The following is a 115,343-nucleotide window of genomic DNA, read 5'->3' on the forward strand; positions in this document are numbered from 1 at the left end:
TGATACAGTCAAATGCGTATCACATATGCCCCAGAGGTGTAAGGTAGTTGGAACGCAAGTTTCGACGAATTTATCGATGCTACGCTGACGAGAAAAACTTCTAAGCGTTTGATGATCAGGTATCCGTACCGTAAACCGACACAGGTAGGTGAGGCGAGAAGCCTAAGGTGCGCGAGAGAAACCACGTTAAGGAACTCGGCAAATTGACCCCGTAACTTCGGAATAAGGGGTGCCGTCATGGTGTAGGGACTTGCTCCCCAAGCCTGCGACGGTTGCAACAAAGAGGCTGGTGCGACTGTTTAACAAAAACACAGCTCTCTGCTAACTCGTAAGAGGATGTATAGGGAGTGACACGTGACCAATGCCAAAAGGTCAAGGGGAGAGGTTAGCGCAAGCGAAGCTTCAAACTGAAGCCCTGGTGAATGTCGGCCGTAACTATAACGGTCCTAAGGTAGCGAAATTCCTTGTCGGGTAAGTTCCGACCTGCACGAATCGTGTAACGATGCCAGCACTGTCTCAACGTGGATCTCGGCGAAGTTGTAATTCCGGTGAAAATGCCGGATACCTGCGGAAGGACGGAAAGACCCCATGAACCTTTACTGTAATCTGATATTGGTATTTGGTTATGATTGTGTAGCATAGGTGGGAGGCTGTGAAGCCGCTACGCCAGTACCGGTGGAGCCACAGGTGAAATACCACCCTGTTGTAATTGAATATCTAACCCCGAACCGTGAAGCCGGTCAGGGAACAGTGTCAGAGGGTCAGTTTGACTGGGGCGGTTTCCTCCTAAATCATAACGGAGGAGCCCGAAGGTACACTCAACACGGTTGGCAATCGTGTGCAGAGCGTAAGGGTAGAAGTGTGCTTTACTGTAAGACCGACAGGTCGAACAGTTGCGAAAGCAGGGCCTAGTGATCCAGCGATGGAATGTGGAATCGTCGTTGCTTAACGGATAAAAGGTACTCTGGGGATAACAGGCTGATAGCGGCCAAGCGTCCATAGCGACGCCGCTGTTTGGCACCTCGATGTCGACTCATCACATCCTGGGGCTGTAGAAGGTCCCAAGGGTTCGGCTGTTCGCCGATTAAAGTGGTACGCGAGTTGGGTTCAGAACGTCGTAAGACAGTTCGGTCCTTATCCTCCGCAGGCGCAGGATATTTGACGGGAGCATTCCTTAGTACGAGAGGACCGGGAATGACTAACCTCTGGTGTTCCGATTGTCGCGTCAGCGGCACTGTCGGGTAGCTATGTTGGGAACGGATAAGCGCTGAAAGCATCTAAGCGCCAAGCCCGCCCGAAGACAAGATATCCCTTCTTTTAGACTGAAGGCAGGTTGAAGACTACAACCTCGATAGGCTGCAGGTGTAAGCTCAGCAATGAGTTCAGCTTAGCAGTACTAATCAGCCGTGAGGCTTAACCACCTTTTTCTTCATCGTTTCCCTCTTCAAAAAAAGGGGAGCTATGCCGAAAAAGTTGCAAGACTCAGTTGTTTATATGAGTTGCTCGCTTCATTCAGACTCTTCTTAAATTGATTTTTTATTCCGGCGCCCATAGCGAAGTTGAAACACACGTTCCCTTCCCGAACACGGTAGTTAAGGGCTTCTGCGGCGATGGTACTGCACATACGAGTGTGGGAGAGTAGCACGACGCCGGATCTTTATCTTACCCCCTTTTACATTACGGTCGCACCCGGCATGCATAAGGGGGTCTTTTGGTTTCGACATTATGAATGACAACACGTAGAGGAGTTTTCGACCGATAAGCGGCCGACAGGGATTCGGTCATTCCCGCAGATTAGTCGGCGAATACCTCAAAATCCAGCGTCCCCCGCTCGGCGCCGTTCACAATAAGCGTAATCGAATGGAGGCCGGGGTAATGCTTTCTTGTACTTGCATCTGCAAAGGAATGGGTTTTGCTGTAGGACTTATTCCCATTTTTCTTTAGGGAAAGCTCGGATATTTGGAATATTTTTCGATTCCGCCTGCCGTTCGCCTTCACATAATCGATGCCGTATTCCAGCCGTGTCTTGGTTGCTTTTTCTGCCTCAACCTTAAAGGAAAAGGTCATATTCTCTCCAATCGAAACAGACGCGGCGCCCAGCGCGAAGCCGTCAACCTTCACCCAACCGGCATCGGCGAATCCAAAGATGTCCAGCACTTCCCTGTTGCCTTTTTTTAGAAGTGTCCTGCACCCGTGCCTTACAATCCAATCCGTATGCTTGTTTTTACCGTACCAGTTCCTGGCGATTTGGGCAACCAGACCAGGATGGTTTTTGGAAATATCGTTCAGGTTGTTGGCCACGCTTTTACGGACATACGGCGACGGGTCGGCTTTCAGTTGGTCTAAAATGTCAAGCACCGGCGACGGATCTTTTTTGAAGCCGGCCAATGCCTGTCCCCAAGGCAGCCGGGGCCGGCACCCTTCGCTGGCAAGCCGTCGGACATGTTCATTGTCGTGCCTGGCCCAGGCGGCCATCTGCGACATCATGCGTTCCTCATGGTTTATGATAAATGGCCTTACCGCAAACTCGGAAGATGAGGAGGAGGTGTACCTTTCTAACGCGGCGATTGACAAATCCCAATGGCGTTCATCCTGCCCATAAACTTCGACAAAATCCGGAAAGTACATCAACGCAAAGTCGTTAAACCCGGCAGGATAACCCGCTACGACCTTATCAAGGATGCCGAGCGCCTGTTCGTAATCGGCTGGCAAATGCCTTCCTAAATTTACGGTAATTTGCCGCATACGGGCCTTCAGCTCCAGCTCATCCCAGTTTTCGTCCATGATGTCGTTGACGAAATCACGGACCTGAAACGAATGATATACGGCTTTAATATTCGACGCCAGCTCGTGAAGAGACTCATAATGATATCTGTTTTTCAATAATTCCGGCATGTGCGTTCCCTTTTCAAATGGTGTCTTGTCGAAGCATCACCCGCGATGAATGGCAATTACTGTCCTTATAATCGGACCTATGGTTCACTTGAGCGCCAGGTTGCCCCGATGAAGACAGGAGGCTCCTGCTCAATTCATGGGCTTTTTCCGGCCGGGAGCAAGGCTGTTGGCGCCGCTGAACGTTTCTATTTTTTATCGCCGGGCTGGCTGCTGCCGAAAACCGGAGTCACCTGGCGGCCGCGGATGAATTGATTCGGGTCGTCCTCCAGTTGGTTCAGGAACTGCATCAGATCGCGCATGGCGTTATCGAACCGGGTCAGCGACAGCATCGCCCGGATTTTCAATTCGCCGATATCCTTGACCAGAACATCGCGCCCTTCGTTGGTCTGCTGCAGAAATTGGGTGGATTCCTGCATGAAATCGTTCAAATTGATCGCCAGGGCGTCGACGCGCTCCTTCGGAAACGCGTCGTGGAATTTGCCGAGGCTTTCTTCCAGGTAATTGATGGCGTTGATGATTTTCTGGACATTTTCCTCGGCGAAAGCCAGTTGCAGATTGCGGGCGCATTGTTCGACGTCCTGCGATACCCGGTTCAGCCGGATGATCATCTCTTTCAAATCTTTGTTGGCGAAGACCTCATTGGCATTGTCCAGGGTATTGTTCAGTTTGTCGGTCAATTTGACGACGTCGACTTTGGTCAATTCATCGAGCATGATGCTGATATTCTGAATGACGTTGGTCACATGCGAGGTGCGCGACGGAATATACAGTACACCGTTGGGTTCGGTAACCCTCAAGTTCGGCAATGCCAGTTGTTCCGAATCGTTCATCGTCAATTCCAAATGGGCGCTGCTCATGATGCCGGAAGCGTTGAGAAAGCAGGCCAGTTGTTTCCGGCGCATGACTTCGATCAGGTTGGCCGGCTGGGCGGAGGCCGGCTTGCCGTCGTTGATGATATCGATCGAGGACGCGAAAATATCGAAGTAAACATCAATGTAGCCGTCGACGTTGCGCATCGCGATCCGGGTGACCCGGCCGACCGGCACGCCCATGAATTTCACCGCCGAACCGACGGTCAGACCTTCGACCGAAGTATTCATCACCGTCATGGCCTGGTAGGTCGATTCGAACATTTTGCCGACTCCGACCGCCAGAAACGCACCGATGATCAGCGTGATGGAAACGATGACGAAAGCTCCGAGCGTTATTTTGTTTGCACTGTTCATAATTTGCAGTCCTCTGTCTGTTTTACATGCTGAATATCGCCGTGATGATCGCATCGACGACAATGATCAGAAAAATCGCCATGACGATCGCCGATGTGGCGGCCCGGCCGACGCCCTGGGCGTCCCGTGGCGCTTCCAGCCCTTTCATGCAGCCGACCGCCGCGACGATCAAACCGAAAATGACACTTTTCAACAACCCCTGCGCCAGGTCGGCGACCCGCACCACTTCGGTGACTTTATAGTAATATTCGATGGCTGAAATGTTCACTTGCGCGATGATGACCAGCATGCCGCCGAAAACGCCGCAGACGCAGGCCAGAATGTTCAGGCCCGGCAGGGCGACCAGCAGCGCCAGCACTTTCGGCACCAGCAGGAAACGGCCGGTCGGCAAACCCATCGTAGTCAGCGCATCGATCTCCTCGCGGACTTTCATCGAGCCGAGTTCGGCGGCGAACGCCGAACCGGAGCGTCCGGCCAATACCACCGCGGTCATCAGCGGACCCAGTTCGGTGATGATCACCGTGCCGACCAGGTTGGATACGTAGCCGGCCGCCCCGTAGCGGCTCAACTGCTCCAGCGCCTGAAAGGCCAGGATGACGCCGATCAAAGTGCCCAGCAGGGCGATGATCGGCATGGCACCGCTGCCGCAACTGTCCAGATAGAAGGCGAAGCTGCGCCATTTGATCCGGTGCGGGCGACGGACCGCGTCGCCCAGCGCCAGCGTCAGTTCGCCGACAAAGCCCAACAGCTTGATCAGTTCTCCGTACCAGTGTTCCACGGCGGCGCCGGTTTCCTTGCACCACTGCAGACAGGAACTAACGCGGAACAGCATCGGCGGGCTCCTGCCAGCGATTCTGGACGATATCTTCATTGACCTGCCGGGCCAGAGCGGCGGCACAGCGCGAAGCAGCGGCGGCAAAGGCGGCCGGAACGGCCTCCTCGTATTTTTCACTGATCATGAAAGAACGCAGGAAATGGCCGCCCGGTGAAGTGTTCCTGATGATCTGGTATTTGCCGCCGAGCACGAATTCCTGGCGGTCCAGATTGACCTCGAACACTTCGACGACGCCGGTTACCAGATAACCCGGTTGATCGCCGAAGGTATTGAACTGCCGGCCGAGATGGCGGGACAACAGTTCGCCCGGCGACTGTACCCATTTGTTGAAGGGATCTTCCAGAATGCGGTATTGATCCAGCCGCGCCAGCATTTTCTGGCTGCCGCCGGAATTGTTGTCGAATTCCAGCACGTTGATGCTCGGGGCATCGTTCAATTTTTCCGGCACTTCCGCCAAAGCCAGGTCATAGTACATCGTTTCCCGGTGGGGCGCAAACATACAACCGCCGCTCAGCAGCAGGAGTCCCAGACAAAAAAACACCTGTTTCATTTGTTACCTCAAGATACAACCATATCCAACGCTGTCCATACTATACAGTTCAAAATGCAAAAAACAGCCGTCCGGTCGGTTTTTTTCGATAAATCCACCCTCAAAGCGGTTGCGCCGGCAGGATTGGTCATTGAAAAATGGCGTAAAAACGCTATTTTATACCGTTTACGTTTTGATGGAAACAAGTTCAGGGGAATCTGGGAAATTTATGCCGGAATCGGATAGTTTGCTGAATCGGATCGATTCACCGGCCGATCTGCGCCGTCTCGCTCCGGCCGAATTGCCGCGCCTGGCGGCGGAAATCCGCCGGCTGCTTTTGGAGGTGATTTCCGCCAACGGCGGTCATCTCTCCTCCAACCTCGGCGTCGTCGAGCTGACCATTGCGCTTCATTATGTTTTCAATACGCCGGAAGATAAAATTCTCTGGGATGTCGGCCACCAGTCTTATGTGCACAAGATTCTGACCGGCCGCCGGGAGCAGTTCCGTTCCCTGCGTTGTTACGGCGGCTGCTGCGGGTTTCAGTCGCGCCGGGAATCGCCGTTCGATGATTTCGGTGCCGGCCATGCCGGGACGGCGATTTCCGCCGCACAGGGGATGGCGACGGCGCTCGACCGGCAGGGGGTGCCCGGCAAGGCGATCGCCGTGGTCGGCGACGGCGCTTTGAGTTGCGGCATCTCGATGGAAGCATTGAACAATGCGGCCAACGGTTCCGGCCGGTTGATCGTCATTTTGAATGACAACAAGATGTCGATTTCGGAAAACATCGGGTCGATGCGCAATTACCTGAACTGCCTGATCAGCGGGCGCGTTTATAACCGCCTGCGCACGGCGCTGCGGGATTTCCTGCATCGGGCGCTGCCCGGCCACAAGGCGTACCGGTGCATCCAGCGTTTCGAGGAGAAACTGAAGAGTCTCATCCTGCCGGGTGGTGTTTTCGACGGGTTGGGATTTCGCTACATCGGGCCGATCGACGGACATTCGCTGCCGCGGCTGCTGCATACGCTGCACGGAATCAAGGAGTACAATCAGCCGCTGCTGATTCATGTGATCACCCGCAAAGGGCACGGCTATATCCCGGCGGAACAGGCGCCGGACAAATTCCATGGCGTCGGTCCGTTCGATCTGGCGACCGGGCGGCTGCGGTCCAACGGCAAGCTGACTTTTTCCAAAGCGTTCGGCGCCGCTCTGGAAGCGCTGGCGGCGCGGCATGACGATGTCGTCGGCATTACCGCGGCGATGGCGGGCGGCACCGGGATGGGCGGCTTTGCCGAACGTTTCCCGAAACGCTTCTTCGACGTCGGCATCGCCGAAGAACATGCCGTGGTGTTTGCCGCCGGCCAGGCCTGCAGCGGCCTGCGGCCGGTGGTGGCGATTTATGCGACCTTCATGCAGCGGGCGCTGGATTGCGTTTACCATGACGTCTGTTTGCAGAATCTGCCGGTGATTTTCGCGTTGGACCGGGCCGGAATCGTCGAGGACGGGCCGACGCATCATGGGATTTACGACCTGTCCTTTTTCCGAACGCTGCCGAACTTGACCATTCTGGCGCCGCGGGATGAAAATGAGTTGTACGCGATGTTGTTCTGGGCGTATGACTGGAAGGCGCCGGTGTTGATCCGCTACCCGCGCGGCGGCAGCGGCCGGGATTTCCGGCCGTTGGAACCCTTGCCGACGCCGTTGGAGAACGGCCGGGCGGAAGTGGTGCGCGCCGGGGAAGACGGCGTCATCTGGGCGTTGGGCGCGGAAGTGGACCGGGCGCTGCGCTGCGCCGAAATTCTGGCGGAAAAGTATCAACTGGATTGCGGCGTGGTCAACGTCCGTTTCCTGCTGCCGTTCGATGCCGCGCGGTTGAAAGAGCAGGCGGCCCGGCAGGCGGTTTTCACGCTGGAAGATCATCGGCTGGTTGGCGGGCTGGCTTCGGCGGTGGCGGAGACGCTGTTGAACGAACCGCACGGCATGGTCGAACACTTCGGCTGGGCGGCACCAGCCGTCGGCTACGGCGCCGCTGCCGCCTTGCGCCGCGAGGCTGGCTTGATACCGGAGCAACTGGCGGAACGAATGGCGGCTTTGCTGCGGCAGAAGCGGTAAAGCCGCAGCGGCGGCCCGATTGTCCGGTTAAAACGAGACGTTGACGTCCCCGGAGATGCGGGTCGGCGGCGGCATCAGCACGATGCCCGTTTCGGTATTCCAATCGCGGTCCCAGCGGCGCAGCATCAACGGATCGCATTCTCCCCATTTATTGAGGTCGATGATCAGAATCTGGCCGTCCGAGGTGAAATAGATATCCATGACCAGCCGCCCCGGCGGCAGCAGCCAGGCGATTTTTTTGATGAATTTTTTGGCCGCCTTCCAGTACTGCTGCTTGACCCCTTCCAGCCGCTTGAAGTGCCGGATCAGATGGTACTGGCTCATCGAGTTGAGTTTGCCGTCGATGAGAAACAGCCGGAATTCACGCGGTTTGGACATGCGCCGGAACGGCCTGGCGAAAATATATTCCACCCTGCCCATTGCGGCGGCCAGTTGCACCTTGCGGCTGAGCGCCAGATATTTCCAGGCGCTCTCCGGGGAGAAAACCGCGCCGCGCTTGCCGTAGAAACGTTCGGTATCGGTCGGCGCGCAGACGTCGACGCCGACGAACGCATTGCCGGGGATGGCGGCCATCACCGGCCTGAGTTGTTCGATGACATCCTGCACCACCGGGCCCTTGAGCAGGCCCTTTTGCAGCGCCTGGATCGCTTCCGGCGACAATTTGACAAAGGAGGTCAGAAACGTATGGCTGGCCAGCGAGGGATACCAGACCGGTATCCGCAGGAAATCATCCGGATCGATTTTTGTTTTTTCCGTCATCGTCTTCCGCTTGTTTAAAAATCAAAGTCGTCATTGTGGTCCGGCAATTGCGGCTGGCGCGGCAACCGGGAACGTTCGATGCAGGTCATCGCAAACAACAGATAGATCGCCATTCCGAACATGTAGATGGTCGTATAGTCCAGCAGCCAGAGATCCAGCGCCAGGAAAACCGTCCCGACCAGAATGGCCGGGAAGCCGGCGTAAATACCGAGAATGATCAGTTCCTTGGTTTGAATGGAACGCGTCCGCCGGCCGCCGGTCAGGACAAAAACCAGCGCGAACAGCCCGATGGAGAGCAAGGCCAGCAGGACGATGCTGAGAAACTGGACGGCGAAATAGAGCAGCAGCAGCCCGGCTTTCAAACTGGCGGCCAATTCCGGCCAGGTACGCTGCAGGGGAGCGCCGGAACTTTGGAAATCGGCCTGCCGCACCATCGACTGCAACAGGTTCAACAGCTCCGCCGGAGTCAGCGAGACTGTCCAGAAATTATAGCTGTCGCTATCGGGCGGATGATGCCAGAACAGAATGAATTGCGGCAGCCAGAGGATGCCGTTGGCCAGGTTGTCCGGATTGAATTGCGGCATCTCTTTTAGCGTTTCGACATCCGGCAGGTAGTACACTGCCAGCGGCAGGGAGGTTGGCAGCGAGACGCCGCGCCCCTGGTCAGGGGCCAGCGTCGGCGTGAAATTGAACAGGCCGCGGCTCTGGACCGCGCCGAAAGTCTTTTCCAGGATCGGCGCGCTGACTGCCAGGTCGTCACTGATCGTCCGGTAGTGGCAGCCGACGATCACGATGGCGGCCAGAAAGGCCAGCAGCAGCAGATGCCCGAGGGCACGCCGCAACGGCCGCTGAATCAATTCCGGAAAGATGGCCGTCCCTTGACAGACTGCCAGAACCGTCGCAAAAAATCCCTTCATCGGTTATGCCCTGATTTTGCGGATAAAATCATGTTTTTGTCCGAATTTTTCCAACCGGGCCAGTGATTTTTCGATTTCGGCGCGGTCTGCCGGCTTCAAATGGTCGATGTAAAGAACGCCGTCCAGATGATCCAGTTCGTGCTGGATGCAGCGCGCCAGCATGCCGCCGCATTCGACGTCGATGGTGTCGCCGTCCAGCGTTTGTGCTTTGAACCGGCAATTCAGCGGCCGTTCCACCGGGGCGAAAATATCCGGAATCGACAGACAGCCTTCATCGCAGACGCCGGTCGCTTTGCCGCAGGAGACGATTTCCGGGTTGACGACCGCCAGCGGCATGCGCGGCAGCAGCAGCAGTTCCCCGGGCGATGGCGCTTCGTCCATCGATTCCATGCTCAGATGGAAAACGACCAGCCGCTTGTTGACGCCGATCTGCGGCGCCGCCAGGCCGATGCCTTCGAATTTATCCAATACTTCGATCATCCAGGCGGCCAGCGCGCGGATTTCGTCGTCGACTTTGGCGATCGGCTCCGATTTCCGGCGCAGCACTTCGGCGCCCAGCGTTTCCACGGTATAAACTTTTTTGGTTTTAAAAAACATGCCGTTCCTCTATTGTTCAGACCTGACTCCGGCCGGATTGTTCCGGAGAGCCGGAGTGTCGACCGTGCGCGTTTCAAAAGGTTCCTGCCGCGGGCCGACGGTCATTCTGTTCTTATCCTATATAGTAATACGGTACGGTTGAAATTGCAAATCAACCGTACCGTATTGAACTTGAAAAGCAAAAACCGGATATCGATTTATTTGGTCGCATCCGTTTTGCCCGGCGCCGCCGCCGGCTGAGAAACCGCGGTGTTCGGCGCCAGGATCTGCGATTCTCCGGCGTTGGCCTCTTCCTTGGCCGCCGCCAGCGTCATGAACTTGCTCTGGTCATCGACGCCGACGAAATTGGTGTTGGTAACAGAATCGAGGTTGGCTTGCGCTTTCAGCACATTGACCAGCGCGCTGACCAGCTGGGTTTCGGCTTCCACCAGATTGAGCTGGGCCTCATTCAGACGGGTCAGCTCGGTGTTGCCGGCCCGGTATTCCTCTTCGACCAGGTCCCGCTGCTTGACGACCAGCCCGAGGGTCATTTCATACAGTTTCGCCTGTTTGACGTTCTGGACATAGTTGGCATAGGCGCCGCGAACTTCATTGACGACGTTCAACCAGTTCTCGGTGACGGTGAATTCGGCCGCCGCCACCTGGGCCTGCGCTTCGCGCATCGTATTGTAGCGCTGCAGGCCGTTGAATACGGTCCATTCGACCGAACCGCCGTAATCGAACCTGCCGGTTTCCCCGTAGGTGTGGTTATAACTTTCCGAACTGAAGGTGCCGGCGCTCTGCGGGCCGGGGTATTTGGTCAGCGCGGTATCGTATCCGAAACTCGCATGGACCGAAGCGACCGGCGAGAACGAACTGTAGCTGCGGTACATATTGTACTTGGCGATTTCCAGCTGTTCCCGGTAGGCGGCCAGGTCCGGACGGTTGTGCAGCGCGGTGTCCAGGTATACTTCCACGCTGGTCAGCGTGTCCTGGATGGTCGTATCGATGGCCGGGAACTTGATGTTGGCCGGCAGCGTTCCTTCCGGATAGCCCATCAGGACGGCCAGCGCGTACAAGGCGATTTCATATTGGTAATCGGCGGAGATCTGATTGCTGGTCGCGTCGTTGACTTTGATCTGGAAGTTCAGCACATCGCTCAACGGCACGGCGCCGGCCTGGTACTTCAACTGGGTTTCCTTGAGGTTCTTCTGCTGGAATTCCATATCGGCGACGGCGATGCGTTTGTTTTCGACCGCCAGCAGGATTTCGTCGTAGGCGTAGGCGACCGCCAGGATCAATTTACGCCGGACGTCGTCGCGCAACTGGCTCTGGTAATCGAAGCTGTGTTCCGCCGCCAGGATTTCCATATCGCGGGCCAGACCGTCGAAAACCACCCAGCTGGCGGTGACGCCGGTGCTGGTGTTCGTCGTATTGGAGTTGGTGCCGTTGCTGTTGACCAGATTGTTGCGGTTGGTCTGGGTCTGGCCGATGCTGAACGACGAGGTGATCGTCGGCGAATAGGCGCCCCAGGCCTGATAGTAACGCATCCTGGCCGCGTTGACGGCGTGGTAGGCGGAAATATAACTCGGATTATTGATGACTGCAATTTTGATGGCGTCATCCAGCGTCAGGACATCGAGTTTCCGCAATGCTTCGTCACCTTCCTGGTTGACGCGCTTGGAAAAGGTCAGCCCTTCGGTGGCGGCCGGCGGCGGCTGGTAAGTGTAGCAACCGCTGAGAACCGTTCCCAGCGTCAAGGCTGAGGCGACTGGCAAAAAATTCAATCTCATGTTTGGCTCCGTACTGTTCAAACGAATCGAAAAAGTATTATTTATTAAAGTACTGGCCGAATCGAAAAATTCAATCGGCGCAACTCAAATAACGGGGGAAATATTTTATTTTTCCATAAAATTAGAATGTCCGAATTAAATGGCCGATCCGCCTTCTGACAAACAACAAACGTCAATGAATCGCAAAATATTGTTGCGGCCGGAGGTTTTTTGCTGTTCATCGGCGGAATCGCCTTGCTTTTGAGTTGAAATTGTGATATCCTTTGTTGTCAGAACGACGGATCAATGGTAAAACCCGGAGGTGAAAAATCATGATCAAGATTTTCGTACTGGATACCAATGTATTGTTGCACAGTGCCGGCAGCATTGAATCTTTTCAGGACAACGATGTGGTCATCCCGATGGCGGTGCTGGAGGAATTGGACAAATTCAAGAAGAGCCAGGATGAACTCGGCCGCAACGCCCGTCAGGTAATCCGGCGGCTCGACGCGCTGCGGGAGTTCGGCAGCCTGGCCGAAGGGGTGTCGCTGGCGAACCTTCATTCCCAGGCGACCGGCAAGCTTTCGATCGCGGCGGCCGGCGACGCGCTGCAGGACCCGCGGCTGATGCAGTTTTTTATCGGCGAAAACCGTTTTTCGCCGGATAACCGGATCCTGGCGGTGGCGCTGGACATGTCCCGCTCCGGCCGGGAAGTGATCTTCATCAGCAAGGACATCAATTTGCGCCTGAAAGCCGATGCGCTCGGTTTGAAGGTGATGGATTATGAGCGCGAGAAGGTGCGGTACGACGATTTGTACTGCGGGTTCAAGGAGTTCGACGTTTCGCCGATGCTGATCGAACAGTTGAATAAAAACAGCGATGTGCCCAGCGAAGAATTCAAATTGCTGCCGAACGAGTTTGCCGTCCTCAAACCGAACGACGGCAGCCAGCGCGGCATCGCTCTGGCGCGCAATACGGCCGCCGGCCGGCTGCAACTGGTGCCGGCCAAACCGGATTGGCGGGTCTGGAGCATCGGCGCGCGCAACAAGGAGCAGCGGATGGCCTTCGAGTTGCTGCTGGAGCCGGAGATCGTTCTGGTCTCGCTGGTCGGTACGGCCGGTACCGGCAAGACGCTGCTGGCGTTGGCGGCGGCGCTGGAAAGCACGCTGCATGAAAACCGCTATGAGAAAATTCTGGTTTCCCGGCCGATCATCCCGTTGGGCAACGACATCGGTTACCTGCCGGGCGACAAGGCGGAAAAATTGAACAACTGGATGCAGCCGATTTTCGACAATCTGGATCTGCTGATGTCCAGCGGTTCGCCGCGGCGCAATGCCCGCAGTGCTTCGAGCGGCGGGAGCCGGGTGGAAAATTTGTTGAACACCAATCGATTGGAATTGGAGGCGTTGACCTATATCCGCGGCCGGAGCATTCCGCGGCAGTTCGTCATCGTCGACGAAGCGCAGAACCTGACGCCGCATGAGGGCAAGACGATCATCAGCCGGGCCGGCGAAGGGACCAAAATCGTTCTGACCGGCGACCCCGAGCAGATCGACAACCCCTACCTGGACGCTTCCAGCAATGGATTGAGTTATCTGGTCGAACGATTCAAAGGCAATCCGCTCTACGGCCACGTCACGCTGAAGCGCAGCGAACGCAGTCCGCTGGCGGCGCTGGCGGCGAAATTGCTTTAACGCCGGCCGGTCCCGGCGGCGGCGCTCCGGTTTCGGACCGGAGTGCCGATTTTTTTCTGGCAGCGGTTTTGGAAACGCCGGCCTGGTCCGCCTGCCGGCGGCGGATTCTTCCCTCGGCTTCGGAACCGACTGAAAATACCCTCGCCGGCAATTTGCAAAACCGCCGCTCCGGCTGTATTTTATAGGGAGTGGGAGCGTTGGAAATCATTTCCGGCGGAACAGGTGTTGCAAGAGTGCGCCGGGCGCGTCAAATCTCAGAATGGGATCGGTTGGTTTTATGGATAAAAAAGAGGTCAGAGTTCTGGTCATCACCGGATTCGGTTTGAATTGTGAAAAAGAGACGGCGGCCGCTTTCGAGCATTGCGGCGCGACGGCGGAAAAAGTGCATTTGAACGACCTGATTTCCGGTCGGCGCCGTCTGGACGAATTCCAGATTCTGGCATTCATCGGCGGCTTCGCTTTCGGCGACCATCTGGGCGCCGGCACGGTGTTCGCCAACCGGGTGAAATTCAAACTGCGCGATCAGTTGGAGACGTTCGTCGCCGACCGAAAACTGATCATCGGTATTTGCAACGGGTTCCAGATGTTGTCCCGGCTGGGGGTGGTGCCGGCGCTACGCGGAGAGTATTTCGTCCAGCAGGCGGCGCTGGCGCACAACGACAGCGGCTTGTTCCGCGATGACTGGTGTTACTTGAAGGCCAACGCCAAATCGCCGTGTGTTTTCACCCGCAATATGGACCTGGTCCGGCTGCCGATACGGCACGGCGAGGGGAAATTCGTCGCCGAGGCGGCGACGCTGGAAGAGATCGAAGCGAAAAATCTGGTGGCGTTGCGCTACGCCAATTGCGACGGCAGCATCGCCGGGGAATTTCCGGCCAATCCGAACGGTTCGCTGAATGCGATCGCCGGCATCTGCGACGAGAGCGGCCGGATTTTCGGGCTGATGCCGCATCCGGAAGCGTTTTTGTCGCCTTACAATTCGCCGAGTTGGACGCGTGACAAGCTCTTCGGACGAATGCCGGCGGAAGGCGACGGAGTGGCGTTCTTCCGCAATGCGGTAGAATATATCGCGGAAAAATGTCCGGTGATAAAATAATGAATCTCTGACCGCCGCAAAAATGCGGCGGTTTTGCTTTCTGGAAATTTGGAGAGACGGCATGAACCTCAGACAGTACATTGCGGCGGAGCGCCGGGTATTTCATTGCGGCGACCTGTTGCGCATTGTTCTGGAGCTGGACGCTCCGCAGGCCGGCCGGGCTTTTCTTCGGACGACGCTCGGCATGGTCGACATCCGCTATCGGGAGCTGATCGATCAGGTCGAGCACGGCAAAGCGATCATCGGGCGGGACTGGCAGGATCTGCCGATGCGGCGCAGCGGCGAACGGAGTTTCGAATTGCTGGTGCCGCTGCTGGCGGTCGGCAGTTACGAGGGCAAAGCCTTTTTCCAGCCGGAAAATTCGGAGCGCATTTATTGGCCGGCCGGCGAGAACCTCCGTTTCAAGGTCGAACCGGAAGTGACGGTTTGCGCCAATACGCTGTATACCGCTTTCATCCGGCAATTCGGGCCGAATCTGGCCGACTGCCAGGTGACGGAAGAGGAAAAGCAGGCGATGGCGTTGCTGGACCGCCGGCAGTATACCGTCATTCCGGCGGCCGGCACTTTCCGCAACCTGATCGGCCGGCTGGACATGATTATCGGCGAACTCGGTTCGCGGATTGTGCAGTTGCTGCCGATCCATCCGGTGCCGACGACTTTTGCCCGGATGGGGCGTTTCGGCAGTCCGTTCGCCGCGCTGGATTATTTTTCGGTCAATCCGACCTTTGCCGATTTCGACCGCAAGCGGACGCCGATGGAACAGTTTGAAGAGCTGGTGGATGCGGTGCATCTGCGCGGCGGGCTGCTGTTTCTGGATATCCCGGTCAACCATACCGGCTGGGCGTCGCGGCTGCAGCTGGAACACCCGGACTGGTTCGTGCGGCGCGACGACGGAACGCTGGAGAGCCCGGGCGCCTGGGGCGTGGTCTGGGAGGATTTGTGTAAACTGGATTACCGCAGGCGCGAAGTCTGGCGATTCATGGCCGAAGTGTTTCTATTCTGGTGCCGCCGCGGCGTCAACGGCTTCCGCTGCGATGCCGGTTATATGCTGCCGGCCGAAAGCTGGGATTATATCGTCGCCAAAGTGCGCCGGGAATTTCCGGCGACGGTGTTCCTGCTCGAAGGGCTGGGCGGGCCGCGCGACAAACAGGAGCAACTGCTCGGCCGGAGCGATTTGAATTGGGCTTATTCGGAGTTGTTCCAGAATTATTCCCGGGAGCAGATCGAATATTATCAGCCCTATATCGCCCGCTGTTCCGCCGAATACGGCTTGCTGGTCAATTATGCCGAGACCCACGACAACAACCGGTTGGCCGTTTCCGGCCCGGTCTATGCGTCGATGCGCTGCGCGTTGTGCGCGCTGCTGTCGGAGGGGGGCGGTTTCGGCATTACCAATGGCGTCGAGTGGTTCGCCACCGAAAAGGTCGATGTGCACGGCGACGCGTCGCTGAATTGGGGGAATCCGGCTAATCAGGTCAAAGGCCTGCGCCGACTGCAGACGCTGCTGGCGGAGCACGCCGCTTTTGCCGCCGGCAATCCGGCTCGTTTGGTCACCCGGAGCCGAACGGCGGCGCTGGCGGCATTGCGCGGCGACGGCGATGATAAAGTGTTGATTTTAATCAATCTGGATTGTGAAAAGAGTACGCCGGTCGCCTGGCCGGTCCGGGAATTCGAAGCGCCGGAGGAAACGGCGCTCGATTTGCTGAGCGGCGGGCCGGTGCACTGGCAGCGCCGGCAGGAGGAGGCGGAATTGTCGCTGATGCCGGGACAGGCGCTTTGCCTGACCCGTTCGCCGGAACGGTTGCGCCGGCTGGAACTGGCGCTGACGCAGCGGCGCGGCGAGCCGGCGCGGGTGCGGCGCCAGCGTTTGAAGGCGGCGGCGCTGCGCCTGCACTGCCATTTTCATGGATATGACGATTTTACCGATCCGGCGCTGCCGGAGCAACTGGCGGAAGAGTTTTTCCGGGACCACCGGGCGCTGCTGCGCCGGTTGAGCGGCCTGGAGCTGCCGCCGGTGACCGAATACCGGGTGGGGCGCGATGAGAGACGCAATGTGATGGTGCCGCCCGGCGACCTGGTGAAATTCACGTCCGCCATTCCGTTCCAGGCGGAGATTTACCGGGGCGAGACGTTGTTGACCGGCGGCGCCTGCCTGCCGACGGCGTCCGGCGAACAGGTGCTCTATCTGGCTTTGCCGGAATTGCTTTCCGACGTTCCGGCCCAGTGCGAAGTCCGCTTGGCCACTTTCGTCAACAAAGGGGTCGAACATCATGCCGGGCCGTTGCTGCTGCTGCCGCCGCCGGAACGGGTCAGCATCCGGATGCGGTATACCGAACGGGAAATCGGCCGGGAACCTTTTTACGCGCTGGCTTCGAATCAGGTCGGCGGCATGAGCCAGGCGCCGGCCGAGTGGGGGGCGCTTTACAGCAAATATGACGCGTTGCTGGCCGGCAACTGCAACCCGGATTATCCGGCCGACCGGCATGTGATGTTCACCCGCTGCCGGGCCTGGCTGGTGCTGAACGATTACTCGCAGGAGCTGGACCGCAATTGCCTGAATAGTTTCACTGCCGGCAGCGACAACAAAGCTCGCTGGGATTTCAGCGTGCCGGTCGGGCAGGGGCAGACGGTCAGATTGCGCATTGTGCTGCAGATGGCGCTTGACGGCGACGCGATGGAATTGGCGTTTATCCGGCTGACCGGCGGCATGCCGGACGATGAACAACTGGCGGATGAAATTCCGGTGAAACTGATTTTACGGCCGCAGTTGGAGGACCGCATCAATCACCAGGTGACCAAGGCGTTTGCCGGGGCGGAGAGCCGTTATCCGGCTTCCGTGTCGGTGCGGCCGGATGGTTTCGAATTTTCACCGGACCCGGCGCGAAAACTGCGGTTGATTCTGACCGGCAACGGATCGTTCCGGCCGGAGGCGGAGTGGCAGTATATGGTCAACCTGCCGCTGGAGGAATATTACGGGCTGGAGCACCATACCGACTTGTTCAGCCCGGGCTATTTCTCCGTCAAGCTGTCCGGCGGCGAACCGTGCTCCCTGCGCGCCGAGATCGGCACGCAGGCCTTTCCGGCGGAATACCGCTGGCCGGAACACAAAATCCTGCCGAGTACCCTGTCGCCGGAGGCGACGGCGCAGCAGGCGTTGCGGCGTTTCGTCGTCAAACGCGATCAGTTTGCGACGGTGATCGCCGGTTATCCGTGGTTCCTGGACTGGGGCAGGGATACGCTGATCTGTCTGCGCGGTTTGATCGCTGCCGGATTTCAAAAGGAATCGGCGGCGATCATCAAGCAGTTCGCCAAATTCGAAAAAGGCGGCACCATCCCGAATATGATCCGGGGCAACGACGACTCCAACCGCAACACCAGCGACGCGCCGTTATGGCTTTTTACGGCCCTGGAGGATTATTTGAATGCCTGGGACCCGGACGGCGCCATCCTCGGAGAAGATTGCGGCGCCGGCCGGTCGTTGCTGGAAATTCTGGTGTCGATCGTCGATAATTATCGGCGCGGCACCGCCAACGGCATCAAAATGGACCCGGAGAGCGCCCTGATTTTCAGTCCGGCCCATTTTACCTGGATGGATACCAACCATCCGGCCGGTTCGCCGCGCCAGGGCTATCCGATCGAAATTCAGGCGCTGTGGCATGCCGCTCTGCGCTTGATCGGCCGCTACCGGCCGGAATACCGGCCGCTGATGGTTCAGGTGCGGGAGAATTTCCAGTCGCTGTTTTTCCGGGCGGATCTCGGCCGCTTTGCCGACTGCCGGCATGCCGACGCTTTTCTGCCGGCGGCGCACGCGGTGGCGGACGATGCGGTGCGTCCCAACCAGCTCTTCGCCTTGACGTTGGGCCTGGTGAAAGACCGTGACAGCCGGTTGGCGATTCTGCGCAGCGCCGAAGAGCTGCTGCTGCCGGGCGGCATCCGCAGCCTGTCCGACCGGCCGGTGAGTTATCCGCTGCCGGTTTACCGTTACGGCACGCTGCTCAATGACCCGGTGCATCCCTACTGCGGTTATTACCGCGGTTCGGAAGATACTTCGCGCAAGGTCGCCTACCACAACGGAACCGGCTGGACGTGGCCGTTCCCGTCATATGCCGAAGGGCTGCTGCTGGTCGGCGGGGAGCCGGTCCGGGAGCGGGCGCGGGCGCTGCTGCTTTCGAGCAAGCTGCTGTTCGAAAGCGGTACGCCGGGTCAGGTGCCGGAAGTGCTCGACGGCGATTGGCCGCACCGGCGGGGCGGTTGTACGGCGCAGGCCTGGGGGGTGACGGAATTTTTCCGGGTTTTGAAATTGCTCGACGGGGTTACGTTTTCGGCTGAAAAGGTGGCCGCCGCCGTGAAAAGCGACTGAAAAGTAATTAAAAAAACGGTATTTTAACAGAAACAGGAAATAATTTGCTGGATTTTCTTCCGTTTCCCTATACTGTATAATAAGAAGATGGTAATGGGAGAAAATTGTTGTTTTTTTAATGTTAACCCAAAAGTAACGAGGAGCGGTCAAATGGTTAAAATGACTAAGAAAAATACTTGTGCGGACGGGGCGGAGCCGAAAAAGCGTCGGGTGAATTTTGTCATCGATGCCGGCCCGGGAAAAGTGGTCAGTGTGGCCGGATCGTTCAATGACTGGGATCCGGAAGCGAAAATACTGGCGGACAGGAACAATGACGGCGTCTATCGCGGCGCCTTGATGTTGAAGCCGGGCCAGTATGAATACAAATTCGTCATTGACGGGGTCTGGTGCGTCGATGCCCAGAATCCGAATTTCTCGCCGAATGATCTGGGTACTTTGAACAGTCTCCTGATCGTCGAATAACAATGAAGGACGCCGCGGCACCAGTGCGGCGTTCTTTCTTCTCCGCCGGGGAATTTTTCTGCCGCGGCGGACAACTGGAATCAGTTTTGGAGGGTGGTATCGTAGATGAGTAATATTCAATTATTCAATGTTGCGCCGCGGATGCCGGATGAGTTGCGTTTTCTCGAAGAGTTGTCGTTCAATATGTGGTGGTGCTGGCATCCGTTGGCGATTGAGCTGTTCATCCGGATCAATCCGGCTTTGTGGGAAGCCGTCGGCGGCAATGCCCGGCAATTTCTGGGCGAAGTTCCGCAGAGCCGGCTGGACGAGCTGTGCAAAGATGAAAATTTCCTGCGGCAGCTCGGCATTGTCGAGGCGGAATTCAACCGTCAGTTGGCCGGCAGCCGGGAAATGACCGATCGGCGGATCGCTTATTTTTCGATGGAATTCGGCATTCATGAGAGTCTGCGGCTCTATTCCGGCGGACTCGGTATCCTGGCCGGCGACCATTTGAAGGCCGCCTCCGATCTGAACCTGCCGCTGATCGGCGTCGGGCTGTTGTACCGCCAGGGGTATTTCCGGCAGTATCTGGACCGCAACGGCTGGCAGATCGAGCGTTATCCGGAAAATGAATTGCACAATATGCCGATCACCCGCGCTCGCGACAAGGAGGGCAACGAGGTTGTCATCTCCGTCCGCCTGCTGGATCGCGATCTGTTTGCGGCGGTCTGGGTGTTGCAGGTCGGCAATGTGCCGCTGGTGCTGCTGGACGCCGAAATTCCGCAGAATCCGCCGGAATTCCGCGAATTGACCTGGCGGCTTTACGGCGGCGACAAACGGATGCGGCTGCAGCAGGAATTGCTGCTCGGCATCGGCGGGTTCAACGCGCTGGTGGCGATGGGATATGAGCCGGCGATCTGTCATATGAATGAAGGCCACGCCGCCTTTTTGTCGCTGGCCCGGATCAAACATATGGTCGAACATTACAATCTGGATCCGGATACGGCGCTGGAAGTGGTCTGGCGCTCCAATATCTTTACGACCCATACGCCGGTGCCGGCCGGCAATGAGGTGTTCGACCTCGGGCTGGCGCGGCCTTATCTGGAGCCGCTGTGCGGCGAGGCGCGCATCGATGTGCAGCGGATGATCAATTGGGGGATTCCGATCAACGACCGCAACCGCAGCAACGAGATGTCGATGACGGTGCTCGGCTTGCGGCTGGCCAATTACAGCAACGGCGTCAGCCGGCTGCACGGCGAGGTGGCGCGCAATATGTGGAAACATCTGTGGCCGGGCCGGGCGATCGACGAAATTCCGATCAAACACATCACCAACGGCGTTCACATCCAGTCGTGGGTGTCGCAGCGCAAATGGCTGCTTTACGACCGTTATCTGCGTCCGGATTGGCGTTCCAATGCCGACGAGAAGCAGATGAAGGAGGCCATTTATGCGATTCCGGACGAAGAACTCTGGATGGCGCACGAATTATGCCGCCAGTCGCTGATCCGCAAACTGCGCCATCTGCTGCAGAATTCATTGCGCTGCCTGCCGACGGCCGGCTGCCCGATGGTGCATGCCAAGAATGTGCTGGACCCGGATGTGCTGACGATCGGTTTCGCCCGGCGTTTTGCGACTTACAAGCGCGGCACCCTGCTGCTGCGCGATCCGGAGCGGCTGGTCGCGCTGCTGACCGACCAGAGCCGGCCGGTGCAGTTCATCTTTGCCGGCAAGGCGCATCCGGCCGACGAGGAAGGCAAGCGGCTGATCCAGCAGTTGATCCAGTTCGCCCGGCAGCACAACGTTTCCAACCGGCTGCTGTTCATCGAAGATTACGACATCGGCCTGGCGCGCCGGCTGGTGCAGGGCGTCGACGTCTGGCTGAATACGCCGCGCCGTCCGCAGGAGGCTAGCGGGACTTCCGGCATGAAGGCGGCGGTCAACGGCGTGATCAACTGCAGCATTCTCGACGGCTGGTGGGATGAAGCCTACCGGCCGGATTGCGGCTGGGCGATCGTCGGCAACGAGAATTACGAAGATCCGGAAGACACCGACAACTACGAATCGCAGGTGTTGTTCGACCTGCTGGAAAATGAGATCATTCCGTGCTTCTACGACCGGCCGCAGGGCGATTTGCCGATCCGCTGGCTGCGGCTGATGAAAGGATCGATCGCGATGGCGCTGGGCAAGTTCTCCAGCCGCCGGATGGTGACGCAGTACGACGAGATGTTCTACCGGCCGGCGATCGAGGCGTTCGATCATCTGATGGCGGACGATGCGCAGGAAGCGCACAAGCTGGTGGAGCAGAAGGCGCGTTTGATTGCCAACTTCGAGAAGCTGTGGGTGGCCGAACCGACGATTGTCCGCAGTCCCGGTATCGCTCACGTCGGCGATGTCTTCAAGATCTCCACCGAGGCGTATCTGGCCGAGATGAAGCCGGAAGAGCTGGCCGTGCAGGTTTATTACGGGCAGGTCAACGCGCACAACGAGATCATCAAGAGCGCCTGTGCGGCGATGAAACCGGCCGAAGATCTCGGCGAAGGCCGCTATCGTTACGAATACGAATTGCGTTGTCCGTCGTCGGGCCGTTTCGCAATGACGGCCAGAATTACGCCGGTCAGCAGTTATTGGGTCAACAGTGTGCCGGGATTTATGTGCTGGGCCAAGTGACGGTATGCCCGTTCGCCGCCGGGCGTCTGCCCGGCGGCGGAAGGCGGGGGCATGATGAGAATTTGAGAAGGTTTTGAGCGATGAAAGCAAAAAAGAAAAATCCGAGAATTTTGATCGTCACTCCGGAAATCACCTATTTGCCGGAGGGCATGGGCAATATGTCCAACAAGCTGCAGGCCAAGGCCGGCGGCCTGGCGGACGTGTCGGCGTCGCTGGTGTCGGCACTGTTCCGGCAGGGCGCCGACATTCATGTGGCGCTGCCGCATTACCGGCGGATGTTCCATGTCGATGTCGGGCGGCTGATCAGCAGCGAGTTGCGGGTTTACACCGGCAATTTGTCCAACAACCGGATTCATCTGGCAGAAGATCGGATTTTTTATTATCGCGATTCGGTCTACAGCAATTACGATACGGACAGCGTCCTGACGGCATTGGCTTTTGAGCGGGAGGTGATCAACAACATCATTCCGTTGGTGCAGCCCGATCTCATCCATTGCAACGATTGGATGACCGGACTGGTGCCGGCCTTCGCCCGCCGGCTGGGCATTCCCTGCCTCTTTACGGTGCACAACATCCATACGAAGCTGGTGTCGATGGCGGCGATTGAGGATCGCGGTATTGACGCGGCCGAATTCTGGAAGTATCTGTTTTTCGAGCGGCAGCCGTACAATTACGAGGAATCCCGTTCGAACAACCGGGTGGACCAGTTGGCCAGCGGTATTTTCGCGGCGCATTACATCAACACGGTCAGCCCGACCTTCCTGCAGGAAGTCGTCGACAACCGCCATTCGTTCATTCCGGCCGATATCCAGCGGGAGATCGCCAACAAAGCGGCGGCCGGCTGCGCCGTCGGCATTCTCAATGCGCCGGACGAGTCGTATCAGCCGGAGAGCGACGGCGATCTGGAGGTCAAGTACGGCCCGGCCGATCACTACGAAGCCAAGCGGAGCAACAAGACGGCGTTTCAGTTGAAGACCGGTTTGCGGGTCGATCCGGATGCTCCGTTGTTTTTCTGGCCGTCCCGGCTGGACCCGATTCAAAAAGGATGCCAGTTGTTGACCGATATCCTTTACAAATTGACGCATGATTTTCCGAACCTTCAGATCGCCATTGTCGCGAACGGCAGTTTCCAGAAATATTTCCGCCAGATCGTCGCGCTTCATTCGTTGTACGATCAGGTGTCGGTCTGTGACTTCGACGAGGGATTGTCGCACCTGGGATTCGCGGCGAGCGATTTCATGCTGATGCCGTCGCTGTTTGAGCCGTGCGGTTTGCCGCAGATGGCCAGCCAGTTGTACGGTTCCCTGCCGGTGGTCCACGATACCGGCGGGCTGCACGATACGGTGGAGATGATCGATGTGGCGGCGAATCGCGGCAACGGATTCGTGTTCAAGGACTACGATGCCCCGGCGCTTTACTGGGCGGTCGGCGAGGCGATGAAATTCGCCGCGCTGCCGAAGGCGGTGAAAGAGCCGCAGATCGCCCGGGTGATGGAAGAGGCCAAAGGGCGCTTCAATCACGATGTGACGGCCAGCAAATATATTGAAATTTACGAGAAGATGCTGCAGCGGCCGCTGGTCGGCTGAACGTCGGCGGCGGCCGGGAGGGGAGGAGAATATGGAAGCAAGGAGCAATCGTCCGGCGCCGCTGGCGTGCGACCCGTGGCTGGAGCCGTACCGGGAAGCGATCGCCAGGCGGCGGCAGCGCCGCCAAGCCCGGCTGCTGCAATTGACCGGCGGCCGGCAGTCGCTGGCCGATTTCGCCGCCGGGCACACTTTTTTCGGTCTGCACCGGACGGCGGATGGCTGGGTGATGCGCGAATGGGCGCCGAATGCCGAACGCATCGTCTTGCTGTCCGACGGCAACGGCTGGCGGGAATGCCGGGAATATCATTTCAAGCGGCTGGCGGCGCCCGGCCAGTGGGAGTTGCGGCTGCCGGCGGCGGCATTGCGGCACGGCATGAATTATCTGCTGCGGGTCTATTGGCCCGGCGGTCACGGTGACCGGATTCCGGCTTACGCCAGATATGTCGTCCAGGATGAAACGACGAAACTCTTTTGCGCTCAAGTCTGGGCGCCGGAAAAAAACTATCAATTCCGGCATCCGGCGCCGGAGCTGGATGGGCCGCTGTTGATTTATGAAGCCCATGTCGGCATGGCGCAGGAGGAATCGAAGGTCGGTTCATTCGCCGAATTCCGGGAGAAGATTCTGCCGCGCATCGCCGCTTCCGGTTACAACACAATTCAGTTGATGGCGATTTTGAGCCATCCGTATTACGGGTCGTTCGGTTACCATGTCGCCAACTTCTTTTCGATCGCTTCGCGGTTCGGCACGCCGGACGAATTCAAGGGACTGGTCGATGCGGCCCATGCGCTGAAGCTGCGGGTGATCATCGATCTGGTCCATTCGCACGCGGTGAAGAATGAGATCGAAGGGCTGGGGCGCTTTGACGGCACCCGCTGCCAGTATTTCCACGCCGGCGACCGCGGGGAACATTTCGCCTGGGATTCGCTTTGTTTCGATTACGGCAAGCCGGAGGTGTTGCATTTCCTGCTGTCGAACTGTCGTTTCTGGCTCGATGAGTACCAGTTGGACGGCTTCCGGTTCGACGGGGTTACCAGTATGTTGTATCTGCATCACGGCCTCGGGCATGCTTTCACCGGCTATGCGGATTATTTCGGCGATCAGGTGGATGAGGATGCTTATGCTTACCTGGCGCTGGCCAACCAGGTGATTCACGAAGTGCGGCCGGCGGCGACGACGGTGGCGGAGGACGTCAGCGGCATGCCGGGCCTGGGCGCCGGAGTGGAGGAGGGCGGCTGCGGTTTCGATTACCGGATGGCGATGGGCGTGACCGACTATTGGTTCAGGCTGTTCGATGTGCCGGACGAAAGTTGGGACATGTTCGGCCTGTACCATGAATTGACCAACCGCCGGCCGGATGAACGGACCGTCAGTTATGTCGAATGCCACGATCAGGCGATCGTCGGCGGCCAGACGGCGATCTTCCGGTTGATCGGCGCGGAGATGTACCGGGCGATGGCGCTGGATACGCCGAGCTTGATCGTCGACCGCGGCGTGGCGCTGCACAAATTGGCGCGGCTGGCGACGCTGGCGACGGCCGGCGACGGCTACCTGAATTTCATGGGCAATGAATTCGGCCACCCGGAATGGGTGGATTTTCCGCGCGAAGGCAATCAATGGTCGAATCATTATGCGCGGCGCCAGTGGTCGTTGGCCGATGCCGATTACCTGCGTTACGGGAAACTGCAGAATTTCGACCGGGCAATGCTGGCGTTGTTGAAGGCCGAACGGGTATTCGATACGGTGCCGCAGTGCGTCCGGATCGATCAACAGGGTAAGGTGTTGGCGTTCAACCGCGGCACGCTGTGGTTTTTCTTCAATTTCCATCCGGCGGATTCCTACGACGGTTACCGGCTGGAGGTGCTGCCGGGCGAGTACCGCCTGGTATTGGACTCCGACGCGCCGCAGTTCAACGGATTCGGCCGGGTGGTGCCGGAGCAGCGTTATTTCACGCAAGCCGAGTTGTCCGGCGGTGATTTGCGGTATCTGCTGCAGTTGTATCTGCCGTGCCGGACGGCATTGGTATTGAAGCGCCTCAACTAAATTCCGGTTCGTGCGTCATATTTGAAAATGAAAAAAGCAGCCGCTCCGGGGGGCACCCGGACGCGGTCAACGGGAAAAGCCTGATTGATAGAGCCGCCCGTAGTTTTCTTTCATCCTTCCGCCGGCGCCGGTCGCTGTGTCGTTTTTTTTTCGCTATTTTTTCCGAAAACGCAGTACGCTGCCGGAATTCCCCGGTATCGTCCAGCGCTCATTTTCCGGCGGCGCGCCGTACGCCATCGAATCGAAATGCCAGCCGGCCGCCGCCGTCAGCCGGTCGGTTAACGGTTCCGGCGTATTGTTGACCGCCACGACCAGCAGTTCATCCGGAGCGGCGGAGTGTTCCGTCAAGGTCAGTGACCGGTTCGTTCGGGTGACGAGCCGGACGACGCCCGCCAGTTCGGCCGCCAGTTGATAGAGCCGGTAACAGGGCGGCGCTTCCGGCAGGAACATCCGGGGCGTCGTCGCGGCGGCCAATTCGAGCGGCACGGCGAGAAACAGCAGCTTGCCGTTGCCGTGGCGGTGGCAGGTGAAAACCGGGTCGCCGTCGCCGTCGCCGGCCAGCGTTTGAGCCCCGCGGCAGGACAGTTTCACCAGCGTGCGGGCCGGACAGTCGAATTGGAAGGCTTCGGAACGAACGGTCACCGGCGCGGTTGCCGCGGCGGTGTATTCGATGTCGATGCCGAACGCTTCATTGCAGGGCTGCAGGATGCCGGCATCCGAGCTGACCAGCAAAGTGGCGCCTTGCCGCACCTTTTCGAGCAGGGCCAGATAGCGGTGCCGCGGCATGCCGGCCGGACCGGCGATCGACGGCATCAGATAAAAGGCCGACGGCTTCAACGGCTGTTCCGCCGTTTGGAATTCGACATCGAAACCGGCCTGTTTGGCCAGCAGGAAGCAGGCGTAAGCCGCGAGCCAGTTGTCCTGGCCCGGCGTCAGGATGACCACTGCGTCGCGGCGGAACGGCGGCAGTTGACGTAAATTGGCGCGATCCAGCAGTTCGGCGAATTGCTTCAACTCCAGCAGGGCCGGTTTGCCGCCGCCGTCGCGGCGGATCAGGCCGAGTTCGCGTTCGATCGCCATCCAGTCGTAGGGGGTCTGCGCCAGGTCGCCCTGGTCGAAGGCGCACCACCAGAGCATGCCCCGGCAATCGTGCGCCCAGGCGTTCCACAGCAGGTTGCGCATATATCGGCCGGCGACCCGGTCGCTCGATACGCCCGGTCCGAGCGTTCCGGCCTCTTCGATGAAGGCCGGTACGCCGCCGACGTCGCCGTAGAGCCGGGTTTCCGCCGTCGCGTGAAAGACGTTCCGCATCGTATGGATGGGATCGAGGGCGCAGCCGGGGGTGAACAGCGGATAGGGGTGCGTGGTCAGTACGTCGGTGGTTTCCGCCTGTCCGGCAATCGTCCAGGAGTTGCCGTCGGCGTAACAGACGAGGCTGTGCATGCCGGAGACGACCGGCCGGCCGGCGTCCTCCCGTTTGACGGCCGCGGTGATCGTATCGCTCCACAGCCAGGCGGCATCCGGCGCGTGTTCCAGCAGCGCCATGCAGTTGCATTCGTTGCCGAGATCCCAGGCGACGATCGCCGGACAGTCGCGCAGCGAGCGGACCAGGAAACGGACCAGTTTCACCTCCCAGCGGACCGCCTCCGGATCGGTCAGGACATTGACGCCTTCAAAGGCCGGCGGCACGTGCATCCGGCCGCTCATCCAGCCGGTGACGAGTCCGACGATCAATTTCAAATCGTACCGGTTGGCCAGTTCCGCCAGGCGGCGGAAGCGTGCCACCATCGTTTCGTCGACCCCGGCCCGGCCGGCGGCCGTATCCGGCAGCGGAAGGCCGCCGGCCAGCCGCAATTCGCCGCCGGTCTGGCACCAGCGGGTTTCCCGCACCAGCGGCTGGAAATCCGGCCAGAGCGGAAACACCCGCAGCGTTTCAATGCGGTTCTTTTGCAGCAGTGCCAGGTCGGCTTCCACCGTTTCCGGCTGCCACTGCCGCCACATCGCGGTACCCGCGTGGCTGGCCCAGTAATTGCAGCCGACGAAAAAACGGCGGCCGGACGCGAAAATCCCGGTTGGCTTCTCCATGATATCGCCTTTCGATTGTTGGCTGAAATGTCTCTGCGCTTTTTGCCCTCTCCGGCTGTGACCGCCGGAAATCATGCTTCCGGAGCGTCGGCCGCGGCGGCAGATTCTTCCGACACGGGCGGCTTTACCGTCATCAGCACTTTGTCGGCCCGGCGTTCCACCACCGACTCCACCACCAGTTCGACCCGTTGCGCCGGCAGCGTGACCTTCGCTCCGGTTGTCGGCACCGCGTTGAGCTGGCCGAAAATCAAACCGCCCAGCGTGTCGTAATCCTCCTCCGGCAACGGAATACCGGTCGCCTGGGTCACTTCATCAAGCCGCATCGAGCCGTTGAGCCGCCAGCGGCCGTCGCCGAGCACTTGCACTTCGTCCGACGTGTCGTCGTATTCGTCATACAGACTGCCGACGATCTCTTCGAGCAGGTCCTCCAGCGTGACGATGCCGGCGGTGCCGCCGAATTCATCCAGCACCACCGATAAATTGAGCTGGCGGTTCCGCATGTTTTGAAACAGGACATTGGCGCGCATGGTTGCCGGCGCGAAATAGGCCGGCGTGATCAACTGCCGCAGATCGGGCGGCCGGTCGGAACTGAGTTTGGCGGCGAAATAGGCGCGAAAATGCAGGATGCCGACGATTTCATCGATATCCTCGTGATAGACCGGCACCCGGGAGAAGCCGCATTCCAGCAGCACTTTCTCAATTTCTTCCGGCGGGGTATCCAGGTTCAGCGCGACGACCTCGGTACGGTGGGTCATGACGTCGCCGGCGGTTTTGTTGTTGAATTCGAAGACATTTTCGATCATCTGCTTTTCATCGCTGGCGATGACGCCGTTTTCCTCGCCGATATCCACCAGCAGGCGGATCTCCTCCTCGGTGACCTCCTGCTTGACCGCCTTGCCGCCGCCGAACAGCTTCAGGAAGAAGTTGACCGAGGCATTGAGCAGCCAGACGAACGGCGCGGTGAGTTTGGCGATCCAGTCGATCGGCCCGGCGACATAAAGTGCGAAGGTTTCGGCATAACGCAGGCCGAGTTGTTTCGGAATCAGTTCGCCGAAGACCAGCGACAGGTAGGAGAGCACCAGCGTGATCAGCAGGACGATGACGGCGTCCAGCGTCGTCCGGCTGAGGAACGTCACGCCGTGCGCCAGCAGCCAGTCGGTCAGCGGATCGGAAAAGGAATCCGCCGCGAAAGCGCTGGCCATGAAACCGGCGAAGGTGACGCCGACCTGGACGGTGGCCAGAAAACGGCCGGAATCGGCAAGCAGTGCCGCCAGCCGTTTGCCGCGCCGGCCGCCCTGTTCGGTCAGGCGGCGGACGGCCGCCTGTTTCAGCGAAATGAGCGCCACTTCCGAAGCGGCGAAGAATGCGTTCAGCAGAATCAAAAAGAACAGTACCAGCAACTGAAACCCGAGAATTCCGTCGTCTTCCAAAATCAGTCCCCATCTTTGCGTTGATATCGGTGATTGTTCAAAAAATAATGGTGAATCGCCGGTTTTACAACTCGAAAACCCGGATTTGTGGCCGGGATGTCGGGAGATGAAAATTTCAGGCGGCAAAAACGGCGCAACGGCCGGGCGGCATTGACATTCGCGCTGTAAAGTGGTATATTAAGCAGTTGGCCGCTTCGTGACGGAAGAGGGGGAGAAACAAGGCTGGGTGGCGGAAATGATTGCGGGAAAATGAAAAAATTTTTATGGCGGTTCCACCGGCAGGTCATTTTGCGGACAGTCAATTTCTGGTATTCCCGCTGGGGGGAAAAGAGTTTTCTGATTGTGCTGTCCCTCGCCATCGGCGCGCTTGCCGCAGTGGCGGCGGCGGCGCTGCATGCCCTGGTCGTCCAGTTGGAGTTGCTCGGCATTCAGTTGCGGGATTTCTCGAACCGGCTGCATGAATATGCCTGGCTGCTGGTGGTGTTCTGTTTGCCGATGTTCGGCCTGCTGCTCTCCTTCCTGGTCCAGCGATGGTTCGGCGGCCAGCGTTATGCCAAGAGCCTGAGCCCGCTGATTCTGGCGCTGAACCGGCGCCGCACCAATATTCCGCTCAGCGAGACGGTTACCCATCTGATTTCCAGCGCGTTTTCGGTCGGCTTCGGCGGCTCGGCCGGTCTGGAGGCGCCGAGCGTGTTGACCGGCGCGGCGATCGGCGCCAATGCCGGGTCCTTTTTCCACATTCACCGCCGTTTGCGCAGCCTGTTGCTCGGCTGCGGTTCGGCTGCGGCGATTTCGGCGATTTTCGGCAGTCCGATCGCCGGAGTGCTGTTCGCGGCCGAAGTGCTGCTGCCGGAGTTCAGCGTCTCGGCGCTGGTGCCGATGATGATGTCTTCGGCAGTGGCCGCCGTGGTCTCCCACCTGATCATTGCCGACAATCAATTTATCCTGGCCATCAATGCGCCGTGGCGGACCGATGCGATTCCCTGCTATTTTCTGTGCGGCATCGTCTGCGCGCTGGTCGGCGTTTACGTGATCAGGGCGGCCTACTGGACCGCCGGACTGTTGAAGAACAAATTGCGCAATCCCTGGCAGCGGCTGTGGGTCGGCGGCAGCATCCTCTGCATCATTCTGCTGTTGTTCCCGGTCTTGAGCGGCCAGGGTTACCTGTTCATCGAAAAACTTTTTGCCGGTGATGGCGACGGATTGGTGGCCGCCTCGACGCTGCTTTCCTGGCTGCCGTCCAATACGCTGACTCTGCTGTTGCTGCTGGGGGTCGTCATCCTGCTCAAAGTGGTCGCTTCGGTGCTGACCGTCGACGCCGGCGGCGACGGCGGAATTTTCGCGCCGTCGATGTTCATCGGCGCTTTTACCGGTTTTGCGTTCGCCCGCCTGGTCAATCTGACCGGCCTGATTCAATTGCAGGAGTACAATTTCGTCGCGGTCGGCATGTGCGGCGTGTTCACTGCGGTGCTGCGGGCGCCACTGACCGGAATTTTCCTGATCGCCGAGGTGACCGGCGGCTACATTCTGTTCGTGCCGCTGATGATCGTTTCTTCGGTGGCCTTTCTGGTGGCGCGTTTCTTCGAACCGCATTCGATTTACCGGAAGGCGTTGGTGGAAAATAATTTGCTGGACGACGACCGTGATCAGTTGCTGCTGCGCCGTCTGCCGGTGCGTCCCAGCATCAACCGGCAGTATCACGCGCTGCGCCAGAACGACCAGCTCCACAAAGTGATCTCGGTCGTCGAGGACACCCCGGATGAAACCTTTCCGGTGCTGGATGATGACGGCCGGTTGATCGGAGTGGTCTATCTGGACAAGATCATGAGCGCCATGCTCCATCCCGAGGTTTACAACCACCTGCTGGTTTTTGATCTGATGGAGGAGCCGCCGACGGTGATGACGCCGGACGATGATCTGGCGCACGCGATGGCGGCTTTTGATATGTTCCGGTTGAAAACGCTGCCGGTCTGTGAACGCGACGGCCGGTTTGCCGGTTTCCTGTCCCGGGCGCCGATTTTTGCCAAATATCGCGACATGGTCAAGGAGTCCGACAGCTTCTGAGCTGGCTTTATTGGCCGAAAACGCTGAAAAGACGGTTGCCCGCCACGACTTCGGTGACGATGCCGCGCTCCATCCGGGCGACCGTGTAAATGCTCAATACCGTCATGCCGCTGCAGGCGATGTCTCCCATCATGAATGCGAACCCGCCGGTTTCGCCGATCAGCATCACCTGGTAAATGTTCATGCCGATCAAGACGAATTGCCGCAGCGCCACCAGCAGCAGCAAGCCATGATGAGGAATGCCGTTGTGCGGCGTTTCTCCGGCGAGCGCCAGCCGGATATCTTTCCGGATTCCCCGGCGGACCCAGGCCCAGACGGCCAGAATGCCGAGCTGGCATGGCAGCGCCCAGGCCAGAAGATGGTGCGACAATAACATCTTGTCGTCGAGCCCCATTTTCCGATTGTAAAAATAGCTGATCTTGAAAGTCGGAGGAGCCGAGCTCCTGGAGTTTGACCGGGAGCATGCGGCCGGGAAGCATGGTAAAGACGCTTAAGGTCATACCGCCGATCATCAGCCAGATGAATACCGCCGCCAGGGAGCGCAGCGTATAATTCAGGGGGCCGCAGCGATAGCGGCCGGGAACGGCCGCCTCGAAAGAAACCGTCTCCATCTGATTCGTTTTCATGATTGCCTGTTTCTTTTACAACTATAAATGTACGGATGAGTTTACCGGAAGGGCGGGATAGACCGGTGTCAGTCGTCCGGATCAAGCTGCCGGCGGAATTGCCGGGCCAGTTCGATCGCCTGCTGCCTGACCTCCGTTCGATCGCTGCCGCCATATTCCAGAAAGACCGCCGCGAAATAAGGTCCGAAATCCGGCCAGACCGCCTGCGGCTTCAGCCAGTAGGATTGCGGCGGCGTCAGGGTGATCGAAACGATTTCCGGGGTGCGTTCCCAGTTTGGCAGCGGCTGGTCCGGCACCGGCAGGAAAAGGCCGTGCCAATTGCTTTCCCGGTCGCCGACGGCAAAATTCAAACCGCCGAAATAACTGACGACCGCCGAGTCGTATTCGTATTCGAAGTGAATGCCGTCGACCCGGAACGGCTGCTCCGATAAATTGGTCAGGCTTTCGAGTTTCAACAATACCACCGGCAGCCGGCGACTGATGTACAGCGAATAGACGAGCCGGAACGGCCGTTCGGCCGGCTGGTCGGTCTGGTGAAGCGCCGTCACGGTCAAATGGGTGAACTCCGGCGTTTCCCGGGTGGTTTGAATGGCTTCCAGGCGTTCGATTGCCGGCCAGGAAATCCCTTTCTGCTCATAACCGACGCCGTACCGTTCAAATTGGGTCAGCGCCAGGGTCAGGAAATAGAGTGCCCGATCCTGGTTCTGAAAGCGGGCGATCGGCGGGGTGGCAGTATCCAGCGTCAGGGTGACCGTCGTCCGGCCGACCGGATAAGAGACGGCTTCGGCCCGCAATGCGGTCGCCGCCGCCAGAAAACAAAACAGGAATAAAATCAGCCGTTTCATCGGGATTCTCCAGTCGGCGGAAATTGGTGGCGCGCTTCGCCGATCAGTCGGGCGATGCGGTCGCGTTGCGCCAGCAGATGTTCCGGGGTGTAATCGAATTCGGTCAGGCTGTCGATCAACTGATCGGGAGCCTGCTGGGCGTCTTTGAGTTTTTCGGTCAATTCGGCGGCTTCGGGAATGGCGGCCAGCCGGTCGATTTCAGCGGCCAGCAGAACGAAGTACTCCCGGTCTTCCAGCCCGTCGCGGATCGCTTCGGCGCGCAGGCTCGGCAGCGGCCTGGCCAGCAGCGGTTTGTCCTGAATGACCCGGCAGGGAGGATAGAACAGCATGCCGTCGCCGTTGGAGAGGATGGCGCCGTTCCAGGCGTAAGTGCCGCCGTTGTCCCACGGATTGCGAACGCCGCCGGCGGCGCCGTCCGGCCCGAGGTAGTCGGCCGCCCAGTAGAGCGAACCGCTGATCTGATACTTTTCCGCCATCCAGAAGCGGATGCGCGGCAGGATGCCGGGGCTGTCGATATTGTTGGCTGGGTAGGGATAACGGGGAAACATGCAGACATACCACCAGACTTCATCGCCGGCCTGTTGCCGCTGCCGGTAGAATTCCGGCTGATATTTGCTCAGAATCGGCACCCAGATATCGACGGAGCCGATCAGCGGCTGCAGGTTTTCCGGCGCTGTGGTGACGGTCAGCAGCCGTTTGATTTCCGGCGCCAGTTCATGATAGGTGTCCAATTGCCGCTTCACCCAGTCGAAGATGATTTCGCCGGGTTCGTCGATCTGGTAGAAAAAAGCGTAGTCGAGATAGCCTTTGGCTTTCAGGTGTTCGATCAGTTGCCGGTAAATGTGCCGTTCGGCGGTCAGTTCGCTGGTCGGCGTATTGAACGGGAAGGCCGGCGTCGTCCAATGATAACCGACGTTGAAATCACCGAGGCCGAGTTGGCCGAAAACGTAATCGGCCTGCCGGTCGAAAGCGGTGAAATCGCAGTTGCCCGCCTCGTCGACGTCGACGGGATCGTAGCGGAAAAACAGTCCCGGCGAAAGCCGGTATTCCGCCATCGTTTCGATCATCAGCCGGTAGAGCTTTTCCTGCTCCGCCGGTTCGGTGGCGCCCATGAAATATTCAAAATGATTCCACGGCGCGTAGGCGGTCCGCATCAAGGTTCGTCTGGGCAGCGTGAAGTCGTAAACCGTCAACTCCGCCGGGATGACCGTCGTCCGGCTGCCGTCGGCCAGCGTGACCGTACCCTGGTAGACGCCCTCCGGCGTGCCGGCCGGAACATGGCTTCTCAAATAGAGCGTCTTGTTGCCGCGCGCCGGACAGTGCAGTTGTTCTCCGTCGGCCAGCGGCGCCAGCGGGTCCGGCCAGTAACCGCTGTGCCCGAAGGCGTCGACCGGCGTGACGACCATCACCTTTTCCACCGCAAACGGCGTGACGGCGTCGACCGGCAGCCGATGACCGTCCGGCCCGGTAAATTCTGAAACCGAAACGGTGTAATCCCTGGACTGCAACGGCCGGACGACCAGCGAAACTCCCTCGTATTCGTTGCCGGCGCAGCTCCAGCGCAGGGTGCCGTCTCCGGCCGGGCCGGGGAGGTCGTAATCCATGATCTTGTACCCGGCCGGCGCGGTCCAGAATTGCGCTGTTTCCGTGGCGGCGAGGAGGTTGCCGATCGGCCGGTCGTAGGGCAGTGCGGCGCGAACGCCGCGCCCGGCGGCGATTGCCGGTTGGCCGGCCGCGTTCCGGACGACGGCCAGGCAGTTGAAGGTGTCGGGCAGCCGCTCCAGCGGCAGTTTGACGCTGGCCTGGCCATCGTGGAAATCGAGCGGGAACTGTTCCCGGCCGTTCGCGCTGTTGACGAGCAAAGTCCCGTGGCGGCCCTCGCTGCCGCTGACGGTCAAAATGCCGTCCGGCGCCTGAAAGGCGAGCGTTGCGGCCGGCGTCGCCGGACCGACGAACAACGGCAGCATCGCGTCATTTGACCAGAGATTGAGATGCGCTCCGTTCAGCCGGTAAGTTTTGACATAGGCGTCGGGCAGGGTGACCGGCGGGGTGTCTCCCCAGGCGACGACCAGCGGCGTGACGTTGCCGCTGGAAACCTGGCGCTCGGCGTTGAACCGGAAAAAGCCTTGGCCGGCGTCCGCCTCCAGCCAGTCGAGCGGGATGGTCACTTCCGCCAGCCAGCCGTCGGCCGTTTCGCCGGTTCGGGAACGGATCGGCAGATCGACCGCCGTATTCCAGCTTTCGGCATCGGCGACGGCATTGCGGCAGTTGACGGTGAAGCGGTACGAATTGAGGGCGGCGGCGCCGGGATCGAAATAGAGCGTCAGCGCGTCGTCGGCCGCCAAATCGGCGTCGCGCGGCGAGGATTCGCCGCGCAGTGCACCGTTTTTACCCTTCAGGACCGCCCGGAGATAGACGTTGTCGCGGTCGGCGTAGAGCTGTAATTCGGTCGGATAATCCCGGTCGCCGAAGGTCGCCAGCACTGGAATGGTTGTCCAATCGACGGCGGCGTCGGCGATGACCGGAAGCGACATCGCGTCGGTCTGATGGAACCTGACCGTAGCGCCGGGCGGCGGCGCGGCCGCCAGCACCGCCGTGGCCAGGACGCAGAGACAGCTGGAAACGATTTTCATGATGATTTTTCCAATCGGGGTTGCGGTTCTGTTCAAAGCAGCCCGCCGTCTTCCAGGCCGCCGACCCAGTTGGTGCCGGGCACCCAGCGGCGTTCGTTGTAATTGAGCAGCTCGTAAACCGGCACCGCTTCGACATGGCCGTCGAAAATCAGGCAGTTCGCCGCATTTTGCCGGTGACGTGCCGCCACCGGGTAATAATTCTTGCCGCCTTCATTGCCCGGAAAAACCGAACCCCATTCAATCGCCCAGGAACCGTAATAATTGCCGAAGCCGGTTACGTCGCTCCCGTTGGCGGTATCCGCCATCCAGATCTCCCGGCTGCTGTTGCCGTAACGGTCGATCGCGGCGCGTTTCATCGGCGGATTGCCGGTGTTGCTGGCTTTTTCGCCGACCAGACGCTGGAACAGACCATAAGTGAATTCGTTACGGGTATCGAAATTTTCATCGACGGTGTATTTGCTGCTGGAGCTGGGACAGAAATAAATATCTTTGGCGGTCACGTACTTGTAATCTTTCAACAGATACGGCCAAGGCCACAGAAAATTGTCGTAGGGGAGAATGCACAACGTATAATCGTCATAATCATCGCCATACATCCACATCGCCAGGCCGAGTTGCTTTTGATTGCTGATGCACTTGACGCCCATCGCCTTGGCCTTGGCTTTGGCCAGCGCCGGCAGCAGCATGCTGGCAAGAATGGCGATGATCGCTATTACGACCAGCAGTTCGATCAGTGTGAATTTTTTTCTCATGATAAGCCTCCTTTGGATTGTTCCATTTGGGTCAGGAAAATTTACATGGCGTATTGCCGATATTCTGTTGTTGCTCCAGCGTGGCATGGGTTTCATAAAGCGGCAGCCGGTCGAGCTGGCAGCCGCTGCAGCCGCAACTGATCGACGGATAAAAGCGGGGCGGCACCGCGATGCGGGCCGGCTGGAACGGCCGGTTTTTTTCATTGATGCGCTGGAGCATCAAGTCGACGGTCAGTTCGGCCTGGCGGCGGATCGGCTGGATGACGGTGGCCAGCGGCACCGAACAGAAATCGCACATCGTCAAGCCGTCATAGCCGACGATGGCGATGTCGTCCGGCACCCGGAAACCGGCCCGGAGCAGGACGCCGGTCAATTTGGCGGCGATGTAATCGTTGGCGCAGCAGACCGCCTCAAGCGACAGTTCCCGGAGGTGCCGGACGATGGCGTCCGGCTCGTTGTCATAGTCGCCGAAGCTGAAAAGGGCCGTTTCGATTGCGGGCAATCCGCATTCGGCCAGAGCTTCGCGCATGCCGCGGATTTTTTCCCGGTTGGCGCTGGCGTTGGCGGTGCCGATGCCGGCGAACCCGATCCGGCGGCGGCCGTGCCGGTGCAGATGCTCCACCGCCAGCCGGCAGCCCTGCGCCAGGTCGACGGTGACGTCGAATCCCGGTGTCGGAACCGGCGGACTGAATACGAACGGCACATTTTTGCCGTCGAGGTCCTCGATCGAACCGGCGGTGAAGATGATGCCGTCGACGCCTTTGGCCACCAGCTCGTTGGCGGCCCGGCGGGAAGCCTGTTCATCGATGCCGTAACAGGAAAGCAGATTGTAACCGTGCTGGTAAAAGAGCAGCGACAAATCCAGGAAGAACGACTGCATCAGCACCGACACATAAGGCACGCCATGGATGCCGATCGTCTTGGTCGCGCAACCCTTCAGGCGGCGCGCCGCCGAATTCGGCGCATAATTCAATTCTGCTGCGATGTCCTGAATCCGGCAGCGCAGCGCCGTCGAGACCTTGGAGGTGCCGTTCCGGTTCAGGGCTGCCGACACCGCCTGCTGCGAAACGCCGGCCAGCTTGGCAATGTCTTTCATCGTTACGGTCATGTTCGTTCCTGTAATAAATTGTTCGTACAATCTATCGGTTTTAAAAAAAACGGCAAACGGAATCTGCCAGCTTGAATTGTTCGTACAATCTATAGTATAGCAAAAAATGAAACGAAATTCGAACTCCCGTTTTATGTATGATTTTTTGATTGACATACATTTTGACGCATTATTTTTCATTTTTAACAGATTTTTCCAATTTCACGGATGGAAGCCGCTGAACAAATCGGGCCGACGTGAGATCATGGCTGTATAAATCCGTTTGACGATCCGACACATGACCGACAAGACCCCGGACAGCATGTCGCGGTATTCCGGCTGCATCACAGCGCGTCACAAAACTATCACGCAGACTGTTAAATGCGACAAATCCGGAAGCATCATCGCAAATTTTTAGCTTACGCAGGAGATCACCAAACGCACGGCGAAAAGAAATAGATTCAGGCTCATACGGCCACGCTCCCAAAACGCGATCCCCGACGCGCGGCAGGGCCGCCAGAGCAGCCGTAAGTTGCGGATGAATTGGAATCTGGACCGAACGGCCAAACCGCGCCGTCTTTGCCGGAAGCGTCGTCAATACATCGCCGGAAATCTGATCCCACCGCAAAAGAAAAACATCTTTTTCCCGGAGGCCGGTAAACCATGCAATCATCGCAGCAGACTTCCACGGCTCCGGAGCAGAACGATATATGCGGACAAACTCATCTTCTGTAAATGGCCGCTGGTGACGGGAACAGACCGAACGATTAGGTATCTTCGCGAACGGCGAGGCGTCCATACCGGAATCCAGAAGCGTAAGGCGAAAAACGGCGTTCAACGCCGATTTGATGTTGTTGAAGTTCTTCCCGTTTCCTGTATCCGGACATTTCCCGCAAAGATATTCAAAGGCAATGTCCGGAGTTACTTCATCCATATACCGGAGCTTGACCGTCTTACAAAATGCCCGGAAACGCTTTTCGGTGGTTTCTCCGAGCGACTTGTATTTCTCCGCGACCGCTAGGGCATCGGCAAGTTTCAGACGGCGTTTCCGTCTTTCCCGGTGGATTGTTTGTATGTCAGCGGCGGGCCGAACACCGGCTGCCACATCCAGACGGATTGCGGGCGCTTTCGCCCGCTGGTGCAGTCTGGCGGCTTTGTTTTTGCGCAGCAGGTCCGCTTCCAGCGCCCGCGCCGTCACCAGATCGGACGTACCGAGATTTACCGTCGTCGTTGCGTATTTAAGCCGTCCGTCCGGCAGGGCGATGATCGTCCGAAAATAGGCATGATAAAAATTTTCCTTACCGCGTTGACGTAATGCCATGATTACTTTTTCTTTGAATCAAAGCCGATTTTTCGACTAGCGGTATTTTCCTGTGGCGGAGCGTTGACTACCGGCGGGAACAGCACGTCATGAATCATCTGAATCGCGGCATCATGGTGGATCAGCTTCCGATCCATTTCCGAGATCATCTTTTTCAGTTCCTCATAGCGCGATGATTCCCGGCGCAAGGCGACAAAGGCGCGCACAACATAGATGCTCATTTCGATTGCGAGCGGAGAGTTCAGGACCATCGCGGCCATCACCGTTCCGTGTTCGGTAAAAGCCCATGGCGCGACTGAACTGTGTTTCAAGGTGGCGAACCGGTCACAATTTGTGACCAGTTCTACAAACTCTTCCTGATTGAGCTGAAAGGCGAAATCTTCCGGGAATCGTTCGGCGTTGCGTTTTACCGCCTGGTTGAACACTTTGGTTGCCACGCCGAAGAGAACGGCCAAATCTTGCGAAAGAATGACATTTTCGCCGCGGATCGACAGTATGACAGTCCGGATATCCGGTTTTTTCAATGCGTTTTCCATAAAATCATCCTTCTATAAATCAATGTTCTGTAGCTGCTTTTGTTTTTCAACTTTCGGCTCATACGCAATAACAAAAACAGCTGAAAAATCTTTCTCATAAGAATGTTCTAATCCAGTCAACAGCATTGCATTTTTTAAAGTGAAACAATTGTCAAATGATACCGTTCCATTTTTAAACATTTCAATTTGATTGGTAGAATCAGCACTCCAAAACAGTTGTGCCGCATTACCTTGAAAATTAAAACGGTCAAGATTTGTTCGGAAAGCTATATCAGACTGAAATATAGGTTGAAAATAGTTAAAAGATTGCGGGTATTTTTTTTGCAGAGCCATATCAATTTCCCGGAACTCATAAAAAGCCTCTACTAAATTCTCTCTATTGTACCACTTTCGTAAAACAATCGCATTTAATCCAGAATCAAAGAAAAACACCATACTAAATGCAAGACCGTTTACTTCTTTTACAGTGTAGATTCCATCTGGCTTTTGATTCATAGGATACGCCGTTTGGTACTTTTCTAATACTGCTTCTGGTGAATCACCCCAATTCAAAGAAAAAATATCATATGGAGGTGTATCTATGACGTTTGCAGTAGTTGCTATTTCTCTTGCAGGTAAATCTTTTGTCATACATCCACTGAGCATGCCACATATTATGAAAATAACCACAAGTATTTTTTCCATTTTCCCTCTAGCTCCATATGCTATGATTTGCCTATAGTTTTATTATTAGGTTTACTTCTAAATCAATATTGACGTAACTCTAACAGGTTTATACGCCTCTCTAATTCATGCACCTGCGATTCAAGCGAAGCAGATACAATAGGAACTATCCCAAAATTCCAAATTGCATTAGACATTTTTTCTTGTTCTGCTTGTATTTCGACAAGTTTCCCCATTAAATCATCCAATTCATCGAAAGAAAATTTTATCAACTTCACATTGGTAGCTTGACCTTTCTCAAGTTCCAAAAGACGAGAATCAACAGCCATTGTATTATTTGCATTGGTAGCTTGACCTTTCTCAAGTTCCAAAAGACGAGAATCAACAGCCATTGCATAATATTGAAGCACATCAAGCGTGCGTGCACTTTCCTTGTTTTGTATAAATAAAAACACAACCGCAACCGAATTGACGATACAAAAAAGCGTTAGCGCAACCAGCAAAGCAATATTTATCTTTTTCACTTTTTCAACACCCTTAACATTTTTATCTTTTCTTCGGCGGTCAGGGTTTCATCTTCCAGAATTTTATTCACAATGGCGGCATCCGGTGCGACAGCAACCCCTCCTTGTATCTGAATGGCATTATCCCCGGCGAGTTGCGCGCCGGTCAGATTGATTGCCGCTTGTGGAAACAACTTAAACAACGTTTCAAGTTTCATGGATTCCACCTTTCGTTTCCCGGATAGGAGGTTATTGATGTGCTGATTGGTCAAATTTGCCCGATCAGCAATCGCTTGCTGTGTCACGCCGGAACGCCATTCCCTTTGCAGAGCTTCCCGGATTTCGTCGTAGATAGTCATGATGTGCCTTATTTACCGCCCCGCCTATATGCCGTGATTGTCTTCAATACCGCGTCTTTTGCCACCGGATCAATATCCAGCATGATGATTTCAGCAATCAAACCTGATCGAAACACTTCCACGGAATCGCTGCCAATTTGGTTATTGTCTCCGAGAACGACACTACCATTTACCGCGTTGCAGTGCCCCTTGATTTTTATTTTCCGGTCGTCAAGTTCCGGAAAATAATCACAAAGACGATTCCAGTCGTCACCATAGACAAATTTTTTATTGCCACTCAAAAGTTTTGAAAGATTATATGGCGTTATCCCAGTCATGCGGCAAAAAGCCGCCTTCGATCCGCGATTATCTTCTATTGATTGTCGAACGAGCCGTAAGATTTCTTCTGTTATACAATGTTTGTCACCGGAATTTGCCATGTTTTTTCTCCCTTTGAATACTACAATATACATTCCAGACTGCCATAAGCAATCAATGTCTTGAAATTTTCTGTATTTTTTTTCAAAACAGCGCTTGTATTGTTGCCAATGGCAATATATCTTTACGAAGATTCAACCAAAGGAGCATGGAAAATGGAAAAAGAAAAAATGAAAAATCTTCCCACAAGAGAAAGTATACACGCTCAAATCGTTTCTTGTGCGAAGCAGCGGGGAATGACGATTCAGGGCTTAACCGAGCGTATTCTCCGGGCATGGATTGACAAAAATTTTTTTGTTGATAATATTGCCAATGGCAATAATACTGCCGCAAATAATTTTGTATCGTACCAAACAACAACGCAGAAAGGAAACCTGCGATGACTCCCCGACTGTTATTTCCCCGGTTACAGGAATTCCCCCGGGAAACAAGCACTTTGGATGGCCTCACTTACCGGACGCGCTATTTTTGCAATTTGTATAGCGTGATCAATTTGTGCGGATTCGATTATCCCGAACTTATGGATGAACTGGAGCGCTTAACGCCCATGTTATACCGGACGCGGCTGACAATACAACACCAAGCGCAAATGCCGCCAGCGCGATGCGGGAAAAGGTCTGGTATCTGGGCTGGATTGCGGGCCGCGCTATTTCCCGATTCGGACAACTCCTGTTTGCCCATCCTTCAAGGGCCGCCCTGCAGGCTGTGTCAAATACTTGTACTTCACCGTAAAGAGCAGCGACGCCACTTAGAACCGCTGTTAAAAGACTACCGGCACTTAGTGCCGATAGAATGCGAACTGCCGGAATCGCTGACGGTTGAGGAAGCGAGACAAGCAGCGTCAACAATATGCCTGACAATGAAATAAGGAATTTCAGCCATGAAAAATACGCTTGATATTTCAATTCCATGTTGCGCCGGAACAGTTCAGCCCAGGATTCATCGCTCATTGCGTTTCCCTTTCGTATGCTCTGGTTTGCCCGGATTCGTCACGATCGCGCTGTGGATAAAATACATCTGGTGAAAAAAAATTTCAATGTAAAAAAAAGAACGCAGAAAGGAAACCTGTCATGAAAACCACATCATTACGGACTACATCGGTCTTGAAAATGCTGCTTGAAAGAACAGCCGCCCATACCGGTAGCAGTGTATCGGCAGTGATCAAGGCGGCGACGCGCGGGATCGTGCGCGGCAGAACTGTAATACCGCGAAAAATCACGAAAGAGTATTACACAAGCGGTCCGGAAATTATACCGGTCAAGAACCTGCGAATACCGGCGATACCGCCGGAGGATTACCGGAAGCAACTTGCCTTGCGCTGCTTGGAAGAGCTGGATAAACCGTCACCGGAACTACCGGTTTTTCCGCAACGGGAAGGTATCGATTACGTGGTAAAGGAGAGCGACGATGAAGATTGAAGAACTGGAATTGGCAGTTGCCATCGGCGACCGGATCGCCGAACGGATCGAAAGCCGTTTTTCGGTGATGCCGACGCTGACACTGGACCAGGCCGCCGAAGCGCTCGGCGTCTCCAATGAAAAAATGCGTCAGCTTTGCAACGACGGCAAAATTCCTTTCATCCGGGTGGACAAGTTCTACCGGATCAAGCCGGGCGACATCAATCACTATCTGAATCAGCATTATCACCGGGAGGGACGGCCATGAAGGAAAACATCGTCATCAAAACGCGGCAGCGCAGCTTCACCATTCCGGCGGGTCGGCCGGTATTGATCCGCTGGGAATGCAAGAACAAAAGCCGGCCGGGCGTCAGCGTCGGTATCGGCTGGCTGAAAAAAGGCGATCGGCCGCATACCGTCGAGTTGGTGCACCAGACCTTTTCGACCTGGGATCAGGCCGAAAACGAATATGCGTCGCACTGGACCATTTACGAGAGCCGGATTATCGACATCCGGCCACTGCAGAGAATATGAAAGGGAGGGAGTTATGCAAACGATGCTTAGAGCGGCAAGAGCCGTCGATCAAGCCGCATCCCGGTCAGGCGGTTTGCCCGCCGGGCGCCTGCCGCGTCTGTTTTTACCGTTACGGCCGGTGTATGCCGGTCGGCGGCGCCGAGCGGGAAAAAGGCAAATCATCGCGGCGCTGTTGATCGGATTTGTGCTTGGGATACTGCTTGAACTGTGGCTTCAGGCGGCGCAGAAACAATACCGCCGGACGATCGGCCTGGTGACCTGCGAGGCGAACCATGCCGGCGATTGAAACGGTAACGGTTTTCAGGACCTGGGTGGAGGTTGCCGACGCGCTGAAATCAGATGCGGAGCGCGGCAAACTCTACCATGCCATTTGCCGGTATGCGCTTTACGGCGAATCACCGCAACTCGACGGGCTGCTGTCCACTTATTTCACCTTGATGCAGCCGTCGATCGACAAATCGGCCAAACGCAAGGCCGCTATCAATAAGCGGTGGAACGATATACAAACCGATGTACAAACCGGTATACAAACCGATGTACAAAACAACATACAAACCGATGTACAGAACGGCATTCAAACCGATATACAAAACAACACAAAAACCGGTATACAAAACGGTTCTACGCGCGCCCGTCAGACTGGGACAGGGACAGGAAAGAAAAGGGTTTCTAAAGAAACCCCAAAAGAAACGGTGGTTTCTTTTGCCGGTTTGATTCCGGAGCCTCTCCGTGTCGCCGCTTTTATCCGGGCCTGGGCCGAATGGGAGGCGGCGCGGAAGGCGAACCGCAAGAAGCTGTCGCTCCGTGCCGCCCGGTCGCAACTGGCGTTGCTGGAGCAATACCCGGCGGCCGAGGCGGTCGAGATGATCAATGCGTCGATCCGCAATGACTGGCAGGGCATTTTCCCGCTCAAGGCACAACCCAAACTCCGCGGCGAAAAGGATTATTCCGGCATATGATCGACAGGATTGAAAACCACACGGCTTTTTGCCGCTGCCGGTGCGGCAGGACATTTTCGGTGGCTTTGCCGGAGGATCCGGCAGCGCGGGAGATTGCCGTCGATCTTTACGCCGCGGCCCGTTGCCCGGACTGCGAGAACGAATCGGCCCGCCGGCAGTCGGCCGCCGAGGCGGACGCGAAACAGGCCGCTTATCTGGCGCTGGTGCCGGAGCTGATTGTCCAATCCGGCATCCCGGCCGGTTACCGGCTGGACCCGCCGCCGGTGCGGGTTGTTGCGGCCTGGCTGTGGGAACACCGGACAAACAACATTCTGTTGTCCGGGCGGACCGGCAGCGGCAAAAGCACCTCGGCATGTTGTGTCGCCTCGCGGCTGATTGCCGAACACCAGCGTGTCCGATATTGTACCTTACGGCGGCTGCTGGCCGACTGGTGCGCGGCCAAGACCGGCAAACAGTATGCGGCCGAAGAATTGTTAACCGACATCGGCAAACTTGATTTGCTGATTATCGACGAAATGGCGAACAAAGCCAATATCTCGATGAGCGGGCAAGAACTGCTGTTTGAGTTGCTGGAGGGGTGCTACTCCGGTGTCCGGCCGACCCGTTTGTGGTTGCTCGGCAATTTTTACCGGGGTGCCGTCGCCGATATCTTCGCCGATCCGGACCCGGTATTACGGCGAATCAGGGAACGATTCGTCTGTGCCGTCATAGACGGTGATCAAATCAAACCAATCGCTTTTTGATTTTGGGCATAAAAAAATATGACAGGATTTGCAAAAATGAAAATCAGAACCACCAAGAGAACAGAAATCAACGGCCGCCCGTATCAGAAATATGCCACCGTGGAGGTTGACACGGAGCAGGCCAAACAGATGATTGACAGCGGCAATGCAGTTGAAGCAGAAAAAAAAATCGAACCGCTTTATCCCACCAAAAAATATTTCACAAGTGGGAACAAGGTGGTTTATGATTCGAAGGGAACCAGCCTGGCCAGGAAAGTATGGAGGCAACAGGCGCAAGAAATGTCGGCTGTCATCATCGCCCAACATTGGCCGGAAATCTATGCAAAAACGAGCGGACCGTCAACCGAATACCGGGTGGCGAAAGCGAAACGCGAGTTGACCAAACAATTTTATCCCTGGCTTACTGTCGTCAATAAGAGAACAAAGATGCCGACCACCGCCTGCAATAAGGCGAAAGAGATTTGGGACGCCGCTTTGAATGAACTAAGTGCCAGGCTGTTGGATGAATATATCACGCAACGGATCGTGCGAACCGCAAAAGGAAAAATTATTGGAACTGAATATTTGTATTAAAGGTTAAAGGAAAATCGCGATGCAATGTACGACCAAGATCAATAGCAGGGAAGAAGCATGATATGGCCGGTATGAAGCGCCTGGAATTGCCGGAAATCGCCCGGAGAATGAAACAGATGCCGCTGAAATACGCGGCAATCGTGGCGATCGGCGTCCCGACCGGCTGTCGTATCTCGGAAATCCTGCCGTTGCGGCGTCGGGATTTGATCGAATACGAATCAATCCGGGAAGTGGTCAGCTTTGAGAAACTCAAAGCCCGCGACGGCGACAACTGCCGTAAAATGACGATACCGGGCGTGTTCCGGGCGACGCTGGTCCGCTGGCTGAATCATGAAGCTGACCGGGGTTATTGCCGGCCGGACGATTATGTCTTCCGGGGGCAGGCCGGCGACCACCTGTCGCGGTTTACCTGTTATAACTATTTTCGCTCGATTCTGGGCCGTGGTTACGGCACCCATTGGATGCGGAAAACGTTCGCCTGGGAAATCTTTCGTTATTACCTGAAACAAAGCGCCGCCGACCCGATACGGGCGCTGGAATTGACCCGGCAGGCGCTGGGGCACGCGCGGATCGACACCACGATTAAATACCTCGGCATTGCGGAAGAAGCGCTCTACGAAGCGCAAAACGCCATCTTTGCCGATATAGAGACAGAGGAAGAACATGGACAATGAAAATCTAAATCCCTACAAAGGTGTCGCCGACCGGTGCGGCCTGTCGGAAAAAACCATTCGGACCGCGTTTGCGAAGAAGCCGATCACCTATCAAACCGCCTGCCGGATCGCCAAACACACCGGCATACCCGTTCAGTATTTCCGAATCAAAGACGACCGGCGGGGAAGAAAATGAGGAGAAAAAAATTACAGCCTTTTTCCTGTTGGCAACGCCGGCAGGAAAAAGGTGGCGAAGAGGTTTGGAAAAGGAAGAGCGCGAGAAGGAAAGAACCTTTCCTCAAAAGGTTTTTCCTTCTCGCATCCCCCCCTTTGTCCACTATTCGGCTGCCGCCGTTTCCGGCGTTTCCGGCGGTTGCCGGATTGCCTGCATTCGGGCGATGGTGTCGGCTGCCGTTTCGCCGGGTACGCCGATATAAACGACCGCCTCGGTATCGACATTCAATCCGAACAGTTGGCCAAAGAAGGAGCCGCGCCTGGAATGCACATAGACCGGTGCCGCCGTGGACCCCTCCGCCATTTCGGGACTGGTACCCATTGCGTTGACCGCGCCGCCGGCAATGATATTCGGCAGCACGGTGCCGCTGGAAAGCGAGCCGGAGGTCTCCACCTTGAAGGCGTCCACCCCGGAGCCGATGCCGACGGCTTTGTTTTGCAACGCCTCGCAGCCCTGCAGCAGCGCCGCTGCCGCGACGAACGCCGCGACGACGATCCCCCGGGCAAGTGTGCCGGCTGCAATTCCATTCTGTTTTTTCATTTTGTTTCGGTCCTTTCCTTGTTGATTTCTTTGATGACGGCGCAATTGTCGCGCCGGCGGGTACATACTTCGTGAGTGACGAAAGTGTTCAGTTTGGTGCAGATGACATAGGTGCAGCAAACCATCGTTCCGGCGATGCAGAATACTTCGTAAAAACTCATTTCTTCCTCGCTTTCAGGCCGGTAAACCGGAAGGCCGGCGCGCCGCCGATGCGCAGCAACACAAAGAAACGCAGCGCGTCAACCATGACCACATAACGCCGCATCTGGTCAACGGCATAAGTGCCGAACGCCGCCCGAACGCCGTTGCGAAGGAACCGCCAATCGGCTATCCAGCGATCCGTCCACCGGCCGCCGTCGTCGTAATCCAAATCGTGAATCCAGGCGACCGGCACCAATGCCGGATGCAGTTGATCCAGCATAAAACGCAGCCAGGGCGGAAACCAGCCGGCGCCGATGCCGTTGCAGACGGCGTCCGCTCGCTGATTATCGCATAGTTTCCAGCGGCCGGCCAGCTTCAATTGTTCCGCCCGGCACTGGATTGTTGTGACATTGTGTTTCATAAACCTCCTTACATTACGGCAAAAAGAGTGCATTCTGCGAAATACATTAAATTATTTATTTTTAACTATTTACAATGCATTGAAATTTGAAAAATCCTCCAACTGAAATTATATTGTAATCTTCTAGCAATCAAAATCATAACTCCAGAAGGAGGAATAAAAACCAATGCAACTATCTTTATTCTGCGATTATCGCGGGTACGCCAACTCCAAATACGAGAGCCTGTTTCTTGCGCTGGAAGAATCTCATACTAGTGTCGCTAAGAAGAAAGGTCCTGGTCGTATCGGCTATGGAGATTTGGCTTACCTCAAAGCATACGTTTACAAGCACGCGGAGGAAATCAAAAGCATTCCGGAGCTCTTGCGCAATCTGCAACGGAATCCGGTGATCTGCGAAATGATCGGTTTCCAGTATGATTCGCTGCCGGACTCGTCCCGTTTTTATACATTCCTGAGCAAGACAAAAAACTCCGAAATCCAGGCGATTCATCATGCGGCGGTTCAGTCGCTGATCGGCGGCGGCGTGGTTTCGCTTGACGTCCTGATCGTCGATTCCAAACCGGTCATGGCCAATACCAAGCACAACAATCCCAAAAATCCGAGTCGCTCATTGGATAAAGAGGATAAAATCCCCCGCAATCCCAAAGCGACTCTCGGCTATTATTCTTACTTGAAACAGCCATTCGGCACGGGCAAGCAATTCAGCTTTTTCTGGGGCTTCCGGACGCACGTATTGGTCTCCGAAGAAGGCGTTCCGCTGGTCGAAATCACCAAGCCGAACAACATCTCCGACGAACAGATTGCGCACTCGCTCTTACGCAAACTCAAACGGGTCTACGGACAGAAGAAAGGCCGAGTTTTTATCGCCGATTCCGCCTATGACCACCGCCAATTCTACGACTTTATCAAGGACGAAATCAAAGGCCAAGCATGCATCCCAATCAATCCGCGCAACCAGCAAGCGGCCAAACTTCTCGGCGAAAAAGGCTGTCCCATCTGTCCCGGCGGACTCGAAATGAAATATTCATGCATCACCAAGAGCGAAGGCCGCACCCGCAAGAAATTCCGCTGTCCGATCATCGCCGGAACGCGCCCGGAAAAAGCCGAATTACCTGGCCAATGCCCTTGCAATCATCAACGATTCTGTACCGGCAGCCGCTATGGCTGTACCGCTTACATCGACGTTACCGATGATGCACGCGCCCAGGTCCCGCGCCAAAGCGCATGGTACAAAGAGACTTATACCAAACGTACCGGCGTCGAACGCTATTTCTCGCGCCTCGGCTCGCGCGAGGTCGAACAGACCACGCATTTCAATTACCGAGCCATCCGCAACCAGATGAGCATTGCACATCTGACGCTCGCGCTCACCGCCGTCGCCGCCGCATTCATTCTCGAACAGCCGGACAAAATCCGCTGTTACAAATCGTTTGCTGACGCCGCATAGCTTCGCGATAATCTCAAATTTTTCAATCAACCCCGGCGAATTCACATCCGCCTTAATTCTTCACGCCTTTTTTCAGCGATTTTTTACCCAATTCTGCACCAACTCGTACTGTTTGCTTGTTTTCAAAGCTTTTGCCGGTGGCTCAAACTGCTTCCTGTTCACTTTTCCTCTATTTCGCAGAACTCATAGGGTTGATTAATGCTTACATCTCGTCTGTTCGGTTATCATGGGACCAGCCGGTTGAATTGCCGGTGATAATTTGCGGCGGTAAAAAAATCCTTTCCGAAGGCAGCGGCCGTTTCCAGCGGCAGTAATCGACGATCCGGCTGATCATTTCCCGGCCGATCTGCCGGAAAGGCGGCGTGACGCGGCTGCAGATCGGACAGACCGACGAGGCGCCGATGTACATGAAATCGATTTCCCGGCCGGGCTGCAGGTTCAATTTCGAAACCGCATTGTATAAAGGCTCCAAATGATCGCTGTTATAGAACAGGAAGTCAGGCTTTTCCCGCCGCAGGAATGCGACAATCTCGTCCTCCGCCGCCACCACCGGAAAAGGCACCTCCTGCAGCGCGTCATCCGGCACCGGCAGACCGGCGGCTCTTCCCAGCCGGCAGTATTCCAGCGTCCGCCAGTGCAGGAACGGCACATCGTCCGACGTTCTCGGCACTGCGATGCAGCCGCACTTGCGGTAGCCGCGCGACTTGATCGTGTCGACCAGGCATTCGACCAGTTCCCGGTCGCTGTAGCCGACCGCCAGTTCAGACTCGTGATATTCCGCCGGCGCCCCGAATTGAACTGTCGCCACCACCGCCACCTCGTTGGCGGCAACGGAACGCAGCTTGCGCCGTTGGTCGCCGTAGAAGATTGCCGCGTCATAGCCGGCCAGGCGCTGCAACTGCCCGTTCAAGGCGAAATTGTCTTCCGCTTCCGGAAAATATTCCAGATGGATGTGGGTGTTGTGCGCAATCCCGACTTCCAGCATGCCGCGGTAGATCTCGGTGTTGGCGTGCCAGTTGCCGACCGGCAGCACTTCCGGCAGAATCCCCACTTCCGGGAAAACCAGGATCACCCGCAGCGGCTTGTTGTCCACCGTATTGCTCCGGCTGACGAAAACCCCTCTGGCCGGCTCCCGGATGATCAGTTGATCGCGTTCCAGCAAATCCAGTGTCTGGCTGATCACCGTGGTGCTGACTTTGAACTCCTCCCGCAGATTGCGGACGCTGTCCAGCTTGCGGCCGACCGGCTAATAGCCGGAAGCGATACGACCGGTCAAAATATCGTACAACTGCCTGGCCAACGGAACGGCGATGTCTTTTTCCAAAACGTCCATCATTAATCTACTTCTGTTTTTCTGTAGCGAACTGTTCCGATACAGCATTTATAAGTATAGTATATCAAAAAATTAGGCAAAAGTCAACCCCTCTTCCAGAGAAAACTCGAAAATTACCTGAAATTATATTTTATTGTCGGGTCAATTGTCGAAGTGTGGAAATGGCGCGGAGAGGGAAAATGAATCCGATGACGTTTTTGGCGACAGAAAGATGTTTTTTCCGAAAGAAAACCGCCTGAAATGATGATATTGGTAAAGGCGGGCCGGGAGTGCGTCGCGGCTGCAAAAACAAAAAGGAAATCGAAAAAATGCTGACCCGTAAAGAACGTTTGATGCGGACGATTGCCGGCCTGAGCGTCGACCGTCCCGCCGTCAGTTTTTATGAAATCAACGGTTTGACCCAGCGGTGCGACGATCCGGACCGCTTCAATATCTTTCATGATCCGAGCTGGAAGCCGCTGATTCAGTTGGCGCAGGAAAAGACCGACCGGCTGGTGATGACTGCCGCGTTGGCCAGCCGCGACGGACGGCTGCTCGATCTGTTGCCGCCGGCGATCGTCGAACAGCGCTGCGAGGAAAAGGACGACCGGCGTTATTATCATACCCGGGTTCAGGCGGCCGGCCGGGAGTTGCGCAGCACCTATATGGTGGAAGCCGATGTCAATACCAGTTGGTGCCTGGACCATCTGATCAAGGATGTCGACGATTTGCGCGCCTGGATCGATTTGCCGGAGGAGGAGTTGCGCGGCGAAGCCTATACGGCCGATATTTTGCGCCAGGAAGCGGAACTCGGCGACAGCGGCGTGGTGATGATCGACAGCGGCGATCCGTTGTGTACGGTGGCGGGATTGATGGCGATGGATGAATTCACCGTCATCGCGCTGACCGAACCGGAACTGTTCCGCGAGGCGCTGGAGAAGGCCTTGCGTTTCCAATTGTGGGTGACGGAGCAGGTGGCGGCGGCGCTGCCGGGCCGGATCTGGCGGATTTGCGGGCCGGAATACGCCTGTCCGCCGTATCTGCCGCCGGAATTGTTCCATGAATACGTGACCTGCTTTGATCGCCAGCTGGTCGAAGTGATCCGCCGCCATGGCGGTTATCCGCGCATCCACTGTCACGGCCGCATCCGGGAAGTGCTCGACGAAATCGTCGCTACCGGCGTTGTAGCGCTCGATCCGATTGAGCCGCCGCCGCAGGGCGATGTGTCGCTGGCCTATGTCCGGGAAAAGTATGGCCGGGAATTGACCTTATTCGGCAATCTGGAGGCGTCGGATATCGAAAACCTGGAATCGGAAGCGTTTCGCGGCAAGGTCCGGCAGGCATTGGAGGAAGGAACCGGCGGGGAAGGGCGCGGCTTCGTGCTGATGCCGTCGGCCTGTCCGTACGGCCGCAAGTTGAGCGCCCGGGCGATGCGCAATTACGAAGTGATGATCGAAGAGGTCGAAGCGCTTTCATAGGTTGAAGGAGCCGGAAGCCGGCCTGCAGTGCGGAATCTGATATTTCATTTGCCAAAATTGTGAAACAGGGTATATTGAAGAAGAGGAACTTGCCGGAGCATTTTCATTCATTATTCTGGAGGAGAAAAAATGAAAAATCAAGATTCGAACGATCTGCATCAGCAGCCTGCCGTCACCGAAGCGGAAGAGTTGAGTGCCGCGTTTCCATTGCCGCCGCAGATGAATGCGGCGCTCGACACGCCGGTTGACCTGCCGCCGGTGGAAGCGGCACGGGAAGTGAACGGGGTGGACTGGCGGCATGGCAGGGTGCGGGAGCTGGCGGGGCAGGAGGAGCGGATTCGGGCGGGGCTGGAAAAGCTGGGCATCGACGTCCGTTGCGACGGCGACCGTTTCCTGTGCGATGCGGCGGAGCGGGCCGGCGTGACGTTTGAGCAGTTCGTCGCGGCGTTGGAGCGATCGGAATAGACCGCACCCGTTCTTCTTTCCGGCCGCCAGAGGGGAGGGAGGGGGGAAAGAGCAAAAGAAATTTGCATTTGGGCGGATGACTGCTTATATTATAGAGATCATAACCATTCTGAACAAGGAACAACATGAACCGGCATTCGAAAAAATTTGAAATCGGACGTGAAGCGGCGCCGTTGCGCCCGCACCGCGAGGTTTGGATCGTGTTGTCTCTTACTTCCGGCCGACTGCTGCGGCGGCTGAAAGCCGCCGATTGGGCCGGAATCCCGGTTGCCGGATAAAGCGACCGGCTCCCCTTCTTTATTTTTTCGGTTCAATCGGCGTCGAAGCGGCTGGCTTCGACGCCCGGACTGCCTTGTGTATTGGACCGCCGTTCGTGTTGAACCCGCCGCTTCCTGAAGTCGAAATATTTTTGACTGTGGCAACCCCAAAACCAAAGGAAGTTAAAAAACATGAACAGTTACCCGAAGTATCGTTATCCGGAAACGGCGCCCATCGCCGACCGGATTTGGCCGACCCGGAAAATCACCGCCGCTCCGATGTTCGCCTCGGTCGATTTGCGCGACGGCAATCAAGCCTTTGCCAATCCGATGGATGTGGACGCCAAGGTGGAATATTTCAAGATGCTGACCCGGATCGGCTTTACGGAAATCGAAGTCGGATTTCCAGCCGCTTCCCGGGATGAATTTGATTTCGTCCGCCGGTTGATCGAAGAAAATTTGATCCCCGCCGGGGTGCGCATCGTCGTTTTCACCCAGGCGCGGGCCGGATTGATCGCCCGGACGATCGAATCGATTCGCGGCGTCGAACGGGCCGTCGTCCATTGTTACGTTGCCGCGTCCGATTTGCACGGCCGTTTTGTTTTCGGCAAAAGCCGGGAAGAGGTCAGACAAATGGCGGTCGAGGGGACCCGGATGATCGTTGAGGCGATCCGGGATGCCGGCTTGCAGGACCGGGTCGGCTATGAATTTTCCCCGGAGGAGTTCACCGACAGCGACATTGATTTCATCGTCGATCTGGCCTGCGGCGTCAAGGAGTGTTTCGGCCCCTGCCGCAAGGAAAATTTCATCCTCAATTTGCCGTCGACGGTCGAACGCCGGCCGCCGTATCAATATGCCGACTTGATCGAATATTTCTGCCGGCATTATCCGTACGGCGCTGAAACGACGATCAGCGTTCATACCCACAACGATCAGGGCTGTGCGATCGCCGCCGCCGAAATGGCGGTGTTGGCCGGCGCGGACCGGGTGGAAGGGACGCTCTGCGGCCACGGCGAGCGGACCGGCAATATGGATATGCTGACTTTTGCGTTGAATTTTCACAGCCGCGGCATCGCCACCGGTTTGGATTTTTCCTTCCTGCCGGAAATCGTCAGGCAGGTCGAAAAAGTGTCGTCGATCGCCACGCATCCGCGTCATCCCTACGCCGGCGAATTGGTTTTCACCGCCTTTTCCGGCTCTCACCAGGACGCGATCCGCAAAGGGTTTGCGCAGCGGGAGGCGATCGGCGAATTTTTCCGGCAGGGCTGGAAATTGCCCTATTTCCACATTGATCCGGCCGATATCGGCCGCAGTTACGAAGGATTGATCCGGATCAACAGTCAATCCGGCAAGGGCGGAGTCGCGTTTGTCATGGAGCAGGTCTATGGCGTGGAGTTGCCGAAAAGCCTTCAGACGGCATTGGCACATGAGGTGCAGTTGGTGGCCGAAGCGAGCAAAGCGGAAGTCGCCCCGGAGGAAATTTTTGCCGTGTTCGAACAGAAAATCGTCAACCCGCCCGGCGGCTGGCAGTTGGTCGGGCTGAAGCAGCACAATGAGTTGGTCGACGGCAGAGTGCAGACGCAGATTGCGTTGCAGATCGCCGTGTCCGGACCGGTGCGGACGTTTCAGGGCCGTGGCAACGGGCCGATTGCCGCGACGGTCGATGCCCTGCAGCGGGCCGGCGTGGCGCCGGAATTCCGGCTCGAGAGTTATAAGGAGCAGGCGATGACCAGCGGTGCCGCCGCCCGGGCGATCGCCTGTATCGGCCTCCGGATGGCCGGCCGCGGGGAGGTGGTGTTCGGCGTCGGCATCAACGAAAACATCGCGGTGGCGGCGGTTCATGCGATCCTGAATGCCTTGAACCGGGCGTCCCGGCCGGAATAATATTTTTTCCTCTTCATCCGGTACACCGGATGAAGAGGCCGACGGCTCAGGCGGCTCTCATATATCATTGAACCGGCTTGATCTTTCGCAAAAAACGTCATCGGCACTTGCAAAAGCGAACGAAGGCGGTTATTCGTTTACGATCATGAAAAAGACGATTCTGACCCACGGTATGCCGGCGCCGGTGGAAGAAATTGCCGGCGTCTGGAAATTCGAACGGCGGGCCGGTTCGGCGGCGAGTGCCCATGCGCCGGTCGGCCATACCTTTCATTATATCGACCGCGGTGTGTTCGCGCCGAAGATCAACCATTGCCGTTATGAGTTATGTCCCGGCGATCTGGTCTATTACGGCAGCGGGGATCTGGAGGAGGGGCGTTTCCCGGTCGATTTGACGTTTTATTCGGTGGTGTTTTATTCGGAAAGTTTCGAACCGCTGCCGTTGCAGGGCCGGGTGCTGTCCGGCATGACTGCCTGCCGGGACGATTTCGTTCAGTTGGAACAGGCGTTCCGGGCCGGAGCCGTGCTGGACTGCTTTTCGGCGCTGTATCGGATTCTGGCGGCAGTACAGCGCTGCCGGTCGGACCGGCACGAGGCGACGCCGACCGAACGCCGCTGGCGGGCGGTGATGAAATACGTCCGCCAGACGCGGCAATTCCATCCGGATACCGGAATGTTGTGCCGCAAATTCAATATCAGCCGGGCGACGCTGCTGCGCGATTGCCGCCGGAGCACCGGGTTGCCGCCGGTGCGGTACTTCAAATTATGGCGGCTGGAGGAAGCGTTGGCGCTGTTGCGGTTTTCGGACATGAATGTTTCGGAAGTGGCGGCTTATCTGGGGTATCGGCGCATCCACGAGTTTTCCCGGGATTTTTCGGCATATTTCGGTCATGCCCCGTCGGCAGAACGCCGCGGCAGTGAGCCGTCGGTGAATTGACCAGATGATGGGAAAAAAAAGATATATTCAGCCGGCTGTCAAGGCTGGAAAGTTTGTCGCTTGCCGCTTCAAAGTGCCTTGGGCGAGGAGGTTGAAGACCAATGAGCACAGTGAAGAAAATGAAGAATAAGGCAAAATACCTATTGCGTTGTTCCAGGTTATTTGTGCTTGTCTGTGAAGTCATGGCTGATCATCATGACGATGGCCGCGTATTCCGATCCCGGCCTTTGGCCAAATCGGGAACGCGGCCTTTTCTACAGTGCGCCCGGTGACCCGGCGGCCGGTTTTGCCCGGCCGGCGAAATTTCCGTCGCGTTTCAGGCGGAAACGGGAAGCTGGAGGCTCGATTGTCCGAAAGCGCTGCACTGCCGCTCAGGGCAGGTAGATGTGACCCGGTAATTGCGCCGGGTCGCGAACCGGTTGGAGGTCTTTCCAGTCCGGCGGCGGTTTCCAGCCCGGTTTCAGCAAGGCGCCGTATGCCGCCGCCGCCGGCGCCATCGTTTCCCAGACGGTGAATTCGTTTTCATCGACGGCGTAATCTTCCAGGTTGGCATGGCGGCGCCAGACCGGCAGATTGGCCGCCAGCCAGGCGGCGGTGTCGTCGCGCGACATTTCACGGCCGCCGCTGATCTGGTGCGGCATCAGCGAAAGGTGACAGCCTTTGAAATTGTGGTCGCTGCGCGGATCGTAATTGAGCATATAGATCATATTGAGCGCGTTGTAGTGAACCCGGCCGGTGAACCCGTAGATGGTCAGACCGGGCATCGGGTCGACGAGCGTTTCGCTCATCACCTGATTCGGCAGCGACAGCAGGCGGATCGGATAAACCCGGCCGAGGCCGGTAGTCAGGCTGCGTCCCATCGGATTGGCGCCCAGCATCCAGTCGACGAGCAACAGCGCCGCATCGCGGTATTTGGGATCGTCGGTGGTGCGCCAGGCCATGATGAAAGCGCTGCCTTTGAACAGCGGCAGCCCGTAGCCCCAGCCCAGATTGAGGAAAAAGCCGTGGTCGAGCGGCCAGTTGACATTCCGGTAAGCCAGTTCCTCCTGGCTTTTCAGATATTTGTCGGCGGCTTGCCGGACTTGAATCCGGTAGCGGGTGGTGTAGGAGAAGAACGCTCTTTCGTCCTCCGCCAGCTCGCTCAGATAGTAAGCCGGTCTGGTATTGAGGCAGACGTTGAGCGCCGCTTTGAAGTTTTTTTCGTTCACATAAGGTTCATAGCGTTCTTCGCCGGTGGTCAGAAACAGATTCAGCGCCGCTTTGAACAACAACTGTCCCGGCAATTCCTCCGGTTCCCGGTAAGTGAGTTTGCCGAGCTTGGGGTGTTCGAAATGGACGACCTGGCGGTTGGCCGGATCGAGCGCATAGTCGAACGCCCGGCGGGCCGAGGCCAGAAAGAGTTCGGCCTGTTCCGTCGCGCCGCAATGCCGGTAGGCTCTGGCGAGTTTGGCGGCATAGGCGGCATATTCCAGGCTGCTTTCGCAGGTGGGCTGGGCCAGATAATAGCGTTGGGTATCGGTAACCGGATCGGGATTTTTCGGGTGGCTGGTCGCTTCCAGCCAGCAGCCGACGCCGCCGGCGTCGTTCTGGGCGCGCCGCCAGACATCGACGCCCCAGGCGGCTTCGTCGATGATGTCCGGAATTCCGTTGCCGGATTCCGGCAGATCCAGTTGATGGTCGGAGAAATTCTCCGGAAACAGCAGATAGACGCTCAGCAGAGCGTCCACCACGGCGAAGTGATAGGGGCGCCGGTCGAAATCACCGGCATCCCACCAGCCGCCGTAGACGTCCGGCAGCGCTTCGTCAGTGGCGGTGGCGGCGACCATCTCGAACGGCGTCAGCTTGACAGCTTCGCCGGCGGCATTGGTGATGCAGCCGGATTTGACCGAGTACTGCAGGTCGTTCGGGGCGAAATGGCCGCGCCAGGAAATTTTGTGATCCGCCCCGATCGGCCACTGGGTGTGCTCGGTGGTTTTGGCGATGCCGCTGCGCTGCTGAAAGAGTCCCCGCGTCTGCACGTAAAACGCCCGGCCGATCGCGTCGTCGCCGATGATGAACTCCCAGGAACGGCCGATGCCCGGAATCTGCAGATAATAGCGGCCCGGCGTCTGCCAGTCGGAAAAATCCATTTCCAGGACTTCTTCCCCGATCAACGGCACCAGCTTATCGTCTTTCCGCGTATATTGTTCTTCGGAGCGCAGTGCCAACCGGCCGGTATAGACGACCGCGTCGTTTTCGGCGTTGCGGAGGTGAAATTCCCGGTCGACCCATTGCCGGGTCGGCATCGGCCCCAGCGTTCCGAGCCACAGGCCGAAGTAACCGTATTTCCGGCCGGCTTCGGCAGCATAGCCGACCTGGTTGACTTTGATGGCTCTCGACAGCGTTCGGGTATCGTCATAGGTGAATTCGGCGGACAATTGGTCCGGGGTAGTTACCTTGACCCGGGCGCGGTCGGGCAGCGGTTGGGCCAGTTTGAGATAGGCGAAATGGACCAATTCGGCATTTCTGGTGATCTGGCAGCCCGGATCGACGGCTTTTTTTAGCCGCATCAAGCCGTTGGCATTGAGCCAGTAACCATTTTCGGCAATCGCCATGGGCTGATCGTTGACGGTAATCGTGAAATAATCGGCCTTTTCAAATTTGTCGCGAATTTGCGGGTGGTACTCGGCGGCGAGTTCGCAGCCGGCGAAGTTGTAGAGAAACTGGTACGACCACAACGGCAGCGAACCGGCCGCCAGATAACGGTCGGCCAGTTTCAGGCGTTCGCCGTAGGCGGCATGGACCCGCTCGGTCAGAAAATCGGCGAAATCGCCGGCGACGACCAGATATTGATCGGAAAGCGGGAAAATTTGCAGTTTGCCGCTTGACCAGTCGAGCGGTTGGCTTTCCGGTTGGCGCTTGAGATCCAGAATGCTTTTGAGTTCCCGGGCGTAGCCGGAAAACAACACCATAACCACCGCCGCCAGAACGAATACCAGCAATATTCTGGTCATTCGCTGCAATTGTTTCATCGAAATCTCCTGAACTAAAAGGGTAAACAACGGAATTTAGAGGTCCGCAACAGACTTTTCAACTGTTGGACAATAATTTATTGCGAAATGTTGTCGGGGAATTATATTATGGAACCGTTGCCGGCTGAATCGGAGCGGTGAAAGGAAGAGGCGCTGCCGGACAATGAAAGTGATGCAGATTATCCGCCGCATTCGATTTGCCGAGTGGGGCGGGACGGAAAATGTCGTCTGGAATTCCAGCCGTGAACTGCTCGCCAACGGCATCGACACCGAAATTCTGGCGACCAACGCGCTGGGCGGCGAGGCGTTTGAGCAACGCGAGGGACTGACGATCCGCCGTTTCGACTGTTTTTACCCCTATTTCCCGCTCTCGGCGGGGCGTCGCCGGATGCTGGACAAAAAGGGCGGCAATCCGGTTTGCTTCGGCATGGCCGATTACCTGCGCCGGCAGCGATTCGATTTGATCCATACCCACAATGCCGGCCGGTTGGCGGAGCTGGCGGCCGGCGCCGCCCGGCGGCGGGGGGTGCCGCTGGTCGTTTCGCTGCACGGCGGCTGCTTCGACATTCCGGAGCAGGAAAAGGCTGAGATGTTGCGGCCGCTGCGTCATACCTTCAGTTACGGCGGCGCCATTGAGCGGCTGTTGCGTTTGCGTTGCGATTATCTGGCACAGGCGGCCGGCGTCATCTGTGTCGGCGCCAACGAGGAGGCGGAGCTGCGCCGTCGTTATCCGGATAAATTGATCCGCTTTTTGCCGAACGGCGTCGACGTGGACAAATTCGCCCGTCCGGCGGCGTTCGACTGGCATCGGGAGCTGAAACTGGAGGATGGCGTCAGGATTCTGTTGAATGTTTCCCGGATCGATTACCAGAAAAATCAGAAACTGCTGGTGCGGCTGCTGGCGGAGTTGAAGGCGCGCGGCGACCGGGTTCATCTGCTGCTGATCGGTCCGGTGACGGCCGAATGGTACGGCCGGGAATTGCTCGCATTGGCGGAATCGCTGCAGGTGAGGAAGCAACTGACGCTGGTTCCCGGATTGCCGCCGGATGACGAACGGCTGGCCGCGGCTTACCAGCAGGCGGAGGTTTTTCTGCTGCCGTCGCTGCACGAACCGTTCGGCATCGTTGTGCTGGAAGCATGGAGTGCCGGAGTACCGGTGCTGGCGGCCCGGGTAGGCGGCTTGCGTTACTTGGTCGAAGATGGCAAAACCGGCCTGCAGTTCGATCCGGAAGCGTTGCCGTCGCTGTTGGCGGCTTACGATGCCTTGCCGCCGCTTCGAATGCAGCTCGGTCGGAATGCCCGGGCGGAAGTGGCGGCCCGTTACGGCTGGCCGGTGATCGGCCGCCAGTTGGCGGAATTCTACCGCGAAGTGATCGCGTATTACAATCACCGGGATTTAAGGAACGGTAAAAGTTCTGAATAGGAAAAGACGTGTTCTATGATTTTTCCACCGCCAGGAAATCGGTCGCCGCGGCCCGTCCTGGCGAAGGCTGCTTTTACAGGGTAAACGCCGGCCCAGCCGGTTTTTATCGAAGGACCATGGCCCGGAATGTATCAGCGAAATAGATGATATATTCGAATGCATCTTTCGAAACGATCATTATGAATAAAGGCGGTGAATTGAGAAAATTTAAACAACAGTGGCAGTGAGAATCATGCAGAAAAAAATCTATATGAAACTTGGTTTCCCAGAGATATGGAACGTTTCAGGCTGCCAGTCCATTAATTCGCTGTATTCGAAAGCAGAACGAACCGGAATCTATTTACTGGAATTTCCCGATGGTAGCTACTATGTCGGCCAAGCCCGGAACATAGTTCGGCGTTTTGCCGAACACCGCAGAAATTTCGGAGAAATTTCCGGTTTTTCGTTTATGCAAGTCGCACCGGATCTTTTGAATAAGACGGAACGGGACTGTATTGGAGCGTTGGAACATAAATGTTCTTTGCGGAATATATTGTTTGTCAGTTCTCCGGTCTGCAATTCTAATTTGGATTCTGTCGTGTCTCCTGATCAACAAATCCAGTGGTTATCAACCTTTCGCCAACAGGCCACTAGCAGAGTACGAACGGAAAATAACGAATTGCGGAGAAAATATGTCGCCCGATTTCAAAGATTGGAAGCGGATGAGGCATTTGCACGTCTCTCTCTGCCGGTCATGCAAAAATATGTCAGGTATTGTATTCTGGAACCATATCGTACCGAGATTTCTTTTTGGGGATGTTCCTGCCTGCCAAAGTGTAACAATCCGAATGTGCAAATCCACTCCAGAATTAATATCTACTGGCAAGAGGTTCTTTATGTCGGGATTAACATATTTTTACGTACTCCAGTTTATGGTTTTTATGTGACCAAATCAAAATTAACCCAGAAAGATATTGCTCGTTTTCAGAAAGAATGTCTGACATTTGAACTTTACGATATTGCTCATCAGCATGGAGGAGTGGATCAGTGCCATCTTTGCGTGTATACCTTAACAGATGCCTTGTGGCTGCTCAATGATCCGGCTTTCTTACGTGCGTCAAAGACATTCAATCTATCCAACATGCGAAAAGGGACGTTGGTGTATTCCCGATGCCATTGCATGGACTTGGCCGATTGTCTTTTATCCTAAGATTGTGTTCACACGACAGAATTTATCAACTGTCGATGTCGATGCCAATCACTTGGTTGGCATGAAGCCGTCCTGCCAGCGTATTGCCAATTGGAGCCTGCTGGTTCATGAAAATCGCCGATTGAATTTCAAGTGATCCAAATTGCGGGATTATCCTGCGGGTTCTGCTGATGATCGTTATGGTACCTCGTTGGAGGCCGGGCCGGCCGGCGGATATTCATAATCGATGAATTCACCGGCGAAACAGTCGCTCTTCCTGTGCCGGATTGCCCGGAAGCCGACTCGTTCGTACATTCGTTGTGCCGGGACCAGCAGAGCGTTTGTGGTTACGATGATTTTGCGGACATCCAATCGGGAGATGCGATTGACCGCTTCCTGAAGTTGCAGTTTTCCATAACCATGGCTTTGGTGTTTGGCGGCAATGCAATTGTGGCCGATTGCCACATGGGCCGGCCGGTGTCTCGGATCCCATGACGCAAACCCGGCTGCTTCTCCGGCGAAAGTGGTGATGAAACCGCATTGATCGGCAATATGCGGGTTGTCGAAGAAAAAATTGTCGAATTCCCGCCAATCGGCACTCCAGTATCTGGCGCATCGACAATCGAAGGAATACGCGTCGGACAATAAGGCAAAAAGAGTTCCACGCGGAAAATCACTTACTTTTCTGAAGACGGGATTCATCAGCGCTTCCGATGTTTTTTTGAGCACTATGATCATTTTGCTTTCGAATATAGAGGCGGACTTGTCCTGGCGGTTTGCTCTTGCTGCGATACTTGGGATAAAACGGCAATCAAATCCACAATAGCTGCGTTCGCTGTCCGGATGGCCAATGGCAACCCCGCCAGGATTCGAACCTGAGCTAAATGGACCAAAACCACTTGTGCTGCCATTACACCACGGGGTTGGCATAGAATGTAATCTCTTTTTTTATTTTTTCCATTCTAAATCCGAAAAAATCGGGTTTTTTTGCGTTTCGATGTTATATTGATATTTTTGAAATTTTGTAATGGAATGAATCGGGAAAACAAAGGATTGCGGATGAAGGTAACGCGGCAGAATAAGACAACAGAACGGGCGGAACAAAACGGTTGGAAAAATGATTTGAAGGTCGTCGGGACCGGTTTCGCGATGGGAACTGCCAACGTCATTCCCGGCGTTTCCGGCGGAACGATGGCCTTCATCCTCGGTATTTTCGAACAATTGATCGGCTCCATCAAGCAGGTCGCTTCGGTGGAAACCTTCCGGATGGTCTGCAGATTGCAGTTCCGCAAAATGTACGAGACCTTGCCGTGGCGTTTCCTGCTGGCGCTGGCCGTTGGCGTGGTGCTGGCGATGGCGACGACCGCCAAATTGTGCATTTATCTGTTGGAGTTTCACCGGGAAGCGACCTTCGCCGCCTTTTTCGGGCTGGTGCTGGCATCGGTTTTTTCGGTGTTCCGGGAGGTGACTTGCTGGAGCCTGTCGCGTTGGATTTTTCTGGCAATCGGCGCTCTGACGGCTTATCTGATTGTCACGCTGGTGCCGGTGGAGACGCCGAATGTCTGGTGGGTCACTTTCCTCTGCGGCATCATCGTCATCTGTGCGATGATTCTGCCGGGAATTTCCGGCTCGTTCCTGCTGCTGGTGCTGGGGCAGTATAATTATGTCTGGGGGGCGGTCGCCAATCTGGCCGGATTGAAATTCGCCTGGGCGGATATCAAGACGATCTTCTGGCTGGCGGCCGGCTGTGCGATCGGCCTGGGCTCTTTCGTCTATCTGTTGAATTATCTGTTCAAAAAATTTCATGACCTGACGATCGTCACGCTGATCGGTTTTATGATCGGTTCGCTGTGGCGGCTCTGGCCGTGGCAGCAGGTGATGGAGGCGGCGGTTAAAACCGCCGAAGGCAAAGTCCTGCTGGCGCTGCCGGCGCAGCAGGCCCAACTGGACGCCTTGCTGGCTGCCGGCGGCAAAATGGAGCCGACCGTCGTCGGCAATATTCTGCCGGCGTCATTTCAGGCGGCGCTCTGGCCGGTTGTTTTTGCGGTGCTCGGATTTGCATTGGTTTTCGGGTTGGATTATATTGCTGCCCGTAAAGCGAAGGAATAAAAAAGTTATGGATCCCATTTGTTTTCAGATCGGTTCGTTTGAAATCCGCTGGTATGGGGTTTTGGCGGCGCTGGGTTTTCTGGTGGCCACCTACCTGGTCAATCTCAATCGCCGTTATGCCAGAATGAATTCCGATCAGGCCACTTCGCTGGTGTTTTTCGCGGTGATCGCCGGGATTGTCGGCGCCCGGATTTTTTTCGTCGTGCTGAACTTCGAACAATACCGTCAGCAATTGTGGAAGATCGTCCGGATTGATGAGGGCGGCCTGGTGTTCTACGGCGGTTTTTTTCTGGCGCTGATGACGGTGATTCTGTATTGCCGCTGGCATAAAATCAGCATGGTCGCGACGATGGACGTGCTGGCGCCGGCGCTGGCGGCCGGCCACGCTTTCGGCCGGATCGGCTGCTTCCTGAACGGCTGCTGCTTCGGCAAGCCGACCGATTCCTTTCTCGGCTGCGTCTATCCGGTCGGCTCGGCGCCGTTCCTGCGTTACGGCGCACTGGCGCTTCATCCGGTGCAATTGTACGAAGTCGCGGCCAATGTGCTGTTGTTCATCCTGCTCTTTTACCTGGTGCGCCGGGCCCGGACCGGGATAGCGATGTCCACCTATATCGTCGCTTACGGTTCGTTGCGGTTCGTCGATGAATTTTTCCGCGGCGACCATCCGGCCAGGGAATTGATGTTCGGCGTGTTGACGCCGGCGCAGGTGATTGGACTGCTGCTGGTGCCGCTCGGCATTCTGTTGTTAATTTTCTTTCTGAAGCATGACCAGAAAATTACTGAAACTCAAGATTGAACCGGAAGATGCCGGCACCCGGCTGGATCGCTGCCTGTCGCGGCTGATCCAGGACTCTTCCCGTTCCTATTTGCAGAAACTGATCAAAAACGGTCAGGTCCGCTGCAACGGCGAAGTGGTGACTCTGCCGCGCCTGGCGGTGAATCCCGGCATGGAACTGTCGGTCGAACTCGATGAAGCGCCGGATACGACGCCGCGGGCCGAGGAGTTCGTCTTTCAGATTCTGTTCGAAGACGAATCGATGGTGGTGATCAACAAGCCGCCCGGAGTCGTCGTCCATCCGGCGGTCGGCAATCCGACCGGGACGGTGGTCAATGCCTTGCTGGGCCGTTATCCGGAGTTGGCCGAGACGCTGGCGACCGGCAATTCCCGGCCCGGCATCGTTCACCGGTTGGACAAGGATACTTCCGGCTGCCTGATTGCGGCCAAGACGCCGCAGGCGCAATTCCGGCTGGCCAACAGTTTTGCCGAGCGGCAGGTGGCGAAGACTTACAAAGCGATCGTGCTCGGAGTGCCGCGCCGCAAAAACGGCCGGGTGGAGAGCCTGATCGGCCGGCATCCGGTCAACCGGCAGAAAATGGCGATCGTCGAACGCAACGGCAAAGAGGCGATCACGCTTTTCGAGTTGGAACGCTCCGGATTGTACGAGTCGGTGCCGGTCAGCCTGTTGAATGTCAATATCCTGACCGGGCGCACCCACCAGATCCGGGTGCATCTCGCTTCGCTGGGGTATCCGGTGCTGGGCGATGCGTTGTACGGCGGCAACCGGCTGCTGCATGTCGAGCGCCAATTGCTACATGCCTGGAAAATCCGCATCCCGCACCCGGTGACCGGCGTAATGCTGGAATTCGAAGCGCCGCTGCCGGAGGATTTTACCGAAATTCTGCTGCAGATGAGACCGTTGGAGCATTGAAGCCAATGACCGATCCGGTTCATGCCATTCTGCCCGATTCAATCGAACATATTGCCGTTATTGCCCCGGCCGGGCCGCCGGATCCGGCGCGGCTGGCGGACAACGCGGCGTGGCTGCGGGCGGCCGGACGCCGGGTTACGGTGATGCCGCATGTTCAATCCGGTTCGGCGGAGGGATATCTGGCGGCTGATTGGCAGGGGAGGCTGGAAGATCTGCATGCCTGCTGGCTGGACGAAAGCGTCGATCTGGTGCTCTGCGCCCGCGGCGGTTTCGGGTCGGCCCATTTGCTGCCGCACATCGACTGGGCGCTGCTGCGTTCGCGGCCGTTGCCGCTGATCGGTTACAGCGATATCACCGCGCTGCATCTGGCGATGCTCGCCAACCGGGCCGGAGTGCCGATCGCGGCGCCGATGGCCGGCCAATGGCGGCGGGCTTTGCAGGAGGACGGGCAGGCCGCTTACAGCATCCGTTTCTATGCGCATGCGTTACGGGGCGGGGAACCGTTGCCGCTGGCCGTGCCGGAGAGTTGGCCGGCGCTGCAACTGTTGAAACCGGCGGCGCCGTTGACCGGGTTGCCGCTGGCGATGAATCTGGTGGTCGGCGCTTCGCTGGCCGGGACGCCGTACTGGCCGGACTGTGCGGAACGGATTCTGATCATCGAGGAGGTCAATGAGCCGGTCTACAAGTTGGACCGGGCGTTGACCCAACTGGCGCAAAGCGGGGTGCTGCGGCGTTGCCGGGGGGTGATTTTCGGTGATTTCGTCGACTGCGGCACGCCGGAAGCGCGACTGCGGCTGTTCGACCGCTTTCTGCCGGAAATTGCCGGGCCGGTGGCAATTCACTATCCGTTCGGCCATCGTTTTCCGATGGCGGCGTTGAATTTATCGAGGCCGATTCGCTGGGAAGAGGATCAAATTACTTTGCTTTAAGCTGGAAAGCGAACGTTCCCGGCCGGTCAGCACAGCGACAAAGCCAGCCCCACCAGCAGCGGAATGGAGAAATTGTCGTCGATGTGCAGTTGTTTCTCGAACAATTCCGCCGCGGCCGCCGCGACGACACCGGCCAGGCCGCCGAACAGCGTCGGCAGCGTCCAGTAACCGGCCAGATAACCGAGCAGGATGACCAGACCGCCGGCCAGAACGAAGCTGACGGTGCCTTCCAGCGATTTGCCGTTCCAGATTTTGATCCGGCCGAACCGGCGCCCGACCAGGGCGGCGGCGGTATCGGCCAGCAGCATGACCGCCATCGCGCCGGCGGCGGCCGGCGGCCGGAACAGACCGGTGACCAGCACGGCGGCGGCCAATACGTAAGGCCCGCCGCTGACGATAATCGCGCCCGGGGCGGGGGTCCGCCGCAGCATCCGGCCGAAAAAAAAGTGGTAGACCGGATAAAAAAACGGCCAGCGGCGGGCATAGCCCGCCTCGAAGAGCAGATTGCCCAGCAGCAATGCGGCGAAAATCCCGAACATGATCCAGCGGTCCACCAGCAGAATGGCGGCGACCGTCCAGAGCGAACTCAAATGAATCAGTTTGCGGTACACTTCCTGGCGATAGGGGATCGGGCAGGGGACCGGATTCGGATTGGTCATCGGTGCGAATTCTCCTTACTATGTCATCGCGGTTTGGAATCCTGAAAAAAGTTACTCGCTGTCGGTCGATTTGCAATCCGGAAAAGTGAAAAAAACGGCTGTGTTGTTTGAAAAAAATGTAAAAAGATGTATTTTGAACTATTTATAAGTTAGCGCATCGATAGTTTTGTCGATATTTAGTGGGAACTAATCAAGAGCTTTGGGAGCTGTAAATGGGTAATAATTTCGATTATTTGTCCAAGATCGGCCGGGAACCGAGCAATCTGATCAAAGGATTGCAGACGGTACAGGCGCAGGAAGGCTATGTCTCGGACGAGGCGGTGGCCGCCGTTGCCGGTTATTTCGGACTGCCGGTCGTGGAAGTGGAGGGCGTGCTGACGTTTTATGCGCAGTTCCGCCGCAACAAACCCGGTCGTTTCCAGATCGCGGTGTGCGACGGGACGGCCTGCCATATCAAGGGGTCGCCGTCGATTCTCGAGTGGATCTCGGCCGACCTGGGCATCCGCGACGGCGAGACCGATGCCGAAGGGCGTTTTTCGCTGCAGACGGTGGCCTGCCTGGGCTGCTGCAGCCTGGCGCCGGTGATGAGCATCAACGGCCGGGTGTACGGGAAACTGGACCGCAAGAACGTCATCAAGATTTTGAAGGAGTACAGGAGCAAATGACCGCCTCTAGCAATGTCAAATTGATTCGGATCGGCACGGCATCCTGCGGGATGGCGGCCGGCGCCGGCGCGGTATTGGAGTTGTTGAAGCAGCATGCCGGCGGGATTCCGCTGGAGGAAGTCGGCTGTATCGGCCATTGTTACGCCGAACCGCTGGTGGAAGTGGTGACCGATCAGGGCAGCGTCATGTATGCCGATGTGAAGCCGACCGAAGAGGCGGTGAAGAATATTTTGGAGCTGGGCGAAAAGAATCGTTTCGCCGTTCCCGCCGGGCGTCAAAGCAAGGAATTGGTCCGGGTTTTGAAACTGGCCGGCCGGATCGATCCGGTGCGGTTCGAGGCTTATACGGCCAACGGCGGTTATGTCGCGCTCAAAAAAGCGTTGGAAATGACGCCGGAAGCGGTGGTCAATGCGGTGAAGGCTTCCGGTTTGCGCGGCCGCGGCGGCGGCGGCTTCAATACCGGGATGAAATGGTCGTTTTTGGCCGCCAAAAAAGCGGACGAGAAAATTTTGATCTGCAACGCCGACGAAGGCGATCCCGGCGCTTTCATGGACCGTTCGCTGATGGAAAGCGTGCCGCATCAGGTGCTCGAAGGCATGCTGATTGCCGCTTATGCGACCGGCGCGACCAAGCTTTTCATCTATTGCCGGGCCGAATATCCGCTGGCGATCAAGCATTTGAAAATTGCAATCGAACAGATTTACCGGCATAAACTCAACGTGGTCGGCGGCCGGGCGCTGGAAATCATCATCAAGGAAGGCGCCGGCGCTTTTGTCTGCGGCGAAGAGACCGCGTTGATCAACTCGCTGGAAGGCAAACGCGGCACGCCGCGTTTCCGTCCGCCGTTCCCGACCGACAGCGGCTGGATGGGCTGTCCGACGATGATCAACAACGTCGAAACGTTCGGCAACGTGCCGCTGATCATCGCCGAAGGACCGGAAGCCTATGCCTCGGTCGGCACCGAAGGCAGCAAGGGGACCAAGTTGTTCGCCCTGGCCGGCGACCTGAAATATCCGGGGCTGGTGGAGGTGCCGATGGGCATCACGCTGGCGGAAATCGTTTTCGACATCGGCGGCGCCGACCGCGACAGTGTCAAAGCGGTGCAGACCGGCGGTCCGTCCGGCGGTTGTATTCCGGTCGAATTGTTCGACACGCCGGTCGATTACGACTCGCTGCGGTCGCTCGGCGCGATCATGGGGTCCGGCGGCATGATCGTCATCGGCCGGCAACGCTGTATGGTGGAACCCGCCCGCTATTTCCTGGATTTCCCCCATCGCGAATCGTGCGGCAAGTGCACATTCTGCCGGGTCGGAACCAAACGGATGTTCGAAACGCTGGAGCGTATCACCGCCGGCAACGGCGAAATGTCCGACATCGATTTCCTGGAGAATCTCGGCAATAAGGTTCGGCGCGGTTCGTTGTGCGGACTCGGCCAGACGGCGCCGAATCCGGTGCTGGCGGCGCTCCGCTACTTCCGGCCGGAATTTGAAGCGCATGTCGTCAAGAAACAGTGCGATGCGCTGGAATGCAACGCACTGGTGGATGTCAGGATCGACAAGAGCAACTGCATCAAATGCAAGATGTGCATCAAGACCTGCCCGGTCGGCGCGATCAGCGACGATTTCGTCGTGGACAACCGTAAATGCACGCGCTGCAACAGTTGTATTGAAGTTTGTCCGAAGAAGACCATCAGTCGGGTCAAAAAAGGTGAGGGTATCTGCTGTGAGTAACGCTATTGAATTTATTTTGGATGGCAAGACCGTCAGCGCGGCGCCGGGACAGACGATCCTGCAGGTGGCGGCCGCCAACAACATCGCGATTCCGTCGCTGTGTTACAATGAGAAAGTGAGTAAAAACACCAGTTGTTTCGTCTGTGTGGTCAAGGATTTGAAGAGCGGCCGTTTCCTGCCGTCCTGCTCGGCCTGCCCGTCGCCGGGGCAGCAGATCGACGCGTCGAGTCCCGAAGTGAAGGATATGCGCCGGACCTGCCTCGAACTGCTGCTGAGCGAACATTCCGGCGACTGCGAAGCGCCCTGCACGATCGCCTGCCCGGCCCATGCCAGCGTCGAAGAGTACGTCCGGGCCGGCCGCAAAGGCGATTTTCTGGAGTGCCTGCGGATCGTCAAACAGCGGATTCCGTTGCCGATGAGCATCGGCCGGGTCTGTCCGCGTTTCTGCGAGAAGGATTGCCGGAAGAATATTTTCGGCAGCCCGGTGGCGATCAACGATTTCAAGCGGCTGGCCGCCGATCTGTATTATGATGATTATATGGAAGAACTGGCGCCGGAAACCGGCCGCAAAGTCGCCCTGGTCGGCGGCGGTCCGGCCGGCCTGGCGGCGGCTTATTTCCTGCGGCTGGCCGGGGTGGCGGTGACCATTTTCGATCAGATGCCGGAGATGGGCGGCATGTTGCGTTACGGCATTCCGGAATACCGGCTGCCGAAGAAAGCGGTCCTGGACCGGGAGCTGGCCCATTTTGCCAAGCTGGGCGTCAAGTTTGAGAACAACCGTAAACTCGGCGATAATTTGTCGATGGCGGAACTGGAGGCCGAATTCGACGCCGTCGGAGTGACCGTCGGCTGCTGGCAGGCCTCGTCGATGCGCTGCGAAGGCGAGGAACTGGCGCTGCAGGGAATCGATTTCCTGCGCACGATCGCCTTGAAAGGCTGGTCCGGCGCCAATCCCGGCCGGGTCATCGTCGTCGGCGGCGGCAACACGGCGATGGACTGCGTACGCACATCGGTGCGGCTCGGCAGCCCGGAAGTCCGCTGTTTCTACCGTCGGACCGAAAACGAAATGCCGGCGGAAAAAATTGAAATCCAGGAAGCGCGCGAAGAAGGGGTCAAGTTCGAGTTTTTGGTGGCTCCGGTCAAAATTCACCGGTCCGGCCACCATCTGGTGCTGACCTGCCAGCGCATGGAACTGGGCGAGCCGGATGCTTCCGGCCGCCGTCGTCCGGTGGCGGTCGCCGGCAGTGAATTCGAGGTCGAAGCGGATACGATCATTGCTGCCATCGGGCAATCGACGCTGGCGCCGGCCGACGTGATCATCGACAAGCGCGGCAATATCGCCGTCGATGAAAAATCGATGCAGGTCTCCGGCCGGATTTTTGCGACCGGCGATTGCGTGTCCGGCGCGGCGACGGTGGTCGAAGCGGTCGCCGGAGGACGGCGTTTGGCCAACGGCATCATCAGCTTGCTGACCGGCGCCGAGCTGCCGGTGGAGCGGGCGATCAACGTGTCGCGCGGCTATTGGCGGAGCATGAGCAAGGATGAGGTGTTGCTGCTGCGCAGGGATGTGGCGGATTCGGCACGCGTCAAGCAGCCGTTGATTGCGTTGAACGAGCGCAAGCAGACTTTTCTGGAAGTCGCCGGCACGATCGGCAAGGAACAGATGATGGCGGAAGGCGAACGCTGTATCGAGTGCAGTTGTACGGCCAAGGGGGATTGCAAGCTGAAGAAATTCTCCGAAGAGTATTGCGCTTCGCCGGTGGCGATCAAGGGTGAAAAATTACCGTTGAATTATGACAACCGTCATCCGGTGATCATTCAGGATCGCGGCAAATGCATCAAGTGCGGCATTTGCGTCAAAGTCTGCAAAGAGGTGATCAACCAGACCTTGCTGTCGCCGAAAAAACGTGGTTTCTTCACTGCCGTCGGCACGGCGTTTGAGCAGGGGTTGCCGCAAAGCTGTGCGGAATGCGGCGCCTGTATCAACGAGTGTCCGGTCGGGGCGCTGGACTGGAAAATCAAACAGTAAAAAGCAAACGCTCCTGCTTGTACGCAAGATGCGGTCCGGCGGGCGGTGACGAGATGACGCCGCCCGTTCCGGGCGCAAAATAGCCTGCCGTAGTCTGCCGTTGCCGCCGGTGAATGGTAGCCTTTCTGGGGTTTATGCGCCATGCCGACAGTCCGGTTGCCGCAAATAAGGCAGGCTGGAAATCGATCACACCGTCCATCGGGAAGATGGCTGAATCGGCATGGGCTGATTCTTAAATGATATCCGCCCATGATAAACTGGCCGGGGGCCCTGGAGGCATCGGGGAGGTCGGGACGGCCGCCGGGAAAAGCTATTGCGAGACGGCTGCCCGGCTGTTTCCGGGTGAAGCGGCGGCTTCCGGCATCGGCGGCGTGATTTTGATCAAATCCTGGGCACGGACCGCCACCACTGAAATGCCGTCCGGATGGGGAAACAATTCCAGCACCGAAGGAAAAATCAATAGATAGGGCATGTTGCCGCCCGGCAATTCGATATAATTGGTCAGAGAAACGATGTCGGAGAAGCCGGAGGGGGCGAACAGCCAAAGTTGTTGTTCCCGGCGCAGGAAGTGCGGGCCGAAATTGCCGGTCTTGCCCCAGTACGCGGCCGGCTGAAAAGAATCGACGACTTCGCGGTCTCCCCAGCCGCCCGTCGCAGAGACGGTTTCATTTTGAATGTCATAACGAAAAATGATGCAATGCTGGAAATAGGTGCCATTTGATTTTCGGGCACCGACGATGGAGAAATCGACAAATTTTTCGTCTGATGAAGAACTTACCTGGTTCTCCACTGCCATTAAATAATGGATATCTCCTTCATTGCGCAGGTCGACGACTCGTCGTGCCTGGTTGGTTGCCGGATCGAATTCAAAGAGGCCGTTGTAATTACTGGCATCATCCTGCGCCAGAAAATAAAGCCGGTTACGCCGGGAATCTGTTCCGAATCCCCAGATGAAAAAATTCGCTTCTGTGGCGTCGAAAAGATTGCTTTGAGAATCGCCGTTCAGTGAGATGTGGATTTGCCGTCCACTGCCGTCCGGCAAGCAGGAGAACAAATAGCGCAAGCCGGAAAACAAATAAATCCGCCCGTTCATCATGCCGCACTCGATCAGCCATTCGCCGGGAAAATTGGTGAGGTAATTTACCTGGCCGGAAGCGAGTTCGACAATCGCCAATTGGTCGTTACGGCCGATCAGGAGATAATTGTCACAATATTTCAGGTGGAAATCCTGTAAGTAACAATGTCGACCCGCCAACGGCGTGACGGGGTGAAATGCCGTGGTTGGTGAAATTTCGGCAATTTGGCGAATTCCGGCGGTACTCCAGTGCATCACCCGCCACGGAGAGGATTCGTCATGAGTGTTGCCGACCAGAAAATAACCGTCGTCCCGGCCGCGGGCGGCGGCAAGGATGGACTCTTCCGGCCGGTTTTGCCAGAGCAGTTCGAGGCGGAAAGCCGGGTTCCAGCATTGCAGATCGTAGATCAGGCTGAGACGTAACTCGTTCAGAAACGTTTGCGGCAGTTTTGAGAGGAAATTGTCTGCATGTACCAGTTGCGGATACGGCTGCAGCAGTTGGAACAGTTTTTCCATATCCGGATATTGCGCATTCTCCGCGAGCACTTGTTGTAGAATAATTTCCGCCTGGTTGGTGGACGGCAATAACCCGTCAAGTTCTTGAGACCAGGAAAGTTTGATCGAATAGTTGAAATAGGGAGAGGTTTGAGCCAATTCCTGAAAAAAAGCGACCGATTCCTCCACTGCTTTCGTCAGCGTCCGGCGATAATTCTGCTGGTCGCCACGGTAGCGGTATGCCAGCGCTTTCAGTAACAAGCCGAAACTTCTGGCATCCGCTTGCGGACAATTTTGAAATTGCCGGCAAACATCGTTCAGGGCGGTTTCTGCCGGAGCGGAGAGGGACAATTGAAAACAATCGGTATTCTGAAGGGCTGCGAAATAGATTGAAGGACGATATTTCTCCAGCGCGTTTTCCGTTCCGGTGAATTTTTGCAGTGCTGCCGCTGTGGCCGCCAGCCTTTGCAGTGCCATCAGGGGGTAGTCTTCGTTCTTTCCATAAAAATGTGGTCTTATGAAACGGCTGTTCAAGGCGCAGTATGCCGCCAGCTCGGCCGCCTGGCCAAAAGAGGGAACCTGAGCGGGAGAGGTGCCGAACAATGCCTGGCTTTGTTCCAGAGAAAATGGCGTGTTGAAGGCGGCCAGATGAACGAAAATTCGTTGACGTTCATGTTGGCGGTAGCGGTCGATTGGAAGGAGCTCTTTTTCGGATGTCGAAACCATGTCCGGCTCTGCGGAAAGGCGATGATGGAGAAAATGGAATATTTCTTCCTGGCGGCCGGCAGCAAAGGAATAAATATAGCCGTCATAGGGAATTTCAGACCGGACCAGGTCGATCTGCTGCAATGCCTGCAGGCATTGTTGAGGAGTTTGGGCCTGCTCCTGAAGTTCCAATAACAGCCAGGCGCGGTAGGGGATTTTGGCCGGGTTCAATGCCAGCGCGGCGGACAACTTTTTTATCGCCGCCGGCCGGTTGTAATCCCGCAGGTGTTTGTATTCGTTGAAATACCGTTGCGCTTCGACCGCCGGCTCGACCGGCGGCGGTGGCGGCAATTTCAGGGAATTAGTCAGTTCGTTCATCAAAAAGTCGACCAGTTGCAGTCCGGTCAGAGCGGAATCGCAGCGGAACAATTCTTGTCCGCTGCCGTCGGTGACCTGCAGCCGGGTCAGAAAACCGCTGCCGTCGTCATTGGTGGAAAATTCCAACCGGATCAGGCGCGCGGCGGCGGCTACGGCGAATTCCCGGGCGGTAAGATGTTTTTCCTGAATCAGCCGGTCCAGATATTCCCGCTCGACGAACAATATTTCCGGAATGCTTTGCAGGCGGTCCGACAATTGTTCTTCAAGGGCGAAGAACTGGTTTTGGAATCGGACGCCGACTCCGGTATTGCGCACGGCGGAAATGGTCACCAGATTGTCGGAATCCAGGTTTTTCCGCCGCTGCAGGACGGTTTGCAGGACGGTCCGGATCGCTTCGACGGTGGTATCCGGCAATTGCCGGTGATACAAGCGCAAACCGTGGGCGGTTTCAAAAACGGTCAGATAACAGGGGGCGTTGTTTTCCGATTCCATGCTTTCCAGGATCGCGATCAAATCGGCGGGCAGGAGCAGTTGATAAATCTGTTCACCGGTCAATTGATGCAGGGAGAGGTCGCGTTCCCGCAGAATCGCGTCGATTTCCTGCCGTTCCACCAGCTCGAACGGCTCCGTGAGCGATTCCGGCAGGAGGGCGGACAATCTGGCTGCCGTTTCTCCTTCGCCCAGAACGGCCAGCTGCACCGGTTCGCTGCCTAGCAGCCGGAGGACGAGGCTGAATAACAGCAAAAAAGTCAGAATTTGTTTCATCACAATTTAGTTTTTTCTCCTGAATGATCCGGTCATACACCGTCAATATGACGTCACGGCAGCGATTTTTGTAGTGATATTCGGAAAAAAAACGGCGATTCGATGCCGAGGCGGAGCAACAGGGCGGGCGATCGTCTCCTGCGGCGTAACCGCCGGGATGAAATCTCTGCCTTTGTTGGCAACGAGTTGAAAAATTAGAAAAAATTAGAAAAAAAATGGAAAAGGGATTGACTTTTTTTTCAAAATCTTCTATACTATAATCATGATAACACGGGTAATCTGGAAAAATTGAAATGATGAACAAAACAAAACCGCATATCCGAATGATCGATATCGCTCGCGAGGCCGGTGTATCGCGAGCGGTGGTGACCAAGGTGCTTTCCGGGGCGGGAAGTTCGATTCGAGTGAGTGCGGAAACGGCGGCCATGGTGCGTTCGATTGCGGAAAGGCTCGATTATCGTCCGAATATTCTGGCGAGCGCCCTGGGGGGACGGTCCAGCCATATCATCGGCGTGCATATCGACAGCATGGCGCCGCAGACTTATTTCCGCACGTTGGCGATGACGGAATATGAATTGACGAAACGGGGGTACCGGATCATGATCGCCGTGTCGCACGAGGATGGCCGCAGCGTGATTGAAAGTCTGCAGGTGTTTCAGCAATACGGGGTCGAAGGGGTCATTTTCATGTGCGACGATTATACCGACCGCGCCGAGGAGTCGCAGCGCGAGTTGGCGCGGCATCAGCCTGTGATTTGCATCGGCCGGCCCCGCGTCGACATTCAGGTGCCTTACGTGAACATCGACTGGGGGGCCGGGGCCGAGCAGGCCGTACGGCACCTGCTGGCGCGCGGCAAACGGCGTCTCGGCATTCTGCTGACGCAACTGGAATATGCGCTCGGCTGCCGGCTTGCCGGTTTCCGTCGCGCCGCCGCCGGAAATACGGAATTTTGCGACTGCTGGCATTTGAGTTCGCTGGACGGCGGAATCAGCATTCCGGAAGCGATGGAACGGTTTGTATTGCCGAACCGGCTGGACGGCCTGGTCATGCAGAACGACATTCATGCGGCTTTCATGATGCGGGAATTGCTGCGGTGCGGTATCCGGATTCCGGATGAAATTGCCATCGTCGGACATGACAACCTGGAGTTTGGCGCCGGTCTGTATCCTTCGCTGACGACGATTTCGGAAAATCATGATCAAATCGGACGCAAAGCGGTGGAATTGCTGTTGAAGATATTGAAAAAGGAAGTCGTCGGGCCGGCCGATTATCCGTCGGTGGCGCCGTCGTTGATCATAAGGGAATCGACTTGAAAAACAAACCGGAATGATGAAAGGAATGAAAAGATGAAAAAATTCACATTAATTGAATTGCTGGTAGTTATTGCTATTATTGCAATATTGGCCAGCATGCTGCTGCCGGCCCTGGGAAAGGCCAAAGCGGCAGCCCAGTCGATCAAATGCGTCAACAATCTGAAGCAGATCGGTTTGGCGGCGGCGATGTATTCGGATAACTACGATGACTATTCGCTGTGCGCTCACTATGATCCGATGCTGTATGTCAGCAGCGGTCTGGTGACCAGCGGCAGTTGGGTGAATCTGCTCTATGAACATGAGAATTTGAAGTTGCTGGATATGTTCCGTTGTCCGGTCGAAGGCAACAACGCCGACGTCTGGTTCCCGAAGTGGACGCATTACGGCGTGGCCTGGAAGCAATTCGGCTTCAACAACACCAGAGACGGCAATCCGCATCCGGTTAAAATGACGTCGCTGAAACGTCCGTCGTCGGTGGTGTACATCACTGAACGGTGGTTCAATGAAGCCGGCTCGGCGCCGGCATCCGGGGTGAATTTCGAGAAAATTTATCCGACCAATTCCGACGGCGCGAGTTACGCGGTCAATTTGCGGCACAATAAGAAGGCCAACGTCCTGTTCGGCGACGGTCATGTGCAGGGGATGGGGTTCGCTGAACTCAACGATATTGACAACTGGAAGGATGATCCGGATGCGAACTGGTAAGTCCGGCAGGTCCGCTTGGCAGCTGGAATGGCTTGCCGGTCTGGCGGCGGCGGTTCTGGCGATTGCCGCCGGGGGGAAAGTGCAGGCGGCGACAGAGTTGCCGCTGCCGCCGCAGCGCTGGATTTTGAATACCGGCGATGAGTTTCCGGGGGCCCGCGGTTCGCTTGAAACGATCGGGCAGGGGGTTCGGGTCGAATCGGATTTCTCGGGCGGCGGCAATTATATCGGCGTCTTTCAACTGCTGCCGGACAAAGGCAGCGCCGCCGGCTTGGCGTTCGACATAAGCACCCCGGCCGGAGTCATCCTGGTCGAGGCTACTGATGCAGGGGGACGGAATTTTTTCCAGACGGTTCAGTTGAGCGGTGATTCGGAAGAGGTTCAGCATGTCGTTTGCGGACAACTGACCGGCAGCGCTGAAGAAGGTTTCGGCCGCTGGGGAGGGCCGGACGGCGACAGCGAAGCCGATCCGGTTCGAAAGATCACGATCCGCTGGATTGCCGCCCATCAGAAGGCGTTGAAAACATTTACGACCGAGTTGACCAATTTGAAGCTGCGCTACCGGGGCGACGCGCCGCTGCCGGCGGTCCTGCCGGCCGATCCGGCCGGATTGGTGGTGCCGCCCGGCACCGAAAATATTGCCCTGAAGCTGGAATACCCGGTGGAAGCGGCAGCGCTGGACTATCAATTGACCGGTTACGATGGCGGCGTACTCGGTTCCGGCCGGGCGGAGTTGCGTGATGGGCAATATTTTACGCTGCCGCTGCCGGCGGAAACCGGTTTTTTCGAATTCGTCTTTCCGGTGCTGGACCAGCGCGTCGGCGCGCTGGTACTGGCGGAATTCGAAGGAGAGCGCGATTCATTTTTTGCCGTCGACGGCGCATTTTCCGTTTTTCAGCCGTTTCGCGACAACAGCCGCGTCGAAGCCTATTTGAAATTGCTGCGTTACAGCGGCATCGGCACGATTCGCGATCGATTGACCTGGCAGTCGCTGGAAGGAGAGGGGCCGGGAGAGTTCGACTGGGAATTGAAGCGCAACGCCGCGACGATTCGTCGTCTGGCGGCGCAATACGGGATCGAGGTGCTCGACTCCTTTCACGACGCGCCGCTCTGGACCGGCGCGGTTCGCGACCGGAGTTTGCCGGAATATGCGCCGTATCCGCGGGATTTGATCCGCACGGCGGAGAGTTGGCGTCAAATCGGTGAATATTACCGGAATTGCTGGACGGCGCTGGAAGTCTGGAACGAGCCGGAAATCTCTTTCGGGGCCGGTTTGCCCGGCGACCAGCCGATGACCTTGCTGCGGGTGCTGGCGTGGGAGTTTGCCGTCAATAAAATCGATGTGCCGCTGATTGCCGGCGCCTTTACCGGTTCGGTGACGCACCGCGACATGATGCGGCTTTATCTGGAGAACGGGCTGTTGGATAACGCCGAGGCGGTCAGTTTTCACGATTATAACCTGCCGGAAAAATTGGAAGGCAAAATTCGTGAGTACCGTGACGTTTTTCAAGGACATTCCGGTTCGGACCTGCCATTGTGGATCACCGAATGCGGCCGGCCCTGGCCGGTCGGAACGGCGCGCGCCCTGCCGGCGGATGATCGTTTTTCGGCGATGTGCATCGCGATGAAAGCGACGGAAGCCCGCGCCGGCGGCGTTGCCCGCTTTTTTCCGTTCGTACTGCCTTATTACGAGGAATCGGCCAATAATTTCGGCATGTTCGATCGATTCGATACGCCGATGCGTTCCTTTGCCGCTTATGCGAATGCGGTGCGGCAGTTGGCCGGCAAACGCTACGCCGGCGATCTGCCGGGCATCGAAGGCGCCCGGCTCAGCCGGGTTTTTGTGGGCGGCGACGACGCGGTCATCGTCCTTTATACCGGCAGGGAGGATGCGATGGTGAAACTGCCGGCTGACCTGCCGATCGAAGTTGTCAGCGGCGCCGACGGGCGGCGGATTGCGACGGAACGGTCATGGCGGGGCGGCGACGGAATCTGGTTCGTGACGGCGGCCCGGACGGCGGTTGAGCCGTGGTTGCAGTCGGAGACGCCGATGATGGAATTGCGGAAAATCGCCGATGGGTACGAACCCGTCGCGCGCCAGGTTCACCCGGTCGTTCTTCAGTACGATTTCGACCGGGAGGCCACGTCGTGGAATTTGAATGGTTATCAGTTCGAGGACCAAAGGCGGATTGTATTGCCGATCTGTTTCAACAATCTGTCGGAGGAGACGATGGTTGTCCAGCCGGCGTTGCAGTTGCCGCCGCAGGCCGTGGTCCTCGAAGCGCTGCCTGAACAAATTGAAATCGGGCCGCGCCGCCGGATGGAGTATGCGCTGGTGCTCGATCTGGATGCCGCATTGAAGGCGGAGTCATTGTGCGAAGTGGTCATCCGGGATGAAAACCGCCGGGCGGAGCCGTTGGTGATCGGCATCGCCGCCTGGAAGCGGGAAATTCTGGAAGCGGCGGCGGGCTTGCTGCCGGATGACTTCGATTTCACCGGCAACCTGCCGGATGCCGTCGTGCTGGAGGGCGCGGAATGCTGGGAAAAATGGGACGGGGCGTTTCTGCCGAATATCCGCGCCGGATTTTTGATCCGCTACTCGCCGGAAAAATTGCAGATTGTCGTCCGGGTGGAGGACAAGGAATACAATCAACCCTATCCGCTGGCCCAGGCGTGGCGGGCCGATTCGGTTCAGGTTGCACTCCAGACGCGAGCGCCGGGCCATCGGCCGGGCCAGAACTTCACTGAAGTCGGAGCCGCTTGCTGCGATGGCGAGCCGGGGTTATACCTGTACGGACTGGAAGATTCCGCCCGGCGCCCCGGCGGCAGGCTGACCGAATCGCGCCTGCAATGGCTTCGGACTGGGCAGGGGTATGTTTACAACATTGAGCTGAATGCCGCCGAATTGGGGCTGCCGGTGCTGGAACCGGGAACCCAGCTGGGCATGGCGTTGATCGTCAACAGCAGCGCCGGCGTGGACCGCGACGGTTATCTGTATTGGGGAGACGGGATTGGAAAAAACAAGAATCCCCGGGCGTTTAATTTATTGGAACTGTCGGAAAAGCAATTGGAAAAATGAAATTTATTTTAGGTATGGTATTGGGTGCTCTGCTGGCGATGGCGGACGGGGCAAGCCGAGAGGCGGCGGATCAGCCGGCCGGTTCGATTCGGGTGGTGAGCTGCAATTTGCGCGGGGCATTGATTGACGACGGCCCGGACAGTTGGGAATACCGGAAAGAGAGCTGTCTGGAGATACTGAAAGAGATCGATGCCGATATCATGTGTTTTCAGGAATTGCAGACGCCGAACCGCGAGGCGTTGGAGGAAGCTTTTCCGGATTACTGTTTTTTCGGGGCGCTGGACCGTCCCGCCGGCGGCCATCCGATGAACGGGATTTTATACCGGCGCAGCGCTTTCAAACTGCTCGGCAGCGGCGGTTATGCACTGTCGGACCATCCGCATCTGTCCGGCAGTATCGACTGGAATCACAGTTGTCCGCGCTTTGTCAACTATCTGATTCTGGAAGAGAAAACGACCGGCCGGCGGTTTCGCATCGTCAACACCCATCTGGATCATGAATCGCAAATTGCCCGGGAGAAAGGCGCCGCGCTGATCAATGAAGAGAGCGCGGTTTACGATCCGGCCATGCCGCAGATTCTCGCCGGCGACATGAACTGCATGGTTTCCAATCCGGCGGTCCGGGCGTTGCTGGCCGCCTCCTGGCAGGATTCTTTTTTCCTGGCGACCGGGCAGGAGGAGCCGGGACGCACCTTCCACGCCTTCCAGGGCCGGGAATGTACGGTTGACAGTTTTCCGGGAAAAATTGATTTTATCCTGGTCCGCGGCGCATTGGAGGTGACCGGGGCAGAGATTGTCGATCGAGTCGGCAAAAATGGCCGGTATCCCAGTGATCACTTTTTCGTTGAAGCCGTTGTGCGGTTTCGATGACTTCAGCAGGCTGAAAATCCATCATCGGGGAACTTATGGACACACCGACAGCACTTTGGATAGACAGCGCGATCCTGGCGGCTTATCTGCTGGCGTCGTTTCTGATCGGCATCTTCGCCAACCGGCTTTTGAAAAAAGACGTTTCGACCGAATCGGGTTATTTTCTCGGCGGTCGGAGCATGCCCGGCTATTTGACCGGCATCTCCAACGCGGTCAACGCGATGAATTCCGACGTGATGCCGACCTATATGGGGCTGGCGCTGGCGGTCGGACTGCCGGTCTGCTGGTTCTATTTCTCCCGGGCCGGGCTGGGCATCTTCCTGGCCGGCATGCTGTTCTACGCCCGCTGGAAACAACTCGGCGTCGCCACCGGACCGGAGTTCTTCGCCGTCCGTTTCGGTTCCGACGGCGGCCGCTTCATCCGGGTGTTCACTTCATTGTATTCGGTGCTGTTCGGCATCATCCCGTGGATGGGAGCCGGTCTGCTGGCGGCCCATCTGATTTTCGGCTCCTTCTTCGGCTATGAAAGCAAGGCGCTGTCGCTGCTGATCCTGCAGCCGCTGATGCTGCTCTACGTCTGGTTTTCCGGTTATGCCGGCGTCCTGGTCACCAACCTGTTCCAGACCGTCATCATCGTCGTCGCCTGCGTCACCGTCTGTCTCGTCATCCTGTCCCATTTCGGCGGGCCGGCCGGTCTGACCGCTTCCATTCAGCAGGCGATGCCGGCGGAAACCGGCACGGCGGTGCTGTCGATCTGGCCGCAGAACGGTAACGCCTATGTCAGCCCGCTGCTGGTGGCAGTCTGGATCATTCTGACCGGCGTCGGCGTCGGCGCCAATGTTTCGGTCGACGGCCAGCGGATCATCCCCTGCAAAAATGTCCGGGAAGCGGTCAAAGTCAGCATCTGGACCCAGCTGGAGCTGTTCATCATGCTGCTGCTGGTGACGCTGCCGGCCCTCGGGCTGCTGGCGCAGACGCCGGAGTTGTTCTCCGCGCCGGCGGCGGAACGCGAAGCGATGTACGGCGTGCTGGTCCGCGAATACCTGCCGGTCGGCGTCAAGGGGCTGACGCTGGCGGCGCTGGCGGCGGCGGTGATGTCGACGGTCAGCACCCAGTTGAATTACAGCGCCCAGACCCTGACCCATGACGTGCTCGGCTCCTATCGGCATTTTTCGCCGGTCCGCGGCGTCCTCTACGGCCGGCTGGCGATGATCGTCGTCATGCTGCTGGCGATCGTCGTCGTTTACTGCGCCGGCAGCCTGATCAGGATCGCCATCTTCATCACCGGCCTGCTCGGCTCCTCGGCGCTGATCGGCTGGGGATACTGGTGGTACTGGCGGATCAACCTCTATTCCTGGTATGCCGCGATGCTCGGCGGGCCGCTGGTCTATCTGGCCTGCTTCTTCGGCCTGCCGCGGATCCCGTGGTGGGCGGCCCAGGCCGCCCTCAGTCCCAACCACGCCGACATGATGGGCATCTGCGCCGGCGTGGTCAGCATGGCGCTGACCACCGTCGTCACGCTGATCGTCACGTTTCTGACCCCGCCGGACGATATGGACGTCCTGACCGAATTCTACCGCCGGGCCCGGCCGATGGGGGATTGGAAGCCGGTGCAGGAGGTGCTGCGCCGCCGCGGCGAACTGCGCGCCGAACCGCGCGGGCTGCTGGCCGGCGGCACCGTCACCGCGTTGTGCGGCGCCGCCTGGCTCTGCCTGCTGATCATGGGGCTGTCCGAGCTGTTCGTCGGCCGCTATCTCGAAGCCGCCGGGTTCGGGACGGTTGCCGCTCTTTTCGCCGTCATCTTCAAGAAGCTGTTCGACTGGCACTTGAAACGCCTCGAAGCCTGAAAGGAAGGGCTGAAAAAGCTGCGGTTGAAACAGCCGCAGAACAACCGTCTGCCGTGTCCGGGACGGGCCGTAAGGCGCCGCGGGACCTTGCCGGAATCCGGCGGCGTCCGGCCGCTGCTCTTACCCGGCCGACATGGTTGTTTCGGCGGTCTCGAACTGCTTCAGCCTTGCTGCCAGATGCTCCCGCCTTTGATGGTACTCATTTTCGATAAGTCGAAATTCCGAATCGAGCAACTCAATTTCCTCGAGTATTTCAAGGTGTTCTTTGGCTTTTTCGATCGCACTGCGGACATCTGTTTTCTGATTTTGCATACTGCCTCCATAAAGCTGAGGTTGGGTTTGGCGGTTTTACTGCTGTGGTTGAGCAGCACTTCCGAGAGTTCCGGAATTTTCCGGCAACGCTGCAGAATGAATTTGTGAATTGCCTGCCGCGACAGGCGGCGCTGTCTGGCCAGCCCGGCGAAAGTGATATTCGGATCGGCGATCTTCTGATCCAGCATTTCCAGAGTCTGGTAATCCAGCGCCAGCAGAAAATGGATGACTTCCAGCAAATCGGACCGGGTGTAGCACAATTTTTCCGGCGCCGCTTTTTCCGGGTTTCCGGGCGGGCTGGCCAGATATCGCTGCAATTCGTCGTCGGCGGTGGCGGCGGACAGCAGCGGCAGGTCCGCCGCGGTTTGACACCAGCGCCGGTAACTGCAGCTCCGGCAGGAGCGGTTGTCGGCGTGGTAATGGCTGTAACATTTCATCATGGTGTTTTCTCACAATCGGGTTGAAAATTAAGATTATCCTGAATTAGTCCAACAAAAAGAGCGGATCGCACTGTAGCACCCGGGCATATTTTCTGGCGGTTCTGATGCTTCTGATTCCTTTTTTGGCCAGCATTGAAACCGCCGGCCGGCTGATTTTCAGTTCGGTCGCCAGTTTCGCCTGAGTGATCTGCCGTTTCCGGATCATTTCTGTCAATTGAGTCATACAGCCTCCTGTTTTTTGGGTTTATTTAGGAATTGCTTAAAAATATAGGGAATATACCTGAAAAAATCAACCGTATAATGTAAAAATTTTTAAATTTTTTCTTGAAGTTAAATAAAAGCTGGATTATACTGTATATGTATTAAGCGTTGAGTTAATGATTTCCAGAGGAAAATGCAGAATGAATGACCATGTGAACGGCTGGGGACTGATTGAAAATTGGCTGAAGGCACGGCATTGCCGGCAAATCGACCTGGCGCGGGTGCTGGCGATTACACCGTCGGCGGTGACGCAGATCAAAAAAGGAGAAATCGTCCTGCACTCTGAGCAGATTGAGACCATTTTCGATTATCTGGGAGTCGGCGACGAGGAGCGCTGTAAATTTTATACGCAGATTTTCAATGTCCGGATGAGCAGCGGCGCCACCGACCAGGGGAAGCGCAAGCGGTTTATCGTCAACGTGCAGGAGCAGGTTCCGCGCCCGCTGGTGGAATCGCTGTGGCGGGCGGTGCCGCTGCTGGACCAGACGGAGTTGCAGTGTTACCGGCCCGGCCAGGAGCGGCTTGCCGACTATGCCAGCCGTTGTGCGGAGCGCCATTTGTTGTTCGCGCCGAACGTTCGCGGCGATGTCGCCTTTCAAGTCAATGCCGACCGGCAATTGCTCGACGTGTCCGGCAAAGCGGTGTTGCTGCTGGACAGTTCCCGTGAGCCGCAGTCCGGCGAGATTATCGTCGGCTGCCAGGTGGGCGGTTCGATTATCATCAAGCGTTACTGGCAGGCGGCCGATACGGTGGAATTGACGCCGATCTGGGGGCCGGGGCACCGGCGGCACCAGGAGGCGGTCGGACAGAAACCGGAACTGGCCTGGTTCCATCCGGTCTGCGAAATGCGGCTGATGGTGCTGAACGCCTGACCGGTTTCCGATCCGATGTTTTTTTGGGGGAGAAGAAGCCGCGGCGGCGGTTGTCGCCGCCGCAGGGGGATTTTGTTGTCGCCCGGCAGTTGCAAATGAGGTCATCCGGCGTTAAATTAAGTAGTTCGTTGGATGCATAACCTCAAAATCAGATATTCCCGGGAGAGCACGGCATTATGCGCATGAGTCAAATGGTCGGTCGGCGGATCAAAGAAGATCCCAAAGACGCGAAGACGGTCAGTCACAAATTCCTGATTCGCGGCGGTTACATCCGGCCGGTGTCGGCCGGAATTTATTCTCTGCTGCCGCTGGGACAGCGTATCGTCGCCAAGATCGAAGCGATCATCCGCGAGGAGATGAACCGGATCGACGGGCAGGAGATTCTGATGCCGGTGGTGTTGCCGGCCGAGCTGTGGATGGAGTCCGGCCGTTTCCAATCGGTCGGGCAGGAGCTGCTGCGTTTCAAGGACCGCAACGGCAAAGACATGCTGCTGGGGATGACGCACGAGGAGGCGGTGGTTCAACTGGCGCGGACCGAATTGTCCAGCTATAAGCAGTTGCCGGTCATGCTGTATCAGATTCAGACCAAATATCGCGACGAGGCCAGGCCGCGGGCCGGCATGATTCGAGTCCGGGAGTTCACGATGAAGGACGCCTACTCCTTTCATACCGATCAGGCTTCGCTGGATGCCTATTACCGGCGGGCCCATGAGGCGTATGAGCGGATTTTTCAGCGGCTGGGCATGAAAAATGTGCTGTCGATCAAGGCCAACAGCGGCATGATGGGCGGCAATGTCTCGCATGAGTTCATGGCGGTTTGCGAATGCGGCGAGGATACCATCGTCTGTTCTCCGGATTACAGCTACCGGGCCAATTGCGAGGTGGCCGTCGCCGATTGGCAGTTCGAAAAGGGCGAACCGCTGCCGCTGGAAAAAGTTCATACGCCGGGCGCGCATACCATCGAAGAGGTGGCGGAGTTTCTGAATGTGCCGCGTTCGCAGACCGGCAAAGCGGTCTTCTATCAGGATGTCGGCAGCGGCGAATTGATTTTTGCGCTGATCCGGGGCGATTTCGAAGTCAACGAGAGCAAACTGGCCAATACGGCATTGGTGCCGGAGTTGAAATTTGCCGAGGACGAAGCGATCCGGGCGGTCGGCTGCGTGCCGGGATTCGCCTCGCCGCTGGCGATCGATGGAACGAAAGTGAAGATCATCGTCGACCGTTCCGCCGCGGAATCCGGCAATCTGGTGGTCGGCGCCAATGAGGAAGATTTCCATTATAAAAATTTCAACTGCGAGCGTGATCTGGCCGGGGTGCAATATGTCGTCGCCGATATCGCCACCGTCCGGGCCGGGGATCCGTGCGTCGGCAGCGGCGAACCGCTGCAGCTGACCCGCGGTATCGAGGTGGGCAACATCTTCCAGCTCGGGACGAAATATTCGTTGCCGATGGGCTGCAATTATCTGGATCAGAACGGCAAGTCGCATCCGATGGTGATGGGGTGTTACGGCATCGGCGTCGGCCGGGCGATGGCGGCGGTGCTGGAGCAGTCCAACGACGAATACGGGCCGATCTGGCCGCTGTCGATTGCGCCGTATCAGGTGCAGTTGTGCGCTTTGACTCCGGCGAAGGACAATGTCGGCGCCGCGGCGGACCGTCTCTATGAAGCGTTGACGGCGGCCGGCATCGAAGTGCTCTACGACGACCGCGGCGAAAAGGCCGGTTCGATGTTCAGCGACGCCGATTTGATCGGCATTCCGTTCCGCGTCATCCTGTCGCCGAAAACGCTGGCCGACGGGGAAGTGGAATGGAAGCGGCGCGGCGAAAAAGAGAGCGTCCGGATGAAACTTGAAGTGGTGGCGGCTTGTCTGAAAGAACAAATCGCGGCGGAGGCGAAACGGTTTTCCTGACGAAAACGCCTGGTCCTTCCGAAAAACGCGATGGTATAGAAATGGAGTGTGTGTGATGTGGGATTATAATAAAAAAGTGATGGATCATTTTTTGAATCCGCGCAATGCCGGCGAGGTGGAAAATCCGGACGGGGTCGGCGAGGTCGGCAACGTCAGTTGCGGCGACGCGTTGAAATTGACGTTCAAGCTGGATGAGAACGGCCGGATTGTCGATGCCAAATTCAAGACTTTCGGCTGCGCCAGCGCCATCGCTTCTTCGTCGGCCCTGACCGAATTGATCAAGGGCATGACGCTGGAAGAGGCGGCGAAGGTGACCAACAAGGACATCGTGGCGGTGCTCGGTGAACTGCCGGAGGAGAAGCTGCATTGTTCGGTGATGGGCATGGAAGCCTTGCAGGCGGCCATCGCCGATTATCGCGGCGAAAAGAATCCGATGGAGACGGAGGGCGATCACGAAGGACGGATCGTCTGCCGCTGTTTCGGCGTTACCGACGTGAAAATCCGCAAGGTGGCGAAGGAGAATAATCTGCACAAGGCGGAAGAGGTGACGCATTACTGCAAGGCGGGCGGCGCCTGCGGCGCCTGTCTGGATGACATCCAGACGCTGCTCGACGAGCTGTGGAAGAATGCGCCGGCTGCCCGGCCGCCGGCCGATGCGTTTCAGAGTCTGACGCTGGTGCAGAAGATTTTCCGCATCCAGGACGTGCTGGACAAAGAGGTCAAGCCGCTGCTGGAAAAGGACGGCGGCAGTGTGGATCTGGTCGATTTGACCGGCAACGTCGTGACCGTCCGGCTGCAGGGGCGGTGCTCTTCCTGCCCGGCGTCGAATGTGACGTTGAAGCATACCGTTGAAGATAAATTGCGCGAATTCGTTTCGCCGGAGTTGGTGGTCGAAAACGCCTGAGGCGGTTTTCGATGGCCGGTAATTGCAGAAGGCGAGGTGAAAGATGAGCAATTCCTCCAAAGTGATTTATTTGGACAACAACGCGACGACCGCCGTCGATCCGGCGGTCTTTGAAGCGATGCGTCCGTTCCTGTGTGAACGTTACGGCAATCCGTCGAGCATTTACTCGTTCGGCGGCGAGATTGCCTTCGACATCGAAACGGCGCGCCGCCAGGTGGCCGAGCTGCTCGGGGCAACCCACCGCAATGCGGAAAACCAGGCGACGGAAATTATTTTCACCAGTTGCGGCACCGAGAGCGACAATGCGGCGATCTGGAGCGCGTTGCTGACCAGCCCGGACCGTCATAAGGTGGTGATGTCCAAAGTGGAGCATCCGGCGGTGCTCAATCTCGGCAAGGAGCTGGAGCGGCGCGGTTATACGGTGGTGACGGTGCCGGTCGATGATCGCGGCCGGCTGGACATGGCGTTTCTGCGCCAGGCGGTCGACCGGGATACGGCGGTGGTGTCGGTGATGTGGGCCAACAACGAAATCGGCAACGTCTATCCGGTGGCCGAGATCGGTGAAATTGCCCACCGGCACGGTGCATTGTTCCATACCGATGCGGTTCAGGCGGTCGGCAAAGTGCCGATCAATCTGGCCGGGCTGCCGATCGATATGCTGAGCATGTCCGGCCATAAGGTTCATGCCCCGAAGGGAATCGGCGTATTGTACGTCCGCCGCGGCGTCCGTTTTCGTCCGTTCATCGTCGGCGGCCACCAGGAAAAAGGCCGCCGCGGCGGAACCGAGAACGTCGCGGAAATCGTCGCGCTGGGCAAAGCCTGCGAACTGGCGCGCTTGAATTTCGACGCGGAAGTCGAACAGGTGAAATTGCTGCGCGACCGGTTGGAGCGGGGCATTGCCGAAGCGGTGCCGTCCATCCGGATCAACGGCGACTTGGAATCCCGGCTGCCGAATACGGCGTCGATCAGTTTCGAGTATATCGAGGGGGAGGCGATTCTGCTGCTGCTCAATCAATTGGGCATCTGCGCCTCGTCCGGCAGCGCTTGCACGACCGGCAGTCTGGAGCCTTCTCACGTGCTGCGGGCGATGGGGGTGCCGTATACGGCGGCGCATGGCACCATTCGTTTCAGTTTTTCGCGGTTCAACACCGTCGAGGAAGTCGATTTCACCGTGCAGGCGGTCCCGCCGGTGATCCGCCGGCTGCGGGAGCTTTCGCCCTATTGGAAGGACGGTTCGAATGGCCGGCGCTGATTCACCGGAATTGCAGTTTCCGGCGCCGTGGCGTTACCGGGTGGTGGTGGAGGCCGGCAACCCGGCGTCCCCGGCGCTGCTTCGGGCGGTGCTCGACCGCTATGGGATTGCGGCGCCGCTGCAGGAGGCCCGCTGTTCCGGCGGCGGCAAATACCGCAGCTACCACATCGATGTATTGTTCGAATCCAGAGCGATGATGGAGGCGCTCAGCCGGGATTTGCAGGCGGTCGATGGAGTCAGGTTTCTGCTCTGACCGGCGAGCTTGGCGCCGGAGACGCCGCAATGGCGTATTTTCCGAGGAAAAAAATCGAATATTTTCCGAAAGCGGCACTTGATCAATTTGAAAATCATTATTTGAATGCTAAGTTTGAAGATATCGAGTGCATCATGTGCAAGCGGTAGATAGGGATGGTTAATCAATAGACAGGAGAGACCGATGAAAGTTCTGAACGTAGTTTTGAGTGTATTAATTCTGATCTTGGCGGCAGCTTCCGCTGTCTTCTCGTATCTGTTATTTGAGAAGCGCGAAAAGATGGCCAGCGGGATCGAAAAAATGGCGACGGCGATCAGTCAGGCTGCCCAGACGATTGATGCCAACAGCGGCAGCGGTTATGCCAAGAAGCTGACGCCGGATGAACTCGGTATTAAAAATACCGATGCTTTGGGCAACAATTTGAAAGAATTTTCTCTCGCCGTTCGCCAGGTGGTGGAAGAGCGGGATTATCTGGCCAATTCGCTGCGCAAGATGGCGGCGACTGTCGTCGACGAGGGTAAACTGGGTTCGGAAGCGGACTTCACCAATCTGACCAGCTATCAGAGCAGTGTCGATACCGCCTTGAGCGAGGTGGATGCCTATAAGCAGCGGCAGGATGAAGTGGCGAAGTTCCTGGCGGACACCGCCGGTAAGATGGGTGCCAGCCTCAAGCAGAGCGACTTTACCGGTGAATATGCCGGAACTGCGATCACCCGGCTGGGGAACAGCGTGCAGGATGTCCTGGACCGTTTGGTCAAACATCAGGATTTGGATACCAAAATTGGCCAGTATGTCGGCGCCAAGGATATGGATTTCGTCACTCCCCGCAAATATCTGGATACGTTGAAGAGGATTGAAGCGGCGGCTACCGCGTTCAAACAGCAATATGACGAATCCCATACCAAGCTGGTTCAGGCCGATGCCAAGATTTCCGCGCTGCAGAAGGAAGTGACCAATCGCGACGGCAATATCACTGAATTGAAAGGCGAAGTCAGCAAGCTCAATACCGATATCGACCGGTTGAAACGGGTGCTCGATCCGGATCACCCGGAAAATATCCCGCCGTTGTGGGCCGACGGTTCCGCCGACGTTCGCCGGGCGACGCAGGGCAAGGTGCTGGAAATCAATGATAAGTTCGGTTTTATCGTCATCGATCTGGGTAAGAATACCCGTGTCATGCAGCAGTTGGGCGGCAAGTCGGTCGATATCGATCCGCAGATAGCCGAAGATATGACGATGGTGGTGACCCGCGGTCTGGATGGCACCGATTCGCAGTACATCGGCCGGGTGAAGATTTTCAAAGTGGAAGACGATTGCGCGTTTGCCCAGATGGAATCTTCCAGCGACAAGAAAATTCGGGTCGGCGATACGGTGTTCTTCTCGGACAGCGACATTGCCAAGACCGAATAATAAGACTGCCGGAGGAAAAAAGTATGTTTGAATCGAAGTTTTTCACCGGTATGATCGTGGCCACACTGGTGGTGCTGGGAGTAATCCTGGCACTGCAGTGTGTCGAGATGCAGCAATATGATTTGTTCAATGAGACGTTCGGCAGCGTCAAATAAGTATTTTTTCTCCTGTCTAAAAAGTGTGGTCGGCGGTATGTTGCTGATCGTGGTTGGGCTGGCACTCGCAGGGTGCCGGTCGCCGCAGGAAGAGCGGGGATATTCCCCGCTGCCGCAAAATCGTCCGACCGACTGGGAAATGCGTCCGTTTGGGGATCTCCGTTCCTGAACGGACTTTTTCTTTGCCGATTTTACGAAGGACGAGCCTTGCTTTTTCTGGAATTCGATTCCGGTTTCAAGCCATTTTTTCCCGGACTCTGTTGCATCTGAAAAAAATCGTGTTATATTAATGGTTCTAAAATGGAACTATTAGTATGAAAGACATGCCGAATCTGGAAGTTATTTTTCTGATGCATCGGGCTCTGGAGCATTTGCGCCGCCGGACGGTTGCCGAATATTGGCGTACCAACCAGCAGGATGACCTTATTGCCCAGTTGAACCAGCGGCAGATCGGTTATCTCTTCACGATTCATCAGCATGAACCGTGTACTTTGCTGGAAGTGATGCACCACAGCGGCTTATCGAAATCGGCCGCTTCGACGGCGGTGGCGAAACTGGTCCGCTTGAAGATGGTCACGCGGGTTCGCAATGCGGCCGACCGCCGGGAAGTGATGATTCGGCTGCAGCCGGAATTGCGCGGCCATATTGAAGCGATCGACCGGCAATTCCGGTGCAATGTGGCGGCCTGCTTGGCCGGCGCGTCAGCCGGGGAGCTGGCCGGGATCCTGGCCGGCGCGGAATTGCTGTATCAACGGGTATTGGAGAATATTCATGAGTGAAGCGGGCCGGCGCAACAGTTATACGACCGGTTCGATCGGCGGCACGATGATCCGGACCGCCTTTTCCATGTTGCCGGCGACGCTGGCGATGTCCGGATACAACATTGCCGATACCTTTTTCGTCGCCAGGCTCGGCACGACGCCGCTGGCGGCGATGGGATTTTCCTTTCCAGTCATCATGCTGGTCAACTGCGTGTATCACGGTCTCGGCGTCGGGGTGATGACGACGGTGGCTCAGGCGCTGGGCGGCGGCCGGACGGCGAAAGCGGCCAGGATTATCACCGCCGGGCTGCTGCTGATTGCGGTTGTCTCGGTTCTGGTCGGCATGACGGGAATTGCCTGCCTGGACTGGACGTTTGCCCAGTTCGGCGCAACCGGAGAGGTGTTGAAACCGATCCGGGCGTACATGATGATCTGGTACCTGTTCGGGTTGACCGGCTCTCTGGGGATGGCCGGCAACGATTTGCTGATCGCCGCCGGCGATTCCAAAATTGCCAGCACAGTGATGTGCGGCGGCATGATCGTCAACGTGGCGCTGGACCCTTTGCTGATTTTCGGCTGGGGAGGGATTCCCGGATTGGGCATTCAGGGTGCGGCGATTGCGACGGTGGCTTCACAGATGGTGACGGCGGTCATTGCGATCGGTTGGTTGTATGAACGGCATCGGCTGCTGACCTGGGCGGCGTTTCAATGGCGGTTGTTCAAGCATATCACCAGGTTGGTAACCCGTTTCGCGGTTCCGGCGACGATCGGCATGCTGATGATGCCGATCGGCAACGGAGTGGTGACGAAAATCATCGCCGGCTTCGGCGATGCCGCCGTGGCGGCGACGGCGGCGGCCGGCCGGATTGAAGCGGTGGCGTTCGTTTTTCCGATGTCGCTGGGGATTACGCTGCTGCCGATGGTCGGCCAGAATTACGGAGCTTATTTTTACCGGCGCATCAATCAGTGCCGGCGTTTTTCGATGCGTTTTGCGTTGTATTTCGAATTGGTGATGGCCGTTATTTATTTTCTGGCGGCGCCGCGGCTGGCCGGCTTTTTCTCCGACGATCCGGAAGTGGTGAAAATCATGGTCTGGTATTTGCGGATCATTCCGGTCGGCTTCGGCCTGATCGAAATTCATCGCTACAGCGGTTTTTTCTTCACCGGCTGCGGCAAACCGGGCGTCTCCGCCTGGTTGAACGCTTTGCGGATTCTCGGCCTGATGGTGCCGTTTTCGCTGCTCGCGCTGTACTTCAAATCGTTGATCGGGGTGTTTGCCGCCCGGCTGGCGGCCGATGTGATCGCCGGTTCGGTCGGCTGGGCGGCGGCGCACTATCTGACCAGCCGGCTGCCGGCCGACGGGGTGCCGCCGAAAGCGGCGCCGAAGCGGGTGCCCGGGCCGGAAAGCGTGCCGGAAGAGTTGGCGGAGGCGATGGACAAAGTCGGCTTGTAAGCGGCCGGCTGGTGCCGGATTTTCCTCGGCCGGCTGTTTTCTTTTGCAAGATCGTCGCGGCGGCGGATTGCAAAATTCCCGGTTTGCGGTTACAGTATCCGGCGTGAAAGCAATATTAACGGTAAAGGATTGGATAAAAATGGCCGGAGAGTACGATTTTAGTGCGATTGAAAAGAAATGGCAGAATTACTGGTTGACGCATAAGACGTTCAAAACCGAGGATTTTGTCGATAAGCCGAAATATTATGTGCTGGATATGTTTCCGTATCCAAGCGGAGCCGGGCTGCATGTCGGCCATCCCGAGGGATATACCGCGACGGATATCATCTGCCGGTACAAGCGGATGAAGGGGTTCAACGTGCTCCATCCGATGGGATGGGACGCGTTCGGGCTGCCGGCCGAGCAGTATGCGGTGGAGACCGGCACCCATCCGGCGGTGACGACGGAGAAGAACATCGACAAATTCCGGGAACAGATCCGGGCGTTGGGTTTCAGCTACGACTGGGACCGGGAGATCAATACCACCGATCCGGAATATTTCAAATGGACGCAATGGATCTTCCTGCAGTTATTCAGGAAGAACCTTGCCTATATCGACGAAGTGGCGGTCAACTGGTGTCCGGCGCTGGGAACGGTGCTGGCCAACGAGGAAGTGATCGATGGACGCAGCGAACGCGGCAATCATCCGGTCTTCCGCCGGCCGATGAAGCAATGGATGTTGAAGATCACCGAATACGCCGAACGGTTGCTGAACGACCTGGATGACCTGGATTGGCCGGAGGGCATCAAAGAGATGCAGCGCAACTGGATCGGCAAATCCACCGGTGCGGAGGTGGAATTCGGTGTCGTCGACCATGATGACATCATCACGGTTTATACGACGCGGCCGGATACCCTGTTCGGAGCGACCTACATGGTGCTGGCGCCGGAACATCCGCTGGTGGACCGGATTACCGCCCCGGCACAGCGGTCGGCGGTCAAGGTTTACCAGGAGCAGGCCGCCTTGAAGAGCGATCTGGACCGCACCGAGCTGGCGACTGAGAAAACCGGCGCCTTTACCGGCGCCTATGCGATCAATCCGGTCAACGGCGCGGCTTTGCCGATCTGGATTGCCGATTACGTGCTGAGCAGTTACGGGACCGGGGCGATCATGGCGGTGCCGGCGCACGATACTCGCGATTTCGAGTTTGCCCGGACTTTTGATTTGCCGGTCAAATGTATCATTGAACCGGATCCGGCGGCCGCTGCGGCGGAAAATGTCGATGTGGCGGCGGTATTGGCTGGCAAAGCCTGTTGGACCGGCAACGGGAAATTGATCAATTCGGCCAATGCGGAAGGATTGACACTCAACGGCCTGGAGGTGGCCGACTCCAAAGCGTTGGCGACCGCCTGGCTGGAAGAACGGCATATCGGCAGGGGGGCGGTCAAGTATAAATTGCGCGACTGGCTGTTCAGCCGGCAGCGTTATTGGGGGGAACCGTTTCCGGTGATTCATTTCGAGGACGGGTCGATCAAGCTGCTCGACGAGGATGAATTGCCGTTGGAGCCGCCGGCGATGGAGGATTTCAAACCGTCCGGGACCGGGGAGCCGCCGCTGGCCAAAGCGACCGACTGGGTGGAATATATCGAACCGGGCACCGGCCGGCGCGGCCGGCGGGAAACCAATACGATGCCGCAATGGGCCGGCTCCTGCTGGTATTATTTGCGCTATATCGATCCGAAGAACAGCGAAGCAGCCTGGGATCCGGCCAAGGAAAAATACTGGATGCCGGTGGATTTGTACGTCGGCGGCGCCGAGCACGCGGTGTTGCATTTGCTGTATGCGCGTTTCTGGCACAAGGTGCTGTACGATTTGGGTTACGTCTCGACCAGGGAACCATTCCAGAAGCTGATCAACCAGGGAATGATTTTAGGCGTTTCCTACAAGGATCAGCGCGGCGCGCTGGTGCCGTCCGATCAGGTGGAATTGACGCCGGACGGGCCGGTCCGCAAGAGTGACGGGGAGAAACTGGTGGAATTTCCGGCCAAGATGTCCAAGTCGCTGCGCAACGTCGTCAATCCGGACGACGTGATCCGCGAATACGGCGCTGACAGCATGCGGCTGTATGAGATGTTCATGGGGCCGTTGGAAGCGGTGAAGCCGTGGAATACCAAAGGGGTGGAAGGGGTCTATCGTTTCCTGAAGCGTTCATGGCGGCTGATTGCGGCAACGCCGGTCGTCGACCGGGCCTGTACGGCCGGGGAGCTGCGCGTCCTGCACGGCACGATCAAAAAGGTGACCGAGGATCTCGACACCTTTGGTTTCAATACGGCGATCAGCCAGTTGATGATTTTCGTCAATGAGTTCGGCAACAAACCGGAATTGCCGCGCGAGGCCGCGGAGGCGTTTGTAAAATTGCTGTCCGTCTTTGCGCCGCATATCGGCGAAGAGCTCTGGGAAAAATTGGGCCATGACTGGACTGTCGCTTACGAACCGTGGCCGATATTTGAAGAAAAATATCTGGTGGTGAGCGAAGTGGAAATTCTGGTGCAGGTGTTGGGCCGGCCGAAGGCGCGGATGATGGCGCCGGCCGATGCCGATGAGGCGACATTGCGGGAGATGGCGTTGAAGCAGGCGGAAATCCGTTCACTGCTGGATGGCAAGACGGTTCGCAAAGTGATTTGTGTGCCGGGCCGCCTGGTCAACATCGTCATATGACAAGCGACCGGTCCGGATCGATCCGGCCGCCTGTATCCGGCGGGCGAAACTGAATTCCGGGAAGCGCCGTCATCTCCGGCGCTTCCCGTCAGACCATCGGCCGATCGGCGACTGTTATCAGTGGTCCGGCCAGGATTTCGGCAGCCGGCCGAAAGCGCGAAGTTTGTGGTCGCGAGTGCCGTTGCTTGATAATATTGCCGTCCGGTTGAATGCCGGTTGTCGCTTTGTCCGGTCTTATTCATGCTTACATTTCCGCGTTGGCATGGCAAATGGTTTCGCTGCTTTTTTATATTGCTCTTGATCGATTTCCTGATGGATAATTATAGTAATACAAGCTATTTCAAATAAGATTGACAGAATCTGATGTCAATAAATATTTTGAAAGAGGCAGACTTGTGGGATTCTTTTATATTTTAGGCATTAGTTTGGTTATATGCTTAATTGAATGCCTGGCGACCGCAATCATTTTTATTTATTTCCGCTTGCATCAGCGGTTGGTCGGCGGCTTAGTGACAAACCCATCGTCCGAATAATCGATTCGGCGGCCTTGCAGATCCCGGAACAGCCGGCCGGCATCGCGGCAGCCGCCGCAAAAAATCCAGCCGGTACAGACGATTCCCATGCCGATGTTGAGCCAGACATTCCAGTACCAGTAATCGGGCCAGAAGGTTGCCGGCAGCCAATCGGGGCGCAGAACGCCCAGCAGGGTGACAATCAGGAAAAATCCCCACCAGGCCGTCATCCAGGCGAAACTACCGTAAAAGAGCAGTCGTTCGAAGCGGGAAAAATCAGCTGCTATTCCCAGCAGCCTCCCCAGTTTTGGCAACCCGGCGGCCGCTGTTTCGGAGCATTCCTGCCGATCCTGGTAACGCCCCCGGTGCAACAGCCGGTCGAGGTTGAATGGCTGTTTTTCCGGCAGCAGCAGCGAGCCGAGGACGTAAATAACGCTCGCTGCCGCCATTGCGATAAAATAGATCCATTGTCCGTTTAGCGGGAATGCCGTATTCGTCCAGCGCGACCAATTCTGTTCGAGGACGATTCCACCGAATCCCAGCAGCGTGCCGGAGAGAAGCGCCAGGTAGGCCCCCCCGGTGGTGCCGCGCCGCCAGTAAAGCCCGCCGATGATCACGGCGCCCGCGCCACCCAGATAGATTGCTCCGGTCAGTGCGAAGAATTGCAGGACATAAGTTTTCAGGTCGAACAGGCAACTGAACAAAAAAGCGAAAACCGCCACTCCGACGATTGATAGCCGCAGCAACCGCAGATGCCGCCCGGGTTCGAACGGTTTGCCGCGCAACGGCACCACGATATCCTGGATGAAAATCGTTCCCCAACTGTGCAGATAGGTATCGTCGAAACTGATCGCCGTGCCGATCACCACGGCGGCGAACAGGCCGAACAGACCGGGCGGCAGCAGATTGGAGATGGCTAGCGGCACGGTCATCTGTCTTTGCATTTGGGCGTCGCCGGCGGCGGCGATCTGTTCCTGGATGGGAACGGCCAGTCCGGCGAATTGCGGCAGATGGAGCACCGCGTAGGCGGTCAGCGGGATCAGGATGGCGACGCTGGTGTTGCTGACCAGCGTGCGCCAATTGCTGATCACGCCGGCCATCACCGCTTCGTGCGGCGTTTTGGCTGCCGCGTTGTAGCCGGAATTGCCCTGCCAGCTTCTGGCGTTGTAGATCATTCCCACCACGCCGATCAGAAAGTAGAAGATGTTGAAATCCGAAGTGGCGCTGCCGACCAGTGGATCGATTCGTGACACGCCGGGCGGGGTGTCGCAGGCCAGTCCGGCCATCAATTCCGGCCAGGAGAAATTGGCCAGCAAATAAAGCGAGATGACGACGAAACTCAACATCATGATGCTGCCTTGCAGGAAATCGGTGATCATGATCGCGATCTGACCGCCGGAGCAGGCGACGAAAACTGCCAGGCTCAGGTAGGCCAACATCATCAGCGGGATGGTCGGCAGCGGATGACCGGCGATTTCCACAGTGCCGGGCAACCGTAGGAAGAAAACCAGCAGCCGGGCGGTGATGGCCGGGAAAATGCCGTAATTCAGCACACCGGAAATCCAGCAGAGCAATGCGGAAAAGAGGCGGAATCGGCGGCTGTAGCGCTCTTCGAAAAATTGGGCCAGTGTCAATGCCCGGGTCTGCCGGAAACGATAGACGATGAAACCGGTCAGCGCCAGAAACAGCGAAACCGGCGTTCCCAGCAGCGACCACCATTGCGGCGGCAAACCGGTCGAATAGGTCATTTCCCACAACGCCACCAGCCAGACAGCGCCGAGGAAGGTGTTGGAAACTGTCAGCAGATAGCGTCCGGCGACCCGGTTGGCGGCCAGGAAATCGGCGACGCCGCGCAGGTAGCGGCGGCTGTATTGCGCCAGCAGGAAAATCCCCGTTGGCATTGCGCCAATGATGCACCAGTCCAGCCAGTGGATGTTCATGGCTGCCGCTCCGGAACCGAATTGACCGGGTGTAGAATTGCCGGTGGAGCCGGTCGGCGTGATCGGGTCGACAGTTCCACCAGCCGGCCGCGGACGACATCGTCATGCCAAGTTCGGACGACAAAACGGTTGCCGGCCGGCGGCAGCTCGAAACTGAGACGCTTGATCACGGTCATGCCGTCGTACCGGACGTCGAGGACGCCGTCATGCAGGTTGATCACCAGTTGCTTGAATTCATTGCGGTTCAGCGGGATCGATTGGAAAATCCAGCCGCGCCCATAGGGATCGGCCGGACCGGTGGCCATCCAGCCCCAGCCGGGAAAGCCGCCGCCATAGGTGAGTGTCAGTTTCCCCAATTGAAAGGCGAAACGGTCCGGCAGTTTGACCTGCATTTCCACATACAAATTCCGTCCGAACTGCGGTTCGAACGTTGCCACGGCCGCGCCGGTTGCCGGCGAGGCCGCCAGCACCAGTTCGTTCGCTGTCAGCTTGCTCTCCGGTGCCGCGTTGGTAAGCTGCCACTGCGCGGCGTCGAAACGGGTGACCGTCCAGGCCGGTTCCTCCGTAATTTCTTCAGGCGAAGGCGGAAATTCCGGTTCGCTTCCGGCCGGTTTGACGACCAGGAGCCGGCAACTGTGCGGCGCCAGTTCGTCGTGTAACCGGCTGCCGTCGACCGGTTCCCGGCGCAGATAATCGGCGACTTCGATCACCCGCCCCGGATACAGTTTGCTCAAATCCAGTTGATATTCGCCCGGGCGGTAACGCAAATTGCCGACTACGACCAACGATTCCCGTTCGCTGTAATAGAGCGAAACCAGGCAGGTTTCCGAGTTGAAGCCGAGTCGGGTCTGAGGGCGCCAGAAGGGATGGAACTCCCGGTCGGGGCCGCCGAATCGGGTCAGCAGTTGCAGGTCGAGCTCTTCCGGTTCGGTGTCGGTATTGACGGCGTACTCGCTGTTGAAGAGCAGCGCATAGACCAGCGCCGTGTCCAGACCGTCGTAGTTGTGCAGTTGTTTCGGCCAGTAGATGGTGCGCCAGCCCCACGGCAGGCCGGAATAGCCGACGGCGAACATCGCCCGGGACGGGTAATAGCCGCGCCGGAAACGCATCAGTTGTTCGCCTTCGAAGTAGGCGTCGAAGAAACTCAGGGTATTGACGTCGATTCCGCCGCCGGTGTGGGCGATCAGCCAGAATTCGTCGCCGGTGGCGTCGAAAAGGCCGCGCAGCCGTTTCAGAAATTCCCGCTGCTTGACTACCAGGCTGGGAGTGTCTGCTTCCAGCGCTGCCACTGTCGGGCGGCCGCAGCCGTACGGATGTAGCACGTTGGCGTCTCCCCAGGGAACCGAAAGTCCGTCGCTCATGATGCCGCGAATACCGGTTTCGGCGATCAGCTGGCGGTAGTTGTGCAGTTGCAGATCACCCTCCGGCCCACGTTTGCAGGTCGCGTAACAATCCTTGTCCTGCCAGAAATAATAACGCCATTGCGGTTCCAGCTCCAGATCGTCGCGGAACTCTGTCATCGCCGGGGCGTCCTCCTGCAGACCCTGGCAGCAATAGAGGGTCAGCAACCGGTTTTGCTCTGCCAGCTCTGCCACCCGGGTTTTCAACGCTTCCGTTCTGCCGAGGTCGGGGTAGCCGTGCCAGCGGCTCCAGCCTTCCCACCACCAGGTCGCCGCGGAGCGCACCGGGCGGTTCGGATAAGGCTTGGTGGGAGTCGGCTGCAGGAAGAAACGGAAAAGCGCCGAGCGGCCCTGCAATTGTCCGGCGCCGTCCACCAGCCGCACGATCAATTCATCGCCGTCCGCCGTTTGGCGCAGTTCCAGTTGATGGCGGATATCCCGTGACCGGAATGGGTCGGTATCGTAATTAAACGAGAGTCCTTCCTCTTCATTGCCGACCCATAATGTCGAGGCCGGGCCGCGGTAGCCGGCGCCGGTCAGCGCGCCGGCTTTCTGAACCGAAACACCGGGTAGCAGGTATTTCGCCACGCCGTCCGCCAGCGGAATGATGACCGTCACCTGGTCGATATCCGCCAGCTCTGGTGTGGTGAGTTCGAATTTGTATTCGATGAAGCCGTCGAAGTCGACTTTGGCCCGCGCTTCGATGGCGGTGCCGTCATCGGCGTGCAGGCTGCCGGCAACTCTTGCCTGAGTGCCGTCGAGCGCCAGTTGGGCCGGCGGTCCGGAAAGTTTCAATGTCGTTCCCCGCCGGGAGATGAGCAACCGGGCCGGACCGCCGAGCAACGCATCTCGCGCTCCGTTGCGCCGGACTGCCGACGGCAGCGCGTTCGGGGCGAATTCCAGCGACTGATGCAGCAGTTTCAAATGATTGTCGACGAGTTCGGGCAGCGTCCACGGCGCTGGGATTTTTTGATCGATATATTCGGCCCCGGCGTCGGTTCCCAGCCATTCCGGCATGGTCATCGCCGGGCAGACGGTCGTCACTTCGGCAACCGGTTTGCCGGCTGGATCGCGGACTGTGAAATGGGCTTGGCGTTCCGGCTGGTCGCCCGGCGGCAGAGGGCAGACCAGCAGCGCTTGGCGCTCTTCCAGCAGATTCCGGTCGCGGTCGACGGCAGGGAAGAATTGCAGCACGCCTTCCACCGGGACGCAGCCGCTGACTTCCAGCCGGGCGGACAGCTCCGGCTGTTTCCCGGTGATCTTGACGCTGCCGACCACCACGCCGTTCAACGGCCCGTATTTGATCGCCGCCCGGCAGGTCGCTGCCGGCAACGTCTGCCGCCGGGGAGGCGGAAACCGTTCCCGCGTGGCGTCGCCGCCGAAGACGAACCGGCCGAACGGCATCGCTGCGTAACCGCCATAACTCGGCAAATGCCAACCCAGCATGTCCGGCGGACGGAAACGGAAGAGATTGCCATAGATGGTCCGACCGGCGACGGCTTCGAGTCCGCAGGCGACAAACGGAATGCGCAGTTCCACCGTCCAGCCTTCGCCCGGCTGGACCGAAACGGCGGAATCGAACCCGGCGACTTCCAGCGGCGCTTCGTTGAATTGGCGCTGTCGGGCGTTGACGGCGTTGACGGTGAAGAGGTAGTAGAAATCGGCGGCAGCCACTTCGCCGTCCAACGCTCCCTCGTAACCACCAACGTTGATTTTATCCCGGACCGCGATCTCCGGGTCAGCGACGCCGAGAACGACTTGAATGGCGTCGTCATTGTTGAAAAAGAGGTCGTGCCAGGGACGCTGGTAGGCTTCGGGATAACCGGGAGTACCATCGAAACAGCGCGCTGCGACATACAATGCTTCGTCGTCGAACATCAAGTGGAATTCTGTTGCCACCGCGGCCGCTGTCGGCGAACCCAGCGGCCGGATTTGCCGGATTACCGCCGCCTGCGACCACTCTTCCGGAGAAAAGCGGCCGTCGATGATTGGTGCGGTGCCGGTTTGGAATGGAATGACGGCCTGCGGCATTTCCGGCCCGGCGGCGGCAGCGGTGAACAGCGGCAGGAAAAAAAGAGCGGATAAGTGGCGAATTGACATGGCTGGACCTCTGGAATTCCGGATTGTTCAGGGGGTTAAAGACTGAGATAACGGCCGGTTTCAACATGGCCGTCGACCGCCACGAAATTGACGCGGTTGTTGTGCGGAAACCAGACGTCGGGAGTGTCCAGCCAGTGACCGTAACCGTAGGTGGCGACGTTGCAGCGCTCATCAGTGATGGCCCGTTCGGAGGGATTGTCCAGCGTCGACGCTTTCTGATTCCAGACTGCCCCCCAAAACTTGCCGCCGATCTTATTGGTATCGCTTGAATCGCGCTGGTTCCACGGATAGGAGGCGATCATACTCCAATTGTAAATGGCCGGATTGTTGGTGGAATGAGCATCCAGCGGGCACCAGACGATCGGGTATTTTTTACTGTAGGCGGTTACCCGGATGGTTTCCGGCTCGGTATTGTTGCTCATATACGGAATCAGATAGCAGACCCAGTCGGTACCGGTGCCGAATTTGATCTCGCCGTTCTGGTACCAGTAAAAATCCGGAAAACGATCCTCCGAATCGTTGAGATAGAAGTTGAAAAACAGTCCGACCTGTTTCAAATTGTTGATGCATTTGGTTGACTGGGCGGCCGCTTTGGCCTTGGCCAAAGCCGGCAGCAACATGCTGGCGAGTATGGCTATAATGGCAATAACGACCAGTAGTTCGATGAGTGTGAATAAATTTTTTCTCATTTGTGTTGCCCTTCTTTCCTTGATTATTTCATTTTTCATCAAAAGCCATCCTGCCCGATTGTGGATTGAATGGTCGCCAAAACGTTGAAATGCGCCGATTGCTCTCTACCTCCTTTCGATGTGCCGGTTGCTCCGGCGGCGGCCGGCGTTGCGCCGCGTTTCAGTGGTTTGCCTCCCCGGCGGCGAAGATGGCCATCAACGCGTCGGCATAGATGGCCATGCCACGTCCATCCGGATGATTGATGCCGTTGACCATCATGATATTGTAGGGAATTCCCTCCCGCCACAGCCGGCCGTAACGTCCGGCCGCGTCGGCGAGGGCAATCTGATGGTCGGCGGCGAATTTCCGCAGGAAAGCGACATAGGGGCGCGGATCGTTTTCCAGGGCGGGTCCGTTTTGAGCGGTCAGCCCCATTCCTTCCGGGTAAATATAGTGCGGTGTCAGGATGATCCATTCGAAGCCGCGGGCCCGGAAATCGGCCAGTGTTTTCGAATAAGCCTGCGGCCAGACTTCCGGCGCCATTCCCGCATCGTTGACGAATTCGGAAATCACCAGATCCGGTTCGGCGCCGAGCACCGTCTCCGCATAATTGAATTCGGATCCGGGCGGTTCGGCGTGGAAAGACGGCATTACCCGGCCGCCCCAGCCATTGGTGATCAGCTCGATCCGCGCGGCGGGATAACACCGGCGCAATCGTTCGACCAGCTGGAATTGCCAACGCTGCGCTTCCGGCAAATAGGTGCCGGCGGTGACGCTGTCGCCCCAGGCGAGAATGCGCACTTTTTCGCCTTTTCGCAATTTCTCCAGGGTGTTCGGCAGGAAGCGCCGTTGGGCCGCCGCGTTGGCCGCCGCGTTGGCCGGTTCGGCGACGGTTTCCTGAATGGGGTAAAGATTGGTCCGTTCCAATTTTTCCGTCCCGGGTTCCAGAAAGACATTCAACAACCGGCGTTCCCCCTCTTGCAGCGGCGGCAATTCCGGCAATGCCACCGCCGGCCGGCCGATTGCATAGCGCAGTTGTCCCGATGGAGCGGCGATCACCGAATCCAGGCGCATCGGCCGGTAGCGATAGCTGATTTTGACCGCGCTGTCCGGTCCGATGGCGCCGCCTTCCAGCCGGCCCAATGCCGCCCATTTCTCCGAAAATTGATAATCGCGGCCCTGCGTCAGCGGCGTGCCGTCCGCCAGCTCCACTTGCACGGAAGCTGCTTCGAGCGCACCGGGCAGCGAACACTCGGCGGCGGCCAGCTGCCGCAGGACCGTCCCCGCTGTCCAGTTGTCCAAAGCACGGTAAAGCGGCAGGGCCTCGTAAAACTCCTGATTCACCTGGATCGATTGCGGCGGCGGCACGGCAAAACGCGTCCCGGCGAAGGCGAAGGTCCACGGCGCGACAATTTCCAGTTCCGCTGCCGCCGCCAGCGTGGCGGCGGCCAGAAACAATGTGGTCAGAATTCCGAATTTCATTTTAGCTCCCAATCGAAAATTTTTGGTCGAATTGCGATTCCGCCAGCGGGATTATACTTTCGCGTTCCGCCAGTTTGGCCGTGGCCCGGTGTTGCCGGAGCGGCGGCGGCGAGTCGGGGGACGCATTTAACAGCTCCAGCGTGATTTCCAGCAGGTGATCGATATAGTCGTCCAGATCGAAATAGATCGAACTCAAGCCGGGATTGGCCAGCCAGGCGCTCGGCTGGTTATCGAAGCTGATCAACGCGAGATCCTCCGGAATCCGCCGGCCGCATTCTGCCGCCGCCTTGAAGGCCAGCATGGCGAAACTGTCGTCGTGGCAGAAAAAGGCGCTGACCCGGTCTGGCCGGAGAAGCAATCGTTTCAAATCCGCCAGCATTGTCGGCTCCGGCAGCAGTCGAGGCGTATGAATGACCCAGTCCGGCTGAAACGGCAGACCGTGCCTGGCCAGAAAATCACGGTAGCGCGCGTACCGGGTATAGGGCGACGGCGAAGTGGCGTCGAAATGATTGAGGCCGAGATAGCCGATCTGGCGGTGTCCGGCCTGAAAGAGGTATTGCATCGCCATTTCGCAACTGCCGGACATATCCAGCCCGACATGCGGTACCGGCAGCGTTTCGAGCGCGTCGAACACCACCAGCCGCGGCAGAGCCGTCAATTCCCGGCGCAACAGACTGAAGCGTTCGACATCCAGCGGGCCGAACAGAATTGCCTCGGTTTTGATCTGGCGGAAAAAGTTCAACGCCCATTTTTCCCGCTGCAGGCGGTCGCCGCTTTCGAAAGGATTGATGATGATGGTATTGGCGTAATAGTTCTCCTCGGCCAGCCGGTGCTGCAACTGGGACAACAGATTGCAGAACCACGGCGTCGCCGGCGGCACGCATAAACATACCCCGATCGTGCCGGTCCGGCCGGAGAGCAGGGAACGGGCCAGATAGTTCGGCTGGTAGCCGATGCTGCCGGCGTAATCCCTGATCTGCCGGGCCAAGGCTTCCGCGACCCCCTTGCGGTAGTTCAGCGCATTGCTGACCGTCACCGGGGAAACGGAGAATTTGCGGGCTATTTCAACGATGTTCATGTGGGTTACTTAAACCTTTAAGTTCTTTTTGATAGTATAGCAAATTTTGGGCAAAAAAGCAATACCCTTTTCAATTTTTTGATGAAAAATGTTGAATTGGAGCACGGCGGCCGAGGGGTTTGTGCCGGAACGGGAAAGATTTTATTGGACGACCAACTGGGAAATTTCCGGCGCCACCTGGTTGAGGAAGTCGACGGCGATTTTCATCGCATCGTCCGCAGTCGAACAGCTCATCGCCGCCTGGGCCGTCGCTTCCGCTTCATAAAGCCGCATTTGACGGATGACGCGCCGGACCGGCGCCACCGCCTGCGGCGGCATGCTCAATTCATGGACTCCCAGACCGACCAACAGCGCGGTGAAGCGCGGATCGCCGGCCATCTGACCGCAGACGCTGACCCAGATGTTGTGCCGCCGGGCTTCCTGGGCGCAGCGCCAGATCAGCTCCAGCACGGCCGGATGAGTCGGCTGATAGAGATAGGCGACCCGCTCGTTGCTGCGGTCGATGGCCATCGTATACTGGATAAGGTCGTTGGTGCCCAGACTGAAGAAATCCACCAGTCCGGCCAGGCTGTTGACCATCAGTGCCGCCACCGGCGTCTCGATCATCGCGCCCAGCTCCAGGTGTTCGGCAAATTCCCGCTTTTCGCCGCGCAGCTCCAGTTGAAGTTCCTTGATCAGCGCCTTGACTTCGATAACCTCTTCGACACAGGAGATCATCGGCAGCATGACGCGCAGAGTGCCGTGCACCGAAGCCCGCAGCAGCGCCCGCAACTGGGTGCGCAGCAGATCGCGGCACTCATGCAGGCACAGCCGGATACCGCGCAGCCCGAGAAACGGATTGGCTTCGGCATAACGCTGGATGGACTGTTCCATCTTGTCGCCGCCGATGTCCAGCGTGCGGATGATCACCGGGTCGTTGCCGACCGCATCCAGCAATTGACGGTAGATGGTGTATTGCTCATCTTCGGTCGGCAGTTGCGGCTTGCTCAAAAAGAGATATTCCGTCCGGAACAACCCGATGCCGCAGGCGCCGTATCTGGCGATCTGGTCCAGGCCGCTGACCGATTCGATGTTGGCGGACAATTGGACCATGAAGCCGTCCAGCGTTTCCGGCCGCAGCCGGTTGTCTTTGGTCAGGTCGCTGTAAAGTTTGCTTTCCTCTTCGATTTTGGCCCGGTAGAGTTCCTCGGTCCGCTCCGCCGGGGCGGTGATCAGAATGCCGGCGAAACCGTCGATGATGATTTTATCGCCGGTATGCAGCGTCTGGAGCAATTCCGCCGGAATGCCGACCAGGGCCGGCAATTGCATGGAGCGCGCCAGAATGGCGGTGTGCGAGGTTTTGCTGCCGGTGGTGATGGCGAAGCCGAGCACCTTGCTCCGGTCCAGCGCGGCGGTATCCGACGGCGTCAGTTCGTCGGCGATGATGATGCGCTGGTCCAGCAGTTCGTTGAGGGCGATCTTGTGAAAATTCTGCAGATGGGCCAGCACCCTGGCGGCGACGTCGCGGATGTCGGCGGCCCGCTCTTTGATGTAATTGTCCGACATCATCATGATCGCTTTGACGTAACGTTCCACGATCTTGTAAAACGCATATTCGGCGTTGCAGCTTTGATTGCGGATCATCGACGTGACTTCGTTCTGCAGCATCTGGTCGTCGAGAATGAGCAGGTGGGCGTCGAGAATCCGCGCTTCCGCCGCATTGACTTTTTCCTGCAGTTGCGTCTGCAGCGCGGTCAGGTCGTTGCGGGTTTTTTCCAGCGCCTCTTCGAACCGTTGGATTTCCTGGAAAACCGCCTCGGGGGCGATGGCGCTTTTCGGCGGTTCGGTATAGGCGGCCCCGCCATCTTTGACCACCAGCACCTTGCCGATGGCGAAACCGGGGGACGCCGCGATGCCGCGGTGGATCTTTTCCTGCACTGCTTCAGACGTCACTTTCGCGTCTACTCCTCGCCGAATTTATTGTTTATCAGCTCTACAATCGCCTCGAGGGCATCGGAGCTGTCGTCGCCTTGCGCTTTGATTTTCAGTTTGCTTCCGGCTCCGGCGCAGAGCATCAACAGTCCGATGGGGCTTTTGCCGTTGACCTCCTCACCATCCTTTTCAACAATGATTTCGGAGAGAAATTGCTGAGCCAGTTGGACGAATAGAGCGGCAGGACGCGCATGCAGCCCCAGAGAATTGGCGATGACCACCTCTTGTTCCTGTCTTTGCATGTTTCTTTTTTCCATTCCTTCCAAGCTGGTTTGGTTCATTATAACCTGTCATTTTTCAGGAGGCAGTTATCCTTTAAAAAATCCACGATAATTTAGCCTGATAATCACTGAATTCAAGTTCCGACAATGATTTAATTGTTTTTTTGTCGACGCTCGTCCGGCGGTTTTGCCGGAGAAAAAATGAGGCGATCGACTGGAAAAAAGTTGTAAAAAACGTTCCCCGGCCTTATATTTTTTGAGCGGGGTCGGGCCGCCGGCCGGTTGTCCGGCGAAAGTTGGAATTTCCGGCGTGGCCCGGAGAGGGGAATTCGCCGTCGGCGGAGTGCGGCGGGAGTGGTTGGTCAACGACAGAGTTTAGAATAAGGATCGGAATCATGAAAGAAGCGTACGCGAAATCGTTGCAGCAGGTGGCGGAGAAATTGGCGAAGTTCAAAATCATTCCGGTGTTGGAGCTGGAGGAGTTGGACAGCGGTCTGAAGATGTGCGAACTGCTGGTGGAGAATGGTCTGCCGGTGGCGGAGATCACCTTCCGGACGCCGGCGGCCGAAGCGATCATCCGGGCGGCGGTCAAGCGGTTTCCCGAGATGTACATCGGCGCCGGGACCATCTTGTCCCCGAGCGATCTGCAGTTGGCCTTCGAAGCCGGCGCCAGATTCGCCGTCGCGCCCGGATTCAATCCGACGGTGGTACGGACGGCGGTGGCCGAGCGTCTCAATTTCGTGCCCGGCATTTGCACGCCGAGCGAGATCGAGCAGGCGGCCGAACAGGGCGTTCGCTTTATGAAGTTTTTTCCCGCCCTGGCTTCCGGCGGTCCGGCTTATCTGAAGGCGGTGGCCGCGCCGTACCGGCAGCTGGAACTGCAGTTCATGCCGACCGGCGGGGTGACGCTGGACAATGCCGCGGAATTTTTTGCCGTCCGCGAAGTGGCGGCGGTCGGTGGCACCTGGCTGGGGCGGCGGGCCGATATCGTCGCCGGCAACTGGGAGGCGATCGCCGCCAATATCCGGGCGGCGGTGGAACGCGCGAAAACGCTTTGACGGCTCCGGCGGCATGATCCGGTCCGGCGTATCTGCCGGTCTGGGGCAGTCGCGGGAAGAATGCGCCGGGCCGGGCTACGGAACCGTCAGGCGCTTGCGGTTTCCGCCCGGCAAATGGTCGGCGGAATCGGGGATGCGACCGGCGGGGAGGGGAAATCCTGAGGAATCGGGTTTGTGCTTGCATTTGTTCGTTTCTATTGTATCTTTAAAAGAAAAACATCAGGATTTCTTGCGATCAATGCTTTTTCCGCGGTCGGGGTTTCGTACTTTTTTTATCAGGTATTTTGACAGTTGTTATTATCCTGGTTTGTTGTTGGCGCTGGGCGTGGGCGGTTTGTATCTGGCTACTTTCACCTGCCGATTCTGGCCGGTCGGTTCGATTGCGGCGATTTTCTGTCTGCTGTTGGCGGTCGTATTGCTGCTCTGCGGCGTGATGTGCGCGGTGGCGTGGAATGTTTACCGGCGCCGTCCCGGCCGCCTGCTGGTGAACGGGGTGGTGGCGGCGGCGGCAATTTGCTGGCTGGTATCGCTGCTGCCGTCCCGGGAAAATCGTTTTGCCGTCCAGTTGGCCATTCCCGACGATGTGGAATATGCCGTGCCGGCGGTTTTGCCGGCGGTGGACGAACCCTGGCAGGCGGAGTTAAGCGCCAGGTTGTCGCGGCCGGGACGCGGATGTCCGCTGGTGGCGGCCGATGTGCTGGAACAGCCGGCTTTGCCATTGGACGAATTGCGGAAGCGGCTGGCGGCCAGCCCCCGGTGGCGGGTGCTGGAAGTGTACGGGCAGTGGTTTGCCGCCCGGCGGGTGCGGCGGGGCAAGTATTATTTCAACGGTTACCAGGGCTTTCACCGTTCGAGAAAACCGTTTTATCTGTTCCGGCTGGTGGTCGATCTGAGCGGGGAGACGCTGGGAGGCCGCCAGTTGCAGACGGTGCGGCCCGGGGTGCCGCCGGAAGTGAGGGTCTGCTTCGGCGGGGACGGTTATGACAGCGAACTCCATTTTCTGGAGGAGAACTGGCCGCTGGAGATTTTCGAATGTTCCGGCGCGCCGGAACGGGTGGCGACCAACTTCCTGCGGCGGCTGGCGGCAGCGGATTTGCGGGAGTTGGCGGCTTCCCCGGCGGCCGGCTGCCGCGGCGAACCGGAATTTCAACTCTGGCAGGTTTCGCCCGGCCATTATGAAATTACCTGGCAGCTCAATCCGGGTGAGCCGGGACTGTGTTATTTGCAGGCGTTTGAAGTGACCGGCGGGACGGCGCTGTCGCCGGCGGCACTGAAGTTCAACAGTTTGGAACGGCCCGGTTATTCGGATGATCCGGAAGAACAGTTTCCCGGCGGCTGCAATGTTTTTATCCGGGAAGGGGAGCCCGGCCAGTTTTATCTGGCGCGCTTCGAAGTCTGGTTCCGGCCGGCGAGCGGGGCGCCGGAACGGAAATTGCTGGAGAAAACGTATCGAATCGAAGGACGTAAAAATTGAACGAGAGACTGGAACAGGAAACGGGTGCGCCGGCGGCGGAGTGGCGGACGGTGGTCCGCCATAGTGAATGCGATCGCCGGGGCCGTCTGAAATTGCGCAGTTGGTTCGACTTTCTGCAGGAGGCGGCGGCGGTTCATGCCGAACAGCTCGGCGTCGGCGTCAGCATGTTGCTGGAACACCGGATGGCATGGGTGCTGTCGCGCCTGAAGCTGGTGATGGAAACGGATCTGCGGATCGGCGACTCGGTGGTGGTTCGTACCTGGCCGAACGGTTTCCATCGTCTGTTCGCCAAACGGCAATACGAATTGTTCCGGGCCGGCCGGCGGGTCGGTTATGCCTCAAGTTTCTGGCTGCTGTTGGAGGCGGCCAGTTTGCGGCCGCTGAAGCCGTCGGCGCTGCCGCGGCCGTTTCCGGACAACAGTGCCCGGCCGGAGTTCTTTCCCGAGCTCGACAAACTGCCGGCCCCGGAGCTGGAGGCGGGGCGGCTGGAGTGTCCGGTCCGGGAGTCGCTGATGGATGTCAACGGCCATCTCAACAATGCCGAATACGCCGGCTTTGTCCAGGATTTTCTGGCGGTCGTTTCGCCGGAATGGCGGACGCGGCAGATTCAGATCAATTACCTCAATGCGATCCGGGCGCCGGATTGGCTGGCGCTGCACGGCGGCGCGGCGAACGGCGTCTACCGCCTTGCCGGCGACAATCCGGCCGGACAGCTTTGCTTCCAGGCCGAAATCATCGGCTGACGCGGTCGGGTGCACGGCAGGCCGTGCCGGGCGTCCGGCGGCAGCCAAACCCCCCCCTTGCCATTTTAGTTAAAATATCCGAAAAAAATTATAAAATCTGCTTGTTTTTTTACGAAACACACTTTAGTTTTAACATTCAACCAGAGATGATTTCAAATTTGTTTCTTATGCCGGCAAAACAATCTGAAGGCAGGGAAATACGGCCGGAATTGCGGCGCTGAAATTCGGTTCGATCCGTCTGTTGCCAAACCGATTGGCGACCGGGGGGCGGGCCGGGGCGGCGTCCGCAGGCGTCTGTCCGTCGCCCGCTTTCCGGATTGCGGATCGGTATCGCTACATGTGACAAGGCAGTCAACAACTTGAATTCTTGGGAGGATTTATGACTTGTGCGTGCCATCGGTCGGAAACGGAACCCCCGCAGGGTCTGTTTCAACAGTATCCGGAAAAAAAGGCGGCGTTGGCCGCCTACATCGACTCTTTGCCGCTGGAGGAAAATCCGCAGCGCAATCGCGGTTTTCTGATTCAATCGCTTCACCGGGCCCAGCATATCTTCGGTTACCTGCCGAGCGAGGTGCAGCAGTATGTGGGCAAGCGGCTCGGATTACAGCCGGCCGACGTGTACGGCGTCATCAGTTTTTATTCCTATTTTACCGACAAGCCGGTCGGCCGCTACAAGATCAATGTCTGTACCGGCACCGCCTGTTTCGTCAAAGGGGCGAACAAGGTGCTGGACGAGTTCAAGCGGTATTTGAATATCAGGGAAGGGGAAAGCACGCCGGACGGTAAATTTTTCCTCGGGGCATTGCGCTGTCTCGGCGCCTGCAGCCTGGCGCCGGTGGTCATGGTAAACGATCGGGTTTACGGCAATGTGACCGCCAAAATGGTTCCGGATATCATCAACGATTGTGTCGAATAAAAAGGAATTTTCGGATGAAGAAGTTAGACTCATACCGTACCTTGCTCGATTATGCCGACCAGTTGAAGCATCGCAGCCGGCCGCGTAAAAAAATTCTGGTTTCGATGGGTACTTGCGGCATCGCCGCCGGCACCGGGCCGGTTCTGGCGGCCATCAAGTCGGAAATTGCCGACCGCAATCTCAGCAACGCCATCGAAGTGGTCGAAGTCGGCTGCATGGGACTCTGCCACAGCGAACCGACCATTCAGGTCATCGACAATGAAACCGGCGCCAACACCATTTACGGCGAAGTGACCGTGCCGCAGGTGCCGGCCATTCTGGCGACGGAACCCGGCGACATCGCGCCGGGTACCCGCAATCTGGAGCGTTCCTGGTATTATCCGGAGGATGAGGAGCGGCCGTCCGGCACTTTGCAGGCCCGGATTGTCCTGCGCAACACCGGCCGGGTCAACCCGGAGTCGCTGGAGGAATATCTGGCGCAGGACGGCTATCAGGCGCTGGCCAAAGCCGTCACCTCGATGGCGCCGGATGCGGTCATCGATGAGATCGTCGCCTCCGGGCTGCGCGGCCGGGGCGGCGGCGGTTTCCCGACCGGCAAGAAATGGCAGTTTGCCGCGGCGCAGCCGGATGGCGAAAAGTTCATGCTCTGCAATGCCGACGAAGGCGACCCGGGTGCCTTCATGGACCGCGCCGTGCTCGAAGGCGATCCGCACGCGGTGCTGGAGGCGATGGCGATCGGCGGGTTTGCAATCGGCGCGTCCACCGGCATCATTTACATCCGGGCGGAATATCCGCTGGCGGTCAAACGGCTGGAAATCGCCATCGCTCAGGCTGAGGAGGCCGGTTTGCTGGGGGACAGGCTGTTCGGCAGCGATTTCAATTTCAAAATTGAGATCAAATACGGCGCCGGCGCTTTCGTCTGCGGCGAGGAGACTGCCTTGATCCATTCGATCGAAGGAATGCGCGGCGAACCGACCTTCAAGCCGCCGTTTCCGGCCGTCCAGGGCCTCTGGAAGCAGCCGACGGTGGTCAACAACGTCGAAACCTACGCCAATATCGCCGCGATCATCCGCAACGGCGCCGACTGGTTCAAGCGGATCGGTACTGCCGGTTCGCCGGGGACCAAGGTATTCGCGCTGGCCGGCAAAGTCAATAAAGTCGGGTTGGTCGAAGTGCCGATGGGGGTCAAATTGCGGGACATCATCTTCGGTCTGGGCGACGGGATCAAGAACGACCGGGGATTCAAAGCGGTGCAGACCGGCGGGCCTTCCGGCGGCTGCCTGACCAAAGACAATCTGGACGCGCCGATCGATTATGAATCGCTCAAGGCGCTGGGGTCGATGATGGGGTCCGGCGGCATGATCGTCATGGACGAGGATGACTGCATGGTCAGCATCGCCCGTTTCTTCCTGGAATTCACGCTGGACGAATCCTGCGGCAAGTGCACGCCGTGCCGGGTCGGCAACCGGCGGATGTTCGAAATGCTCGATGATATCTGCCAGGGCAACGGCACGCTGGAGACGCTGGAAAAATTGAAGACGCTGTCGCGGGTGATCAAGGACACGGCGCTGTGCGGCCTCGGGCAGACTTCGCCGAATCCGGTGTTGTCTACTTTGGCGAATTTCGAGGAGGAATATCGCGCCCATGTCGTCGACAACCGTTGTCCGGCCGGGGTTTGCAGCAGTCTGATCACCTATCAGATCAACGACAAATGCGTCGGCTGCACGTTGTGCGCCCGCCATTGTCCGGTCAATTGTATCAGCGGCGAACGCAAGCAGAAGCATTTCATCGATCAGACCAAGTGTATCAAATGCGGTGTCTGTTTCCAGAACTGTAAATTCCACGCCATCGACAAAGATTGAGTTGCGGCGTCAAAGGGAGATATTTTCATTATGGTCAATTTGATAATCAATAATTTGCCGGTGGCGGTCGAACCGGGCAGTACGATTCTGGAAGCCGCGGAAAAGCTGGATATCAAGATTCCGACGCTGTGCCATATGAAGCTGGATTGCTTCAATGTCGAGCATCGGACCGGCTCCTGCCGCATCTGCGTCGTCGAAGTGGCCGGCCGGCCCAACCTGGCGCCGGCGTGCTGTACGCCGGTGGCGGAGGGCATGGTGGTGCGGACCAACACGCTGCGGGCGATCAATGCCAGGCGCACCATCCTGGATCTGCTGCTGTCCGACCATCCGAAGGATTGTCTGCTCTGTTCCAAGAACTTGAATTGCAGCCTGCAGCGGCTGGCCCATGAGTTGAATCTGCATCATCTGCTGTACAAGGGCGAACAGTCGACCTACAACCGCGATCTGTCCAGCCAGGCGATTGCTCGGGACCTGGACAAATGCATCATGTGCCGGCGCTGCGAAACCGCCTGCAATACGATTCAGACCGTCGGGGTGCTTTCCGGCGTCAACCGCGGTTTCCAGGCGGTGGTGGCGCCGGCGGAATTCAAACCGCTGGCCGAGACGCAGTGTGTCTTTTGCGGACAATGCGTCCAGGCTTGTCCGGTCGGCGCTTTGAGCGAGATGAGTTACAAATACGATGTCTGGCGGGTGCTGAACGACGAGACGAAGAAGACCGTCGTCCAGACGGCGCCGGCGGTCCGGGTGGCGCTCGGCGAAGCTTTCGGCATGGAGCCGGGATCGATCACCACCGGCAAGATGGTGGCGGCGCTGCGGATGCTCGGGGTCGACTATGTGTTCGACACCGATTTCGCCGCCGATCTGACGATCATGGAAGAGACGCATGAGTTGATCGACCGGGTGAAGAGCGGTGAGAATCTGCCGATTCTGACCAGTTGCTGTCCCGGCTGGGTGAAATTCCTCGAACACCAATTCCCGGACCTGCTGTATATGCCGTCGACCGCCAAATCGCCGCAGCAGATGTTCGGCGCGATTGCCAAGACGTTCTTTGCCGACCGCATCGGCGTCAAGCCGGAAAATCTGGCGGTGGTGTCGGTGATGCCGTGCCTGGCGAAGAAATACGAGGCGTCCCGTGAGGAATTCCGCCGCAACGGCGTCCGCGATGTCGATATCGTGCTGTCGACCCGTGAATTGGCCGATATGATCAAGGAAGCCGGTATCATGTTCAAAGATCTGGAGGATTCCGATTACGACAGCCCGCTGGGCGAATCGACCGGCGCGGCGGTGATTTTCGGCTCTTCCGGCGGCGTGCTGGAAGCGGCGCTGCGGACGGCGGCCGACTGGCTGAGCGGCGAAGATTTGCAAGCGGTCGATTTCCAGGCGGTGCGCGGTTTGGAAGGCATCAAGGAGGCGACGGTGGAAGTGGCCGGTTTGAAGTTGCAGGTTGCGGTGGCGTCCGGCCTGGGCAATGCCCGGAGACTGCTGGAAAAAATCCGCCGAGGCGAAGCCGATTATCAGGCGATTGAGATCATGGCCTGTCCCGGCGGCTGCCTGAATGGCGGCGGCCAGCCGTACATTATGGGAGACACGTCGGTTCTGGAGAAACGGCGTCGGGCGCTCTACCGGGATGATCAGGGCAAGACGTTGCGGAAATCGCATTTGAATCCGGCGATTCAAGCGTTGTACAAGGAATTCCTCGGCGAACCGGGCAGCCATTTGGCGCATGAACTGCTCCACACCGCTTATACGGCCAGAGAATGAGGCTTGCGGCCGGTGAGGGGGAACCGCGCGGCTCGGAATGAAGTGGATTTCCGATAGTTGAAGCGACTGGTTCGTAAAAAATGAACGCTTCCGGCGGCGAAACCGCCGGAAGCGTTTTTTCTGTCGGAAAAGGAAACGGATTTTCCAGCGGTCAACGCCGGTTGTCCCGGTTCAGTACCGGCTTCAACGCGCGCGGCAGGATGCCTTTCAAGTAGGCGATCAAGACGCCGTAATTGACGATCGGCACCTGATTTTCCGCCGCCTGGCGGATGCGGGATTGCATCGCCTGACGGTTCAACATGCAGCCGCCGCAATGGATGATCAAGCGGTACTGTTTGATTTGCTCGGAGAAGCTGACGCCGGAAGAGTGGTCGAAAATCAACTCCTTGCCGGTCACCTGCTTCAGCCAGCGCGGAATTTTGACCGTACCGATGTCGTCGGCCTGACGGTGGTGGGTGCAGCCTTCGCTGATCAGGATCCGGTCGCCGTCCCGCAGTTGTTCCACCGCTTCGGCGCCTTTGACCAGTTCGGCCAGATCGCCTTTGTAACGGGCGAACAGGATGGAAAAGGAGGTCAGCGGCACTTCCGGCGGCGTTTCCGCGTCGACCTGCTGAAATGCCTGGGAGTCGCAGATCACCAGTTGCGGCGGACAACACAGGGCGACCAGCGCCGCTTTCAACTCGGTTTCCCGGCAGACCACGGCAGGAATGCCGTGGTCCAGGAGATCGCGCAGTACCTGCTGTTGCGGCAGAATCAGCCGGCCTTTCGGCGCGGCGCTGTCGATCGGCGTGACCAGGACGACCGGTTTGCCCGGTTCCACCAGGTCGCCGACCAGCGGCCGGGCGTCGGTCGACTCCGGCTGCAGCTCAGCCAGAGCCGTTTTGGCCTCCTGGATGCCGGATTGGCTGACGGCGCTGACCGGCAGCAGTTTGATCTGCAGCGTTTCGGCCAGCGTTGCCAGCCGGCTTCGGTAATCCGGGCAGCAGTCGATTTTGTTGAGCAGCCCGAGCAGCGGCAATTTTTTGCTTTTGACCAGCCGGATGATTTCCCGGTCGTAATCGGAAGGCGGAACGGTGGCGTCCAGCACGATCAGCGCGATATCGGTTTTGTCCAGCACCGCCAGGGTTTTCTTTTTGCGCAGTTCACCGAGTTCGCCGACGTCGTCCAGCCCGGCGGTATCGATCAGGACACAAGGGCCCAGCGGCAGAATTTCAATCGATTTGTAAACCGGGTCGGTCGTCGTTCCCTTGACGGGGGAGACGATCGCCAGGTCCTGGGAAGTCAGGGCGTTGATCAAACTGGATTTGCCGGCGTTGCGGCTGCCGAACAATGCGATGTGGGTGCGTTCGGCACTGGGAGTGCTGTTCAGACTCATGAATAAAATCTCCGGTTGCGGTACAGTTCATTTTTCCCGTTAAAATACCGCTCCGGATTGGCGTTTGCAAGATGAAACGAGTAATTTATCAAAGAATACCCCTTCGGCCGCCGGGCTGATTCCGGCAATGAAAAAGGAGTTCATCGACGGGGAGAAGGAAGATGGAATGAAGGCGTTGACAGGAGCGGTGCCGGCCATTGGAATTGCATTGGCCGGTCTGGAGAGCGGAGCGACGTGATGGAAGGTTCGACGGACAAATTGGTGATCGCCCAGCTCTGCGATCCGCAGATCGGTTTCCGCGATTACCCGGGAGAACTGGCGGCGTTCCGGCGGGCGGTCGAGCTGATCAATGCCGGCAACTTCGATGCCGCGGTCATTTGCGGCGATCTGGTGCATGTCAACGACGAGAAGTCTTATGACGATATCCGGCGGGCGCTGGACCGTCTGACGGTTCCGGTTTACTGCGCGCCGGGCAACCACGATATCGGCGGACCGGATCCCGTGGCGGCAATCGAACGCTACCGGGATAAAATCGGAAAAGATTACTTTGCATTTGACCTCAAAGAATATCGGTTTATAGTATTGAATACGCAGCTTTATCAGCAGGCTCCGGCACTTCCGGCCGAAACGATGGACTGCTGG

At 57.6% G+C, this 115,343-nt stretch carries 96 protein-coding genes, 1 tRNA gene and 2 rRNA genes (2 of these 99 cut by a window edge); 58 read left to right on the forward strand and 41 right to left on the reverse strand.

The window, feature by feature from the left end:
* Together HWX74_RS11095 and rrf are read left to right on the forward strand one after the other, a co-directional pair.
* Positions 1-1,421: ribosomal RNA gene (locus tag HWX74_RS11095) — 23S ribosomal RNA — on the forward strand; it begins 1,507 nt to the left of the window's first position.
* A 119-nt stretch (positions 1,422-1,540) separates the two neighbouring features.
* Positions 1,541-1,655, forward strand: a 5S ribosomal RNA gene (rrf, locus tag HWX74_RS11100).
* A 139-nt stretch (positions 1,656-1,794) separates the two neighbouring features.
* On the opposite strand, the gene HWX74_RS11105 is transcribed toward rrf, so the two are convergent.
* The 4 genes from HWX74_RS11105 to HWX74_RS11120 form a co-directional block, all read right to left on the reverse strand.
* Complete coding sequence (locus tag HWX74_RS11105) at positions 1,795-2,895, reverse strand: DNA alkylation repair protein (RefSeq protein WP_176013599.1); 1,101 nt, start codon at positions 2,893-2,895, stop codon at positions 1,795-1,797.
* 185 nt (positions 2,896-3,080) lie between these two features.
* Complete coding sequence (locus tag HWX74_RS11110) at positions 3,081-4,121, reverse strand: MlaD family protein (protein WP_176013600.1); 1,041 nt, start codon at positions 4,119-4,121, stop codon at positions 3,081-3,083.
* A 22-nt stretch (positions 4,122-4,143) separates the two neighbouring features.
* Positions 4,144-4,953: an ABC transporter permease gene (locus HWX74_RS11115; RefSeq protein ID WP_176013601.1), complete on the reverse strand. Its 810-nt coding sequence runs from the start codon at positions 4,951-4,953 to the stop codon at positions 4,144-4,146.
* The gene (locus HWX74_RS11120; protein ID WP_176013602.1) at positions 4,937-5,506 is read right to left on the reverse strand and encodes a hypothetical protein; all 570 of its coding nucleotides are present in this window, start codon (positions 5,504-5,506) and stop codon (positions 4,937-4,939) included. Before HWX74_RS11120 ends, HWX74_RS11115 begins: the two co-directional genes overlap by 17 nt.
* A 208-nt stretch (positions 5,507-5,714) precedes the next feature.
* Between HWX74_RS11120 and dxs the strand changes: the two genes are divergently transcribed.
* The gene (dxs, locus tag HWX74_RS11125; RefSeq protein ID WP_176013603.1) at positions 5,715-7,595 is read left to right on the forward strand and encodes a 1-deoxy-D-xylulose-5-phosphate synthase; all 1,881 of its coding nucleotides are present in this window, start codon (positions 5,715-5,717) and stop codon (positions 7,593-7,595) included.
* 27 nt (positions 7,596-7,622) lie between these two features.
* Here the strand turns inward: dxs and HWX74_RS11130 are convergent, their stop codons facing one another.
* The 4 genes from HWX74_RS11130 to HWX74_RS11145 all read right to left on the reverse strand — a co-directional run bounded on the left by HWX74_RS11130 (position 7,623) and on the right by HWX74_RS11145 (position 11,640).
* On the reverse strand, positions 7,623-8,354 hold the full coding sequence (locus HWX74_RS11130) for a hypothetical protein (RefSeq protein ID WP_176013604.1): 732 nt from the start codon (positions 8,352-8,354) through the stop codon (positions 7,623-7,625).
* A gap of 14 nt (positions 8,355-8,368) precedes the next feature.
* Positions 8,369-9,271 (reverse strand): hypothetical protein, encoded by a 903-nt coding sequence (locus HWX74_RS11135; RefSeq protein ID WP_176013605.1) that lies wholly within the window; start codon positions 9,269-9,271, stop codon positions 8,369-8,371.
* 3 nt (positions 9,272-9,274) lie between these two features.
* Positions 9,275-9,868: a peptide deformylase gene (gene def / locus HWX74_RS11140; RefSeq protein ID WP_176013606.1), complete on the reverse strand. Its 594-nt coding sequence runs from the start codon at positions 9,866-9,868 to the stop codon at positions 9,275-9,277.
* Positions 9,869-10,065: 197 nt separating this feature from the next.
* A complete protein-coding gene (locus tag HWX74_RS11145; protein ID WP_176013607.1) occupies positions 10,066-11,640 on the reverse strand; it encodes a TolC family protein in 1,575 nt (524 codons plus the stop codon).
* A gap of 311 nt (positions 11,641-11,951) precedes the next feature.
* Between HWX74_RS11145 and HWX74_RS11150 the strand changes: the two genes are divergently transcribed.
* The 7 genes from HWX74_RS11150 to HWX74_RS11180 all read left to right on the forward strand — a co-directional run bounded on the left by HWX74_RS11150 (position 11,952) and on the right by HWX74_RS11180 (position 25,504).
* Positions 11,952-13,313, forward strand: a complete 1,362-nt coding sequence (locus HWX74_RS11150) for a PhoH family protein (RefSeq protein ID WP_176013608.1) — start codon at positions 11,952-11,954, stop codon at positions 13,311-13,313.
* A 277-nt stretch (positions 13,314-13,590) separates the two neighbouring features.
* On the forward strand, positions 13,591-14,409 hold the full coding sequence (locus HWX74_RS11155; RefSeq protein ID WP_176013609.1) for a phosphoribosylformylglycinamidine synthase subunit PurQ: 819 nt from the start codon (positions 13,591-13,593) through the stop codon (positions 14,407-14,409).
* 61 nt (positions 14,410-14,470) lie between these two features.
* Entirely contained in the window at positions 14,471-18,769 is a 4,299-nt protein-coding gene (locus HWX74_RS11160) for an amylo-alpha-1,6-glucosidase (RefSeq protein ID WP_176013610.1), read from the forward strand.
* Between the two features lie 150 nt (positions 18,770-18,919).
* Complete coding sequence (locus HWX74_RS11165; RefSeq protein ID WP_176013611.1) at positions 18,920-19,231, forward strand: glycogen-binding domain-containing protein; 312 nt, start codon at positions 18,920-18,922, stop codon at positions 19,229-19,231.
* A gap of 105 nt (positions 19,232-19,336) precedes the next feature.
* Complete coding sequence (glgP, locus tag HWX74_RS11170; protein ID WP_176013612.1) at positions 19,337-21,877, forward strand: alpha-glucan family phosphorylase; 2,541 nt, start codon at positions 19,337-19,339, stop codon at positions 21,875-21,877.
* Between the two features lie 80 nt (positions 21,878-21,957).
* Entirely contained in the window at positions 21,958-23,463 is a 1,506-nt protein-coding gene (locus HWX74_RS11175; RefSeq protein WP_176013613.1) for a glycogen synthase, read from the forward strand.
* A gap of 31 nt (positions 23,464-23,494) precedes the next feature.
* Positions 23,495-25,504, forward strand: coding sequence for an alpha amylase C-terminal domain-containing protein (locus tag HWX74_RS11180; RefSeq protein WP_176013614.1), 2,010 nt, complete (start codon positions 23,495-23,497; stop codon positions 25,502-25,504).
* Between the two features lie 153 nt (positions 25,505-25,657).
* Here the strand turns inward: HWX74_RS11180 and HWX74_RS11185 are convergent, their stop codons facing one another.
* Both HWX74_RS11185 and HWX74_RS11190 read right to left on the reverse strand, forming a co-directional pair.
* On the reverse strand, positions 25,658-27,589 hold the full coding sequence (locus HWX74_RS11185; RefSeq protein ID WP_176013615.1) for a beta-mannanase: 1,932 nt from the start codon (positions 27,587-27,589) through the stop codon (positions 25,658-25,660).
* A gap of 71 nt (positions 27,590-27,660) precedes the next feature.
* On the reverse strand, positions 27,661-29,019 hold the full coding sequence (locus HWX74_RS11190; protein WP_176013616.1) for a hemolysin family protein: 1,359 nt from the start codon (positions 29,017-29,019) through the stop codon (positions 27,661-27,663).
* A gap of 249 nt (positions 29,020-29,268) precedes the next feature.
* Here HWX74_RS11190 and HWX74_RS11195 point away from each other — a divergent pair, with 249 nt between their 5' ends.
* Positions 29,269-31,083: a chloride channel protein gene (locus tag HWX74_RS11195; protein ID WP_176013617.1), complete on the forward strand. Its 1,815-nt coding sequence runs from the start codon at positions 29,269-29,271 to the stop codon at positions 31,081-31,083.
* A 7-nt stretch (positions 31,084-31,090) separates the two neighbouring features.
* On the opposite strand, the gene HWX74_RS11200 is transcribed toward HWX74_RS11195, so the two are convergent.
* From HWX74_RS11200 to HWX74_RS11250, 11 genes are all read right to left on the reverse strand, one after another.
* Complete coding sequence (locus HWX74_RS11200; RefSeq protein WP_217704931.1) at positions 31,091-31,459, reverse strand: hypothetical protein; 369 nt, start codon at positions 31,457-31,459, stop codon at positions 31,091-31,093.
* Positions 31,460-31,777: 318 nt separating this feature from the next.
* Positions 31,778-32,554, reverse strand: a complete 777-nt coding sequence (locus tag HWX74_RS11205; RefSeq protein ID WP_176013619.1) for a hypothetical protein — start codon at positions 32,552-32,554, stop codon at positions 31,778-31,780.
* A complete protein-coding gene (locus HWX74_RS11210; protein WP_176013620.1) occupies positions 32,551-35,187 on the reverse strand; it encodes a glycoside hydrolase domain-containing protein in 2,637 nt (878 codons plus the stop codon). The genes HWX74_RS11205 and HWX74_RS11210 overlap by 4 nt, the downstream gene beginning before the upstream one ends.
* A 32-nt stretch (positions 35,188-35,219) precedes the next feature.
* Positions 35,220-35,939, reverse strand: coding sequence for a type II secretion system protein (locus HWX74_RS11215; RefSeq protein WP_176013621.1), 720 nt, complete (start codon positions 35,937-35,939; stop codon positions 35,220-35,222).
* Positions 35,940-35,970: 31 nt separating this feature from the next.
* Entirely contained in the window at positions 35,971-37,047 is a 1,077-nt protein-coding gene (locus HWX74_RS11220) for a LacI family DNA-binding transcriptional regulator (RefSeq protein WP_176013622.1), read from the reverse strand.
* A 169-nt stretch (positions 37,048-37,216) separates the two neighbouring features.
* Positions 37,217-38,347, reverse strand: coding sequence for a tyrosine-type recombinase/integrase (locus HWX74_RS11225; protein WP_176013623.1), 1,131 nt, complete (start codon positions 38,345-38,347; stop codon positions 37,217-37,219).
* A 2-nt stretch (positions 38,348-38,349) separates the two neighbouring features.
* Entirely contained in the window at positions 38,350-38,883 is a 534-nt protein-coding gene (locus HWX74_RS11230) for an ORF6N domain-containing protein (protein WP_176013624.1), read from the reverse strand.
* Between the two features lie 12 nt (positions 38,884-38,895).
* Positions 38,896-39,567, reverse strand: a complete 672-nt coding sequence (locus tag HWX74_RS11235; RefSeq protein WP_176013625.1) for a hypothetical protein — start codon at positions 39,565-39,567, stop codon at positions 38,896-38,898.
* A 62-nt stretch (positions 39,568-39,629) separates the two neighbouring features.
* Positions 39,630-40,070, reverse strand: a complete 441-nt coding sequence (locus tag HWX74_RS11240) for a hypothetical protein (protein ID WP_176013626.1) — start codon at positions 40,068-40,070, stop codon at positions 39,630-39,632.
* Positions 40,067-40,408 (reverse strand): helix-turn-helix transcriptional regulator, encoded by a 342-nt coding sequence (locus HWX74_RS11245; RefSeq protein ID WP_176013627.1) that lies wholly within the window; start codon positions 40,406-40,408, stop codon positions 40,067-40,069. Before HWX74_RS11245 ends, HWX74_RS11240 begins: the two co-directional genes overlap by 4 nt.
* A gap of 8 nt (positions 40,409-40,416) precedes the next feature.
* Positions 40,417-40,827 (reverse strand): helix-turn-helix transcriptional regulator, encoded by a 411-nt coding sequence (locus HWX74_RS11250; RefSeq protein ID WP_176013628.1) that lies wholly within the window; start codon positions 40,825-40,827, stop codon positions 40,417-40,419.
* 153 nt (positions 40,828-40,980) lie between these two features.
* On the opposite strand from HWX74_RS11250, the gene HWX74_RS11255 reads away from it, so the two are divergent.
* Complete coding sequence (locus HWX74_RS11255; RefSeq protein ID WP_176013629.1) at positions 40,981-41,208, forward strand: hypothetical protein; 228 nt, start codon at positions 40,981-40,983, stop codon at positions 41,206-41,208.
* Between the two features lie 135 nt (positions 41,209-41,343).
* Here the strand turns inward: HWX74_RS11255 and HWX74_RS11260 are convergent, their stop codons facing one another.
* Positions 41,344-41,775 (reverse strand): hypothetical protein, encoded by a 432-nt coding sequence (locus tag HWX74_RS11260; protein WP_176013630.1) that lies wholly within the window; start codon positions 41,773-41,775, stop codon positions 41,344-41,346.
* 120 nt (positions 41,776-41,895) lie between these two features.
* Between HWX74_RS11260 and HWX74_RS11265 the strand changes: the two genes are divergently transcribed.
* The 9 genes from HWX74_RS11265 (at position 41,896) to HWX74_RS11305 (ending at position 45,880) form a co-directional block, all read left to right on the forward strand.
* Positions 41,896-42,243 carry a hypothetical protein gene (locus HWX74_RS11265; RefSeq protein WP_176013631.1) on the forward strand — a complete coding sequence of 116 codons (348 nt, stop codon included), beginning with the start codon at positions 41,896-41,898 and terminating at the stop codon, positions 42,241-42,243.
* The gene (locus tag HWX74_RS11270) at positions 42,233-42,490 is read left to right on the forward strand and encodes a helix-turn-helix domain-containing protein (protein WP_176013632.1); all 258 of its coding nucleotides are present in this window, start codon (positions 42,233-42,235) and stop codon (positions 42,488-42,490) included. The genes HWX74_RS11265 and HWX74_RS11270 overlap by 11 nt, the downstream gene beginning before the upstream one ends.
* On the forward strand, positions 42,487-42,756 hold the full coding sequence (locus HWX74_RS11275) for a hypothetical protein (protein WP_176013633.1): 270 nt from the start codon (positions 42,487-42,489) through the stop codon (positions 42,754-42,756). The genes HWX74_RS11270 and HWX74_RS11275 overlap by 4 nt, the downstream gene beginning before the upstream one ends.
* 13 nt (positions 42,757-42,769) lie before the next feature.
* Positions 42,770-43,042, forward strand: a complete 273-nt coding sequence (locus HWX74_RS11280) for a hypothetical protein (protein ID WP_176013634.1) — start codon at positions 42,770-42,772, stop codon at positions 43,040-43,042.
* Positions 43,029-43,715 (forward strand): DUF6291 domain-containing protein, encoded by a 687-nt coding sequence (locus tag HWX74_RS11285; protein ID WP_176013635.1) that lies wholly within the window; start codon positions 43,029-43,031, stop codon positions 43,713-43,715. The genes HWX74_RS11280 and HWX74_RS11285 overlap by 14 nt, the downstream gene beginning before the upstream one ends.
* The gene (locus HWX74_RS11290; RefSeq protein WP_176013636.1) at positions 43,712-44,458 is read left to right on the forward strand and encodes an ATP-binding protein; all 747 of its coding nucleotides are present in this window, start codon (positions 43,712-43,714) and stop codon (positions 44,456-44,458) included. The genes HWX74_RS11285 and HWX74_RS11290 overlap by 4 nt, the downstream gene beginning before the upstream one ends.
* A gap of 36 nt (positions 44,459-44,494) precedes the next feature.
* The gene (locus HWX74_RS11295; RefSeq protein WP_176013637.1) at positions 44,495-45,031 is read left to right on the forward strand and encodes a hypothetical protein; all 537 of its coding nucleotides are present in this window, start codon (positions 44,495-44,497) and stop codon (positions 45,029-45,031) included.
* A 62-nt stretch (positions 45,032-45,093) separates the two neighbouring features.
* The gene (locus HWX74_RS11300) at positions 45,094-45,705 is read left to right on the forward strand and encodes a site-specific integrase (RefSeq protein ID WP_176013638.1); all 612 of its coding nucleotides are present in this window, start codon (positions 45,094-45,096) and stop codon (positions 45,703-45,705) included.
* Positions 45,695-45,880 (forward strand): hypothetical protein, encoded by a 186-nt coding sequence (locus HWX74_RS11305; RefSeq protein ID WP_176013639.1) that lies wholly within the window; start codon positions 45,695-45,697, stop codon positions 45,878-45,880. Before HWX74_RS11300 ends, HWX74_RS11305 begins: the two co-directional genes overlap by 11 nt.
* Before the next feature lie 141 nt (positions 45,881-46,021).
* Here the strand turns inward: HWX74_RS11305 and HWX74_RS11310 are convergent, their stop codons facing one another.
* The 3 genes from HWX74_RS11310 to HWX74_RS11320 are packed head-to-tail and all read right to left on the reverse strand — an operon-like array spanning position 46,022 to position 47,021.
* Positions 46,022-46,459, reverse strand: a complete 438-nt coding sequence (locus HWX74_RS11310; RefSeq protein ID WP_176013640.1) for a hypothetical protein — start codon at positions 46,457-46,459, stop codon at positions 46,022-46,024.
* A complete protein-coding gene (locus HWX74_RS11315) occupies positions 46,456-46,620 on the reverse strand; it encodes a hypothetical protein (RefSeq protein WP_176013641.1) in 165 nt (54 codons plus the stop codon). Before HWX74_RS11315 ends, HWX74_RS11310 begins: the two co-directional genes overlap by 4 nt.
* Positions 46,617-47,021, reverse strand: a complete 405-nt coding sequence (locus HWX74_RS11320) for a hypothetical protein (RefSeq protein WP_176013642.1) — start codon at positions 47,019-47,021, stop codon at positions 46,617-46,619. Before HWX74_RS11320 ends, HWX74_RS11315 begins: the two co-directional genes overlap by 4 nt.
* Before the next feature lie 166 nt (positions 47,022-47,187).
* Here HWX74_RS11320 and HWX74_RS11325 point away from each other — a divergent pair, with 166 nt between their 5' ends.
* Positions 47,188-48,468 (forward strand): transposase, encoded by a 1,281-nt coding sequence (locus HWX74_RS11325; RefSeq protein ID WP_176012237.1) that lies wholly within the window; start codon positions 47,188-47,190, stop codon positions 48,466-48,468.
* Positions 48,469-48,670: 202 nt separating this feature from the next.
* On the opposite strand, the gene HWX74_RS11330 is transcribed toward HWX74_RS11325, so the two are convergent.
* On the reverse strand, positions 48,671-49,699 hold the full coding sequence (locus HWX74_RS11330) for a substrate-binding domain-containing protein (protein WP_303048122.1): 1,029 nt from the start codon (positions 49,697-49,699) through the stop codon (positions 48,671-48,673).
* Between the two features lie 410 nt (positions 49,700-50,109).
* On the opposite strand from HWX74_RS11330, the gene HWX74_RS11335 reads away from it, so the two are divergent.
* The 5 genes from HWX74_RS11335 (at position 50,110) to HWX74_RS11355 (ending at position 54,798) form a co-directional block, all read left to right on the forward strand.
* On the forward strand, positions 50,110-51,258 hold the full coding sequence (locus tag HWX74_RS11335; RefSeq protein ID WP_176013644.1) for a uroporphyrinogen decarboxylase family protein: 1,149 nt from the start codon (positions 50,110-50,112) through the stop codon (positions 51,256-51,258).
* Positions 51,259-51,387: 129 nt separating this feature from the next.
* The gene (locus HWX74_RS11340) at positions 51,388-51,723 is read left to right on the forward strand and encodes a hypothetical protein (RefSeq protein ID WP_176013645.1); all 336 of its coding nucleotides are present in this window, start codon (positions 51,388-51,390) and stop codon (positions 51,721-51,723) included.
* Between the two features lie 125 nt (positions 51,724-51,848).
* Complete coding sequence (locus HWX74_RS11345; RefSeq protein ID WP_176013646.1) at positions 51,849-52,001, forward strand: hypothetical protein; 153 nt, start codon at positions 51,849-51,851, stop codon at positions 51,999-52,001.
* A 171-nt stretch (positions 52,002-52,172) separates the two neighbouring features.
* Positions 52,173-53,864: a 2-isopropylmalate synthase gene (locus tag HWX74_RS11350; RefSeq protein ID WP_176013647.1), complete on the forward strand. Its 1,692-nt coding sequence runs from the start codon at positions 52,173-52,175 to the stop codon at positions 53,862-53,864.
* 145 nt (positions 53,865-54,009) lie between these two features.
* Positions 54,010-54,798 (forward strand): AraC family transcriptional regulator, encoded by a 789-nt coding sequence (locus tag HWX74_RS11355; protein WP_176013648.1) that lies wholly within the window; start codon positions 54,010-54,012, stop codon positions 54,796-54,798.
* A gap of 371 nt (positions 54,799-55,169) precedes the next feature.
* Here the strand turns inward: HWX74_RS11355 and HWX74_RS11360 are convergent, their stop codons facing one another.
* Positions 55,170-57,809: a glycoside hydrolase family 9 protein gene (locus tag HWX74_RS11360; protein WP_176013649.1), complete on the reverse strand. Its 2,640-nt coding sequence runs from the start codon at positions 57,807-57,809 to the stop codon at positions 55,170-55,172.
* Between the two features lie 163 nt (positions 57,810-57,972).
* Here HWX74_RS11360 and HWX74_RS11365 point away from each other — a divergent pair, with 163 nt between their 5' ends.
* Complete coding sequence (locus HWX74_RS11365; RefSeq protein ID WP_176013650.1) at positions 57,973-59,232, forward strand: glycosyltransferase family 4 protein; 1,260 nt, start codon at positions 57,973-57,975, stop codon at positions 59,230-59,232.
* Positions 59,233-59,464: 232 nt separating this feature from the next.
* Positions 59,465-60,421, forward strand: a complete 957-nt coding sequence (locus HWX74_RS11370; protein ID WP_176013651.1) for a GIY-YIG nuclease family protein — start codon at positions 59,465-59,467, stop codon at positions 60,419-60,421.
* Positions 60,422-60,598: 177 nt separating this feature from the next.
* Here the strand turns inward: HWX74_RS11370 and HWX74_RS11375 are convergent, their stop codons facing one another.
* Both HWX74_RS11375 and HWX74_RS11380 read right to left on the reverse strand, forming a co-directional pair.
* Positions 60,599-61,102, reverse strand: coding sequence for an N-acetyltransferase (locus HWX74_RS11375; protein ID WP_176013652.1), 504 nt, complete (start codon positions 61,100-61,102; stop codon positions 60,599-60,601).
* Between the two features lie 149 nt (positions 61,103-61,251).
* Positions 61,252-61,325: transfer RNA gene (locus HWX74_RS11380), tRNA-Gln, on the reverse strand.
* Between the two features lie 134 nt (positions 61,326-61,459).
* Between HWX74_RS11380 and HWX74_RS11385 the strand changes: the two genes are divergently transcribed.
* From HWX74_RS11385 to HWX74_RS11400, 4 genes are read left to right on the forward strand one after another with little or no spacing between them, the layout of a single operon-like run.
* The gene (locus HWX74_RS11385; RefSeq protein ID WP_176013653.1) at positions 61,460-62,509 is read left to right on the forward strand and encodes a DUF368 domain-containing protein; all 1,050 of its coding nucleotides are present in this window, start codon (positions 61,460-61,462) and stop codon (positions 62,507-62,509) included.
* A 7-nt stretch (positions 62,510-62,516) separates the two neighbouring features.
* On the forward strand, positions 62,517-63,305 hold the full coding sequence (lgt, locus tag HWX74_RS11390; protein WP_176013654.1) for a prolipoprotein diacylglyceryl transferase: 789 nt from the start codon (positions 62,517-62,519) through the stop codon (positions 63,303-63,305).
* Complete coding sequence (locus HWX74_RS11395; protein WP_176013655.1) at positions 63,274-64,218, forward strand: RluA family pseudouridine synthase; 945 nt, start codon at positions 63,274-63,276, stop codon at positions 64,216-64,218. Before lgt ends, HWX74_RS11395 begins: the two co-directional genes overlap by 32 nt.
* A gap of 5 nt (positions 64,219-64,223) precedes the next feature.
* Complete coding sequence (locus tag HWX74_RS11400) at positions 64,224-65,147, forward strand: LD-carboxypeptidase (RefSeq protein ID WP_176013656.1); 924 nt, start codon at positions 64,224-64,226, stop codon at positions 65,145-65,147.
* A gap of 26 nt (positions 65,148-65,173) precedes the next feature.
* Here the strand turns inward: HWX74_RS11400 and HWX74_RS11405 are convergent, their stop codons facing one another.
* Positions 65,174-65,806 (reverse strand): diacylglycerol/polyprenol kinase family protein, encoded by a 633-nt coding sequence (locus HWX74_RS11405; protein WP_176013657.1) that lies wholly within the window; start codon positions 65,804-65,806, stop codon positions 65,174-65,176.
* Between the two features lie 212 nt (positions 65,807-66,018).
* Between HWX74_RS11405 and nuoE the strand changes: the two genes are divergently transcribed.
* From nuoE to HWX74_RS11420, 3 genes are read left to right on the forward strand one after another with little or no spacing between them, the layout of a single operon-like run.
* On the forward strand, positions 66,019-66,471 hold the full coding sequence (gene nuoE / locus HWX74_RS11410) for an NADH-quinone oxidoreductase subunit NuoE (protein ID WP_176013658.1): 453 nt from the start codon (positions 66,019-66,021) through the stop codon (positions 66,469-66,471).
* On the forward strand, positions 66,468-68,201 hold the full coding sequence (locus HWX74_RS11415) for an NADH-ubiquinone oxidoreductase-F iron-sulfur binding region domain-containing protein (RefSeq protein WP_176013659.1): 1,734 nt from the start codon (positions 66,468-66,470) through the stop codon (positions 68,199-68,201). Before nuoE ends, HWX74_RS11415 begins: the two co-directional genes overlap by 4 nt.
* Positions 68,194-70,230 carry an FAD-dependent oxidoreductase gene (locus tag HWX74_RS11420; RefSeq protein WP_176013660.1) on the forward strand — a complete coding sequence of 679 codons (2,037 nt, stop codon included), beginning with the start codon at positions 68,194-68,196 and terminating at the stop codon, positions 70,228-70,230. Before HWX74_RS11415 ends, HWX74_RS11420 begins: the two co-directional genes overlap by 8 nt.
* Before the next feature lie 310 nt (positions 70,231-70,540).
* On the opposite strand, the gene HWX74_RS11425 is transcribed toward HWX74_RS11420, so the two are convergent.
* A complete protein-coding gene (locus HWX74_RS11425) occupies positions 70,541-73,651 on the reverse strand; it encodes a hypothetical protein (RefSeq protein WP_176013661.1) in 3,111 nt (1,036 codons plus the stop codon).
* Positions 73,652-73,941: 290 nt separating this feature from the next.
* Here HWX74_RS11425 and HWX74_RS11430 point away from each other — a divergent pair, with 290 nt between their 5' ends.
* Genes HWX74_RS11430 through HWX74_RS11450 form a run of 5 tightly spaced genes read left to right on the forward strand, consistent with a single transcriptional unit; the run spans position 73,942 to position 81,458 of the window.
* The gene (locus HWX74_RS11430) at positions 73,942-74,961 is read left to right on the forward strand and encodes a LacI family DNA-binding transcriptional regulator (RefSeq protein ID WP_176013662.1); all 1,020 of its coding nucleotides are present in this window, start codon (positions 73,942-73,944) and stop codon (positions 74,959-74,961) included.
* Between the two features lie 33 nt (positions 74,962-74,994).
* On the forward strand, positions 74,995-75,666 hold the full coding sequence (locus HWX74_RS11435; RefSeq protein WP_176013663.1) for a DUF1559 domain-containing protein: 672 nt from the start codon (positions 74,995-74,997) through the stop codon (positions 75,664-75,666).
* Entirely contained in the window at positions 75,653-78,742 is a 3,090-nt protein-coding gene (locus HWX74_RS11440; RefSeq protein ID WP_176013664.1) for a hypothetical protein, read from the forward strand. Before HWX74_RS11435 ends, HWX74_RS11440 begins: the two co-directional genes overlap by 14 nt.
* The gene (locus HWX74_RS11445) at positions 78,739-79,611 is read left to right on the forward strand and encodes an endonuclease/exonuclease/phosphatase family protein (protein ID WP_176013665.1); all 873 of its coding nucleotides are present in this window, start codon (positions 78,739-78,741) and stop codon (positions 79,609-79,611) included. The genes HWX74_RS11440 and HWX74_RS11445 overlap by 4 nt, the downstream gene beginning before the upstream one ends.
* A 35-nt stretch (positions 79,612-79,646) precedes the next feature.
* Positions 79,647-81,458 carry a sodium:solute symporter gene (locus HWX74_RS11450; RefSeq protein WP_176013666.1) on the forward strand — a complete coding sequence of 604 codons (1,812 nt, stop codon included), beginning with the start codon at positions 79,647-79,649 and terminating at the stop codon, positions 81,456-81,458.
* A gap of 161 nt (positions 81,459-81,619) precedes the next feature.
* On the opposite strand, the gene HWX74_RS11455 is transcribed toward HWX74_RS11450, so the two are convergent.
* Positions 81,620-82,210 carry a hypothetical protein gene (locus HWX74_RS11455; protein WP_176013667.1) on the reverse strand — a complete coding sequence of 197 codons (591 nt, stop codon included), beginning with the start codon at positions 82,208-82,210 and terminating at the stop codon, positions 81,620-81,622.
* 43 nt (positions 82,211-82,253) lie between these two features.
* The gene (locus HWX74_RS11460; protein WP_176013668.1) at positions 82,254-82,433 is read right to left on the reverse strand and encodes a helix-turn-helix transcriptional regulator; all 180 of its coding nucleotides are present in this window, start codon (positions 82,431-82,433) and stop codon (positions 82,254-82,256) included.
* Positions 82,434-82,611: 178 nt separating this feature from the next.
* Here HWX74_RS11460 and HWX74_RS11465 point away from each other — a divergent pair, with 178 nt between their 5' ends.
* The 10 genes from HWX74_RS11465 (at position 82,612) to leuS (ending at position 94,139) form a co-directional block, all read left to right on the forward strand.
* Positions 82,612-83,343 (forward strand): helix-turn-helix transcriptional regulator, encoded by a 732-nt coding sequence (locus HWX74_RS11465; protein WP_176013669.1) that lies wholly within the window; start codon positions 82,612-82,614, stop codon positions 83,341-83,343.
* 176 nt (positions 83,344-83,519) lie between these two features.
* Positions 83,520-85,253: a proline--tRNA ligase gene (locus HWX74_RS11470; RefSeq protein WP_176013670.1), complete on the forward strand. Its 1,734-nt coding sequence runs from the start codon at positions 83,520-83,522 to the stop codon at positions 85,251-85,253.
* Positions 85,254-85,308: 55 nt separating this feature from the next.
* Positions 85,309-86,157, forward strand: a complete 849-nt coding sequence (gene nifU, locus HWX74_RS11475) for a Fe-S cluster assembly protein NifU (protein WP_176013671.1) — start codon at positions 85,309-85,311, stop codon at positions 86,155-86,157.
* 43 nt (positions 86,158-86,200) lie between these two features.
* On the forward strand, positions 86,201-87,409 hold the full coding sequence (nifS, locus tag HWX74_RS11480; RefSeq protein WP_176013672.1) for a cysteine desulfurase NifS: 1,209 nt from the start codon (positions 86,201-86,203) through the stop codon (positions 87,407-87,409).
* Positions 87,396-87,662, forward strand: a complete 267-nt coding sequence (locus tag HWX74_RS11485) for a DUF493 family protein (RefSeq protein ID WP_176013673.1) — start codon at positions 87,396-87,398, stop codon at positions 87,660-87,662. The genes nifS and HWX74_RS11485 overlap by 14 nt, the downstream gene beginning before the upstream one ends.
* Before the next feature lie 183 nt (positions 87,663-87,845).
* Positions 87,846-89,072, forward strand: coding sequence for a hypothetical protein (locus tag HWX74_RS11490; protein ID WP_176013674.1), 1,227 nt, complete (start codon positions 87,846-87,848; stop codon positions 89,070-89,072).
* 23 nt (positions 89,073-89,095) lie between these two features.
* Entirely contained in the window at positions 89,096-89,227 is a 132-nt protein-coding gene (locus tag HWX74_RS20500) for a hypothetical protein (protein ID WP_303048102.1), read from the forward strand.
* A 314-nt stretch (positions 89,228-89,541) separates the two neighbouring features.
* Positions 89,542-90,006, forward strand: coding sequence for a MarR family winged helix-turn-helix transcriptional regulator (locus HWX74_RS11495; protein ID WP_176013675.1), 465 nt, complete (start codon positions 89,542-89,544; stop codon positions 90,004-90,006).
* Positions 89,999-91,441, forward strand: a complete 1,443-nt coding sequence (locus HWX74_RS11500) for an MATE family efflux transporter (RefSeq protein ID WP_176013676.1) — start codon at positions 89,999-90,001, stop codon at positions 91,439-91,441. The genes HWX74_RS11495 and HWX74_RS11500 overlap by 8 nt, the downstream gene beginning before the upstream one ends.
* Positions 91,442-91,580: 139 nt before the next feature.
* A complete protein-coding gene (gene leuS, locus HWX74_RS11505; protein WP_176013677.1) occupies positions 91,581-94,139 on the forward strand; it encodes a leucine--tRNA ligase in 2,559 nt (852 codons plus the stop codon).
* Between the two features lie 487 nt (positions 94,140-94,626).
* On the opposite strand, the gene HWX74_RS11510 is transcribed toward leuS, so the two are convergent.
* The 7 genes from HWX74_RS11510 to HWX74_RS11540 form a co-directional block, all read right to left on the reverse strand.
* Positions 94,627-96,591 (reverse strand): sodium:solute symporter, encoded by a 1,965-nt coding sequence (locus tag HWX74_RS11510; RefSeq protein WP_176013678.1) that lies wholly within the window; start codon positions 96,589-96,591, stop codon positions 94,627-94,629.
* Positions 96,588-100,091, reverse strand: coding sequence for a glycoside hydrolase domain-containing protein (locus tag HWX74_RS11515; protein ID WP_176013679.1), 3,504 nt, complete (start codon positions 100,089-100,091; stop codon positions 96,588-96,590). The genes HWX74_RS11510 and HWX74_RS11515 overlap by 4 nt, the downstream gene beginning before the upstream one ends.
* A gap of 35 nt (positions 100,092-100,126) precedes the next feature.
* Positions 100,127-100,780 carry a prepilin-type N-terminal cleavage/methylation domain-containing protein gene (locus HWX74_RS11520; protein ID WP_217704932.1) on the reverse strand — a complete coding sequence of 218 codons (654 nt, stop codon included), beginning with the start codon at positions 100,778-100,780 and terminating at the stop codon, positions 100,127-100,129.
* Between the two features lie 160 nt (positions 100,781-100,940).
* Positions 100,941-102,242: an SGNH/GDSL hydrolase family protein gene (locus tag HWX74_RS11525; RefSeq protein WP_176013681.1), complete on the reverse strand. Its 1,302-nt coding sequence runs from the start codon at positions 102,240-102,242 to the stop codon at positions 100,941-100,943.
* A 1-nt stretch (position 102,243) separates the two neighbouring features.
* Positions 102,244-103,320, reverse strand: coding sequence for a LacI family DNA-binding transcriptional regulator (locus HWX74_RS11530; RefSeq protein WP_176013682.1), 1,077 nt, complete (start codon positions 103,318-103,320; stop codon positions 102,244-102,246).
* A gap of 141 nt (positions 103,321-103,461) precedes the next feature.
* Entirely contained in the window at positions 103,462-105,252 is a 1,791-nt protein-coding gene (ptsP, locus tag HWX74_RS11535; protein WP_176013683.1) for a phosphoenolpyruvate--protein phosphotransferase, read from the reverse strand.
* Positions 105,253-105,260: 8 nt separating this feature from the next.
* Positions 105,261-105,533, reverse strand: a complete 273-nt coding sequence (locus HWX74_RS11540) for an HPr family phosphocarrier protein (protein ID WP_176013684.1) — start codon at positions 105,531-105,533, stop codon at positions 105,261-105,263.
* 374 nt (positions 105,534-105,907) lie between these two features.
* Between HWX74_RS11540 and eda the strand changes: the two genes are divergently transcribed.
* The 6 genes from eda to HWX74_RS11570 all read left to right on the forward strand — a co-directional run bounded on the left by eda (position 105,908) and on the right by HWX74_RS11570 (position 113,326).
* On the forward strand, positions 105,908-106,570 hold the full coding sequence (gene eda, locus HWX74_RS11545; RefSeq protein ID WP_176013685.1) for a bifunctional 4-hydroxy-2-oxoglutarate aldolase/2-dehydro-3-deoxy-phosphogluconate aldolase: 663 nt from the start codon (positions 105,908-105,910) through the stop codon (positions 106,568-106,570).
* A 313-nt stretch (positions 106,571-106,883) separates the two neighbouring features.
* Entirely contained in the window at positions 106,884-108,044 is a 1,161-nt protein-coding gene (locus HWX74_RS11550; RefSeq protein ID WP_176013686.1) for a hypothetical protein, read from the forward strand.
* Entirely contained in the window at positions 108,041-108,787 is a 747-nt protein-coding gene (locus HWX74_RS11555; RefSeq protein WP_176013687.1) for an acyl-[acyl-carrier-protein] thioesterase, read from the forward strand. Before HWX74_RS11550 ends, HWX74_RS11555 begins: the two co-directional genes overlap by 4 nt.
* A gap of 379 nt (positions 108,788-109,166) precedes the next feature.
* On the forward strand, positions 109,167-109,703 hold the full coding sequence (locus HWX74_RS11560) for an NAD(P)H-dependent oxidoreductase subunit E (protein WP_176013688.1): 537 nt from the start codon (positions 109,167-109,169) through the stop codon (positions 109,701-109,703).
* A gap of 104 nt (positions 109,704-109,807) precedes the next feature.
* The gene (locus HWX74_RS11565; RefSeq protein WP_368506825.1) at positions 109,808-111,565 is read left to right on the forward strand and encodes an NADH-ubiquinone oxidoreductase-F iron-sulfur binding region domain-containing protein; all 1,758 of its coding nucleotides are present in this window, start codon (positions 109,808-109,810) and stop codon (positions 111,563-111,565) included.
* Between the two features lie 30 nt (positions 111,566-111,595).
* Positions 111,596-113,326 (forward strand): NADH-dependent [FeFe] hydrogenase, group A6, encoded by a 1,731-nt coding sequence (locus tag HWX74_RS11570; protein WP_176013690.1) that lies wholly within the window; start codon positions 111,596-111,598, stop codon positions 113,324-113,326.
* Between the two features lie 151 nt (positions 113,327-113,477).
* Here HWX74_RS11570 and hydF read toward each other — a convergent pair whose 3' ends face one another.
* A complete protein-coding gene (gene hydF, locus HWX74_RS11575; RefSeq protein WP_176013691.1) occupies positions 113,478-114,701 on the reverse strand; it encodes a [FeFe] hydrogenase H-cluster maturation GTPase HydF in 1,224 nt (407 codons plus the stop codon).
* A 237-nt stretch (positions 114,702-114,938) separates the two neighbouring features.
* Between hydF and HWX74_RS11585 the strand changes: the two genes are divergently transcribed.
* A protein-coding gene (locus HWX74_RS11585; protein ID WP_176013693.1) for a metallophosphoesterase crosses the window boundary here: on the forward strand, positions 114,939-115,343 show its 5' portion. 339 nt of this gene lie beyond the right edge of the window; 405 of the gene's 744 nt are visible here — the first part of the coding sequence; its start codon is at positions 114,939-114,941; the stop codon falls past the right edge of the window.

The sequence above is a fragment of the Victivallis sp. Marseille-Q1083 genome, assembly GCF_903645315.1.
GTDB lineage: Bacteria > Verrucomicrobiota > Lentisphaeria > Victivallales > Victivallaceae > UMGS1518.

Excerpts from the sequence above, each read along its gene's own strand:
- HWX74_RS11275 (WP_176013633.1), top strand. The coding sequence starts at position 42,487 with ATGAAGGAAAACATCGTCATCAAAACGCGGCAGCGCAGCTTCACCATT.
- HWX74_RS11365 (WP_176013650.1), top strand. The coding sequence starts at position 57,973 with ATGAAAGTGATGCAGATTATCCGCCGCATTCGATTTGCCGAGTGGGGC.
- HWX74_RS11295 (WP_176013637.1), top strand. The coding sequence starts at position 44,495 with ATGAAAATCAGAACCACCAAGAGAACAGAAATCAACGGCCGCCCGTAT.
- HWX74_RS11355 (WP_176013648.1), top strand. The coding sequence starts at position 54,010 with ATGAAAAAGACGATTCTGACCCACGGTATGCCGGCGCCGGTGGAAGAA.
- HWX74_RS11495 (WP_176013675.1), top strand. The coding sequence starts at position 89,542 with ATGAAAGACATGCCGAATCTGGAAGTTATTTTTCTGATGCATCGGGCT.
- HWX74_RS11250 (WP_176013628.1), bottom strand. The coding sequence starts at position 40,827 with ATGGCAAATTCCGGTGACAAACATTGTATAACAGAAGAAATCTTACGG.
- HWX74_RS11465 (WP_176013669.1), top strand. The coding sequence starts at position 82,612 with ATGAATGACCATGTGAACGGCTGGGGACTGATTGAAAATTGGCTGAAG.
- HWX74_RS11220 (WP_176013622.1), bottom strand. The coding sequence starts at position 37,047 with ATGACCGTAACGATGAAAGACATTGCCAAGCTGGCCGGCGTTTCGCAG.
- HWX74_RS11450 (WP_176013666.1), top strand. The coding sequence starts at position 79,647 with ATGGACACACCGACAGCACTTTGGATAGACAGCGCGATCCTGGCGGCT.
- HWX74_RS11175 (WP_176013613.1), top strand. The coding sequence starts at position 21,958 with ATGAAAGCAAAAAAGAAAAATCCGAGAATTTTGATCGTCACTCCGGAA.
- HWX74_RS11215 (WP_176013621.1), bottom strand. The coding sequence starts at position 35,939 with ATGAGAAAAAAATTCACACTGATCGAACTGCTGGTCGTAATAGCGATC.
- HWX74_RS11310 (WP_176013640.1), bottom strand. The coding sequence starts at position 46,459 with ATGAAAAAACAGAATGGAATTGCAGCCGGCACACTTGCCCGGGGGATC.
- HWX74_RS11440 (WP_176013664.1), top strand. The coding sequence starts at position 75,653 with ATGCGAACTGGTAAGTCCGGCAGGTCCGCTTGGCAGCTGGAATGGCTT.
- HWX74_RS11385 (WP_176013653.1), top strand. The coding sequence starts at position 61,460 with ATGAAGGTAACGCGGCAGAATAAGACAACAGAACGGGCGGAACAAAAC.
- HWX74_RS11265 (WP_176013631.1), top strand. The coding sequence starts at position 41,896 with ATGAAAACCACATCATTACGGACTACATCGGTCTTGAAAATGCTGCTT.
- HWX74_RS11485 (WP_176013673.1), top strand. The coding sequence starts at position 87,396 with ATGGCCGGCGCTGATTCACCGGAATTGCAGTTTCCGGCGCCGTGGCGT.
- HWX74_RS11180 (WP_176013614.1), top strand. The coding sequence starts at position 23,495 with ATGGAAGCAAGGAGCAATCGTCCGGCGCCGCTGGCGTGCGACCCGTGG.
- HWX74_RS11255 (WP_176013629.1), top strand. The coding sequence starts at position 40,981 with ATGGAAAAAGAAAAAATGAAAAATCTTCCCACAAGAGAAAGTATACAC.
- HWX74_RS11460 (WP_176013668.1), bottom strand. The coding sequence starts at position 82,433 with ATGACTCAATTGACAGAAATGATCCGGAAACGGCAGATCACTCAGGCG.
- HWX74_RS11405 (WP_176013657.1), bottom strand. The coding sequence starts at position 65,806 with ATGACCAATCCGAATCCGGTCCCCTGCCCGATCCCCTATCGCCAGGAA.
- HWX74_RS11500 (WP_176013676.1), top strand. The coding sequence starts at position 89,999 with ATGAGTGAAGCGGGCCGGCGCAACAGTTATACGACCGGTTCGATCGGC.
- HWX74_RS11510 (WP_176013678.1), bottom strand. The coding sequence starts at position 96,591 with ATGAACATCCACTGGCTGGACTGGTGCATCATTGGCGCAATGCCAACG.
- HWX74_RS11105 (WP_176013599.1), bottom strand. The coding sequence starts at position 2,895 with ATGCCGGAATTATTGAAAAACAGATATCATTATGAGTCTCTTCACGAG.
- HWX74_RS11470 (WP_176013670.1), top strand. The coding sequence starts at position 83,520 with ATGCGCATGAGTCAAATGGTCGGTCGGCGGATCAAAGAAGATCCCAAA.
- HWX74_RS11130 (WP_176013604.1), bottom strand. The coding sequence starts at position 8,354 with ATGACGGAAAAAACAAAAATCGATCCGGATGATTTCCTGCGGATACCG.
- nuoE (WP_176013658.1), top strand. The coding sequence starts at position 66,019 with ATGGGTAATAATTTCGATTATTTGTCCAAGATCGGCCGGGAACCGAGC.
- hydF (WP_176013691.1), bottom strand. The coding sequence starts at position 114,701 with ATGAGTCTGAACAGCACTCCCAGTGCCGAACGCACCCACATCGCATTG.
- HWX74_RS11360 (WP_176013649.1), bottom strand. The coding sequence starts at position 57,809 with ATGAAACAATTGCAGCGAATGACCAGAATATTGCTGGTATTCGTTCTG.
- HWX74_RS11320 (WP_176013642.1), bottom strand. The coding sequence starts at position 47,021 with ATGAAACACAATGTCACAACAATCCAGTGCCGGGCGGAACAATTGAAG.
- HWX74_RS11400 (WP_176013656.1), top strand. The coding sequence starts at position 64,224 with ATGACCGATCCGGTTCATGCCATTCTGCCCGATTCAATCGAACATATT.
- HWX74_RS11305 (WP_176013639.1), top strand. The coding sequence starts at position 45,695 with ATGGACAATGAAAATCTAAATCCCTACAAAGGTGTCGCCGACCGGTGC.
- HWX74_RS11435 (WP_176013663.1), top strand. The coding sequence starts at position 74,995 with ATGAAAAAATTCACATTAATTGAATTGCTGGTAGTTATTGCTATTATT.
- HWX74_RS11280 (WP_176013634.1), top strand. The coding sequence starts at position 42,770 with ATGCAAACGATGCTTAGAGCGGCAAGAGCCGTCGATCAAGCCGCATCC.
- HWX74_RS11525 (WP_176013681.1), bottom strand. The coding sequence starts at position 102,242 with ATGAAATTCGGAATTCTGACCACATTGTTTCTGGCCGCCGCCACGCTG.
- HWX74_RS11415 (WP_176013659.1), top strand. The coding sequence starts at position 66,468 with ATGACCGCCTCTAGCAATGTCAAATTGATTCGGATCGGCACGGCATCC.
- HWX74_RS11430 (WP_176013662.1), top strand. The coding sequence starts at position 73,942 with ATGATGAACAAAACAAAACCGCATATCCGAATGATCGATATCGCTCGC.
- HWX74_RS11230 (WP_176013624.1), bottom strand. The coding sequence starts at position 38,883 with ATGGAAAACGCATTGAAAAAACCGGATATCCGGACTGTCATACTGTCG.
- nifU (WP_176013671.1), top strand. The coding sequence starts at position 85,309 with ATGTGGGATTATAATAAAAAAGTGATGGATCATTTTTTGAATCCGCGC.
- HWX74_RS11375 (WP_176013652.1), bottom strand. The coding sequence starts at position 61,102 with ATGAATCCCGTCTTCAGAAAAGTAAGTGATTTTCCGCGTGGAACTCTT.
- HWX74_RS11120 (WP_176013602.1), bottom strand. The coding sequence starts at position 5,506 with ATGAAACAGGTGTTTTTTTGTCTGGGACTCCTGCTGCTGAGCGGCGGT.
- HWX74_RS11565 (WP_368506825.1), top strand. The coding sequence starts at position 109,808 with ATGGGTACTTGCGGCATCGCCGCCGGCACCGGGCCGGTTCTGGCGGCC.
- HWX74_RS11235 (WP_176013625.1), bottom strand. The coding sequence starts at position 39,567 with ATGGAAAAAATACTTGTGGTTATTTTCATAATATGTGGCATGCTCAGT.
- HWX74_RS20500 (WP_303048102.1), top strand. The coding sequence starts at position 89,096 with ATGTTTGAATCGAAGTTTTTCACCGGTATGATCGTGGCCACACTGGTG.
- nifS (WP_176013672.1), top strand. The coding sequence starts at position 86,201 with ATGAGCAATTCCTCCAAAGTGATTTATTTGGACAACAACGCGACGACC.
- HWX74_RS11350 (WP_176013647.1), top strand. The coding sequence starts at position 52,173 with ATGAACAGTTACCCGAAGTATCGTTATCCGGAAACGGCGCCCATCGCC.
- eda (WP_176013685.1), top strand. The coding sequence starts at position 105,908 with ATGAAAGAAGCGTACGCGAAATCGTTGCAGCAGGTGGCGGAGAAATTG.
- lgt (WP_176013654.1), top strand. The coding sequence starts at position 62,517 with ATGGATCCCATTTGTTTTCAGATCGGTTCGTTTGAAATCCGCTGGTAT.
- HWX74_RS11300 (WP_176013638.1), top strand. The coding sequence starts at position 45,094 with ATGGCCGGTATGAAGCGCCTGGAATTGCCGGAAATCGCCCGGAGAATG.
- HWX74_RS11445 (WP_176013665.1), top strand. The coding sequence starts at position 78,739 with ATGAAATTTATTTTAGGTATGGTATTGGGTGCTCTGCTGGCGATGGCG.
- HWX74_RS11260 (WP_176013630.1), bottom strand. The coding sequence starts at position 41,775 with ATGAGCGATGAATCCTGGGCTGAACTGTTCCGGCGCAACATGGAATTG.
- HWX74_RS11285 (WP_176013635.1), top strand. The coding sequence starts at position 43,029 with ATGCCGGCGATTGAAACGGTAACGGTTTTCAGGACCTGGGTGGAGGTT.
- dxs (WP_176013603.1), top strand. The coding sequence starts at position 5,715 with ATGCCGGAATCGGATAGTTTGCTGAATCGGATCGATTCACCGGCCGAT.
- HWX74_RS11195 (WP_176013617.1), top strand. The coding sequence starts at position 29,269 with ATGAAAAAATTTTTATGGCGGTTCCACCGGCAGGTCATTTTGCGGACA.
- HWX74_RS11325 (WP_176012237.1), top strand. The coding sequence starts at position 47,188 with ATGCAACTATCTTTATTCTGCGATTATCGCGGGTACGCCAACTCCAAA.
- HWX74_RS11210 (WP_176013620.1), bottom strand. The coding sequence starts at position 35,187 with ATGAAAATCGTTTCCAGCTGTCTCTGCGTCCTGGCCACGGCGGTGCTG.
- HWX74_RS11205 (WP_176013619.1), bottom strand. The coding sequence starts at position 32,554 with ATGAAACGGCTGATTTTATTCCTGTTTTGTTTTCTGGCGGCGGCGACC.
- def (WP_176013606.1), bottom strand. The coding sequence starts at position 9,868 with ATGTTTTTTAAAACCAAAAAAGTTTATACCGTGGAAACGCTGGGCGCC.
- HWX74_RS11165 (WP_176013611.1), top strand. The coding sequence starts at position 18,920 with ATGGTTAAAATGACTAAGAAAAATACTTGTGCGGACGGGGCGGAGCCG.
- HWX74_RS11570 (WP_176013690.1), top strand. The coding sequence starts at position 111,596 with ATGGTCAATTTGATAATCAATAATTTGCCGGTGGCGGTCGAACCGGGC.
- HWX74_RS11530 (WP_176013682.1), bottom strand. The coding sequence starts at position 103,320 with ATGAACATCGTTGAAATAGCCCGCAAATTCTCCGTTTCCCCGGTGACG.
- HWX74_RS11245 (WP_176013627.1), bottom strand. The coding sequence starts at position 40,408 with ATGACTATCTACGACGAAATCCGGGAAGCTCTGCAAAGGGAATGGCGT.
- HWX74_RS11200 (WP_217704931.1), bottom strand. The coding sequence starts at position 31,459 with ATGTTATTGTCGCACCATCTTCTGGCCTGGGCGCTGCCATGCCAGCTC.
- HWX74_RS11145 (WP_176013607.1), bottom strand. The coding sequence starts at position 11,640 with ATGAGATTGAATTTTTTGCCAGTCGCCTCAGCCTTGACGCTGGGAACG.
- HWX74_RS11155 (WP_176013609.1), top strand. The coding sequence starts at position 13,591 with ATGGATAAAAAAGAGGTCAGAGTTCTGGTCATCACCGGATTCGGTTTG.
- HWX74_RS11455 (WP_176013667.1), bottom strand. The coding sequence starts at position 82,210 with ATGATGAAATGTTACAGCCATTACCACGCCGACAACCGCTCCTGCCGG.
- HWX74_RS11315 (WP_176013641.1), bottom strand. The coding sequence starts at position 46,620 with ATGAGTTTTTACGAAGTATTCTGCATCGCCGGAACGATGGTTTGCTGC.
- HWX74_RS11335 (WP_176013644.1), top strand. The coding sequence starts at position 50,110 with ATGCTGACCCGTAAAGAACGTTTGATGCGGACGATTGCCGGCCTGAGC.
- HWX74_RS11270 (WP_176013632.1), top strand. The coding sequence starts at position 42,233 with ATGAAGATTGAAGAACTGGAATTGGCAGTTGCCATCGGCGACCGGATC.
- HWX74_RS11160 (WP_176013610.1), top strand. The coding sequence starts at position 14,471 with ATGAACCTCAGACAGTACATTGCGGCGGAGCGCCGGGTATTTCATTGC.
- glgP (WP_176013612.1), top strand. The coding sequence starts at position 19,337 with ATGAGTAATATTCAATTATTCAATGTTGCGCCGCGGATGCCGGATGAG.
- HWX74_RS11515 (WP_176013679.1), bottom strand. The coding sequence starts at position 100,091 with ATGTCAATTCGCCACTTATCCGCTCTTTTTTTCCTGCCGCTGTTCACC.
- HWX74_RS11340 (WP_176013645.1), top strand. The coding sequence starts at position 51,388 with ATGAAAAATCAAGATTCGAACGATCTGCATCAGCAGCCTGCCGTCACC.
- HWX74_RS11225 (WP_176013623.1), bottom strand. The coding sequence starts at position 38,347 with ATGGCATTACGTCAACGCGGTAAGGAAAATTTTTATCATGCCTATTTT.
- HWX74_RS11150 (WP_176013608.1), top strand. The coding sequence starts at position 11,952 with ATGATCAAGATTTTCGTACTGGATACCAATGTATTGTTGCACAGTGCC.
- HWX74_RS11345 (WP_176013646.1), top strand. The coding sequence starts at position 51,849 with ATGAACCGGCATTCGAAAAAATTTGAAATCGGACGTGAAGCGGCGCCG.
- HWX74_RS11290 (WP_176013636.1), top strand. The coding sequence starts at position 43,712 with ATGATCGACAGGATTGAAAACCACACGGCTTTTTGCCGCTGCCGGTGC.
- HWX74_RS11135 (WP_176013605.1), bottom strand. The coding sequence starts at position 9,271 with ATGAAGGGATTTTTTGCGACGGTTCTGGCAGTCTGTCAAGGGACGGCC.
- HWX74_RS11115 (WP_176013601.1), bottom strand. The coding sequence starts at position 4,953 with ATGCTGTTCCGCGTTAGTTCCTGTCTGCAGTGGTGCAAGGAAACCGGC.
- HWX74_RS11520 (WP_217704932.1), bottom strand. The coding sequence starts at position 100,780 with ATGAGAAAAAATTTATTCACACTCATCGAACTACTGGTCGTTATTGCC.
- HWX74_RS11540 (WP_176013684.1), bottom strand. The coding sequence starts at position 105,533 with ATGCAAAGACAGGAACAAGAGGTGGTCATCGCCAATTCTCTGGGGCTG.
- HWX74_RS11185 (WP_176013615.1), bottom strand. The coding sequence starts at position 27,589 with ATGGAGAAGCCAACCGGGATTTTCGCGTCCGGCCGCCGTTTTTTCGTC.
- HWX74_RS11110 (WP_176013600.1), bottom strand. The coding sequence starts at position 4,121 with ATGAACAGTGCAAACAAAATAACGCTCGGAGCTTTCGTCATCGTTTCC.
- HWX74_RS11370 (WP_176013651.1), top strand. The coding sequence starts at position 59,465 with ATGCAGAAAAAAATCTATATGAAACTTGGTTTCCCAGAGATATGGAAC.
- HWX74_RS11490 (WP_176013674.1), top strand. The coding sequence starts at position 87,846 with ATGAAAGTTCTGAACGTAGTTTTGAGTGTATTAATTCTGATCTTGGCG.
- leuS (WP_176013677.1), top strand. The coding sequence starts at position 91,581 with ATGGCCGGAGAGTACGATTTTAGTGCGATTGAAAAGAAATGGCAGAAT.
- HWX74_RS11560 (WP_176013688.1), top strand. The coding sequence starts at position 109,167 with ATGACTTGTGCGTGCCATCGGTCGGAAACGGAACCCCCGCAGGGTCTG.
- HWX74_RS11395 (WP_176013655.1), top strand. The coding sequence starts at position 63,274 with ATGACCAGAAAATTACTGAAACTCAAGATTGAACCGGAAGATGCCGGC.